This is a genomic window from Pseudomonas sp. E315 (assembly GCF_055406205.1).
This window is the reverse complement of the sequence record NZ_JBUZPJ010000001.1, coordinates 1-112,915: the sequence shown is the minus strand read 5'-3', so window position 1 is coordinate 112,915 and position 112,915 is coordinate 1. Positions and strand designations below refer to the sequence as shown.

Below are 112,915 nucleotides of genomic sequence, written 5' to 3'. Positions count from 1 at the left end.
TGGCCGGAATTTGCGGCAACAGGCGCGCGAAAGGGTTGGACGTCAAAATCAAAAACAACAGGAAGCCGACGCTGATGATGCCCATGATTGACAGCACGCGGGCGAGCATCACTTGCGGTAACTGTCGGGAGAAAATCGACACGGCGAATGTCCAGCCCCCCAGAATCATTGCCCACAACAGCAATGAACCTTCGTGAGCCCCCCAGACGGCGCTGAACTTGTAATACCAAGGCAGCGCGCTGTTGGAGTTGCTGGCCACATAGGCCACCGAAAAATCATCGGTCATAAAGGCGTAGGTCAAGCAACCAAACGCAAACAACAAAAAGGCAAACTGGCCCCAGGCCGCTGGCTGGGCCAGGCTCATCCATAACTTGTCACCGCGCCATGCACCCAGCAGCGGCACGATGGCCTGCACGATGGCAATGCACAGCGCCAGAATCATGGCCAATTGGCCCAATTCGGGAATAAACAGTCCAGACGTCATCACTTAACCCTCTTTGGCCGGTGCAGGCGCCGATTGGCCACTCTCTTTAAGTGCCTTGGTTACTTCGGGCGGCATGTATTTTTCATCGTGCTTGGCCAGCACTTCATCTGCCACCACCACGCCTTGGGCATTGAGTTTGCCCAGCGCCACGATGCCCTGCCCTTCGCGGAACAGGTCTGGCAAGATTCCGCGGTATTGAATGGTCACGCCCTTGTTGAAGTCCGTGACCACGAACTCTACATCCAGCGAGTCACCGGAGCGTTTCAGTGAACCGGTTTCAACCATGCCACCTGCACGAATACGGGTATCCAACGGCGCTTCACCATTGGCGATCTGAGTCGGGGTGTAGAACAGATTGATGTTCTGCTGCAAGGCGCTCAAGGCGAGCGCCACAGCCGCGCCGACGCCCACCAGAATCGCCAGAATGATGATCAAACGTTTTTTACGCAGCGGATTCACTTCGAATTCTCCCGGCGCAAACGACGCGCCTCTTGTTGCAAATAACGCCGACGCGCCGCAATCGGCAACGCCACGTTCAACGCCAGCACCGCCAGGCAAATGCCATAGGATGACCAGACATACACACCGTGATGACCCATCGCGATAAAGTCGCTTAACGATGCAAAACTCATCGTGCCCCCTCCAGCGCCTTCAACACCTCAGCCTTGACCCAACTGCTGCGAGCCTCACGCTTGAGCACCTCCAAACGCATGCGCAGCAACAGTACCGCGCCAAAGAAGCAGTAAAAGCCCACTACCGTGAGCAACAACGGCAGCCACATTTCGACCGGCATGGCTGGCTTTTCGGTGAGGGTGAACGTTGCGCCCTGATGCAGGGTGTTCCACCACTCCACCGAGTATTTAATGATCGGGATGTTAATAACGCCCACAATCGCCAGCACCGCACAGGCTTTGGCTGCGCTGTCACGATTGGTGATGGCATTGCCCAGTGCAATCAGACCGAAGTACAAAAACAACAGAATCAGCATTGAAGTCAGACGTGCATCCCACACCCACCAGGAGCCCCAGGTCGGCTTGCCCCAAATGGCGCCGGTGACCAGCGCCACAGCGGTCATCCAGGCACCAATGGGCGCCGCACATTGCAGCGCAACGTCGGCGATTTTCATCTTCCAGACCAGCCCCACTACACCGCACACCGCCAGCATCACGTAGCACGACTGCGCCAGCATGGCAGCAGGAACATGGATGTAGATGATGCGAAAGCTGTTGCCTTGCTGATAGTCCGGCGGCGCAAAGGCCAGGCCCCACACCACACCGCTCACAATTAACAATACGGCGGCAACGCTCAGCCAAGGCAACAGGCGCCCACTGATGGCATAGAACCATTTGGGCGAGCCGAGTTTGTGAAACCAAGTCCAGTTCATCACGCTGTTTCCATCACGGTGCTTTGGCACGGCCTGTCTGGGTCGTGCCAAAGCCAGGGTCTTTACTGGCCCTCTTGGGCCAGACCTCATTATTCGCCGACGCTGATTTTCAGCCCGGCAGCAATTGCAAAAGGTGTCAGGGTTATTGCCAAGGCTGTCAGGCTTGCAAGCCACAGCAAATAACCGGTTACGGGCATGCCTTGCAGTGCCGCTTGTAGCGCGCCACTCCCCAGAATCAGCACCGGGATGTAGAGGGGCAAAATCAGCAGCGCCAACAACAGACCGCCACGCTTAAGCCCCACTGTCAGCGCGGCACCCACCGCACCGAGCAAGCTCAGCACGGGCGTGCCAAGCAGTAACGACATCAGCAATACCGGCAGGCAGGCCACCGGCAACCCCAGCATTAAAGCCAGCAGCGGCGACAGAATCACCAATGCCAGCCCGGAAAACGCCCAGTGTGCCAGCACCTTGGCCAAAACCAACAGAGCCAGAGGGTGCGACGAAAGGACCCACTGTTCAAGTGATCCATCTTCGAAATCACTGCGGAAAAGCCCGTCCAGTGAGAGCAGAACCGATAAAAGAGCCGCTACCCACAGCAGTCCCGGCGACAAGGTTTGCAACAATTGAGTCTCAGGGCCGACAGCCAGCGGAAACATCGCGATAACAATTGCAAAGAATACCAACGGGTTTGCCAGCTCAGCCGGGCGACGGAACAACAATCGCGCTTCACGCGCCACCAACACAGCAAACACACTCATACAGCCCAGCGCCCCAAATCGATATCGCGATAACCGGCTGGCAGGCGGGTCAACGTATGGTGAGTGGTCAACACCACCATGCCGCCGCGCTCGCAGTGGTTGGCCAGATGCTCTTCAAGTTGTGCCACACCTTGTTTGTCGAGCGCGGTAAACGGCTCGTCAAGAATCCACAGCGGTGGCGGGTTTTCCAGATGCAAGCGGGCCAAGGCGACGCGTCGCTGCTGACCCGCCGACAAGGTATGGCAGGGCACGTCTTCAAAACCGCTCAGCCCTATCGCCTTAAGTGCAGCCCAAATAGCCTCGCGCTTGGCCGGGCGATGCAGGGCACACAGCCAGCTGAGATTCTCTTCGGCGGTGAGCAAGTCCTTGATCCCCGCTGCATGGCCGATCCATAACAGATTGCTTGCCAGTTCAGTGCGCTGGCTATTCAACGCCTGGCCATTGAGCAGCACCTCCCCCGCCGTCGGCTGCATCAGCCCTGCCAACAAACGCAGCAGGCTGGTTTTGCCACTGCCGTTGGGGCCACTGATTTGCAGCATGTCACCGCGACACAGGCGTAATTCGAGGTTTTCGAACAACATGCGCCAGTCACGCTCACAGGCGAGCGCTACGGTTTCTAGAAGAGGGCTGATCACGTAATTGAGGCCTTCACAGTTCAAGTCGGCTCGGGCTCGGCCGTTAAAGTGATGCAGGATAAATGCATTTACGGCCTATTCCAGAGAGCTGGGTCAAACAATTGCACTGTTTTTATACCCCCTGAACGACGGGGCGGCATTATACATGCGATGTCCTACTCTAAAGAGGGCAATTTCGACAGGTTGTAACGATGAAAGGCGACATGATTATTCCCCCCACTCAGCCGACCGTCACAAACAGCGCCCGAGCAGGTGTTGTGGGTGGCGAAGTGCTGAAGTTGCTGCAACCTTTTGAAGGCCTGATCAGCCCCGGCCAAACAGCCAAAGCTGAGGTGCTCTCGCTCAAGCAAGGCGACCTGACATTTCAGTTGCTGCTCAAGCTGACCTTGGCCAGTGGTCGTCAAACCAACGTGCAAGCCAGCAGTAATTTCCCGCTGCCCTTGGGCACCCAATTGGCCGTTACCCAACCCGCAGCCGGTCGCTTGGCAATCAGCGTGCAACAGGCGTTGAGCAGCAGCGTCGCAGTCTTGACCCGCCTGGACACCCAACAGCTACCGGTCGGCACACTGCTGCAAGGCAAAGTCCTCACCACTCAATTAGTACCGCAACCCGCCGGTCAGCCAGCGGTGTATCGCTCGCTGGTAACGCTGCTCAATACCGCGCTCAGTGGCAGCACCTTGACCTTGGACAGCCCCCAGCCTTTACGCATAGCCAGTTTGTTGAGTGCCCAGGTGCAAGGCGCGCAAACCCTCAACTTCGTACCCCTCAGTGGTCGTCAGGATCAACTGGCCATTGCGCAACAATTAGTCACACAACAGAGCCGCCAAGGCTCGCTGGAAGGCCTGTTAAACGCCCTCCAAAAACTACCGCCCTCCGACAGCATGCCTACTGAGCTGCGCGCATCCATCGACAAATTATTGGCGGGTTTACCTACACCCTCACAACTGAGCAACCCCAAAGTTCTAAGTGAGGCGTTACTCAACAGCGGTGCATTTCTGGAAGCCAAACTGCTCAGTGGCCAACCGCACGCATTAGCCCCGGACATGAAAGCCACCTTGCTGCGCTTGATCGCACAAGTGCTGCCTGGCCTTCCCACCAGCACCAGCTTCAACCCTGGGTTGGCCGCTAGCACCCAAGCCCAGGCCATGCCCACATTTGTCCGTAACGCACTGGGCATGCTTGGGCAAGTCAGCGCCAAACCACTGCCCGGCGGGTTTCCGCTGCCCACACGCACCCTGAAAAACGCAGAGGGCGAAGACAGCCTTGAAGGCCTGCTAAAGCTGGCCGCCGCCGCCATTTCACGCCTGCAGAGCCATCAACTGTCCAGCCTTGAGCAAAGCGGTCGCACCGCCGACGGCGGCCTGCTGACCACTTGGCAGTTAGAAATCCCCATGCGCAACGCCCACGACATCGTGCCACTGCAAGTCAAATTCCAGCGCGAAGACCCGCCCGAGAAAGAAGCCGAAGAAAAGCGCGAAAATCCGGAAGTCAAAGACCAACTGTGGCGCGTCGAACTGGCTTTCGACCTCTCTCCTCTCGGCCCGCTGCATGTACAAGCCCAACTGCTGCGAGGCAACCTCTGCGGCCAGCTGTGGGCTGAGCAGGCGTACACCGCCAACCTGATCGAAAGCCAACTGGGCAACTTGCGCCAACGCCTGAAAGACGCAGGCCTTAGCGTGACTGATCTCGATTGCCACCAAGGCACGCCGCCCCAAGGTGGCCACACCCCACTTGAACAACGCTGGGTCGACGAAACCGCATGAACACAACACCTGCACCCCGCCAAGCCATCGCCCTTAAATACGACGGCAAACAAGCCCCTACCCTCACCGCCAAAGGCGACGACGAGTTGGCCGAAGCCATCCTCAAACTCGCCCGCGAGTACGAAGTGCCAATTTATGAAAATGCCGAATTGGTAAAACTACTGGCACGCATGGAACTGGGCGACAGCATCCCGCAGGAGTTGTACCGCACACTGGCTGAGATCATCGCCTTTGCCTGGCAACTTAAAGGCAAGTACCCGGTAGGATTTGACCCCGAGGCAGGGCCAGAAGAGCGGGATGTGACGCCACGATAGCGCCCAGAAAGTCTTGATGATGGCAGTAGCTGACACTCCGGCCGTATCACCTAACAGGCACCTAGAAAAATTGAAACCGGCACGCCAGCGTAGATTAAATAGCGCTGTGCGGCAGTGCTGTTCATTAGTGTGGCGTTTCACAAGTAGAGCAAAAAATCGGACTCCGCTTATTCTGAGAAGCATCTCAAGAGCTACCACCGATGAAAACGGGTCGACCTGCAACTCCCATTGCTCTATCCGAAGCTGACAAAGCCGAACTACTGCGCCGAGTTAACCTACGCAAGGGCCTGCAGGACGCCTGTACCCGGGCAAGAATCATCCTCGCCTGTTCAGAGGGGGAGTCTGGGAACGCCATTGCTCTGCGCCTTGGTGTCAGCAAAGACGTGGTATCTCGCTGGCGGTTGCGTTTCTCAAAATGGGGATTACCTGGCTTAAACGATGAACAGCGTTCCGGCCGCCCTCGCACCATAACCGACGAGCAAGTTCAGCACGTCGTTGAACAAGTGCTGCAAAGCAAACCCGAAGACGCCAGCCATTGGAGCACGCGTCGAATGAGCCGGGAAACAGGGTTGCCCCCAGCCAGCGTGATGCGTATTTGGCACGCTTTTGGGATCAAGCCTCACTTGGAAAAAACCTTCAAACTTTCTACCGATCCACTGTTTGTCGATAAGGTTCACGATATTGTAGGCCTATACCTGAACCCGCCTGATCGAGCGTTGGTGCTCTGTATTGATGAAAAAAGCCAAATCCAAGCTCTAAACCGAACCCAACCCGGATTACCTTTGGCGCCTGGAAATCCTGCGACTCGCACGCATGATTACAAGCGGCACGGGACAACCTCGCTGCTCGCTGCGCTGGATGTCGCCACTGGGGAAGTCATTGAGCGGCTGAGACGCCAGCACCGCAGTATCGAGTTTCTGTCCTTCCTCAAGGAAGTCGACGCATCAGTGCCGGCCGACGTGCCGATCCACCTGATTATGGACAACTACGCGACTCACAAGACCGACAAGGTAAAAGCGTGGCTGGCTGCCCGTCCGCGTTACAGCATCCATTTCACCCCCCACCTCTGCCTCATGGCTGAATCTGGTCGAGCGGTTTTTCTCAACGCTGAGCGAGAAATGGATCAAGCGTCAGGCGCATGTCAACGTGAAAGACTTGGAGTCCTCGATCGAGTATTACCTTGAAACCTACAACCAGAATCTGAAGCCGTTTCGGTGGCATAAGAAGGCCGAGGGCATCCTTGGCTCCGTTGCTCGTGCAGCAAAAGCGTTGGGCAAGTAGTTTTCAGCCTTACTTGTGAAACGCCACACTAGCAGTTCTGCTAGTGGGTAATCCTGGACAATTGCGCTACAGTTAACCCTGAACCGATGGCTCATTCAGGGGACTCAGCCCATGCAGCCCAACCGCGAAACCCTGCTCTGCCGCTATCGATACGACCCACTTGATCGCTTGGTTGATTGCACGCCAGCGGCACAGGCAAACACCCAACGTTTCTACCTCAAAGACCGCCTCGCCACCGAGGTCCAAGGGACGGTGCAGCGCTCAATCATGCAACATGGAAACCAACTGCTGGCCCAGCAACAACGCCAGAGCGGCTCCATGGAAACCCGTCTGCTTGCCACTGATCAACAGCGTTCGGTGTTGAACGTGCTCGTCGCAACTCAATCTCATTCTCTCGCCTACACCTCTTATGGTTATGGTCCACCGGAAAACGGCTTACTCAGTTTGCTTGGTTTCAATGGCGAACGGCCTGATCCAGTGACGGGGAGCTATTTGTTGGGGAATGGCTACCGGGCGTTTACTCCGGTGCTGATGCGATTTAATAGCCCGGATCAGCAGAGTCCATTCGCAAAAGGGGGCTTGAATACTTATGTTTACTGCCTAGGCGATCCAATTAATCTCATGGACCCTACCGGGCAATTCGGTATTGCATTCACTCGGCTTTTCGGACTCGTTGAAACCGTAGCGAATTATACAAATAATATCGTCGGGACTCTTCTTCGGGCACGCCCAGTGGGATTCTTAAGGTATGCTGAACTGGCCACTCATGCGGGAAATACCAGCATAACGGCAGGTACGATACTGCAAGCGGCAGGCTACTCAGCAGGAGTTACCTTACAGAATACCGGTGGCGCACTGCTAAGTGTAGGGGGCGGCATGAGGGCTGCACACAAAGTAATCACCGGATTAATAAAGAGTCGTCCTGTTAAAATTTTGGTAGACCAGGTAATAGATAAAAACCCAACCTTAGAACTTATCAGCGTGATAGTTGAACCCGCCAAAAAAAATGAGCATCCCAATAACCCGATAAGCAAACCTACTCCTGCCCCTTCCCTCGCCGTCGGTGCCCAAAGAAATGAAAAAGGAAACTATATAAGGAAAGTCTGAAAAAGATTTCCAGATTTTGTAAAAACACTCACCTCACACGAACCGAACGGTTGAGCCTCGATGAAACAGATGTCCTTCGCCGATGCCGAGCATGCTGGCAAACGTAAGCAGACCCGTCGCGAGCGCTTCCTGATCGAGATGGCGGAAGGGTTTAATTGCCTTGATCGAGATTTAATTGCAATCAGTATTCATTAGCGCCCGCCGATTTCACAAATCTATCGACTAGACTAAATTTGGCGCCCCCAAGAAAGGGTAATTTCATCAAAAAAAGATCGGCAGAGGGAAGAGCTCTTAGTTGCGGCAGTGAAGATACCATCCATTTTATTTGTTGATGACTTCCCTGACTTTGAACTGAGGCAATGTTGAATCGGCTGTCTTGGCGGATGTGCCATCAAGCTTGATTGGTCAGCATATGTATAGTCCAAGCCCGTTGATCAGCAGCAACCAAAACCTACCATATGACAAACGGGCTTATTTTTTAGCGCGCTCTTATTGAGTTGGAGTGATAACTCCCAATACAGATGCTTTGAGCAATGCAGTTGTGCGTGTGTGCACATCGAACTTTCGGCGTATATTACCAAAATAAAAGTTAACCGCAGCCTCTGTACAGTCAAGAATCATCGATATTTCATAAGAGGTTTTACCGCACCCGGCGTTTTTCAAGACCATCGCCGCATAACTTCTCGCAAGCTTTTCGGTGCGCGTAACGATGCGGCGATATTCTTTTAACCAGCCAAACATACGTTCGATGATGTTGCATTCTCATTACCTAAAACTATCAAACAGCCTCGGCACCCCGGCTTTGGTTTTGCTTAATGCTGCGCAGAGGAATCACCGGCTGCATTCGATAACGGTCGCAATAGCGGCGTAACGCTTCAGCGTCATAGCCTTTATCCGCCAGCAACCATCAGCACCATTTACGTGGGCGACCGCGCAAGCTGGGTATATGGACTTCATCGAGCAACGCTGGCCGTAAGCGATGTCGCTGGCTTGTCCACCCGATAATAGAAACTTAAGTGGCGCACCATTGGAATCCTGGTGATCAGGCCGCCCCGACTGCGTCCGAGCGCATGATCTTCTGGTTCTTTAGACCCCCTTTTTCCCGGCACCAGAAGAGGCTCGGGTTGCTCGTACTGCTGTGGAGTCAATCATTCAGGTCTCCAGATCAATTAACCCATGCTCGTTGAGTTTGATGTGGAGTCGTTTGAGTATCTGATTAAACGCTCCTCGATTACGCCAGTCACAGAAACGCTGATAAACCGTCGACTACGGGCTGCGATTTTTTTAAAACGATGAAAAATCGCAGCCTGCGCATATTATTGCGCTAGCCCTTGTGCATTTTGCTCATCAGTTCTGCCTCGGCCTGGGTCAGGCCGCAGGATTGAGTCAGTTCGTCGATGCTGGCGCCCATGCCAACCAAGCGCGCAGCCTGCGAGAAAGACAAGCTGGTTGGGTCGCGCTGTTCAAGCTGGGTCAGTTTTTCAGGCAGCGGTGCCACCACGGCACGAAGTTCGTGCAGCTCTTCACCCATTTGCACACTGCCGTTCTGGTAGGTGTCCAGACGCCGACCCAGCTCTTTGATGCGCTGATCGCGCAGCGCATCGCCTGCGGCCTGCTGAGCGGCGATCAGGCGCTGGCTGCGCACGTAGGAGACGAACATCCACACGCTCAATACCCAGAGCAGGCCCAGGACGATTACCGCTACCTCAAGCATCAATCAGATGTTCTCCAGATCCGACCATTCTTCTTCGGTCATCATTTTGTCCAGCTCAACCAGAATCAACAATTCGTTGTTCTTGTTGCACACGCCCTGAATAAATTTGGCCGATTCTTCGTTGCCCACGTTAGGCGCTGTTTCGATCTCGGACTGGCGCAGGTAAACCACTTCGGCCACGCTGTCGACCAGAATACCGACCACTTGCTTGTCAGCTTCGATGATCACGATACGTGAGTTGTCGGTGATATCAGCGCTCATCAGACCAAAACGCTGACGGGTATCTATGACGGTTACTACGTTACCGCGCAGGTTGATGATGCCCAGCACGTAAGACGGGGCACCCGGTACTGGAGCAATTTCGGTGTAACGCAGCACTTCCTGTACTTGCATCACGTTGATGCCATAGGACTCGTTGTCCAGCTTGAACGTGACCCATTGCAGGATCGGATCTTCGCTACTCTGTTGTGCGGCTGACTTGTTCATTCCCCAAACCCCTGACTAAAACCGCTAAAACGGCATGTGTGCTGTGTGACCGCGCTAAGGGCGCCGTCATTTTTGTGTTTGATCTACGGCTTCGGTGCTGCTGTGTGGCCATCGTGGTTGGCCATGTGCTTAACCGCGCCACTGGCAATCAACTCTGCCAGCTCTGACACATCCAGTAGCGCGCACATGTGCTCAATGACTGTACCCGCCAACCACGGCCGCTGCCCACGATGGGTGCGCCATTTGATTTCGTTCGGGTCCAGACGCAATGAACGACTGACCTGATGCACCGCCAGCCCCCATTCGTAACCCTGAACGGAAATAACGTATTGCAGGCCATCACGAAAATCATCGCGATAGCGATCCGGCATCACCCAGCGTGCGGTATCCAGCACTTTGAGGTTGCCACTCTGACTGGGCAAGATCCCAAGAAACCAATCTGGCTGGCCAAACAATGGCGTTAGCTCACGCCCGGCCAACGAGTAAATAGAGCCCAAGCAGACCAACGGCACGGCCAAGGTTAACCCCGCCACATCGAACAACAAGCATTCAAAGGGCTCAGCCGCCCATGCAGGACGACCGTCATCCAGTGCAGGCAAACGCCCGCCCGGTGCGGTAGGCAAATGCACCTCAACCAAAGGCTGCGCTAGAGCTTCTTCAACCGGACTCGCCACAGGCAAAACAGGAGGCAGCAACACGGGCGCTTGCAGCGGCATCAGCGCGGTCGGCAGCGCAGTCCCCGCGACAGGCAAGACCTGCGCATCGCGGATCTGCTCTTCGAGCACTGCGGCAGCAAAATCGTCCAGTGGTACCGCCAGTGGCTCAGGTGCAGGCAATACGGGCTCGACTTGCTCGGGCATAAGCTCGGCAGCCAGTACCTCTTCGGTGGCTTCTTGCAGCAAACCGTCGAGATAAGACTGCAACGCCAGTTGCGGGCGGGTGGGAATCGCTACCGTGTGCTTCATAAAGTGGCCCATCCACCTGCCTCGCTACAGTGACCTGTAGAGGTTATCGGCAGCACGACTTTGATACTTGAATGCACACCCACCTCAAACCACCTGCGGCGAAAGTTGGCGCGTCAGCAAATGCTTGAGCAACGCACGATACGCCATGACGCCTCGGCTTTTGGCGTCGAACTGTGAAGGTGTCAGCCCTGCGCGGCTGGCATCACGCAAGCGGGTATCGACCGGGATATAGCCCTGCCAAATGGTCTCGGGGTACATATCGCGTAACACGCGCAAGGTGCTCATTGACGCTTGGGTGCGACGGTCGAACAAGGTCGGCACGATGCTGAACGGCAGTTCTTGTTTGCGTGAGCGATTGATCATCGCCAAGGTATTGACCATGCGCTCCAAACCTTTAACGGCCAAATGCTCGGTTTGCACCGGAATCACCAACTGTTGACTGGCTGCCAATGCGTTGACCATCAGCACGCCGAGCAGCGGCGGGCTGTCGATAATGGCGTAATCGTAGTCTTGCCACAGTTGCGCCAAGCTGCGTGCAATCACCAGCCCCAGGCCGCTTTGGCCCGGCGACTGACGCTCTAACGTGGCCAACGCGGTGCTGGAGGGCAGCAGCGAAATATGTTCGTTACTGGTGGGCAATAACAGCTGACCCGGCAAACCTTCAGGCACTTGGCCTTTGTGCAGAAACAAGTCGTAGTTGCTGTGCTCAAGAGCATCGGGGTCGTAACCGAAGTAGCTGGTCATCGAACCATGCGGATCGAGGTCGACCACCACCACACGCTTGCCCGCCTCAGCCAGCAAGCCGGCTAGAGCGATGGAGGTGGTGGTTTTGCCTACGCCACCTTTTTGATTGGCTACTGCCCAAACTCTCATTCAGTTGTTCCTCCCGGCAGCGCACTGGCCTGCCGAGAATTGACGTTCACTTATAGGGCCGGCGACGGGGAATTGACGCTACTTCCGCGTACCAGTGGCTTTGTCACAGGCGGTGCAGTTTGTGTGCCAGCACGTTTCATGGCGGCGTCCGGGGTGGCATGGGCTGTGCCCGTGCCCGTTAAGCTGCGACGCACATCCAGATTGCGCGACACCACCAGCACCACGCGCCGATTGAGCGCTCGACCCTCTGGAGTCGCGTTATTGGCCACGGGCTGAAACTCACCGTAACCCACGGACGCCATACGCCCAGGACTCACGCCCTGCATGGCGAGCATTCGCACAATGCTGGCCGAACGTGCCGAGGACAACTCCCAGTTGGTGGGGTACTGCGCTGTGCGAATCGGTAAGTCATCGGTGAAGCCTTCGACGTGAATCGGGTTGTCGAAGGGTTTTAAAATCGCCGCTACTTTGTCGATGATGTTGAACGCCACATCGCTGGGCATGGCATCGCCACTGCCAAACAGCAAGCTGGAATTCAGTTCGATCTCGACCCACAACTCATTGCCGCGCACGGTGAGTTGATTGGAGGCGATCAAGTCACCAAACGCATTGGTGATGTCATCGGCGATGGTTTTAAGCGGGTCGTTGTTGATTTGCCCAATGCCAGCGTCAGTTTGATCGCTGTCCTTGACCAACGGTTCGGCGGGTTTGGTGGTCAAGGGGCGCTCATCACCAATCGGAATTGGCTTGAGGCTGCGATCGGCATCATTGAACACACCCACCAAGGCTTGGGAAATGACTTTGTACTTGCCTTCGTTAATCGACGAAATTGAGTACATCACCACGAAAAACGCGAACAACAGGGTGATGAAGTCCGCGTAGGACACCAACCAGCGTTCATGATTGACGTGCTCTTCAGCTTGGCGACGACGGCGACTCATAGCGAGAGTTCTCCATTAATCCATGAAGCCCTGAAGCTTGAGCTCAATGGAGCGCGGGTTCTCACCTTCGGCGATCGACAAAATGCCTTCGAGCAACATTTCGCGATAGCGTGACTGGCGCATGGCAATTGCTTTGAGCTTGCTGGCAATGGGCAACAGCACCAGGTTGGCACTGGCCACACCATAAATGGTCGCTACAAACGCCACGGCAATACCACTGCCCAACTGGCTTGGATCAGCCAGATTGCCCATCACATGGATCAAGCCCATCACCGCGCCAATGATGCCGATGGTCGGCGCGTAGCCGCCCATGCTTTCAAATACTTTGGCGGCGTCTATGTCGCGGCTTTCCTGGGTCATGAAATCAACCTCAAGAATGCTGCGAATGGCCTCAGGCTCGGCGCCATCGACTAGCAATTGCAAACCTTTGCGCGAATAGCTGTCCGGCTCTGCGTCCGCCACACCTTCGAGGCCGAGCAAGCCTTCCTTGCGTGCCGTCAGGCTCCAGTTGACGACACGATCAACGCCGCCCGCCAGATCAATACGCGGAGGGAAAAAGATCCAGCTGAGAATTTGCATTGCACGCTTGAACGCGCTCAGCGGTGACTGCAACAGCGCAGCCCCGACGGTGCCGCCAATCACGATCAATGCCGCAGGGCCATTGGCCAAAGCGCCCAAATGGCCGCCTTCTAAGTAGTTGCCACCAATAATGGCGACAAAGGCCATGATGATCCCGATAAGGCTGAGTACATCCATCAGTGACAGGCCTCGACCAAGTGCTTGCCAATTTCATCAAGGCTGTACACCGCATCCGCCAGATTGGCTTTAACGATTGCCATCGGCATGCCGTAGATGACGCAGCTGGCTTCGTCCTGCGCCCAGACGTTACTGCCGCCCTGCTTGAGCAGACGCGCACCTTCACGGCCATCCGCGCCCATGCCGGTTAACACCACCGCCAGAACTTTGTCGCCGTAGGATTTAGCTGCCGAACCAAAAGTGATGTCCACGCAGGGCTTGTAGTTCAGACGCTCGTCGCCCGGCAGGATGCGTACCGCGCCGCGACCATCGATCATCATCTGCTTGCCACCCGGCGCCAGCAGCGCCAGCCCCGGACGCAGAATGTCGCCGTCTTCAGCTTCTTTGACGCTGATGCGGCACAACTTGTCCAAGCGCTCGGCAAAGGCTTTGGTGAAGGCAGCCGGCATGTGTTGCACCAACACAATCGGCGCAGGGAAGTTGCCCGGCAATTGAGTCAGCACACGTTGCAGGGCCACAGGCCCGCCGGTTGAAGTACCAATGGCCACCAACTTGTAGGCCTTGCGCTTTGGCGCAGGCGACGTGGCTGCAGCAACGGGTGCGCTACGGCTGGCAATTGGCGTGGTGCGAGGAGCAGGCGGCGTTGGCGTGGCAAAACTGTTCGTAACAGGCGCTGCCACAGGCTGCGGCGCTGCTGGCGGCTGTGGCGCGCTGTAGCTGGAAACACGCCGATTGCTGCGCGAAATGCTGTGTACTTTTTCGCACAGTAATTGCTTGACCTTCTCGGGGTTACGCGAGATGTCTTCGAAGTTTTTCGGCAGAAAATCCACAGCCCCAGCGTCCAGTGCATCCAGCGTAACGCGAGCACCTTCGTGTGTGAGCGAGGAGAACATCAGCACGGGGGTCGGGCTGCGCTGCATGATGTGCCGCACTGCCGTGATGCCATCCATCATTGGCATCTCGTAGTCCATAGTGATCACGTCTGGCTTGAGCGCCAGCGCCTGATCAATGGCCTCCTTGCCGTTGGTAGCGGTGCCGATCACTTGAATCGTCGGATCAGACGATAGAATTTCCGTGAGACGGCGGCGGAAAAAGCCCGAATCGTCCACCACCAAAACCTTGACTACCATAAACACTCCGTTAGGCAGCGCGAGGCGCAACCGCCCCGCTCCACCAGAATCAAATACGCCGTGCGGCGTAGCGCTTGAGCATGCTCGGAACATCCAAAATCAAGGCAATACGGCCATCACCTGTAATGGTGGCTCCCGACATGCCCGGCGTGCCCTGAAGCATTTTGCCCAACGGTTTGATGACCACTTCTTCTTGACCAACCAACTGATCGACCACAAAGCCGATGCGCTGAGTGCCCACCGAAAGAATCACCACATGCCCTTCACGCTGTTCTTCATGGGCGGCAGACGCCACCAACCAGCGCTTGAGGTAGAACAAAGGCAGCGCTTTATCGCGCACGATCACCACTTCCTGACCGTCCACCACGTTGGTGCGCGACAGGTCGAGGTGGAAGATTTCGTTTACGTTGACCAGTGGGAACGCAAACGCCTGATTGCCCAGCATCACCATCAGCGTCGGCATGATCGCCAGTGTCAGCGGCACCTTGATCACGATCTTCGAGCCTTGGCCCAAGGTCGAGTAAATATTGAGCGAGCCATTGAGCTGGGCGATTTTGGTTTTCACCACGTCCATGCCCACACCACGACCCGACACGTCAGAAATCTCGGTTTTAGTCGAGAAGCCCGGCGCAAAAATCAGGTTGTAGCAGTCGGACTCGCTCAAGCGGTCAGCAGCGTCCTTGTCCATCAAGCCTTTTTTGACCGCGATGCCACGCAGCACATTCGCATCCATGCCCTTGCCGTCGTCAGAGATCGACAGCAGGATATGGTCGCCTTCTTGCTCAGCGGACAGAATGACGCGGCCGCAACGGGACTTACCGGCGGCTTCACGCTCTTCCGGGGTTTCGCACCCGTGGTCGACCGCGTTACGCACCAAGTGGACCAGCGGATCGGCCAAAGCCTCGACCAGGTTTTTGTCCAGGTCTGTTTCTTCGCCTACCAGTTCCAGGTTGATTTCTTTTTTCAGTTGACGCGCCAAGTCGCGAACCAAACGCGGGAAGCGACCAAAGACTTTCTTGATCGGCTGCATGCGGGTTTTCATCACCGCGGTTTGCAGATCTGCGGTCACCACGTCAAGGTTGGACACCGCCTTGGACATGGCCTCGTCGCTGCTGTTAAGCCCCAGACGCACCAAACGGTTACGCACCAACACCAACTCGCCCACCATGTTCATGATTTCGTCGAGGCGCGCAGTGTCAACCCGCACAGTGGTTTCGGCTTCGGAGGCGACCGGTTTGTCAGGGTGTGCAGCCGGTGCGCGGGCCGGGGCCGGACGCGGGGCTGCAGCTTCAGCCTTTTTCGCTACCGGAGTTGCTACAGCTGCCGGGGCTGCAGCGGCAGTTGCCGCAACCACCGGGCTTTCGGCAGAAAACTTGCCTTTGCCATGCAGCTCATCAAGCAGCGATTCGAATTCATGGTCGCTGATCAGCTCGCCCTTGCCAGCTGCGGGTGGGGTCGAAGCTTCTGGCGCAGAGGTGTCCAGCGCATCAGCGCTGAACGAGCCCTTGCCGTGCAACTGATCAAGCAAGGCTTCGAATTCGTCGTCTGTAATGTCATTGCTGGCCGCAGCGGCCGGGGCAGCTTCACTGACGGGGGCCGCTGAAGCCACAGCATCAGGTGCAAACTGGCCTTTGCCGTGCAATTGGTCGAGCAACGACTCAAACTCGGCATCGGTTATTTCGTCGCTACCCGTCGCCGCGACGGCTGCGGGCTGAACAGGTGCGGCCGCGGCTGCTTTGACCGCATTGAGCGAGTCCAGCAGCAGTTCAAATTCGTTATCGGTGATATCACCGCCTTCACTGGCAACAGGCGCCTGAGCAACTGGTTCAGGCGTTGGTTGTGCCACTTCAACCGGCTGAGCAGACGCAGGCTCGGCCAAGCGTGCCAGCGCTGCCAACAATTCAGGCGTCGCGGCCGTGATTGGGCTGCGCTCACGCACTTCGCTGAACATACCGTTTACAGCGTCCAGGGCTTCAAGGACCACGTCCATCAGCTCGGAGTCGACCCGTCGTTCACCCTTGCGCAGGATGTCGAACACGTTCTCGGCGATGTGACAGCACTCCACCAACTCATTGAGCTGGAGGAAGCCGGCGCCCCCTTTTACAGTGTGAAAACCGCGAAAAATTGCATTGAGCAAGTCAGCGTCATCTGGGCGGCTTTCAAGCTCGACCAGTTGTTCGGACAGTTGCTCTAGAATCTCGCCGGCTTCAACCAGGAAATCCTGAAGGATTTCTTCATCGGCGCCGAAGCTCATGTAGGTGCTCCTTGAAATAAGGTCTTTGAGCGTCGGGCAACACTGCCCGCACGCCTACTCGAAACCTAGAAACCTAAACTGGATAGCAAATCGTCTACATCGTCCTGACCGGACACGACGTCATCACGCTTATCGGCATGAATCTGCGGACCTTCACCCTGAGTCAGGTTTTTTTGCGGATTATTTTCAGCGAGCAGTGCATCACGGTCATGTTCGATCCCCGCAAAGCGGTCGACCTGGCTGGCCATGAGCACGAGTTTAAGCAAGTTACCTTCGACTTCGGTCACCAACTGCGTCACGCGTTTGATGACTTGGCCGGTAAGGTCCTGGTAATCCTGAGCCAACAGGATGTCGTTCAGATTACTGGCCACAATGTGGCTTTCTTCTTCGCTACGTGTCAGAAAACCGTCAACACGCCTCGCTAACTCGCGAAACTCTTCAGCACTGATTTCGCGGCGCATAAAACGCCCCCAATCAGCACTCAATGCTTTAGCCTCGGCCCCCAAACTGTTGACGATGGGCGTGCTGCTTTCCACCAAATCCATCGTCCTGTTAGCGGCCGCTTCCGTAAGGCGCACAACATAAGACAAACGTTCGGTCGCATCCGTGATCTGGGACACTTCTTCGGCTTGCGGCGTGCTCGGATCGATATGGAAATTGACGATTGCGCTGTGCAACTCACGCGTCAATTTGCCCACTTCCCGATACAAACCGCGATCGCGGGTTTGGTTCAGTTCGTGAATCAGTTGCACTGCATCGCCGAACTGGCCTTTTTCAAGGCTTTCGACCAATTCGTGAGCATGTTTCTTCAGGGTCGACTCAAAGTCTCCCTGGTTTGATTCTTTATGCTCCATAGCACCCCCGTGACGAATCGATCAGCCGATGCGCTCAAAGATCTTTTCGATCTTTTCTTTGAGTGCCAAGGCAGTAAACGGTTTGACGACATAACCGTTAACCCCGGCTTGAGCCGCTTCGATGATCTGCTCGCGCTTGGCTTCAGCCGTCACCATCAGCACGGGCAAGTGCTTGAGTTTTTCGTCGGCACGCACGTGGCGCAGCAGGTCAATACCGGTCATGCCCGGCATGTTCCAGTCAGTCACCAGAAAGTCGATATGCCCCTGATTGAGGATCGGCAACGCTGTTGTGCCGTCATCTGCTTCCACCGTGTTGGTGAACCCAAGGTCACGCAGCAGGTTTTTAATGATCCGCCGCATCGTTGAGAAATCATCAACGATGAGGATTTTCATGTTCTTGTCCAATTCGACCTCCAAGCAGTCTTAAACGCGCTCAGCACCTGGGCGCGCCATTCAATCAATTCGGTATACATGCCACGTTAAAACCCGTAGGAGCGAGCGTGCTCGCGATGCAGGCGACACGGCGTATCAATCAACACGCATCGACTTTCATCGCGAGCACGCTCGCTCCTACATAAATTCAAAACCTACCGGTATCAGCGTGCTCGCCATTCCGCCAAACGCCCGCGCAAACGCGCCGCACATTGGCTATGCAACTGGCTGACTCGCGATTCGCTGACACCCAGAACCTCACCGATTTCTTTGAGGTTCAGCTCTTCGTCGTAGTACAGCGCCAATACCAGTCGCTCACGCTCCGGCAAATTGGCGATCGCCTCAGCCAATGCGGCCTGAAAGCGCTCGTCTTCCAGGTCTCGCGAAGGCTCAAGGTGAGCGCTGGCGCCGTCCTCGTGCAGCCCTTCATGCTCGCCGTCCTGTAACAGGTCGTCGAAACTGAACAGGCGGCTGCCCAGGGTGTCATTCAAAATCGCGTAATAATCATCAAGGCTTAACTGGAGTTCGGCCGCAACCTCGTGATCTTTAGCGTCACAACCGGTTTTTGCTTCAATTGCCCTGATTGCATCACTGACCATGCGGGTATTGCGGTGTACCGAGCGTGGGGCCCAGTCGCCCTTTCGCACTTCATCAAGCATCGCGCCACGGATACGAATACCCGCGTACGTCTCGAAACTCGCGCCTTTGGTTGCGTCGTACTTGGTGGACACTTCAAGCAGGCCGATCATGCCCGCCTGGATCAAGTCTTCGACTTGCACGCTGGCTGGCAAACGCGCCAACAAGTGGTAGGCAATACGCTTGACCAAAGGGGCGTAACGTTCGATCAGCTCATATTGGCTGTCACGCGACGACTTGCTGTACATGCGATAGCCACTGGCTGTCATAAGACCGGTCCCGCACTCGTTTGCTGCACCAGTCGCTCAACAAAGAACTCCAAGTGCCCGCGTGGGTTGGCAGGCAAAGGCCAAGTGTCAACTTTTTGGGCAATTGCCTTGAAGGCCAGCGCGCATTTGGAGCGAGGGAAGGCTTCGTAAACAGCGCGCTGTTTTTGAACGGCTTTGCGTACACATTCGTCGTAAGGCACTGCACCGACATATTGCAGGGCCACATCCAAAAAGCGGTCCGTCACCTTGGTCAGCTTGGCAAACAGGTTGCGGCCTTCCTGCGGGCTTTGCGCCATGTTTGCCAACACACGGAAGCGGTTCATGCCGTAGTCACGGTTGAGCAGTTTGATCAGCGCATAAGCATCGGTAATGGAGGTCGGTTCGTCACACACCACCAGCAACACTTCTTGGGCGGCGCGCACAAAACTCACCACTGAATCACCAATCCCGGCAGCGGTGTCAATCACCAGCACGTCCAGGTTGTCGCCGATGTCACTAAAGGCCTGAACCAGACCGGCGTGCTGCGCCGAACTCAGGTGCACCATGCTCTGAGTGCCCGAAGCCGCCGGCACGATACGAATACCGCCGGGGCCTTGCAGCAACACATCGCGCAGCTCGCAACGGCCCTCAACCACGTCGGCCAGGGTAAATTTTGGGGTCAGTCCCAGCAAGACGTCGACGTTAGCCAACCCAAGGTCAGCGTCCAGCAACATGACTCGTCTGCCCAGCTCGGCAAGAGCCAGCGACAAGTTGACTGAAACGTTAGTTTTACCGACGCCACCCTTGCCGCCGGTCACTGCGATCACCTGTACGGGATGCATGCTGCCCATGATCTTTCTTTACCTTGTCTTACTTAGACGCGGCTACAGAGGTTGGCTGCGCGTTCCGCACTGGAACAAAACCTTGCAGGCCATCAATGTAGGTACATTGCAACGTAATCATTACTCGCTCAGCCGACTCGTTTGGAGGGGCTGTGATAAATATCAGCAAACATATCGGCCATAGCTTCTTCGCTTGGCTCTTCCTGCATTTGCACACTGACCGCACGGCTCACCAATTGGTGACGACGCGGCAAGTGAAGATCATCCGGGATACGCGGGCCGTCGGTCAGGTAGGCCACCGGCAGCTCATGACTGATCGCCAAACTCAGCACTTCACCCAGGCTGGCGGTTTCATCCAGTTTTGTCAGAATGCAACCGGCCAACCCACACCGTTTGTAGCTGTGATATGCAGCCGTTAACACCTGCTTTTGGCTGGTGGTGGCCAATACCAAATAGTTCTTGGCTTTAATACCGCGCCCGGCAAGGCTTTCGAGTTGCAGACGCAACGCCGGGTCGCTGGCTTGCAAGCCCGCCGTGTCAACCAGCACCACACGCTTGCGCACCAACGGCTCAAGGGTTTGGCCCAAAGACTGACCCGGCGCGACGTGAGTCACCGGCACATTCAAGATGCGGCCCAACGTTTTGAGCTGCTCCTGCGCGCCAATCCGATAGCTGTCCATGCTCACCAAGGCGATATTCTGCGCGCCGTATTTGAGCACGTAACGCGCGGCCAGCTTGGCCAGCGTGGTGGTCTTGCCCATACCCGCCGGGCCGACCATCGCAATGACGCCGCCCTCTTCCAGCGGTTCAAGTTCCGGGGTGGCAATCATTCGCGCCAAATGCGCCAACAACATGCGCCAGGCTTGACGCGGCTCTTCAATTTCGGCGACTTGCTCAAGCAAGTCACGAGACAGCGGCCCCGACAACCCAATGCGCTGCAAGCGGCGCCACAAGTTAGCTTGTGCAGGCTTGCTGCCTTGTAGCTGATTCCAGGCCAGCGACCCCAACTGAACCTCTAGCAACTCACGCAAGCCATTGAGCTCAAAGCGCATGGTGTCAAAAGCGCGCTGATCCATCGACGGTGCAACGCTGGGCGCTGGGCGCGGCGGTTCTTCAAAGGTTGGCTCAATCAACGGCTCGGCGGCGGTCAGCGGCAAGCCGGCAAACAGCTGGCGACTGACTTCAGCATCGCCTTCACCGCGCAGGCTCAGCTCGGCCTGAGCCGAAACAATGCGCGATTGGGTCTTGCGCAGCTCTTCTTCAAGTTCAATGTTTGGCACACGCGGGGCCAGCGCGGACAGTTTGTAGTCCAGCGCAGCCGTCAATTCAACACCGCCTGCAATGCGGCGGTTACCAATAATGGCGGCATCAGCCCCCAGCTCATCACGAACCAGTTTCATGGCCTGACGCATATCGGCGGCAAAAAAACGCTTCACTTGCATAAACCAAACCTCAGCCGTTAGGGCCTACTGTCGCAACGATGGTGACTTGTTTGTTATCAGGTATTTCCTGGTACGCCAGCACATGCAGGTTTGGCACCGCCAAGCGTCCAAACCGCGAAAGCATCGCGCGTACCGGGCCGGCTACCAACAAGATCACCGGATTGCCTTGCATTTCTTGACGTTGGGCCGCGTCGATCAGCGAACGTTGTAGCTTTTCAGCCATGCTCGGCTCCAGCAGAACGCCCTCTTCCTGACCTTGTCCTGCCTTCTGCAGACTATTGAGCAAAATCTGTTCCAACCTTGGCTCCAGCGTGATAACTGGCAGCTCAGACTCAACGCCTACAATGCTTTGCACGATTGCACGCGAGAGCCCGACCCGCACCGCGGCAACCAAAGCGGCAGTATCTTGACTCTTGTGAGCATTGTTGGCGACGGCTTCGGCAATACTACGAATGTCGCGTACTGGCACCTGCTCGGCCAACAACGCTTGCAACACTTTCAGCAGTTGCGACAACGTCAACACACCCGGCACCAACTCTTCAGCCAACTTGGGCGAAGCCTTGGCCAGCAATTGCATCAATTGCTGCACTTCTTCATGACCAATCAGCTCATGGGAGTGTTTGTACAAAATCTGGTTCAAGTGAGTGGCTACCACAGTGCTGGCATCCACCACGGTATAGCCCAAGGATTGCGCCTGACTGCGCTGACTGACTTCAATCCACACTGCTTCCAGACCAAAGGCCGGGTCTTTGGCCGTAATTCCGTTCAACGTGCCGAATACCTGACCGGGGTTAATCGCCAGCTCGCGGTCGGGGTAAATCTCTGCTTCAGCCAAAATCACCCCCATCAGGGTCAGGCGATAAGCGCTAGGGGCCAAATCGAGGTTGTCGCGAATGTGAACCGTCGGCATCAAAAAGCCCAAGTCCTGGGACAGCTTTTTGCGTACGCCCTTGATCCGCGCCAATAGCTGACCGCCTTGATTACGATCCACCAGCGGGATCAAGCGATAACCCACTTCCAGACCGATCATGTCGATAGGCGTGACGTCATCCCAACCCAGCTCTTTGGTTTCTTGAGCACGAGCGGGCGAAGGCAGCATTTCTTGCTGGCGTTGCACCTCTTGCAGCGCCTGCACCTTGACCACGCTTTGCTTTTTCCACATCAGGTACGCGATGCCACCTGCAACTGCGGCCAAACTGAGGAAAGAAAAGTGCGGCATGCCGGGCACAATCCCCATCACCGCCATGATGGCAGCCGACACTGCCAAGGCTTTAGGCGATGCGAACATCTGGCGATTGATCTGCTTGCCCATGTCTTCGGAGCCCGAAGCACGGGTCACCATGATCGCCGCCGCAGTGGACAGCAACAGAGAAGGCAATTGCGCCACCAAACCGTCACCAATCGTCAGCAGCGCGTAAACCTTACCCGCCTCACTGAACGTCATCCCATGCTGGAAAATACCGACCGCCATGCCGCCAATCAGGTTGATAAACAGAATCAACAGACCAGCAATGGCGTCACCGCGCACAAACTTGCTGGCACCGTCCATCGACCCGTAAAACTCAGCCTCTTGGGCGACGTCCTGACGACGGGCCTTGGCTTGGTTCTGATCGATCAAACCGGCGTTCAAATCGGCGTCGATTGCCATTTGCTTACCTGGCATGGCATCGAGGGTGAAACGCGCGCTCACCTCAGAAATACGCCCCGCGCCCTTGGTGACCACCACGAAGTTGATGATCATCAAAATCGCGAACACAACGATACCGACCACGTAGTTGCCGCCGATCACGACCTCACCGAAGGCCTGAATCACCTTACCGGCGGCGGCGTGCCCTTCTTGCCCGTGAAGCATCACCACCCGGGTCGAAGCCACGTTTAGCGCCAGACGCATCAAGGTTGCGACCAGCAAAATGGTCGGGAATACCGCGAAATCCAGTGGGCGCAGGGCATAGACGCACACCAGCAACACCACAATCGACAGCGCAATGTTAAACGTGAAAAACACGTCTAACAAAAACGCCGGGATTGGCAACATCATCATGGCCAGCATGACCAGCAGCAACAGCGGCACGCCCAACTGCCCCTGACCCAAACCGGCCAGACCGTTGCGTGCACCGTTGATTAACTGAGAGCGATCCAATGACATTGCACAAACCTTTAGCAAACTTTTGACGCCATATGCGCCGTGGAGCCTGCCATTGCAAGAAACCTTCCAACTTTGGCAAATGGCCATATTTCTGTGTGGGCAGAGCCTTTGTCACAGGCTGGGGATGCCGGGGCGGCGCTCTGAAGGCTCATTGAAATATAAAGACCATGTTCTGATCGGCCTGCGCAAAAGCGCCGCACTATGATTTGCAGCGTCTAGCCAATAGCAGGTAATGGAATGCCAATCAGTGCGAGCAGCTGCCGATTACGCAAGGGACGCTCATCAGAGCCCAATCAGATTTACCTGCTGACATCAGTGGTCGATCAGCGAACCCCTCTTTTTGTCGACTGGCCTACTGGCCGCTTAGTGGCCGAACAATTTCGGCAAGCACATGACGCAGGGCTGGTCACCTCACTAGCATGGGTCGTCATGCCTGATCATTTCCACTGGTTGATTCAACTGAACAAAGGCACGCTGGCCGAACTGATGTGCCGCGTCAAATCGCGCAGCAGCAAAGCCTTGAACATGCGATCAGGCCTGAGTACGCGCATTTGGCAGCGGGGCTATCACGACAGAGGCTTGCGCCGCGAAGACGATTTGAAAGCGCTCGCCCGGTATATCGTCATGAACCCAATCCGCGCCGGGCTCGTGAGCAAAATTGGTGACTACCCCTTGTGGGATGCCGTGTGGCTGTGATCGCGGGTAGGAGCTGCCGAAGGCTGCGATCTATTGATTGTTAAAGATCGCAGCCTGCGGCAGCTCCAACTTAGGTGATTTTCAAACGGGTATACCCCCCCCCGCCACTCAAAACACCAAAACTAATTCCAGCGCCACTCCCCTAAATCAATCACCAAACACGCATTACTACTGGACTCAAACGCCACATCAATCCTGCGATTAGGCTCATAACGAGGCGACCCGCGCCCACCAATCAAAATCTGCCCACACCGCCCATCCCCTGCCCGCACACGGTCTTCCCACACCGGTATGCTGGCCAACTGCAACTGGCGCACCAACTTGTACAAAATAAAACTGCGCACACAACGCCCATTAATCCCCTCAAAACTCAAGGATTTGCGCATAAAAGACAAAATCGAATCACGCTCTTTATGGCAGCGCTCCATGATTGCGTCGTAATACTGCGCATGCCCACTGCCCTCAGGCACGGTGGGCAGCGCAATCAACGCCAACAAGTTAGAACCCTGATTACCAAAACCAATCACCTGCTGACCTTGCAACTGATCCAGCCAAAAGATTGCAAAGGTGCCATCCAGCACTGGAAAGGTCGTAAATGGGCTCTCCAGATCAACACACGCAATAGACCGCGAGTCACTCAATGCGTAAGTGCTGGCCGAGCCTTGGGGGATAAGGGTTAACTCGATCGACATCGCGAATCTCCATTGCCTGGCCGCGAGCCAAAATGACAGCCGCTACCCAAGTTAAGCAGATTTACGCGAAGCCTCTACTGGCAACAGTGACAGTACGCCAGCCCAAGCCTCACTCATCACGCCTTAAATCCGGCGGGATCGGCAGGTCTTTGAGCGGATCTGGCCGCTTGCCTTTGCCCGCCTGATGTTGGCGAATCTGGTACACGTAGGCCAATACCTGCGCCACAGCCAGATACAAGCCGGCAGGAATTTCCTGCTCCAGCTCAGTGGAGTAGTAGATCGAACGCGCCAACGCAGGGGACTCAAGCAGTAGGATGTCGTGCTTGGCGCCAATTTCTCGAATTTTTAACGCCAAAAAGTCGCTGCCCTTGGCCAGCAACATGGGGGCGGCACCTTTCTCAGGGTCGTACTTGAGGGCCACGGCGTAGTGGGTCGGGTTGGTGATGATCACATCGGCGTCGGGAATGGCGCTCATCATGCGACGTTGTGACATGTCGCGCTGCAATTGACGAATGCGCTGCTTGACCTCGGGCCGCCCCTCTTGATCCTTGTGTTCGTCGCGCACTTCCTGCTTGGTCATCAGCAGCTTTTTGTGGCTTTCCCACAACTGCACCGGCACGTCCACCGCCGCGATCAAAATCAACCCGCAGGCCATCCACAACGCGCTCCAGGCCACCACTTGCAAGCTATGAATAACCGCCAGCTCCAGCGGCTCGTGGGCGATACGCTGCAAGTCGTCGATGTCAGACTTGAGCACCAACAACGCCACAATCAGGATGATGAAAAACTTGGCCAAGGCCTTGAGCAGTTCGACCAACGCCTTGGCCGAGAACATACGTTTGATGCCCGCGGCCGGGTTCATGCGGCTGAATTTAGGGGCCAAACTGCCTGCCGCAAACAGCCAGCCGCCGAGGGCGATCGGCCCCACCAACGCTGCAATGAGCAAGGTGATGAGTACAGGTTGCAGAGCAATAAGCGCGATCTTGCCTGAGTGCAGCAAGAATGCGCCCATCGAGTCAGTGTTGAGTAAGGTTTCGCGGTTGATGCTGAAGTTGTAGCGCATGATTTCCATCATGTCTTGCGCCAGCGCGCCACCAAAAATCAGCAAACCGATAGAGCCCGCGAGCATGATCGCCAGCGTATTAAGTTCTTTAGAGCGTGCGATCTCGCCCTTTTCTCTGGAGTCTTTTTTTCGTTTTTCCGTGGGGTCTTCTGTTTTGTCCGCGCCACTCTCGCTCTCGGCCATAGCTAACGCGCCTGTGCCAAGTCACGTAAGAACTGCAAGGCCTCAGTGGCCAGCGGTTGATACTGATTGAGAATGTCCGCCAGGCTGATCCACAGGATCACCATGCCCAGCACCAGAGTCAGCGGAAAACCAATAGCGAAGATGTTCAACTGCGGCGCGGCGCGGGTCATGACGCCAAAAGCGATGTTGACCACCAGCAACGCAGTGATGGCTGGCAACACCAGCATCAAGGCCGCGCCCAACACCCAACCGAGCTTACCCACCACCTCCCAGAAGTGATTGGTCAGCAACCCTCCTCCCACTGGCAAGGTGGTGAAGCTTTCAGTCAGCACCTCAAACACCACCAGATGCCCGTTCATGGACAAAAACAGTAGCGTTACCAACATGGTGAAAAACTGCCCGATCACGGCGACGTTAACCCCGTTGGCGGGGTCGACCATTGACGCAAAGCCCATACCCATCTGGATCGCCACAATCTGCCCGGCAATCACGAACGCCTGAAAGAACAACTGCAACGAGAACCCGAGCAAGGCACCAATGATGATCTGCTCACCAATCAACAGCAGGCCACTGAGATCCAGCGGATTGACGACGGGTAACGGCGGCAAGCTGGGCATGATCGCCAGCGTAATCGCCAAAGACAAAAACAACTTGATGCGCTTGGGCACCAGCGTCGTACCAATGACTGGCATTGTGGTCAACACCGCGCCCACCCGGAACAGCGGCAGCATGAAGCTGGCGACCCAGGTACTGATCTGCGCGTCCGTCAGGGCCAGCAGCGACATTTAGCCGATCAACTGCGGAATGCTGCCGTACAACGACAGGATGTATTCCATAAAGGTTTGCACCAGCCACGGCCCAGCCACGATCAGAGTGATGAGCATCACCAGCAATCGCGGCAGAAAGCTCAAAGTTTGCTCGTTGATCTGGGTGGCGGCCTGAAACATTGCCACCATCAAACCCACCAACAGACTGGGCACCACCAACACGGCGACCATCATGGTGGTCAGCCACAACGCACTGCGAAACAGGTCAACCGCGACTTCCGGGGTCATTGCGCGTTACTCCCGCTCATGGTGTCAAACTCCGCCAAAACTGCTGGCCAAGGTACCAATAATCAGCGCCCAGCCATCCACCAGCACGAACAACATGATTTTGAACGGCAGCGAGATGATTAACGGCGAGAGCATCATCATACCCATTGCCATCAGCACACTGGCCACGACCAGGTCGATGATCAAAAACGGGATGAAAATCATGAAGCCGATCTGGAACGCTGTTTTCAACTCAGACGTCACGAACGCCGGAACCAGAATGGTCAAGGGCGCGGCGTCAGGCGTGGCGATGTCTGTGCGCTTGGACAAACGCATAAACAGTTCAAGGTCGCTGGTGCGGGTTTGCGCCAGCATGAAGTCCTTGATCGGGCCCTCCGCCTTAAGAATCGCATCCTGTGCCGAGAGCTTTTCCGCAAGGTAGGGCTGCAAGGCATTTTCGTTAATCTTGTCGAACACCGGCGCCATGATGAACAGGGTCAAAAACAGCGCCATGCCGGTAAGAATCTGGTTGGACGGCGTTTGTTGCAAACCCAGCGCCTGCCGCAAAATCGAGAACACGATGATGATGCGCGTGAAGCTGGTCATCAGCATGACGAACGCCGGGATAAAACTCAGCGCCGTCATGATCAGCAGAATTTGCAGGCTGACCGAATACTCTTGCTGGCCGTCGGCCCCAGTGCCCAGCGTGATGGCCGGGATCGACAGCGGATCGGCGCCGAACGCCAAAGGCGCGGCCAACGCCAACAACAGTGCGACGACTAAACGCATTACTGCTTGTCCTTTTGATTACCTAACAGCTCCATCAGGCGCTTGGCGAACTCTGGCGTGGCTTGCTCAGTGGGGCCCGGCACGGTTACGGGCTCTTTAAGCACATGCAACGGGGTGATACGCCCCGGCGTAAGCCCCAGCAGAATTTGCTCGTTACCCACCTGCACCAGCACCAGCCGATCACGCGCACCCAAGGCACGCGTACTGATCAACTCGATCATTTGGCCTTGGCGCGGCCCAGCGTGTTGCACTCGGCGCAGCAACCAGGCCAACGCAAAAATAAGGCCCAGCACCAGCAGCAAACCCAGCACCAATTGCGTCAATTGCCCGCCAATGCCGCCACCTGCCACGGGGGCAGCCGCAGCCGCTGCGGTGGCAACCGGCTCGGCCGCCAGCACACTGAAAGGTAACGCCAATAAACCGCCGAGAGCCCGTTTCACTTAGCGCAGCTTCTTAATGCGTTCGCTTGGGCTGATCACGTCAGTCAGGCGAATACCAAACTTTTCGTTCACCACCACCACTTCGCCATGCGCAATCAACGTGCCGTTAACCAACACATCCAACGGCTCACCCGCCAGACGATCAAGCTCAATGACCGAGCCCTGGTTAAGTTGCAGCAGGTTACGAATGTTGATGTCGGTGCTGCCCACTTCCATCGAGATGGAGACCGGGATATCCAGAATCACGTCCAGATTCGGGCCATCCAGCGTGACCGGATCATTGTTGCGCGGCACGCTGCCAAACTCTTCCATCGGCAAGCGATTAGAGGCTGGCTTGCTGACATCAGCCGCGAGCAACGCATCGATATCGTGCTGGCCTGCATCCCCTGTTTCTTCCAGTGCCGCAGCCCATTCATCGGCCAAAGCCTGATCTTCCGCGGAAGTTATTTCGTGTTCGTCAGCCATTAGTTGTCCTCGGCGGGCAGTCAATCAGTTACACAGCGAATTCTTCAAAACCGGCGCTTAACGCCGATCGATAGGCTCGACCACTTGCAGAGCGAGATTGCCCTTGTGCGAGCCCAATTTGACTTTGAACGACGGCACGCCATTGGCACGCATGACCAGTTCGTCTTGCAGCTCGATAGGGATAACGTCGCCGGGCTGCATGTGCAAAATGTCACGCAGACGCAATTGACGGCGAGCCACCGTGGCACTGAGCGGCACACTCACATCGAGCACGTCTTCGCGCAGGGCTTTGCTCCAGCGCTCGTCCTGATCGTCGAGGTCTGACTGGAAGCCCGCATCGAGCATTTCGCGTACCGGCTCAATCATCGAGTACGGCATGGTGACGTGCAGATCACCGCCACCGCCATCCAGCTCGATGTGGAAGGTCGAAACCACAATGGCCTCGCTCGGCCCCACAATGTTGGCCATCGCCGGGTTCACTTCCGAGTTGATGTACTCGAAATTGACTTCCATGATCGCCTGCCAGGCTTCTTTCAGATCAATGAAAGCCTGCTCCAGCACCATACGCACCACCCGCAACTCAGTCGGGGTGAACTCACGGCCTTCGATCTTGGCGTGACGCCCATCGCCACCGAAAAAGTTGTCCACCAACTTGAACACCAGCTTGGCGTCGAGGATGAACAACGCCGTACCGCGCAGGGGTTTGATCTTGACCAGATTGAGGCTGGTAGGCACGTACAGCGAGTGCACGTATTCACCGAACTTCATCACCTGAACACCGCCAACCGCCACATCTGCCGAGCGGCGCAACATGTTGAACATGCTGATGCGGGTGTAACGGGCAAAGCGCTCGTTGATCATTTCCAGGGTCGGCATGCGGCCCCGGACAATTCGATCCTGACTGGTCAGGTCGTAACTTTTGACACTGCCCGGTTCGGCAGCCATTTCGGTCTGTACCAGACCGTCATCAACGCCATGCAACAGCGCGTCGATCTCATCCTGGGACAGCAGGTCTTGCACGGCCATGTCGTGATCCTACTGCAATACGAAGTTAGTAAAGAGCACCTGATCGACAACTACTTTGCCGAGCTCTTTTTGCGCCACTTCCTGCACGCTGGCAGTGGCTTTTTGGCGCAGCATTTCTTGACCTACTGGCGTCGCCAGGGTCTCAAACGTTTGCCCGGAGAACAGCATCACCAAGTTATTGCGGATGACGGGCATATGAACTTTGAGCGCATCGAGATCAGCTTGATTGCGGGCTTGCAACGTCATGCTGACCTGCATATAGCGCTGGCGGCCATTGGCGTTGTAATTGACCACAAACGCAGGGGCCATCGGCTCATAAATCGCCGCCACCTTAACGTTGGGATCAATCACGGCATCGGGCTTGCTCTGCGCGCTGTGCATGAAATACCAGGTAGCACCCACTGACACACCAATCGCCAGCAGCAGGGCCACTACGATCAGGATAATCAGCTTGAGTTTGCCTTTCTGGGCGGGGTCTTTCACTGCGTCGCTCTTCGCCATGCCAATAATCCGTCACTATTCGGTTTTCACAGGTGCATGGCTAGGCAAGAGCAAGTGTTATGCCAGAAGTGAGAGTGAGTGGGGAATCGGTTTTTTGCTGACGTGTAGGAGCTGCCGAAGGTTGCGATCTGTTGATGTTTTAAAAGATCGCAGCCTTCGGCAGCTCCTACAGGAAGTGTGCTTATCTCTTGGATGTGTCGAGGCCACCCAGTACCTCAGACACCTCAAAAGCCCCTTGCCAGCCTGCCGAATGGAATCGTTGCGCAGTGGCGATGGAATGAGGGAACCCGCAGCGCAGTAAGGGCCAATGGAGGGGCAAGACTTTTGGTTACTTTTGAGTAACGCCTCGACACATCCAAGAGCAAGAGATAAGCACACCTAGGCCAGCGCCAACACCTAAACCGCTCTCAGCACCCAATGCTTAAACACTTAAGCGTAGTAATCCACCGCACTAGACCCCAACACCACACTGGGGGTCGCTGCCTCTGCTGCGGCAACCGAAAGCTCATCCTCAGTCCCGCCATCAAGACGACCACCACCATTGCTGGTGCGGCCGGCATTCTGTCCCTGCTGCTCCTGACCTTGCCCCTGCCAATTGCGCGACTGATCCGACACGTTAACGTCAACCTGCCCCATCCCCTGCTGGGCGAACATCTCACGCAAACGGTGCATCTGGCCTTCCAGCGCTTCACGCACTCCCGCATGGCCACTGACAAAATTCACCTGCGCAGGCTGATCAACGGTCATGTTGACCCGAATATCCAAACGCCCCAGCTCCGCAGGCTCAAGCTGAATATCCGCCGATTTAAGGTTGGCACTGGACAAGTACATCACACGGTTGACGACTTCTTCCGACCAGCCACTTTGGTGCATGGCCAACGGCTGGTTGACGGGCAGCGCGTTCGCTGTTTTCGGCACAGCCGCTTGGGTCAACGCCGCCAAGCGATTGGCGAAATCGTCCACACGGGTATCGCTAGAGGCACTTTTCAAGTCTTTGAGGCCATCATCGACCAGCCCCTTGAAGGACTTTTCGCCACCTTCGCCCGAGGTTTCGGTATCGGCTTTTTGATCCAACAGCATAGCGATGCCGTTGGCCTGCCCTTGCACGGCAGCAGGTTGGGCTTCAGTCGGTGCGCTCTTGACCTGCGCCTGGCTGCTGGCTGAAACATGGCCGCCCTGCTCCATCGCCAAGCGCACTGCTGGCATGTCGTCTAAAGGGTCAGCTTGAGGGTCAAAGTTTTCATCGACCACTGGCTGCGCCTGAGCGGCCACAACGCTAGCTTGTACGGCCAAAGGCGGGAGTTGATCGCCAGGCGGCGGTGCAACAACTTCAGGTTGTGTTTCGGCAACCGGCGGCGCAGTCACGACAGGGGCAACTGGAACAAGCGGAGCTGGGTCGACCGATGCAGCCGCGTCATCGACAGGTTTGTCTGCGCTGTCATCCTGATCGGCGCTGACCTTGTCCTTCTCCTTGCCGCCAGGCAAGGGCTTGCCGCTATCGGCAACCTTGGCGCTGCCCACTTCACGCTTGGCCACAGGCTCCGGGGCTTTGTCGCGAACAGACTTTGAGGCTTTATCCGCCGCGCTTGCCACGCTGTTGTCGGACGCTTTGGCATACACCTTCGAAAAGTCCTGAGCCTTTGATTTAGAAGGCTCGACGGCAGGCTGGGCCATAGTGGCCGCCGTTTTTTTAGGCGTAACTGTGGCTGGGGTCTGAAGCAACGAATTGGGGGCAAGAGGCATAAAAAGGTCTCCACTGTACGGCTGGCGTAGGTACAGGTCAGAGAATCAGAGCAAGGTTCGGGCCAGTTCGGCCCGAATCAATTGTTTAGGGGGCTGTGCAACGGAAAACGCTGGCGCTCTGCCCAATACAGTTGTCGCACCATTTGGTACTCATGATCGATTTTGATCACCAGTTCCTTGATGTCAGACAGCTGCTTTTTAAGGGCACGCTCTTCAAGCTGGCCGCACAAGTGCGCCAAACGAATGGCACCCATGTTACTGCTGCTGCCCTTGAAGCTGTGAGCGACCACGGTCACGTCACGCGGGTCGGTTGCTTGATGCAGTTGATCGAGCCGCTGATCAGAGTCAGAGAGGAAGATATCCAGCAGCACTGGAAATTCACCCTCCATCACCTCTTGCAGCTCATTCAGGACCTTGTGATCCATATGTACGTTGGACACTTGTTCACTCCTTGACCAAGAATGGGGCGGATTATGCCAGAGCCTCCCATGAAAACTCTACGTATGCGCTTCGACCATCGTCTGACCAGCGGGCAGACGGGCACAGTTGGCGTATCAAACTGACCCCACGCCCTGACAAACGATCCATGTCCAGAGGCCGGGCCAGTACCCGTGACACATCAAACCCGTCACCACTGTCTTGCACCTGTATTTCAAGGCGACCACCGCCACGCATCGGCTCTATCTGCAAGAACACCCGCACATAACCTGTTTGCAGTGTAGCCAAGCGCTCTTCGCGGCACCGGTAATAACGCGCAAAACCTTCGGCGTCGCGCTTGAGGCGCGAGTCCAGCCCCAAAACGCCGTGCTCCAGAGCATTGCCGTACAGCTCCGCCAAGACGGTATGGATGACCGAGCCTTGTGTGCGCAGGCCGTGAACTTCCATCAATAGCTGCAATAAATATGGCAACGGGTTGAACCGTTGCAGGGTCGGGGCTCGAAATTCAAAGCTGGCCGACCAGTCCAGAGGGCAGCATTGCCCACTGTCGGAATACAACATGGCAGGCAAACCCAAGTGCTGCGCAAGCTGTGCGGTGATCTGCACCATGCTGATGTCATCCCGTGCGCGCCCCTGAAAATCGCGTAACGCCTGCTCAACGTCGTCAATCAAGTGTTCAGGCGCACGATTGGCCGCTATCACCCGCTGCAAACGCTCCACGCCAAATAGCTGTTCATCAGGGCCACAGGTATCAATCACTCCGTCCGAGAGTAAAAACAGGTGATCGCCGGGCGCCATCGGCAACACGTCTGTGGCATCGTCGAACGCCTCGGCCCGCAGCACGCCCAGCGGCAGGTGCCGCGATGGCAACGCAATAATGCCCCCTGTCGCCATTGATTGCAGGTAGCCATCAGGCATGCCGCCATTCCAGACTTCGACAATCCTTCGTTGCGCACTGACACACAGCAGCGTGGCGCAGCAAAACATATCAACTGGCAAGATGCGTTTGAGTTTGGCGTTCATTTCGCGCAACAGTTGCGCCAGCCCGTAGCCTTTGGCAGTCATGCTGTAAAACACTTCTGCCAAGGGCATGGCACCAATGGCGGCGGGCAAGCCATGCCCCGTGAAGTCAGCCAGCAACAGATGGGTGTCGCCAGTCGGGGTGTACGCAGCCAGCAACAAGTCGCCATTAAACAAAGCATAAGGCGATTGCAGGTAGCGGATGTTCGACGCACTCAAGCAACCGGAGTGCGCCACTTTGTCGAATACCGCCCGAGCCACCCGCTGCTCGTTGAGCAAGTACTCGTTGTGACTGGCAATCAAATCGCGCTGCTGCAAGACGGTTTGGTGCAGGCGTCGTAAACGATCCATAACCGTGATTTTGGCCGCCAACACCACTGAGTTATAGGGTTTGCTCAAGACGTCATCGCCACCCGCCTCCAGACTGCGGGCGAGCGCATCGGCCTGATTAAGAGCCGTCAGAAAAATGACTGGCACCAACTCATCGCCGGACAACGCCTTGATCTGGCGCGTGGCTTCAAAGCCGTCCATGACCGGCATGATCGCGTCCATGAGCACCAACTGCGGGCGCTGAGTCAAAAATAGCGCCACCGCTTCGGCGCCATTACTGGCCAGCAATACCTCGTGTCCTTGGCGCCGAACAATGGTCGACAGTAACAAGCGGTCAGCGGCGCTGTCTTCGGCAATAAGCACCGTCAAGCCCTGAACCAGCGGCATGTGAGTACTCAACTGATATCAAACAGCTTATCGAAGTTGGAAATGGCGAGAATCTTGCGCACATCCGCATTGGTGTTGACCACTCTAATATCAGCGTCATCACCCCCCTCGTGATCGCGCAGCAACAGCAACATGCCCAAGGCCGAACTGTCGACGTAGGTGGTGCGTTTGAGGTCGATCACCACAGAGGACGGCTTATGGTTAACGCCCTCGTAAGCCTTTCGAAAATCCTGATGCTTGGCAAAATCGAACCGGCCGTCGATCGCAATTGTCAGCTTGGTTCCATCTGTCGAGACGTGAGAAGTCACTGCCATGTGGGTACTCCCTTGCCAGAGTTCAGGTTGTGCCGAGAACTATAGACGCTGCTGCCAACTCTGCGCTTGGGGTTAACGGCCAGATCGAGTCATCTGATTTTGCAAAGGCACTGCCGCCGGATGTCGACTGCAACAACGGCTACCAAGGTATGCAAGGCGAGGTCAGTAAGCGTCTTTGCGGGGCAGGCGCTGGGAGAGCTCATCCATCAATTTTTGCTCGCGTTTGTCTTCGAGCTGACGCGCTTCATCGGCATAGCGCTGCACCAGCTTGCGCAACCCTTCGACTCGCGCGTACGTCTGCTGCCAAGTCTCACGGGCTTTGTTGAGGTTATTCTCATGCCAAACCAGACTTTGGCGCTGTTGCGACACCGCTGTTTCAAGCTGATTGAGAAAGTATTGGTAGCTGCGCAACCATTGCCCGGAAACCCCCTGACTGCCGCGATCAACCCATTGCGACTGGTATTCGGCCCGAAAGCTTTCAAGGTCGCCCAACTTGCTGTTGGCCAGGTTGACCTGACCCTGAAAGTGCCCCAAGCGCTGGGCGGCGGCTTTCTCGGCTTTTTCGGCCATGTCCACCACGGGCGCAAGGCGCGCCGCTCTTCCACCGCTGGCCATTGGAGGTTAGCCGCCCGCTGCTGGGGCGAAGATAGTGCCCAGATGCCCGCCACTTTCGGCCAGGCTGATCTTGTCGTTCAAGCCTTGGCGCAAGTAACCCACCATCGCGGGTTGCAAGGCAATGGCGGTGTCGGTTTCACGATCACCACCGGGCACATAGGCGCCGACGCTGATCAAGTCTCGCGCCTGCTGGTAGCGCGACCACAGTTGTTTGAACTGTTGCGCCCGACGCATGTGTTCTTCGCTAACCACCGAGGGCATGACTCGACTGATGGAGGCTTCGATGTCGATAGCTGGGTAGTGGCCCTCTTCGGCCAAACGCCGCGACAGCACAATGTGCCCGTCGAGCACGCCCCGCGCGGAGTCAGCAATCGGGTCTTGCTGATCATCGCCCTCAGACAGCACGGTATAGAACGCCGTGATTGAGCCCCCGCCCGCTTCGGCATTACCCGCCCGCTCCACCAGCTTTGGCAATTTGGCGAATACCGAAGGTGGATAGCCTTTGGTGGCAGGTGGCTCACCGATGGCCAAGGCAATTTCTCGCTGGGCCTGAGCGAAACGGGTCAGGGAGTCCATCAGCAACAGGACATTTTTGCCTTTGTCGCGAAAGTATTCGGCAATACGGGTGCAGTACATGGCGGCGCGCAAGCGCATCAGGGGCGCGTCATCGGCAGGCGACGCCACCACCACTGAACGCTTGAGGCCTTCCTCACCCAAAATGTGCTCAATGAATTCCTTCACCTCACGACCCCGCTCACCGATCAACCCGACCACAACGATGTCGGCCTCAGTAAAACGGGTCATCATGCCCAGCAGCACACTCTTACCCACACCCGTACCGGCAAATAGCCCCAAACGCTGACCGCGCCCTACCGTCAATAAACCGTTGATGCTACGAATGCCCACGTCCAGCGGCTCGCTGATTGGGTTGCGCTTAAGCGGGTTGATGGTCGGGCCGTCCATAGGCACCCAATCTTCGGCTTTCATCCCGCCTTTGCCGTCCAACGCCCGGCCCGCACCATCCAGTACTCGCCCCAGCATGCTCATGCCCATCGGCAAGCGACCCGTATCGGCCAACGGCACCACGCGGGCCCCCGGCGCGATCCCGGCGACGCTGCCCACAGGCATCAAGAAAATCTTGTTACCCGAAAAGCCCATAACCTCGGCTTCGACTTCTACCGGGTGAAAACTATCATCGTTGATCACCAAGCAGCGGCTGCCCATAGCCGCGCGCAAGCCCTCAGCCTCAAGGGTCAGGCCCACCATGCGCAACAAGCGGCCTTCAACAATCGGCTGAGCGGGCAATGACACCGACGGCGCATAGCTACTCAGGCGTTTGGCAAAGCTGGTGCGCTTAAGGCGCATCGGGCTTGTCCAAGTCGATGTCGATATCCGGCGCAGCCGGGTGCAGCGCCTGCTCGTGGAGCTGGTCAAACAGTTGACTCATGGCCTGTTTGATCCGCGTTTCGATGCTGGCGTCGATACGACTGTGTTCGGTTTCAACACGGCAACCACCCGGTTGCAACGTGTCATCTTCGAGAATGCGCCACGTTTCATCGTGACGCTCGCGCAGCGCCTTGATCTGGTCGAAGTCTTGCGGGTTGACGAACAAACGAATGTTCTCAGCCCCCATCGGCAGCAACTTCAAGCTCTCGCGCAGCACCTGCTCGATGTGCGTGGAGTCGGTTTTGAGTTCGCGCTGAATCACCAATCGAGTCATGTGTTCAACCAAGCCCACCATAGCTTTTTCAAGCTGCACGTCCTGCTCGGCAAGCGGCGCTAACAGGCTGCTCATTAGGCGTTCAAGGCTGCTGACTTTGGCGTTCAAGGCCACTTCGGCCTCTTGGCGCACCTTGAGTTGCGTGCTGTGAAAACCTTCTTTTTCGCCGATGGCAAAGCCTTCGTTGTAGGCCTCCTGACGGATGCCCTCAACTTCTTCAAGGGTCAGTGGCTGGACTTCTTCCAGCGGCACTTCTTCGCTTTCGGCCGGTAACTCTTCGACCGGCTCAGGCTCGGGTTCGGGCTCTTCGCGGTAGGGGTCGAAGCTTGGTAGCGACCACACGTCAAAACCGCCCACATCCCGGGCGCGGATCACATCACTGGGCGACTCACCGTTGCTCACTTAGATCATCTCTTCGCCGCCCTTCCCGCCGAGAACGATTTCTCCGGCTTCGGCCATACGGCGGGCAATGGTGAGGATTTCTTTCTGCGCTGTTTCAACATCGCTGACGCGTACCGGGCCTTTGGCCTCAAGGTCGTCACGCAGCAATTCGGAAGCACGCTTGGACATGTTCTTGAAGATTTTTTCCTGGACGCCGTCGTCCGAGCCCTTGAGCGCCAACACCAATACGTCCGAAGACACCTCGCGCAACAGCGCTTGAATGCCACGGTCGTCCACGTCTGCCAAATTGTTGAAGACGAACATAAGGTCTTCGATCTGGCCCGACAGGTCTTCGTCGACTTCGCGAATCGAGTCCATCAACTGGCCTTCGATTGAGCTGTCGAGGAAGTTCATGATGTCGGCCGCACGCTTGATACCACCCAAGGTGGTGCGCGCTGCGTTGGAGTTGCCCGAGAACTGCTTCTCAAGAATTTGGTTCAGCTCTTTGAGCGCCGCGGGCTGCACGGTATTGAGCGAGGAGACACGCAGAATGATGTCCAACCGCGCCTTGTGGTCAAAGTGCCCCAACACTTCGCCCGCCTGATCGGGGTCAAGGTAAGCCACCACGATGGCTTGAATTTGCGGGTGCTCAAAGCGAATGACGTCAGCCACAGCCCGTGGTTCCATCCACTTCAGGCTGTCGAGGCCGCTGGTGTTGCCACCCAACAGAATGCGGTCAATCAGGCCGTTGGCTTTGTCTTCGCCCAGGGCTTGAGTCAGCATCTTGCGGATATAGCCATCAGAGCCAACGCCCAGACTGGTTTGATCGCCGACAATTTCGACGAACTCGCTCATCACCTGCTCAACCTGCTCGCGATGGACGTTGCGCATTTGCGCCATTGCCACACCCACGCGCTGTACTTCTTTAGGCCCCATGTGCCGCAGAACCTGGGCCGCATCGGTTTCACCGAGGGACAGCAGCAAGATCGCCGCTTTGTCGACTCGGGTCAGCTTGGCATTAATGGCAGCTCGGTTGTCACTCATCGGTGTTGATCCACTCTTTCACGACCTGAGCCACTCGGCCCGGGTCTTCTGCTACCAGACTCTTGATTGCGTTCAACTGAGCGTCATAGCCTTCGCTTGGGCTCGGCAACAGAATGCTTTGCGGGCCGCCCAGGCTGACACGGTCGTTGGACAGCTCGCCATCCAGACCAATACCACCCAGCTCAGCATCGCTACCCAAACCTGCGAGCTCTTTGCTGCGACCATTACCAGTGATGTTGTTGAGCACAGGGCGCAACACGCCAAACACCAGCACAAGGATGAACAACACGCCCATTACTTGCTTGACCACATCCCAGAACCAAGGCTGCGAATAGAACGGAATTTCAGTGATGACTTCGCCGCGCTCGGCCGAGAACGGCACGTTAATGACGCTGACGCTGTCACCACGGCTGGCATCAAAGCCCACGGCGTCTTGCACCAGGCGTGTAAAGCGCGCCAATTGATCGGTGCTCCACGGCTCGCGAGTGACCTCACCATTGGCCGGGTCGATCTTGACCTGATCGTCTACTACCACCGCAACCGACAAGCGATTGACTTTACCCTGCTGCTGCTTGGTGTGGCTGATGGAGCGGTCCAGCTCAAAGTTTTTGGTCGATTGCGAACGCTTGTCCGCCGGATACGGTGCCAGCATTGGCTGGCCAGTGGCCGGATCCATGATTTGCTGACCGTTGGCATCCAACAGCGGCTGGCCCGGTTGAACCATGCCAGCAGAGGCGGTGGCTTGACCGGTTTGCTGAGGGGCCGACGCAGGGCTTGGCGGCTGATTGCTCAACGCACCCGGTACACCTTGCGGGCCATTGCTGGCCGTGCGTTGTTCGTTGGTGGACTGTTCACTGCGCAGTGCTGGCTGATCCGGGTTGAACTGTTCAGACGTTGACTCAACTGCGCTGAAATCCACGTCAGCCGACACTTCAGCCTTGTAGCGGTCATTGCCCAGCACCGGCTGCAAAATATTATGGACGCGCTGGGTCAGCATGCTTTCCATGCGACGGCTGTAATCAAACTGCTTGCCTGCCATAGTCAGTTCGGAGTTTTCGGCCTGATCTGACAGCAAGTTGCCTTTTTGGTCGACAACGGTGATCTGCGATTTGCTCAGCTCAGGAACACTGGTGGCCACCAAATTGACAATGGCCAGCACCTGCCCCGGCTCCAGCGAACGACCTGAGTACAGCTCAACCAACACCGATGCACTCGGCTTGCGCTCATCACGCACAAACACCGAGCTTTTTGGAATGGCCAGATGAACGCGAGCGCCCTTGACGTTGTTGAGGCTGGAAATGGTGCGGGCCAGCTCGCCTTCTAGGCCACGGCGATAGCGCGTGGCTTCCATGAACTGGCTAGTGCCCAGCCCTTGGTCTTTATCGAGGATTTCAAAACCGATATTGCCGTCCGTGGGGGTGACGCCAGCAGCGGCCAGTTTAAGGCGTGCACGTGCGACATCATCGGCCTTGACCAGCAAAGCGCCTGAGTTCGGCTCAACGGTGTAGGGGATGTCTGCGGTGGCCAGGGTTTCCATGACCTGTTTGGCGTCCATGCCGGCCAGGCTGCCATAGAGCGGCCGGTAATCGGGTTGCTGCGACCACAGGACCACGGCAAAACCAATCGCCACGCTGGCTGCCAGACCGACCATCAGGCCGACCTGACGCAGCATGGTCATCTCGGAAAGGTTTTCCAGAAAGGACAAACCGAACAGTGGCGGCTTGCCCTCTGCCGTGCCTGCCTTAGCCGGGACGTTATCTGCGACTGCTTCTGCCATGACCTAATACGTCCTTAAACCGGCATCTGCATGATGTCTTGGTACGCCTGAACCAACTTGTTGCGCACTTGGGTCAACGCTTGAAAAGAAACACTGGCTTTCTGCGATGCAACCATCACGTCAGTCAGATCAACACCGCTTTTGCCGATTTCAAACGCATTCGACAACTGGGTCGAAGCTTGCTGGGTATCGCTGACCTTATTGATCGCGTTGCCGAGCATATCGGAAAAGCTTGGAGCGCCTGCCTGTGGCTCTTGCACCGCCAACTTCGGCTGAGCCATAGCGTCCATTTGCATGGCCCGCATGTCCAACATCAGTCGATTAAATTCAATACCTTGGCTCATGGACTATGGTCTCCGACGGCCCGCAATTTTTTGACGCTAACTCAACGTCTACAGTGGTGTTAGCAACAACGGTGCCAGCTATTTGTTGATCTGGAACAAAAAACGTTTCAAAGGGTCGTCGACGGACGAATTTCAGGTCTCGGCTGAAAAACACCGTCGTAGCGTGCAGCCTTTAATGGTCAACAGCTCGCAGCCTTGGGCAGCTCCCACAGACCGCTAAAGCATCAAGTGGCGGCAAACAGGTAGGCTTCGACGTCCATTCCGGCATCGCGCATTTGCGCCAACTTGTAACGCAAGGTGCGCGGGCTGATGCCAAGCCGCTCGGCAGCTTCTTTGCGCCGGCCTCGTTCGGCACGCAAGGTGTCGATGATCATCTGGAATTCACGCCGACGCAGGTCATCGCCCAGTCCGCCCGCCGACTCTGGCACCTCGACCGTCAAAGACTCGGCGGCCACCAACGCCGGTAACGGCGCACAGGCCACAGGCCCCGCCAGACAAAAATCTGCCGCTTCGATCAAGCCGCCTTGTTGCAGGATCAACGCACGCTGAACCGCATTGTCCAGCTCACGCACGTTGCCAGGCCACGCATAGCCAACCAGACAGGCCTTGGCATCCGTCGAGAAGCGCACGGCCGTGTGCTTCATCTTGCTGATGTGCTTGGCCAGCAGGCGCTCAGCCAAGGGCAGAATGTCCGCAGTACGCTCACGCAATGGGCTCCAGGCCAACGGGAACACAGAAAGCCGGTAGTACAAATCCTCACGAAAGCGCCCCGCCGCCACTTCCCCCGCCAAATCTCGGTTAGTGGTGGCCACCACGCGAATATCCAGCTCAATTGGCTTGCGCCCGCCCACGCGCTCAACTTCACGCTCTTGCAGCACCCGCAGCAATTTGGCCTGCAAGCCCAACGGCATTTCTGAGATTTCATCCAGCAGAATCGTCCCGCCATCGGCCTGCTCAAACTTGCCTGCTTGCGCTGCAATCGCACCGGTAAACGAGCCTTTTTCGTGACCAAATAGCGTGGCTTCGAGCATGTTGTCCGGGATCGCGGCACAGTTAATCGCCACAAATGGCTGATCCACTCGATTGGAGTGCTGGTGAATGTAACGCGCCAACACCTCTTTACCCGTGCCCGACTCGCCAGAGATCAATACAGTGGAGTCACTGCGTGCGACCCGTGCTGCCAATTCCAGCAACTGAGTGCTGGCAGGCTCTAGCGCCACCGGGCCTTCGGCCTCTGCCACACCCAGACAACCCAACGCATGACGCTTCACCAAATCAAGCAACGCTTGAGGCTCAAACGGCTTGACCAGATAATCTGCCGCACCTTGGCGCATGGCATCAACTGCGCGCTCCACCGCCCCGTGGGCAGTCATCAGCAATACAGGCAACTGCGGCTGACGAGCGCGCAACAGTGCCAACAGTTGATGGCCATCCATGCCTGGCATATTCACATCGCTGATGACCAGACTGAACGGCTCGGCCGCCACGGCCTCCAGTGCTTCTTCGGCACACGACACCGCACGAAAACCATGCCCCGCCAGTAGCAGCGTGTCCGCCAAGGCTTCACGCAGAGCGCGATCATCCTCGACCAACAGCACTTTAATTCGCATCACCATCAGTTGACCTCCGCCGCGCCCGGAATCAGCGGCAAGCTGAGCAAGGCGCAGGTACCACGCCCCAGTCGCGAATGTAATTGCAGCTCGCCTTGATGCGCCCGCACCACGGCCTTGACCACAGCCAGCCCGAGCCCGGTGCCCGTCGCCTTGGTGGTAAAAAAGGGCTCACCCAAACGCCTAAGCACGTGCGGCTCGATGCCACTGCCGTTGTCACTCACCGCCAGACGCAAGGTGTTATCACGCGCATACACATGCACTTTTAACCGTACCTGCGGCGTGCTCGCTTGCAGTGCATTTTCGATCAAGTTGAGCAGCGCTCCGACCAATGTGTCGCGATTGCACAACACCTCCCCCTCGTGAATGTCGCACTGCCAGCGCATTGCCACCCCTTCAACGTGGGGCTGGGCCGCCGCTTGCAGCGCCTGCATCAGTTGCTTGGGCGAGATGCGATCGGTCAAGGGCAGTTCGCCTCGTGCGAACACCAGCATGTCGCGAACTTGATGCTCAAGCTCATGCAGCCGCTCTTTCAAGCGCCCGGCAAAACGCTGCTGGGTTTCGACGGGCAGCACCTGATCGGTAAGGTGGCTGGCGTAAATCAGCGCCGCTGACAACGGCGTGCGAATTTGATGCGCCAACGAGGCGACCATCCGCCCTAGAGACGACAAGCGCTCATGGCGGGCCAACTGATCTTGCAGGCGACGGGTTTCTGTCAGGTCATTAAGCAGCACCAATTGCCCCGGCTCAGCGTCCAGCGAACGCGTGGCAATGGACAAGCGGCGACCGTCTTTGAGGGAGACTTCGTGACCATCGTCTTCGCGTGGGGCAAAACAACGAGCGATCACCTGCCGCCACAGCTCACCCACCAACGGCAGGCCCAGCAACTCAATGGCCGCTGGATTGGCCTCATGAACACGCCCGCGATCATCAATCACGATGACCCCGCCAGGCAGCAAGTCGAGCAGGTTTTGCAAGCGATTGGCCAACCGTTCTTTTTCTGCCAGCTCAGCCATGCGCTGCGCGCTGACCACAGCCAACTCACCCTTAAGCTCAGTAACACGAGCTTCAAGCAGGCTGTAAGAATCGGTTAGTTGGGTCGACATTTGATTGAACAGCGAGAACGCCTGCTCAAGCCCTTCACGGCTGGCCTGCTCTACCGGGTTGGCAGGCTGCGCAGCCAAAGACATGGCATTCCCTGCGAGATCAGGGACGACTGAAGGTTGGGCGGCTTGGGGCATGGTGCTCTCTCGCTTGGCTGACCGTCATTAAACGGTTCGTTAGCAGAGACTTAGCAATACCCGTGCCTAAAAAAAATAGCTTAAAAATCAACGCATTAAAAAACAGGCGTCAATCATCCGCCTGTTCTTCACCTTCGCGACGGCTCATGCCGTACTTGCGCATCTTTTCAACCAAGGTGGTGCGACGAATTCGCAGGCGCTCTGCGGCGCGCGCAACGATGCCATTGGCGTCGTCCAGGGCTTGTTGAATCAGCCCTTGCTCCAGCCCACCGAGGTAGTCTTTGAGGTCTAGCCCTTCGGGCGGCAGCATCGCTGTGTTAGTGAAGTCCGGCACGCTGTTATTGATGGCCACGCGCTCTTCCATGTCGCTGCGCAGGCTATCGACCATCTGCTCGTCTTCGTCATCGACATAGCGGAATTTTTTCGGCAGCTCCGCCACACCGATCACCCCATACGGGTGCATGATCGCCATGCGCTCCACCAAGTTGGCCAGCTCACGCACGTTACCCGGCCAGCCATGACGGCACAGCGACATGATGGCCGCAGAGTTGAAACGAATGGAGCCGCGTTTTTCGTGCTCCATGCGCGAAATCAGCTCGTTCATCAGCAGCGGAATGTCTTCCACTCGCTCACGCAAAGGGGCCATTTCAATGGGGAACACGTTGAGGCGGTAGTACAAGTCTTCGCGGAAAGCGCCGACTTCAATCATGCTTTCGAGGTTTTTGTGGGTGGCGGCAATGATGCGCACGTCAGCGCATTGGGTCTTGTTACTGCCCACGCGCTCGAAGGTGCGCTCCTGCAACACACGCAGCAACTTGACTTGCATCGGCAGCGGCATGTCACCGATTTCGTCGAGGAACAACGTGCCGCCATTGGCCAACTCAAAGCGCCCGGCCCGGCTGGTAATTGCGCCAGTGAAGGCGCCCTTCTCATGACCGAACAACTCGCTTTCGAGCAGCTCTGCCGGTATAGCCCCACAGTTCACGGGCACAAACGGTGCATCGCGGCGCTTGGAATGGTAATGCAGGTTACGTGCGACCACTTCCTTGCCGGTGCCCGACTCACCCAAGATCAACACACTGGCGTCGGTGTCGGCCACTTGCTGCATCATCTGACGAACGTGTTGAATCGCGCGGCTGGTGCCGACCAAACTGCGGAACAGGTTGGGCTCACGATGACGGCCGCGCTCACGGGCCTGATCGTACATCTCGCGATAGACCTGAGCACGGTGCAAGGAATCAAGCAGTTTGCTGTAGCTGGGGGGCATTTCAAGGCTGGACAACACGCGGCGACGCAAGTCGTCAGGCAGTTCGACCGAAGAAATATCGCCTAAGTGCAATACGGGAAGGAACTCATCCCAAGCAGCCAGTGTCTTAAGCAAGCTCGCAAGACCGCCAGTGATGCTGACAGCCCCGATCAGCACGCAGAGCACTTCGCGACTGGAGGACAATGTGTCGACAGCCTGCTGCCAATCGTGGCTAGCGCTGGTTAAATTTTCTTCACCGAGAAAATTTAAAATCACCGCTAAATCGCGGCGGCGGACGCTATCGTCATCGATCAGCAGAATTTTGGTTTCACGCCACATGCAATAGCAACTTCCCTAGTCAACTCAATGCCCTGGATGGAGAGGCAAGCTAGACGCCCTGACCCCGTTTGGATATCTAAGACGACTGAAATCAGAAAACAGCACTAGTTAAGTCAAAAAAACATACACAGTCAAATTTATGGCGCTTAAAACTGCTTATCCACATGTTTTTTACGTCTTAGCCGAACAGATGGTAAACCTTTGAAGCATTTTTTGCTTGGTTGATCTGCGCCATCTGATCCACAACTGACTGTCGCTCTATCATCGCGGCATCCAACAGCATGCGATAGACCACCAGCAACCCCTCAAGATTTTCGCGCAGCACACCCTCGTCCACCGGCGTCTCAGACAGCACATTTTCAACGCAGTGGCGGCACGCAGTGTCCAGCTCGCCAATAGCGTCCCAATTGCGCGCAGCCAAGGCGTCAATCAGCGCATCGCGGGTTTCTTGAATTCGTTGCAGTTGGCTCATGACGCACTCCTCAGACCTTCAGCATTATTCTGGCGCGATAGCGTCCCAGCCACTTTTGACGGTGATCATCAGGCGGGCAACTTCGTCGATGAGCTCGGGGTCGTTTTTGACGTTGGCCAAGGTCAATTGCTTGGTCATGTATTCGTAGAGGCTGTCCAACTGACGCAGCGCCTCTTTGTCATCGGTGTTTTCTTCACGCAGCCCGGCACGCAGGCCTGTGATGATGTCGATGGTCTTGGTGATCAGCAGCGCTTTTTGCGCAATATCGCCACGGGCCATTGCACCTTTGGCTTGAGCCATGCGCTCCAGGCCACCTTCCATCAACATCTGAATCAAGCGATGCGGGCTGGCTTCGGAGATTTGAGCGTGGGAATTGACCTTCTGGTACTGACGAAGGGCGCGCATCGGGTTCATGTTTCTACCTCGTAACGGGTGGCAGTCGAAAGTAAATGCACCTGGCTGTTATGTCGACTGTGTCGCAAAAAACTTTAACGCTCCCCGGCTTCACATTGACGCGTGAGAAGCCGGAATTTCATCGGGCGTTAGTCTGACTTAGGATTGTTCAGCGAGTTCAGAGTCGTCAAAACGCTTGAGCTGGTGGCGTTCAGTTGAGCCACTAGCGTATCCATTGCGTTGTACTTGGCTGACAGCGATGCCTGCAAACTCTCGATACGACGATCCAACTCGGCTTGCTGAGTAGTCAGATCGGTCAACTTGGTATTGAGATCAGTGGTGCGCTGGGCCAATGTGCCGGTGGTGCCGACATAAGGCTCGGTGGTTTTGGTCATCCGCGCGATCAAACCCGTATCACCCGTGAACACCTTGGCAATATTGGATGCACCGTTTGGCAAAGCCACGGCCTTGGTCCAGGCCTTATCATCAAGGCTCAACAGACCGGTTTTGGAGTCAGTGCTGACCCCCATCTGCGCCAAGCCAATGGCTGCATTCGAGCCACTGCTGTTGAGCAGTTCGTTACGCAAGCTCGACACCAACTGACGCATGGACGCATCGCCAGTCAACGCGCCAGCCGTAGTGGTCGCCGTATCGCCGGTGGCCGTCACTTTGGTCTGCGTGTTAATTGAGGTCATCAGGGCGTTATACGCCGTGACAAAGGCCTGTACCGAGGTTTTCAGCGTGTCGGTGTTGGCGCCCACAGTAATGGTGGAAGCAGCCTTATCACCCACTAAAAGCTCAATCGTCACGCCACTGATGGCAGAGTCAACCTTATTGCTCTTTGACTCCATCTCTAGGCCGTCGATGGTGAACTTCGCATTTTGCGGCGGCACCAACGTGGTGACCCCTTTGGCCAGCTCAGAATCACCCGTCATGGTGATCTCAGTCCCCTCGCCCATCACCGACGAGGTCAGTACCAGTCGCGAACCCGAAGCATCCGTCAGCACGTTGGCACTGATGCCTTTGCCTTGCAGTTGCGTGTTGATCGCTTCGCGCATTTCCTTCATGGTTGCGCCGGCGGGTACATTCACATCGTAATCAACACCCGACTGAGAGATGGTGAGCGTGGTAGCGTCATCCGTCGGGTTGACCACAGACTTGGCGCCATCGGCAAACACCGGGCTGCTGATCTTTGAAGCGGTGGCCAACTGCTCTACGACCAAATCGTATTTGCCCGTGGAGGCAGTCGCGTCAATGGTGACCTTGGACTTTTTGTCATCCGAGGTCGACCCTGCCATCCCACTAAAGCTCGACGCATCTTTTAGCTTGGCGATGGCCGTGCGATAAGCGTCCAGCGAGCTTTTCACCGTACCCAAAGCAGACAACTGAATGGTGGTGGTGGTTTGCTGCTTGGTGATCTGAGCCTGTTTGGGAGCTTTTTCAGCTTCAACCAACGCTTTAACGATGGACTGGGTATCAATACCCGAGCCGACGCCGCTTATCGTAGAACTGGCCATCTTTTATCTCCTTTTCGTTGGCTGCCGTTTTATTGGCTAACTGCGCCGTATCGACAAACAACAACAAAATTCATGCCACCTCAGGCATTGGTATGAAACAACAAGCTACCGGCATCGCTCAGGCTTTGCGCCAGCTTCAATGCAGCTTCTGAGGGGAGTTGACGTATGACTTCGCCACTTTGAGTGGCAATGACCTTGACCACAACCACGCCCGTGGAGTCATCAATGGAAAAGTCCAGCTGACGCTGGGTAGACTGCACAAATTCACGGATATCACTGACCGCCTTTTCCAGATCCTCGCGTTTGGGCTCTGTGACGGGCGCTACCGTGTTTTCGATTGTTGGCTGAATGGCCGGTGCAGCAGGCGCATTCACAGCAGGAGAAACACTTGCGGGGTAAGCCGCGCTCAGCTTGACGCTCATGTCCATGTCATCACCTCAACACTGAAAAACGAAAGGGCACGTAAACGCGCCCTTCCGTTATTGACCAAGCGCCGTGATTACTGAAGCAGCTTCAGTACGGAGGATGGCAATTGGTTAGCCTGAGACAGGATCGCAGTGGAAGCCTGTTGCAGGGTTTGTTGCTTGGTCAGCTCAGCTGTTTCAGCAGCGAAGTCGGCGTCTTCTACGCGGCCTTTAGCAGCAGCGGAGTTCTGCGCGATGCTTTGCAGGTTAGACACGGTGCTGGAGAAACGGTTTTGAACAGCACCCAGCTGCGAACGCTGGCTGTCGATCTGCTGCATTGCGCCGTCCAGAGCCTGGATAGCTTGCTGAGCCGAAGCTGCAGACAGAACGCTCAGGTCGGAAACAGTGGTTTCCAGCGTTACGGCTGCAGTTTTACCAGCAGACAGACCCAGTGCAGTCAAGCCACCGCCTGCGCTGCCGTCAGCAATAACGATGTCTTTGTCTGCGAACAGAGCCAGAGTACCGTCGGAGTTCTTGCTTGCAGTCACGCCGGTGCTTGCGCTGTTGATCGACGAAACGATTGCGTCAGCGGTGTCACCTTTTTTGAACTTCACTTCAACGCCATTCAGGCTGATCGAAGTGTCAGCTTGCAGCTTGGCTTGCGAAGTGCCAGGAGCAAGGCCCAGAGCCGACAGAGCGCCGCTGGTTTTGTTGCTCAGCGCGACATCAGAACCATCTTTAGAGGTGATTTCGATACGACCGTTGTTCAGCTTGGCCGACGCGATACCTTCCATGCCGGCGATGCTGGTAACTACTTGGCTGACTTTCTCAGTACCCGCGATGACCAGGTCTTCACCGTTAACGGTGATGGTGCCTGCCGGTACCAGCGAATCTTCAGCCTTGGTAGTGGCTTCTGCAACACCCAGCGCAGCAGCGCCAGCAGTACCTTCAACAACCAACTCAGCGTTAGCCGACTTCAGGGTGATTTTGCCAGCGGTGTCTGCCGAAGCCGAAACACCAGAGATGCCAGCATCGTTGATAGCCTTGGCCATCTCAGCGGCTGTGGCGTCTTTTGCCAGAGCAACGTCTGTACCGTTGATTTTTACGGAGGTAGCAGCAGCTGGAGGTACGGCTGCTGCAGCACCTGTCACAGAAGCACTGACAGCAGAACCGATCGAGGTCGCAGCCATGCCAGCCATGGCCTTACCGTTAGTGGTTGCTTCGCTGTAAGAGCCTTTCAGGCCAGTGGCGCTGATGTCGCTCATGCCGAACGAGATGGTCTGGTTAGCGTCAGCACCGATTTGGAAGGCTACGTTGTTGAACGAACCGTCCAGCAGGTTACGACCACCGAAAGTAGTGGTGTTGGCGGTACGCGTCAGCTCGCCCACTTTAGCGGTGAATTCTTGCTGCAGGGATACACGGTCAGCGTCGCTTTTATCACCGTTGGCCGCTTGCAGAGCCAGCTCACGCAGACGTTGCAGGGTGTTGGTGGACTCTTGCATCGCGCCTTCAGCAGTCTGAGCAATCGATACGCCGTTGTTGGCGTTAGCGATGGCTACGTTCAGACCTTTAACCTGATTGCCCAGACGGTTGGCGATTTGCATGCCAGCCGCGTCGTCTTTGGCGCTGTTGATTTTCAGGCCAGAAGACAGACGGTTCATCGAGGTGCTCAGAGCATCGGCAGCCTTGTTGAGGTTCTTCTGAACACCCAGCGACGTGATGTTGGTATTTACGGATAAAGCCATGACGAATTCCTCGTGGGTTGAATACTGCGGCTTCCGGCCCTGGCAACCGCCGGGTGTGGCCTAGAGAACCTTCGTAATAGTTATCGTCGTGAAAGCAAGTTGCTTGAGGGCTTTTTTGAAATTTTTTACTGGCCGCAGGCCATCCCCAATGTTTATGGGGCTTAGCGGCCTGTTCCGACACAAAACCACATCCCGTGGGAGCTGCCGAAGGCTGCGATCTTTTGATCTTGAGCAGGCAAATTTAAAGCTCGCAGCCTTCGGCAGCTCCTACGAATACGGCCAGACGCAAAACGCCCGTGGCTTTTTGGGCCACGGGCGTTTGGGAGTTGCTTGATGCCGGTTACGGACGATAGATAATCGCAGAACCCCACGACAGGCCCACACCAAAACCGCTCAGCGCCACGCGCTTCCAGGTCGTGGTGTCCATAGCGTGCTTTTCCAGCAGCAATGGAATGCTCGACGACACGGTGTTACCCGTCTCAACCATGTCCTTGATGAACTTCTCTGGCTCGCCTTCAAAACGACGTGCCACGGCATCAACAATGGCCGCACTGCCTTGGTGAATGCAGAACGCGTCAATGTCTTCGGCTTTTAGGTCCGACTCATCGATCAACTCGTGCAAATGCGCCGGCACTTTGAGCAGTGCAAAGTTGAACACTTGGCGGCCATTCATGAAAAATACGCCGTCACTGACTTTCAAATGCGGGGCGCCGGAACCGTCGGTGCCAAATTTGGCCTTGCCCAACTGCCAGACAGCGTCTTCGCCCATCCAGGTGGCGGTGGCGGCATCACCGAACAACATGGTGGTGTTGCGGTCTTCGGGGTCGACGATTTTCGAATATGGGTCAGCGGTGATTAACAGGCCGTTTTTCAGGCCCGTGGCTTCCATGAAGCCTTTCATCGCGTAGATGCCGTAAACGTAACCCGAGCAGCCCAGCGAAATATCAAACGCAGCCACATGCGTCGGCAAACCGAGCTTGTCCTGAACGATGGCAGCGGTGTGCGGCAAGCCTTCGGCATCGCCGTTTTGGGTAATCACGATCAGCGCGTCAATAGATTCACGCTTAAGCTGCGGATTGTTGGCGAACAGCGCATTGACAGCTTCGACACACAGATCCGAGGTTTCCTGGTCAGCATCTTTGCGCGGCAGGAATGCCGAGCCAATCTTGCCCAGAATGAATTCTTCGTCCTTGGAGAATTTCGCGCCTTGGGCGTAGTTGTCTACACCACTTGCTGGCACGTAACTGGCGATGCTTTTAATGCCAATCATTGTGGCTTCCCAATACTAAATAGCTGGAGATCACCCGCTCACACAGTCGAGGGGCGTTGACAATAAAAGGGCTTCGTCGCGCAAAAATGCGGCGAAAGTGGATGCCTGAAAATACACAAAACCGGCCCGATAAAAGCCCGGCATCCGCCCGTACGTTTCACACGATACAGTGAAGATGCGCGTTATGACTCATAGGTCACGCTAATTTGTGTGGTTTTATACAAAAGGTTTCAGGTCACAGCACAACAAACAGGCGCAAGACCAAGCGACCGTGCAAGGCGCAGCCAAACAAAAAGAGGATTTTTGAAGAGGCAGCCCCCGCGGCTGTACCCCAGACAGAGGCCAGCCGCAGAGTACTAGGCGGGATCAGATTTTGTTGAACAGGCTCAACTGGGAGATTTTCACGAACGCCAGCTGCGAAGCCTCAAGCATGGCCTTCTGGAAAGCCAGGTCGATGGAGGCGCCCGCCATGTCGGTATTGCCGATGGCAGCCGTTGTGGAGTCGTTGGCCAAGCGCATGCTTTCGTTTTCGTTGGTCTGTACGTCAACCGACTTTAATCGCGCACCAATAGAACCGCGGGCGGTATCAATACCGGCCATAGCGTTTTTGATGTTACCCACCGAAGCGTTGATCGCGTCTTTCTGCTTTTGCTGAGCCGCCGGATCACCGTCAGTCGGTGTAGCCAGGGCCTGACGCAGCTGACTGAGGGTGTCCAGCGCACTTTGGCTCTGGTGGTTATTACCCTTGATCACGAACTGATCGCCTGCATCACGCGGGCCGGTGAAGTCAAATGTGACACCCAGCTCGGTGATCGAATCACCGACCATAGTGCCGCTGGCAATCGACTTGCTGTTGGCCGTTACCGGCTGCGCGTAAATCTCGTATTCCGTGTCGCTGGTGAACTTGATCACTGCACCATTGGATGGGAATTTGTCGCCATAGGCATCGGCATCAGTCACTGCGCTGCTAGTGATTTGCGAGGTCGAGATATTGCCTGGGCTGCGCGAAGCATTGAACGAGTCGGGCTTGGCTTCAAGCGTGAAGACATGCCCCATGACCGCGTCATCCTGATCTGCGGCCGCAATGTCCTTGAGGTTCAGGTTAATGTCGAACTGCACGCCGCGCAGGTTGATGCTATGAGCACCCTCCTTCGTCGCGTCAAAGGTGCCTGTGCCCGGCAGGTCAGCCGTTATATCTTTGCCCGTCTTGTCCCGCACGATGTACTGCGTGCTGCTGGTGAACTCAAGCTCATAGGGCTGGCCGTCTTCAAAGCTCTTGTTGAACACAGGGCTTGAAGTAATCAAACCTGCAGAGACCGAGACCGTGCCGTCAGGGCTTAAAGGCGGCTTGGTCGTCAGCGTGGCATCGGTACGCCCCGTATTGGTCACACCCTCAAAAATGCTTTTGGCCGTGTCACTGCCAGCAATGGTCAAGGTGTCGGACACCTTAAGGTTCAGCTGCGTGTCATCGCCCTGATAGGTGTAGGTGCCGTCATTGTTGCGGGCATACGGCGGCGTGTCGGTTTTGGAGCCCGAGAAGATGTAGTTCCCCGAGGCGTCCTTGCTGTTGAGCAGGCTGAACACCTGCTCTTCGATGTTGCCCAGCTCGTTGGCAATCGAGAGGCGGTCGGCATCACTCACCACACCGCCACCGGCCTGCAACGCCAGCTCGTAAGCCTTTTGCATAGCGGTATCAATGCTGGTCAGCACCGACTCCTGGTTGGCCAACGATGATTTGATGCCGTTCATGTTGGTGGTGTATTGCGCCAACATGTCTTGCTGCTGCTGCAGTTGCAGCAAGCGGGCCGCGCCAACCGGATCATCGGCAGCCGTTTGAATACGCACGCCCGAGTCGATCTGGGTTTGGGTCTTGATCACCGAAGCGAAGTTGTTCTGGTACTTGGACGAACTGGACTCAAAAAACTGGGCAGTAGAAATACGCATCGTCGGTGACTCCCTTAAATACTGTTAATCAGCGTCGTGAAGGTATCTTGCGCAACCTTGATGATTTGCGACGATGCCGTGTAGTACTGCTGAAACTTGACCAGGTTCGACGCTTCTTCGTCCAAGTTAACCTGTGACACCGAGCTGCGGCTTTCTTTGGCGTAGGCCAGCGCTGCGTTAGTGGCCGTGCCGTCAACGGCCGCCTGACTGGCTTTGCCGCCGACCTTGGACACCAACTGACTGTAAGACGTGGCCATACTTACGCCACCGCCGCCAGTGTTAACACCTACGGTTTGCTTGGTCTGCAATTCGACCAGTTTGTTGGCGTTGGTGTTGTCGGACTTGCCGTCCTTATTGAAATTGATGTCGAAGCTGTCGCCCTTGCCCGGCGTGCCACTGATGGTGGTATCAAAATCAATGGTTTTGTCGGTGCCATCTGGGTTCTTGACCGGCTGACCGGCGGCGTCCAGCACAGGCACCTTGATGGTGACTGCGTTGTCCTGGCCCTGCACGATCGTGCTCTTGCCGATTTCATTGCCTTTTTCATCCAGCACGCGGTAGCTCTGAACGCCATCCACAGCCTCACCAAAGACGATGCGCACTGGCATCGAGCCTTCAATCTGCGACTGCAATTCGCCCAGAGCCGCGCCACCATAAATATTCAGCGCATCCGTCAAGCTGGGTGTAGTCAAAGCTCCCGTGCCCGAGTTGGAACCTCCCGCGCCAGCCACCAGAGGCCCGGCAAATGCCAACTTGGTGGAGTCGGTCATTTGCACGCCAATATTGGTCGCGCCGCTGCGGGTCGGGCTGACTTTAAAGCTGTCGCCTTCTTTCAGGGCCGCTCCATTGAGGTTCAGGGTAAAACCGTCGATATCAGCAGCCGGGGTCTGGCCCAACTTGAACGAGCCCATGTCAGTGCCGTCAGAGCGCTTGACCGTGTACTCGTCAGCGCTGGTGAACTTCACCTGATAGTCGTAGGTGGTCAAGTTGCCACTGTTGGTGATGACCACGTCCAAGTTGCCCGAGCCCTTGCTGTTGCCCGTCGAGGCAAGGCTGCGCTCAGAGATGGCTTTGGCACTGTTGATGCTGTTGAACAAGGCCGAACCAAACTCGCCGTTGGCATCCAAACCCTGCCCCAACTGCTGGTTAATGGCATCGGCTACCACAATGGCAGTGCGCCCCAACTCATTGATGGCAGGCGCCAGCACTTCATCGCGATAACGAATCAAGCCACCAATCTTGCCGCCACTGACCACCGATGTGATGTCCGAGGTGGACGACTGATAGTTGATCTGAATGCTGAACTGGCTTTTGTCCGTTTTACCCGGAACGGCCGAAATCGTATTCGAAGTATTGCCCAACACCAGCGACTGGCCTGTACCCAGCGAAATGTCGTAAACGTTGTCGTGTTCTTGAACCGTCACCCCAACCAGCTCATTCAAGGAGCGAACCGCTTCGTTACGCGCATCCAACAAATCATTGGGCGTATTGCCAGCAGTGGTGGCCTGAGCAATCTGTTTGTTGAGTGAAGCAATGGTGGCGGTGTGCTGGTTGACCATCGAGGTCAGGGTTTCTAGCTGGCTGTTAACGCCTTCGTTTTGCTGATTGAGCTGGGCCGCGATCGAGTTAAAGCGATTGCTCAAGGTCTGCGCATTGGTCAGCAGCAAATCGCGGGACGAGGCGTCACCGGGCGCCGCTGCGGCTGTTTGCAGCGAGGCAAAAAAACTGCTGAGCGCAGCCGAAACACCTGTGCTTTTGTCTGACAGCAATTTATCAATCGGGCCGATCTGATCCAGATAAGCCTGAGCATCGCCGTTCAACGAAGTGGTGGTCTGCAACTGGGCGTCGAGGTAGGCGTTATACACACGGCGCACGTCAGCCAATGTGGTGCCCGTGCCGATGAACACGCCGCCCACTTGTTGCGAGGCAGCAGTGCCCTGCACGATTTGCTGACGCGAATAGCCCGCTGCGTTGGCGTTGGCAATGTTATTGCCGACCGTGGCCAATGCCCCTTGGCTGGCGTTCAGCCCCGACATCCCGATGTTGATCAAACTCGCCATGGTTCTAACCTTATAAATTCGTGAAAGAGCCTGTCGAGGCGTAGCTCTGGTAGGTCTTCATTTGTTTGGCTATCTGCGAAATCTTGCTGGCGTACTCTGGGTCGGTTGCGTAACCGGCCTTCTGCAGCTCGCGTACAAATTGTTCTGGTTTATCGGCAGCGTTGAGCACTTCTTTATAACGATTGTTGCTCTGCAACAGCGTGACCAAGTCATGGAAGCTGTCTTGATACGAATCGTAGGAACGGAAGTCAGCTGTTTCCTTGACCATCTGCCCGCCCTTGAACTCACTGGTGATGGCTCGAGCTTGCGCACCCTGCCAACTGCCAGTGGCTTTAATGCCGAACAAGTTGTGACTGCTGCTGCCATCTTGCTGGCGCATGACCGACTTGCCCCAGCCTGTTTCCAGTGCCGCTTGCGCCACCAAATACAGCGGGTCGACGCCGATTCGGTCAGCAGCCTGCTGCGCCATCGGCAGCATGGTTGCCACAAAGGCGTCTGGTGACTCGAACGCTTTTTTGGCCGGAGCCAATGGCGGCTGCGCCACTGCACGGCCATACACCTGCATCCGCCCCTGAGCACCCGACGCACTGACCATCGGCTGGCGGCTGCCTTTAAGCACTGCGTCCATCGAAGCGCTGGTGCGCTCTGGCACCGTGCTGGTGTTAAGGGTTGCACGCGCCGGGTCAGCCGAAGGCACAATCCCGGCCAACAGCCGATCAGTCAGCTTGGTGGGCAGCGCCAAGCGCCGCTGATTAAGCAGCGCCATGTCATTTTGATGCGCACCCTGTCCCGTCGTTGGTGCGACCGCAACGCGCGAAGCCCACAGTGGGCGCTGACCATTGGAACGCACAAACGGGCTGTCTGGCGCGGTAACTGCTGGCGTCGGCGTCGCGGCTTTGGCCTCAGTTGTCAGCGCTGTGCTGGCGGGTGTTTCGCCCGGCTCTGCCGATTTGTTTTTGGACATCTGACGCATCAACACGTCAGCCAAACCAATGCCGCCGCCCTGTCGTGACAATGTCACCGACAGTTGCTGATCGTACATTTCCTGATACTGCTTGGCCGCTGGCGTGTTGAGCGGGTTGTCCTTGCCCAGCACTTCGTTCGCCGAACGCATGGACTTGAGCATTTCGTTAAGAAACAACGACTCGAATTCCTGCGCGACCTTACGCATGTTGCTGTCGCTCTCGCGGTCGCCGACCTTCAAATTGTTCAGACGATTAAGGTCAGTAAAGGCACCTGAATCGCTGCCACTGACCACACCGCTCTTACGCATATCCATGACGTCGGCCTCAGATCACGATCAAGTCGGCTTGCAAGGCGCCGGCTTGTTTCAAGGCTTCAAGGATTGCCATCAAGTCGCCTGGCGCCGCCCCCACCTGATTCACCGCACGCACGATTTCATCCAGCGTGGTGCCGGGGCCGAACTTGAACATGGGCTTGGCTTCTTGCTGAGCGTTAACCCGCGAACGCGGCACCACGGCCGTCTCGCCATTGGACAGCGGGCCGGGCTGACTCACGATTGGGTCTTCGGTGATGGTTACCGTCAAACTGCCGTGGGTCACTGCCGCTGGCGAAACTTTGACGTTTTGACCAATCACGATGGTGCCAGTACGCGAGTTGATGATGACTTTGGCCACGGCCTGACCCGGATCAACCTCAAGGTTTTCCAGAATCGACAGGTAATCAACACGCTGGCTTGGGTCCAACGGCGCGGTGACGCGGATCGAGCCGCCATCAATGGCTTGCGCCACGCCGGGGCCGAGCAAATCGTTGATCTTGTCGACCACGCGCTTGGCGGTGGTGAAGTCCGAACGATTGAGGTTCAGGGTCAGGCTGTTGCCCTGATTGAAGCCGCTCGGCACCGCACGCTCTACCGACGCACCGCCCGGAATTCGCCCAGCTGACGGAACGTTGACGGTAATTTTTGAGCCATCACGGCCTTCAGCATCAAAACCACCCACGACCAGATTGCCCTGAGCCACGGCATACACGTTGCCGTCGATGCCTTTAAGCGGCGTCAGCAACAAGGTGCCGCCGCGCAAGCTTTTAGAGTTACCGATGGAAGACACGGTGATATCCACCACCTGGCCCGGCTTGGCGAAGGCTGGCAAATCAGCGCTGATGGACACCGCCGCCACGTTTTTCAACTGCACGTTGCCCGAGCCCGGCGGCACTTTGATACCGAACTGCGACAGCATGTTGTTAAACGTTTGCAGGGTGAACGGGGTTTGCGTGGTCTGGTCGCCCGTACCGTTAAGCCCGACCACCAAGCCGTAACCAATCAATTGGTTAGACCGTACGCCGGAAATGCTGGCGATATCCTTCAACCGCTCGGCGTGTACGCCCAGGGTTGTTGACATCAGCACGACGGCTGCCAGCAAATGCTTGAGGTTGAACATGGTTGGGGCCATCACTTAGAAAGGGAACAGAGGGCTAAGGAAGAAGCGGTCAAACCAGCCTGGCTGACTCGCATCGGCAAACGAGCCGGTCCCCGAATAGGTAATCCGTGCATCGGCCACGCGCGTTGAAGACACCGTGTTATCGGTGGCGATGTCATCAGCACGAACCAGACCGGCAATGCGCACCAACTCGTCACCGGTGTTCAAAGTCATCCACTTTTCACCGCGCACCGCGATGATGCCGTTGGGTAACACATCAGCAACGGTCACGGTGATCGAGCCGGTCAAGCTGTTGCCCTGCCCGGCCTTGCTGTCGCCCTTGCTTGCCCGGCTGCCGCTGTAACCGGCATCGAGGCTCAAATCGCCACCGCCCACCGGGTTGTTGGTGCTCAAACCGGCACCAAACAACGAGGTCAGACCAATGCTGGTGTTACTGTTTTTACCGATTTGCGAGTTGGCGTTTTTGCTGGCCTGAGTTTTTTCGTTCAGGGTGATGGTGATGATGTCACCAATGCGAAACGCCTTACGGTCGCTGTACAGGTTCTGCTCAAAGCCTGCCTGGTAAATCGAGCCGTTGTTCGCCGCTGCTGGCAGCGGCGTGCGCGGCAAAACAGGGGCGTAATACGGATCGTTTGGCCGTGGTGGCGGGCTGACACACCCCGCCACGAACGTAATGGCGCCCAGTGCTAGAACCGATAACAAGCGTTTCATGACCTCTCCCGCTATTGCTGGCGCCGCAATGGCCGCCCTATCTACGTGATTACAGATTTTGCGTAACAAACGACAACATTTGGTCAGCGGTGGAGATCACTTTGGAGTTCATCTCGTAAGCACGCTGGGTGGTGATCATGTTGACCATCTCTTCCACGGTGCTGACGTTGGAGGTTTCCAGCATGCTCTGCATAGTCAGACCGAAGCCATTGAGGCCCGGCGTACCCACTTGCGGCGCGCCACTTGAAGCGGTTTCAAGGAACAGGTTACCGCCCTGAGCCTGCAGGCCAGCCGGGTTGATGAAGTCGGCGGTTTGCAAGTTACCGATCACCTGCGCAGCCGGGTTGCCCGCGATGGTCACCGACACGGTGCCGTCTTGCCCCACGGTGAAGGTCTGAGCATCAGCAGGCACGACAATCGCCGGCTCCAGCGCAAAACCATTGGCCGTTACGATCTGGCCGTTGGAGTCCAGGTGGAAAGTACCGTCACGGGTGTAAGACGTGGTGCCGTCCGGCTGCATGATCTGGAAGAAACCACGGCCATTGATGGCCAAGTCCAACGGCTGCTCGGTGGTTTGCAGGCTACCGGCCTGAAAGTTCTTTTGCGTGCCGACAATGCGCACACCCGTACCGACTTGCAGGCCCGATGGCAGCTCGCTGTCTTGGGTCGATTGCGCGCCGGGCTGGCGTTTGATCTGGTACAGCAAGTCTTGGAACTCAGCGCGATCACGTTTAAAACCCGTGGTCGAGACGTTGGCCAAGTTGTTGGAAATAGTGGTCAGGTTGGTGTCTTGTGCGGCCAAACCTGTTTTTGCAACCCATAGTGCCGGAAGCATGGTCTTCTCCTCGCGCGCCGGTTTTTCGACGCTGCGTTTAAGTAATTAGCTGATCGACAAGACCCGAGTCATGGCTTGGTCGTCTTCTTTGGCGGTGTTCATCATTTTGATGTGCAGCTCAAATTGCTTGGCCAGCGCCAGCACCGACGTCATCTCGTCGACGGCATTCACGTTGCTCGCCTCCAGAAAACCCGACACCACGCGCACGTTGGCGTCAGCCACCGCAGGCTGGCCGTCTTTGGTGTGGATCATGCCGTCCAGACCTTTGGTCATGTTTTTGAGGTCGGGCTGAACCATCTTGATGCGATCCACTTCAGCCATCACCCGCGGGCCTTCGCCCATCGCACGAATGCTGATGGTGCCGTCTTCGCCCACTTCGATTTGCTGCTGAGGCGGTACGGCAATCGGCCCGCCATTGCCCATGATGGGCATGCCATTGCCAGCACGCAGAATGCCCAAGGCATCCACATTCATGCTCGCAGTGCGCACATAGGCTTCGCTGCCATCCGGCGACTGCACGGCCATCCAACCATCGCCTGCCACGGCCACATCCAGATCGCGCCCGGTTTCAACCAACGCGCCGGGGGTGAAATCGGTCGCAGGGCGTTCGCTCAAGGCAAAGGCCCGCGCCGGAAAGCTGTCACCGAACACCGGCATCGAACGCGCCTGCTCCAGGTCACGCTGAAAACCGTTGGTTGAGATGTTCGCCAGATTGTTGGCATGCGCCTTCTGCGCCAGTGCATTCTGGCTGGCGCCGGTCATTGCCACATAAAGGTACTTGTCCACAGTCTTTCCTCTGTCTGACGGACGCTTGCCGCCCACCGCTGTACTGCTGAGCTACTAGCAATTTACGCACCAACTTTTTTTTGACGGCACAAACGACGGCACTGCGGGGCTAACACAGGCCTCAGTCGAAAAGGGGAGAAAACGAGAAAGACGTAAATACGGCGGCTTTGTGCCGATTGCGGCAAGGCATGACCTCCATGAAACCAAAGGCTTTGCGTGGGAGCTGCCGCAGGCTGCGATCTTTAAGCCCGTAAAAGATCGCAGCCTGCGGCAGCTCCCACGCAGGTCAACGTTTTAGGATTCTTTACCCGGCTTAATGATGTCGTGCTCACGCAGTTTGTTGGCGATGGTGGTGTGGGAAACCCCCAAACGCTTACCCAGCAATCGGCTGCTGGGGTGCTCGGAATAAAGACGCTCAAGCACGGCCTTCTCGAAACGCCCGACAATCTGATCCAGACCGCCCTCCATCGAGAAATCCCCCAGCGGTTGGCGCACGCCATAGTCAGGCAGGCGAATATGCTCCGCCTTGACCACTCCGCCATCACACAGCGAAACCGCCTGAAACAGCACGTTTTCAAGCTGTCGCACATTGCCGGGCCAGTGGTAATGACTGAGCCGATCCATAGCCGCAGGCGCCAAACGTGGCAGCGCGCAGCCAATTTGGCGACTGGCCTGATCAAGAAAGTGCTCAACCAAAGGCTCCAGACCATCCAGACATTCGCGCAGCGGCGGGATGTGCAGCGATAGCACATTGAGCCGATGGTAAAGGTCCTGACGGAACTCGCCTTTGGCGCACAACTCGGACAAATCAACCTGCGTGGCACACATCACCCGCACATCGAGGTAAACCTCTTCATCGCTGCCCACACGCCGAAAGCATCCATCTTGCAAAAAGCGCAGTAACTTGACCTGCAAGCGAGGGCTCATTTCACCCACACCATCAAGAAACAACGTACCGCCCGCTGTCAGTTCAAGCAGTCCCAGCTTGCCCTCGGCCCGAGCCCCTTCAAAGGCGCCCGGCCCGTAACCAAACAGCTCGGTCTCCGCCATCGACTCCGGCAAGCCTGCGCAGTTGAGCGCCATTAAGGGTGATTGCCCACGGGGGCTGGCCAAGTGGCAGGCGCGTGCCAGCAATTCTTTACCGGTGCCGGTTTCGCCTTCTATTAATAGAGGTGCATCCAGCGGTGCCATGCGGCGCGCTTCACGCACCACCGCTGCCATGACTTTTGAGCTTTGAAAAATACTGTCGAAGCCGCGCAGCTCTTGCTTGCGCACGTTGTAGATCTGCTCACCCAAGCGGTCTGCGCGATGCAAGGTCAAGACGGCGCCCGCCATCGCCTCGCTTTCATCGTGCTCCAATTGCAAAGGCGCAATATCGGCCAGGAACACATGCCCTTTGATCTTGACCCGCAAACCGTTGATTCGTGATTTATTGGCTCGCACCAGCTCTGGCAAATCGAAGTCTTCGGCGTAGCGTGACAGAGCAATACCTGGCACTTCATCCACGCGAACGCCCAGCAACTGGGCGGCAGCGCGGTTGGCAGCCACAATCGAGCCGCCCATGTCGATAGACAACACCGGAAACTCCAGCGCTCCGAGCAGCGCATTGAGTTCCATGTGCCGGCGCTCGCTAGGCATCAACCCCACACGTTTGACCCCAAACACCCCGGCAATGGTTTCAAACTTGGGCCGTAACGCCTGAAATTGCAGGTTGATCAAGTTAGGGCAGTACAGATAGATCGCATTACCCTGATCGCCGCCCACCTCACCGCGCTTCACGTTGATGCCATACGCAACCAGCAGATTAAGAATGTCGCGAAGAATGCCAATACGGTTTTGGCAATGCACTTTGATACGCATGGGTAAGGCTCAGGCATGAATGGAAATTGAACATGGCCGTAGGTGCTGCCGCAGGCTGCGATCATTTTCTGATGTAAAGATCGCGGCCTTCGGCAGCGCCTACGCCGGTGTTTTTTGCAGGGTCAATCATTTCAACGTCACGATTTTGTGACAGTTTGGCTGTCGCTTCCTACAAGAGTCTCAGCGCAAACCATAAATCGTAACGAATAGTTTACGAATAAGCCGCATCATCCCAGCATTACGGCCGTTGCACCAGATGCACGCGGCAAACACTTGGGGTATCACTAGGTCATCGCCACATTCGAACAATAAGAACGATTGCCTTGCGGAGAGCCCCATGAAGCAAACGAAATACGTCGCTCGCGAGCCAGATGCCAATGGCTTTATCGACTACACACCTGCCGAACACGCGGTGTGGAATACGCTGATCACCCGACAGCTGAAGCTGCTCGAAGGCCGCGCCTGCCCTGAATACATGGAAGGGATCGAAAAACTGGGCCTGCCCCATGACCGCATTCCACAACTGGACGAAATCAACAAGGTGCTGGGGCAAACCACCGGCTGGCAAGTTGCCCGCGTCCCGGCGCTTATCCCCTTCCAAACCTTCTTTGAATTGCTGGCCAATAAGCAATTCCCGGTAGCGACCTTTATTCGCACCCCAGAAGAACTGGATTACCTGCAAGAGCCCGATATTTTCCACGAGATTTTCGGCCATTGCCCACTGCTGACCAACCCCTGGTTTGCAGAGTTCACCCACACCTACGGCAAACTCGGCTTGCAAGCGAGCAAAGAACAGCGCGTGTATTTGGCTCGCCTGTACTGGATGACCATTGAGTTTGGGCTGGTGAACACCCCCGAAGGCCAGCGCATCTATGGCGGGGGCATTCTGTCTTCGCCCAAAGAAACGGTTTACAGCTTGTCATCAGAACCGGAACATCAGGCCTTCGACCCGCTTGAAGCGATGCGCACGCCTTACCGCATTGATATTTTGCAGCCGCTGTATTTTGTCCTTCCGGACTTGAAGCGACTGTTCGACCTGGCCCATGAAGACATCATGGGCATGGTCGAAAAAGGCATGACACTGGGCCTGCACGCGCCAAAGTTTGCGCCAAAGCCAAAAGCGGCTTAACACGTCTTTTGAACAAATAAGAAAACTGACTTCAGGAACACACCATGAACACACTGAACCAAGCCCATTGCGAAGCCTGCCGCGCCGACGCCCCACAGGTTAGCGACGAAGAACTGCCGGTTTTGATCAAGCAGATCCCGGACTGGAACATCGAAGTTCGCGACGGCGTGATGCAGCTAGAAAAGGTCTTTGCGTTCAAAAACTTTAAATTCGCCTTGGCATTCACCAATGCCGTGGGTGAAATCTCGGAAGCAGAAGGCCATCACCCTGGCCTGCTCACCGAGTGGGGCAAAGTGACCGTGACTTGGTGGAGCCACTCGATCAAAGGCCTGCACCGCAATGACTTCATCATGGCTGCACGCACTGATGAAGTGGCCAAAACTGCAGAAGGTCGCAAGTGATGCACTTCTCGGCCATTGGCCGGGTGCCGGGCGACCCGATTCTGGGGCTGATGGACGCTTACAACCAAGACAGCAACCCGAACAAGTTCGATCTGGGGGTTGGGGTTTATAAAGACGCCAATGGCCTGACGCCGATTTTGCAGTCGGTCAAACAGGCCGAACAACGCCTGGTTGAGCAACAGCAGACTAAAACCTATATCGGCGGTCATGGTGACAGCCGCTTTGGTCAATTGATCAGCGAGTTGGTGCTTGGCACTGACTCAGCGCTGCTGGCCGACCAGCGCGCAGGTGCCACCCAAACCCCGGGCGGCACCGGCGCACTGCGCCTGAGCGCGGACTTCATTGCCCAATGCCTGCCGGGCCGCGGGATCTGGCTGAGCGACCCCACGTGGCCTATCCATGAAACCATCTTCGCGGCAGCAGGCTTGAAGATCAGCCACTACCCGTACGTGGGCAGCGATAACAAGCTCAACGTGCCGGCAATGCTCGCCGCACTTGAACAAGCGCCCAAAGGCGACGTGGTATTGCTGCACGCCTGCTGCCACAACCCGACCGGGTTCGACCTGTCGCAAGACGACTGGCAACACGTGCTGGAGGTGGTGCGCCGCCGCGAACTGCTGCCGCTTATCGACTTTGCTTATCAGGGTTTCGGGGACGGCCTGGAGCAAGACGCATGGTCGGCTCGCCTGTTTGCCCGCGAACTGCCGGAAGTGCTGATTACCAGCTCGTGCTCGAAGAACTTCGGCCTGTACCGCGAGCGCGTTGGCGCACTGATTGTGTGTGCCAACAACAGCGAAAAACTGACCGACATTCGCAGCCAGTTGGCCTTTTTGGCACGCAACCTGTGGTCCAACCCACCCGATCATGGTGCTGCGGTAGTGGCAACCATCCTCGGTGATACGCAGCTCAAAGCTCAGTGGGCCGAAGAAGTTGAAGCTATGCGCAGCCGCATCGCGCAACTGCGCAGCGGTCTGGTTGAAGCCTTGACCCCGTTCGGGTTGGCGGAGCACTTTGCACACATCAACCAACAGCGCGGTATGTTTTCTTATACCGGTTTGACTGCTGAACAAGTGCAACTGCTGCGCGCAAAACACAGCGTGTACATGGTCGGCTCAGGGCGCGCCAATATGGCCGGGGTTGATGGCACTCGCTTACACCTGCTGGCCAAAGCCATTGCGCAGGTGTGTACCCGCTAAAGGCACCGCCCTTGTGTAGGCGTGAACTTGCTCGCGATTAGGTTTGTTTGATGGGCCGCATCAAGGCCATTGCGAGCAAGTCCACACCTGCACACAACCCGCCAGACGCAAGAAAAAGACAAATTGTCACACTCACTCATGTATCCTGCCCAAGCTTTTTAAAAGCGCAGACTTTCCCAGCGATTTAAAAACACACCTTGCGAGGAGCGCGACGATGCACGAAATCCCAAACCTCCCCTTCCCAAGCCTGCAAGAAACTCAGCAGCCTGCCCCGCAACACACCAGCGGCGAAAACGCCGCACTGGATGAGGCCTCGGAAAGCCTCAAGGCCGACAGCGAAGACTGACGGCACCCCATCAGGCGGTGCGAAAAGCCTTTGGTTTTTCATACCGCCTGACACAATCGCTCCACAGCCTGCCCCCGGATTCCAGCGTGACTGACACCTTCAGCGACACCCAAGCCAGCGTTATCATCGGCACCGCCGAAAAAATGATCGACCTCTGGGAACGTCTCAGCCCAGAAAAACAAGCCACACTGCTCAACCGTTTTGGCACGCCAGAAAACGCCCTGGCCGCCCTGATTGCAACCCAACTGGTTGCGCCGCAGCAATAAACTGCCCGATTTTCAAACCGCACCCCCGCAGGCCCCACCCATGCCCGAAGCACAACGCCCTTTGGCGATCACGCTCCAAGTGATTTCCATCGTTATGTTTACCTTTATCGGCTACCTGAGCATCGGCATCCCGCTGGCCGTACTGCCCGGCTATGTTCACAACAACCTGGGTTACGGCACCGTTATCGCAGGGTTGGTGATCAGCGTGCAGTATTTGGCCACGCTGCTCAGTCGACCTTACGCCAGCCGGATCATCGACAATCAGGGCAGCAAGCGCGCCATCCTCTACGGTTTGTCGGGTTGCGGCTTAAGTGGCGTGTTGATGTTGGTGTCCAGCTGGCTCTCGGCCACCCCCGCCTTAAGCCTTGCCAGTTTGCTGCTCGGTCGACTGGTCTTGGGCAGCGCTGAAAGCCTGGTGGGCTCAGCGTCAATCGGCTGGGGCATTGGCCGGGTCGGTGCAGCGAACACAGCCAAAGTTATCTCCTGGAATGGCATCGCCAGTTACGGCGCAATCGCCATCGGTGCCCCTTTGGGCGTGGTCATGGTCAACCACTGGGGCTTGTGGACCATGGGCGCGAGCATCATTGCGCTGTCAGTCGTGGGCCTACTGCTGGCATGGCCCAAACAGGCCGCGCCCATTGTCAGCGGCGTACGCTTGCCGTTTTTGCATGTACTGGGCCGCGTGCTGCCACACGGCACGGGCTTGGCATTGGGTTCGATTGGTTTTGGCACCATCGCCACTTTTATCACCCTGTACTACGCGACCAACCACTGGGAAAACGCCGCGCTATGCCTGAGCCTATTTGGTGCCAGTTTTATCGGCGCACGGCTGTTGTTCGGCAACCTCATCAACCGCATCGGCGGTTTTCGAGTCGCCATAGGCTGCCTCAGTGTTGAAACTTTAGGCTTGTTGTTGCTATGGCTGGCACCCAACCCGCAACTGGCACTGGCAGGCGCCGCGTTGAGCGGTTTTGGCTTTTCGCTGGTGTTTCCGGCCCTTGGGGTCGAGGCTGTCAATTTAGTACCGGCCTCCAGCCGAGGTGCCGCGGTAGGCGCCTACTCGCTGTTTATCGACCTGTCACTGGGCATCACCGGCCCGTTGGTAGGCGCCGTTGCAGCAGGCTTTGGCTTTGCGTCTATCTTCTTGTTTGCAGCACTGGCGGCGTTTAGCGGGCTGATGCTCAGCCTTTACCTGTATCGCCAGAGCAAACGCAGCCTCGCCCCGTAAAGAGAGTCTTAAGCCTGCGCTGCTGGCCGCAGACTCACGCGCCCCATCAACGGCAACGCAGGCAGTGCTTTTCCTGGGAGCTGGCGACGCCTGTGACCTTGTTTTGCAGATTAAAAATCCACTTTGCCTCGCCCGGCCTTGATACTGCCGCGCTTAGTCTTGGACTCTAACCGACGTTTTTTGGAGCCCAGCGTCGGCTTGGTCGGGCGACGCTTCTTCTCGACCTTGGTCGCACTCACAATCAACTCAAGCAAACGCTCAAGCGCATCTGCCCGGTTCTGCTCCTGGGTTCGGTATTGCTGGGCCTTGATAATCAGCACGCCATCACTGGTAATCCGACTGTCACGCAGCGCCAGCAACCGCTCTTTATAGAACGGCGGCAACGACGAGTTGGGAATATCAAAGCGCAGGTGCATAGCGCTTGAGACTTTATTGACGTTCTGCCCGCCCGCACCCTGAGCACGAATGGCCGTGAGTTCGATTTCGGCATCGGGGATATGAACGTTGTTGGAAATCACCAGCATGAAAAGGGTCCGTCATCAGGGCGTGCAGGATACCCCACAAACAACAAACCCGGCGCAGTGGCCGGGTTTGTTGTTGAGCGGGTCAGCTTATTTGGCAGCTGAACTGTAAGCCGTGGCCGATGCCTGCACCGCGCGCTTGTTTTTCACCAAGTAGCAGATCCACATAAACGCCACCCACACTGGAATGGCGTACACCGACACGCGAATGCCGGGGATCAGCAACATGATCACCAAAATGAACGCCACAAATGCCAGGCAGATGTAGTTGCCATACGGATACCACAAGGCCTTGAACAGCGGCGTTTGGGCCGTTTTATTCATGTGCTGGCGGAACTTGACGTGGGAGAAGCTGATCATCGCCCAGTTGATCACCAAGGTGGCCACTACCAGCGACATCAGCAGTTCCAGTGCATCGTGTGGCATCAGGTAATTGAGCAGTACAGCAATCACTGTGACCGCTGCCGAAGCCAAAATCGAATTAACCGGTACGCCACGCTTGTCAATTTTGGCCAACACTTTCGGGGCATCGCCCTGTTGCGCCATACCTAACAACATGCGGCTGTTGCAGTAAGTGCCGCTGTTGTATACCGACAAGGCGGCAGTCAAGACCACAAAGTTGAGGATGTGCGCAGCCGTGTTACTGCCCAACATCGAGAACACCTGCACAAACGGGCTGCTGCTGTAGCTGTCGCCACCGGCATTCAAGGTTTCGAGCAGTGAGTCCCACGGGGTCAGCGACAGCAGCACCACCAGAGCACCGATGTAGAAAATCAGGATGCGGTAGATCACCTGATTGATCGCTTTAGGGATCACGGTGCGTGGCTTGTCAGCCTCTGCGGCGGTGAAACCGAGCATTTCCAGACCGCCAAACGAGAACATGATAAAGGCCATTGCCATTACCAGCCCGGTGGTTCCGTTAGGGAAGAAACCGCCGTGCTCCCACAGGTTAGTTACGGACGCCTGAGGGCCGCCACTGCCACTGACCAGCAAGTAGCTGCCCAGCGCGATCATGCCGACAATCGCTACCACTTTGATGATTGCGAACCAGAATTCGGCTTCACCAAAGACTTTGACGTTGGTCAGGTTGATCAGGTTGATCAACACAAAGAACGCGGCGGCCGAGGCCCAGGTCGGGATCTCAGGCCACCAGTAGTGCACGTATTTACCAACGGCAGTCAGCTCAGACATACCCACCAGGATGTACAGCACCCAGCAGTTCCAGCCCGACATGAAACCCGCAAAACCGCCCCAATACTTATGGGCAAAATGGCTGAAAGAGCCGGCGACGGGTTCTTCGACGATCATTTCGCCGAGCTGGCGCATGATCATAAAGGCAATAAAGCCGCAAATCGCGTAGCCCAGAATCATCGATGGGCCAGCCGATTTCAGTACCCCGGCTGAGCCGAGAAACAGGCCAGTACCAATCGCGCCGCCAAGGGCAATCAACTGGATATGACGATTTTTCAGGCCGCGTTTAAGCTCGCCTGAATGCGAGGTTTGTCCACTCATTAAAAGGGTCCCACACAAGGTTTGATGTCGTTCAGTGCGTTTTCGCTTGAGCACCGGCAGTGATCGAAGGGTCTACAACACAAATCAAACCCCAGCGCAGGCGCCAGGAATCCAAGGTTGTTTCACGAGTCATGCGTCACCTGTTTGTTTTTATCTGTGACGGAATCGAACCCGCGATGCTTGTGGCACCGCGGAGTTAACAAGGCGGGTTAGCCTTGAGGTTTTGGCCAATCAGCACATCACCGAGCGGCGCAAAATGCGCGGGTACGCAATTGAGTCACAGTTAAAACGACGCGCATTGTACACCCGCTCGGAGGCAAGATCCCATCACACCGCCGCTGGCAACTCGAAACAAGCCGTTAAATCAGCAGGAAATGTCTGATGTCAGCAAATAACGGAAAAAATTCATTACACGCCTGCCATTTTTGGGTTTTATGACCGATAAATTGCGGATTTCGTATTGATTTGTTGACGATGCGTAAAGAAAAACTTCCACATTAAAACAAGAACAAGCTTCGCGACTGATTGTCGCAGCGCTTAAACCGTTGATTCTCAACGCAATAGCCCGTAGTCGCTGCCGAGGCACGAACACAACGATGGGCTTTGTTTCGCAGGCATAAAAAAACGCCAACCCGAGGGTTGGCGTTTTTTTATAGCGCTAAACGCTTACTGCGGCTTGCGACGACCGAAGCCTGGGCGCTGGCCGGAACCGGCCGGGGCGCCGCGACGCTTGCCAGACGGCGCATCATCAACCAGTTTGGGGCCTTGACGCGTCGGTTTAGTCGGGCGCTTGTTCATCTCGCTCGGACGCTCGGCAACTGGAGCACCACGGCCCGCAGGCACACGGTCAGTACGGCCCGATGGCTTGCGTGCTGGACGAGCCGTTTCATCGCGAGCCGGGCGCGCCGGGCGCTCGCCTTCGATGTGCGGCTGACGCGCTGGACGCGGAGCCAATGGCGCACCTTCGGCCGGGCGCACAGTGCGTGCAACACGATCGACACGCGCAACAGGGCGCGAAGATTTACGCTGCATACGCTCAAGTTTGTCTTTGCTCTTGGCGTTCATTTGCGGCATGGCAACCGGCGTCAAGCCGACTTCAGAACTGAGGATATCCACCTCGTACTGACCCATTTCGCGCCAGCGGCCCATCGGCAGGTCGGAATTGAGGAACACCGGGCCGAAACGTACACGCTTGAGGCGGCTAACGACCAGGCCTTGGGATTCCCACAAGCGACGTACTTCACGGTTACGGCCTTCCATCACTACGCAGTGGTACCAATGGTTGAAACCTTCACCACCCGGCGCTTGCTTGATGTCGGTGAAACGCGCCGGGCCATCTTCCAGCACAACGCCAGCCTTGAGGCGCTCGATCATTTCGTCATCCACTTCGCCACGTACACGTACCGCGTATTCACGGTCCATTTCGTAGGAAGGGTGCATCAAACGGTTAGCCAGCTCACCGTCAGTGGTGAACATCAGCAAGCCGGTGGTGTTGATGTCCAGACGGCCAATGTTGATCCAACGGCCTTCTTTAGGACGCGGCAGTTTGTCGAACACCGTTGGACGGCCTTCCGGGTCGTCACGGGTGCAGATTTCGCCGTCGGGCTTGTTGTACATGATCACGCGGCGAACCGATTCGGCTGCCTCTTCACGCTTGATCACCTTGCCATCAATGGAGATGGCGTCATGCAGATCAACGCGCAGACCCAGGGTTGCATCCTTGCCATTGACCTTGATTCGGCCCTGGCTGATCCAACTCTCTACGTCGCGACGCGAGCCTACGCCAATACGGGCGAGGACTTTTTGCAGTTTTTCGCCTGCTGGGCCAATTTCCTGGCTGTCTTTAGGGTCTAGATCACTCATCTGGGCACCTCCCGGTGTGTCAATTCAGGCGCAAGCCTGAGGTATTAAAAAGAGTCTTGGGGCTCAATCGAGCGCCGAAGGGTCGCGAATCATACGCTGATGTTGGCCGTTACGCATCAAAGGCTAGCCGTGAAGTGGTCGACTCACTTCTTTTTCCGCCGACCGGTGGCACCCAGGGCCAGCAAACGCAGGGCGGCTTCAGCCAGCACCGTGCGCTTGTCTTCTTTGTCGAGCTTCTTCCAGGCCTTGATCTCGCGCTTGCTGCGCCCGCACCCCACACAAATGTCATCGCTGAATTTACAGACGCTGATACAGGGATCTTTGGTTGAACTCATGTCCGGGCCTCCTGCAGTGATGTACCTGTGAACTATGCGTCCACCTGAGCCCACTGCTTGCTCAGGCGCTTGTCCGAAATGGGCACTTTCGTGCCCAACTGCTGGCCAAACAACGACACGCGGTATTCCTCCAGCCACCAACGGTAAAGCTCCAGTTGCGGGTCACGCTTGCCTTCTTGGGCGTGCTTGGTCGCACGGGCTTGATACTGAGCCCACAATCCGCTTAGCTCCCCGCTCCATACGCGGTCTTTTTGCACCTGACTGGGCAGCTTTTCAAGACGCAGCTCAATGGCTTTCAAGTAACGCGGCAGCTCTTTAAGCCACATCGCCGGGGTTTCACGCACAAAACCGGGGTACACCAAATGGCTCAGCTGCTGTTTGATGTCATTCAATGCCACCGCCTGGGCCAGATCAATCTTGCCCTTGAAGCGCTTTTGCAACCCGTGCCACAGCTTGAGAATGTCCAGCGTCAACTTGGCCAGCCGCTCGGCGTGTTCAGTCCAGGCGCCGCGTTTGCGCTCAGCCAACGAGGCCAATCCAGCGCCATCACGCGGCAACACGGCCTCACCCTCAAGGATGCAACTGTCCAGACTCGCCAACAGAATGTCTTCGACCAAACTGTCGACCCGGCCCAGTTCACGGTAAAGCAACCCCAACTCGGTCAGCCCCGGCAGCTTACCTCGCAAGAACTTCGCAGGCTCGGCCAATTGCTGCATCAACAAACGCTGCAAGGCGCGTCGATGCTGGTACTCAGCCTCAGCAGGCGTGGAGAAGCGCCCTTCTTTGACCGCACCGCCCTCTTCTACCAAGGCCGGATACACCGTCATCGACAGCCCGGCGATTTTTTGCTGAGTTTTTTCCGCCACCGGGGCAAACACCTTGGCCTCTACCGGCTGTTGGCTTTTTGCTGTTTGCGGCACGGCCAGCGCAGCTTGGCTGGCCTCAGCAAAACGCGCCGTCAACTCAGCCAAGTCCCGGCCTTCGCCGAGGAACTTGCCATCGGCATCGACGATTTCAAGGTTCATTTTTAGATGATTTTCGACCTGTTGCGCCGCTTCAGCCCACGCCTCTTCACTCACCCGTGCCCCGGTCATGCGCAACAACTCGCGCCCTAACGCCTGCGGCAGCGAGCCTTGGGCAAATTCCATGCGCTGCAACGCAGCCTTAACGAAATCAGGGACGGGCACAAAATTTTTGCGCAACGCCTTCGGCAAGCTGCGTACCAGTGCGATGCACTTGGCTTCGATCATGCCGGGCACCAACCACTCTAGACGCTCAGGCGGCAATACCGAAAGCAGCGGTGCAGGCACTTTGACGGTCACCCCATCACGCGGGTGATTGGGTTCAAAGTGATAGCTCAGCTCAAGGGTCAAATCGCCAAGGTGCAAGGTGTCCGGGTAATGCTTGGCCGTGATTTCAGTCGCCTCACGCGCCAGCACGTCCTCTTCGCGCATGATCAACAGCTGCGGGTCTTTCTGGCTGTTCACCCGATACCAGCTATCGAAAGTCGCCGTTTGATGGATCTCAGCAGGCAAGCGCGCATCGTAAAACGCAAACAGGGTTTCTTCGTCCGCCAAAATATCCCGACGCCGCGCCTTGGCTTCCAGTTCGTCGAGCTGCTCCAGCAACTGGGCGTTGGCAGCCAAACACTTGGCCCGCGATTGAATCTCGCCGCGCACCAGCCCTTCTCGGATAAACAGCTCACGGGACAGCACCGGGTCAATCGGCCCGTAATGCACCGCACGACGACCAACCACGATCAGGCCGAACAAGGTGATCTGCTCATAAGCCACCACTTGCCCGCGCTTCTTCTCCCAGTGCGGCTCGAAGTAATTCTTTTTGATCAAGTGCCCCGCCAGCGGCTCGATCCAGTCGGGTTCGATTTTGGCCACCATGCGTGCGTACAGCTTGGTGGTCTCGACCAGCTCAGCTGTCATCAGCCATTGCGGGCGTTTTTTGCCCAGACCTGATGAAGGGTGGATCCAGAATCGGCGCTGACGCGCGCCCATGTAATCGCCGTCTTCGGTTTTTTGTCCAATTTGGCTGAGCAACCCCGACAGCACTGCTTTGTGCAGTTTTGGATAGTCGGCGGGGTCTTTATTGACCGTCAGCTGCATGTCACGGCAGATCAGGCTCAATTGGCGATGGGAGTCGCGCCACTCGCGCAAGCGCAAATAGTTGAGGAAGTTTTTACGGCACCAGTTGCGCAGCGGGCTGGCCGTCAACGCTTGGCGCTGCTCTTCAAAACCACGCCACACATTGATCAAGCCGGCGAAGTCCGAGTCCACGTCTTTCCATTGCGCGTGGGCCTGATCGGCCGCTTGCTGACGCTCGGGCGGCCGCTCGCGGGGGTCTTGCACCGACATCGCACTGGCAACAATCAAGACTTCCTGCAAGCTGCCGAGTTTGGCGGCTTCAAGCAACATGCGGCCCATGCGCGGGTCGACTGGCAAGCGCGCCAACTGGCGGCCCAACGGGGTCAGTTGGTTCTCGCGGTTAACCGCCGACAGCTCTTGCAGCAGGTTGAAACCGTCAGTAATGGCTTTGCCGTCTGGCGGCTCAATAAACGGAAACGCCGTAATTTCGCCCAGCCGCAGGTGCAGCATCTGCAAAATAACGGCCGCAAGGTTGGTACGCAGAATCTCGGGATCGGTAAATTCCGGGCGGCCGTTGAAGTCTTCTTCGCTGTACAAGCGCACGCAAATACCCGGCTCTACCCGCCCGCAGCGGCCTTTACGCTGGTTGGCGCTGGCCTGAGAAATAGCCTCAATCGGCAGGCGCTGAACCTTGGCCCGATAACTGTAACGACTGATGCGTGCGGTGCCGCTGTCGATCACATAACGAATGCCAGGCACGGTGAGCGAAGTTTCAGCCACGTTGGTCGCCAGCACCACGCGCCGCCCTGGGTGCGACTGGAAAATGCGCTGTTGTTCAGCCGGTGACAAGCGCGCATACAACGGCAGAATTTCGGTGTGTTTGAGCTGGGCCTTGCGCAACATGTCGGCGGCATCGCGAATTTCGCGCTCGCCGGGCAAAAACACCAACACGTCGCCGGGGCTTCTGCGTTCATGGCGCTCATAAGCGGCAATTTCGTCGAGGGTGGCGATGATCGCTTGATCGACGCTCAAGTCTTCCTCGACGCTGTTGCCCTCTTCATCCTGCTCGCTGGTGAGCGGGCGATACCAGGTCTCGACCGGGAAGGTGCGACCCGACACTTCAACAATCGGCGCATCGTTGAAGTGCTTGGAAAAGCGCTCAAGGTCAATGGTGGCCGAGGTGATGATGACTTTCAGGTCGGGACGACGCGGCAGCAGGATTTTGAGGTAACCCAGCAGGAAGTCGATGTTCAGGCTGCGTTCGTGAGCCTCGTCGACGATGATCGTGTCATAACGTTCGAGGTAGCGGTCGTGCTGGGTTTCGGCCAGCAAAATACCGTCAGTCATCAGCTTGACCAAGGTATTGGAGTCGCTTTGATCCTCGAACCGAACCTGATAACCCACCAGCGCGCCCAATGGCGTGCCCAACTCTTCGGCAACCCGGCTGGCGACGCTGCGTGCAGCGATTCGCCGAGGCTGGGTATGACCGATTAAACCGTGTTGCCCACGGCCAATTTCCAGACAGATTTTCGGCAGCTGCGTGGTTTTACCCGACCCCGTTTCACCCGCCAGAATCAACACCTGATGCTTGAGCAGCGCGGCCTTGATCTCATCGCGTTTGGCGGCAATGGGCAAGTTTTCGTCATAACGAATCAGCGGCACGCTGGCCGCCCGCGCTGTCACCTGCGCGCACGACGCCTGCACGCGCTCAGCCCATGCTGCCAACTTGGTTTCATCTGGCTTTTTGCGCAGTTCATGCAATTGCCGACGCAACTTGTGGCGGTCAGCAATCATGGCTTGATCAAGGTTTTTCAACAGTTGGTCGATAGCAGGCGATTCGTCAGTCATCAGGCGCGCAAAATTCTTCGTAAATGCAGGGGGCGGATTGTCGCAGATTTAGACGCTGATGCACGAATCTGCGCGCACACGTACTTTTGTGAGCGCTGCGACTTAGCCCCGGCGCCGGTAGGGGAACACATCAATGACCTTGCCTTCACGGATCGCCGCTTGCAGGCTTTTCCAATAGTCGGCGTCGTAGATCTCGCCGTGCAGTTCGTTGAACAAGCGGCGCTGACCGGCATCGGCAAACAGAAACGGCGGGAACTCCTCAGGAAACACGTCCAGCGGGCCAATTGAATACCAGGGCTCGCTGGCCATTTCATCTTCAGGGGTGCGCGGCTGCGGGATGTGACGAAAGTTTGCCTCGGTCAGGTAGCAGATTTCGTCGTAGTCATAGAACACCACGCGGCCGTGGCGAGTGACGCCAAAGTTTTTCAGCAGCATGTCGCCGGGGAAGATGTTGGCCGCTGCCAGTTGCTTGATCGCCAACCCGTAATCGTCCAGTGCTTCGCGGATTTGCGCGGGGTTGGCGTTTTCCAGATACAGGTTTAGCGGGGTCATGCGCCGCTCGGTCCAGCAGTGGCGAATCAACACGGTGTCGCCTTCGACGTCTACCGTGGAAGGCGCTACGTCCAGCAGCTCAGCCAGACACTCAGGCTCGAACTTGCTGAGCGGGAAGCGAAAGTCAGCAAATTCTTGGGTGTCGGCCATGCGCCCTACGCGATCAACGCTTTTAACCAAACGGTATTTTTCAATCACGGTGGCGCGGTTGACGTTTTTCGACGGCGAAAAACGATCCTTAATCAGTTTGAAAACCGTGCTGAACCCCGGCAGGGTGAATACCGTCATTACCATGCCGCGCACGCCGGGGGCCATGACGAAGCGGTCATCCGTGGTCGCCAAATGGTTAATCAAGGCTCGGTAAAATTCGGACTTGCCGTGTTTGTAGAAGCCAATCGAGGTGTACAGCTCGGCGATGTGCTTACCAGGCAAGATGCGCTTGAGAAACCCGACAAACTCAGCGGGCACCGGAACATCGACCATGAAGTAGGAGCGCGTAAACGAGAAAATAATCGACACCTGCGCTTCGTCTGTAATCAGCGCGTCGATCTGTATCCCGCGCTCTTCGCGGTGCAGCAGCGGGATCACCAGCGGCCATTGCTCGTCGTGGGTATAAAGACGCCCCACCAGATATGCGCCCTTGTTGCGATACAGCACCGATGAAAACAGCTCAATGCTCAACTGCGGGTCTTTGCACACCCAATCGGGCAAGCTTTCACGCAACTGCCCTTCTAGCCGACGCAGGTCGCCGGGCAAGTCGGCGTAGGGGGCATCGAAGGCAAAGTCAGTGAAGATTTGCGCCAAGGTGTGATGCAGCTGTCCGGCCGGACGATACGTTCGAGTTTGCGCAGCGCGTGCCTGACGCAACACAGGCCGCGTGGTGTGAATAAACATGCAGCCATCACTGATCAGGTCATGACTGAACAGGCTACAAAAGGTCGAGTTGTACCAAGTTTCGGCCAGTTCATCGTCAAGGCGTGGGTCAATCAAGTCGATGTAAGCGCTTTTGACCAGCGGCCACTGCGCGGCATCCAACAACGACTGTTTAGCAACGTTTGCCTGTAAATGCCGGCTGACTTCGCTGACTTTTTGTTCGTACAGGTTGATCCGCGCTGCCGACGCCACTTGAGCTTGCTGCCAGTGCGCCCCTTCAAAACGTGCTCGGGCGCCATCGGTGATCTCACGAAAATGCTCACGATAATCATCAAAGCCATCGAGGATCATCTGGGCAATAGCGGCGGCCGGCCAGGGCTGGGGCATGGTGGAACCTCTGCGCGAACGTCGTTGATTGTGTTGTTATGCGGCTGAGCTTAGTGGCCATTTGTTAGCTAACGCAACCATTGCCTTGCGCGCTGCATCCCCTACACTGCTGCGTTCAAACCTTGTAAGGAAGCATCCGTGAGACTTGTCGATATCGTGCGCATGCTGTCGCTGGCAGGCATTTGGGGCGCCAGTTTTTTGTTTATGCGGATTATCGCGCCAGTGCTCGGGTCGATTCCTACTGCATTTTTTCGTGTGTCCATCGCGGCCACCGGCCTGTTGGTCATCCTCGCGCTGATGCGGGTGAGCTGGAATTTCGGTGGCAAGTTCAAAGTGGTGCTGGTGCTTGGGGTCATCAACTCTGGGATACCTGCCACGCTTTACTCGGTGGCGGCGCTAGTGTTGCCCGCCGGCTACTCAGCGATTTTTAACGCGACCACGCCGTTGATGGGTGTATTGATTGGCGGGCTGTTTTTCAGCGAAAAACTCACCCCCACTAAAATGGCCGGGGTGTTTCTCGGACTGTTTGGCGTTGGCATCTTGACCCGCGCTGGCCCCGTCGCCTTTGACATGGATTTGCTAATGGGTGCCCTCGCCTGTTTGCTGGCCACCACGTGCTATGGCTTCGCAGGCTTTTTGGCCCGCCGCTGGCTGGATCAGCAAGGCGGCCTGGACCCACGCTTGTCCGCGCTGGGCAGCATGCTGGGGGCCACGTTGTTTTTGTTGCCGTTGTTCGGGATCAGCCTGATCAACCAGCCGCCAGCCAGTTGGGGCGGCATAAGCGTGTGGTTGTCATTACTGGGGCTGGGATTGCTCTGCACTGCGTTCGCGTACATTTTGTACTTCCGCTTGCTGACCAGCATTGGCCCGGTCAAATCCATGACCGTGACCTTTATGATTCCGCCATTTGGCGTGTTGTGGGGCGCACTGTTTTTGGATGAGCCACTGTCGATGGCGCATATTTATGGCGGGGTGTTGATCGCAATGGCGCTGTGGCTGGTGTTGAAACCGGTTGCGCAAGGTAAGCCGGTTCTTTAAATCCCGCAGGCTTTTGTAGCAGCTGCCGAAGGCTGCGATCTTTTGATCTTTTGGTTGGTTTGGGTGCATATCCATTGGATGCGCCACGGCGCTCTACGGGTTCCGCCCTTACGGCGGCTCACTTTTGACAAGCGCCTCAAAAGTAAGCAAAAAGTCTTGCCCCTCCATTGGCCCTCGCTACGCTCAGGTTCCCTCATTCCATCGCCGCTCCGTGGGCCGCGCCGTACGGGCATCCATGCCCTACAGCGCTAACCCGTCTTCCTGCCGGGTTTCCCTCTACGCAACGATTCCATTCGGCCGGCTGGCATGGGGCTTTTGAGTCGTCTGGTCTATTTAGGTGGCAGCAGTTGATTTTTTTAGAGCCAAAACGCACAGCGTTTTTGCTTTGCTTTTGATCTATGGGCCCCTTCGGAAGGCCGAGCGTAGGTTTTGCGTAGTGGGCCTCCCGGCAGGAAGCCGGGAGAGCCGTGTAGGGCCAAGGATGGCCCGTCACGGCGTGCCCACGGAGCGGAACCGTAACGAGGGAACCTGAGCGCAGCGAAGGCCGCACGCTGGGCAAGGCCTTTTTGGTTCCTTTTGGGGCTGTTTGCCAAAAGGGACCCGCCGTAAGGGCGGAACCCGTAGAGAGTCGTAAAACATCAAACGGATATACACACCGACCGAGACGATCAAAAGATCAAAAGATCAAAAGATCAAAAGATCAAAAGATCAAAAGATCAAAAGATCGCAGCCTGCGGCAGCTGCTACGGGTTAGTGGGTTTTTCGGAACACGAACATCAAACCGATGATGATCATGACCATGCCCAGCAGGCTTAACGCCGCCAGTGTGTTGCCGAAAATCAGGTAGTCCATGATCGCGGTCACCGCTGGCACCAGATAGAACAAGCTGGTGACGTTAACCAAATTGCCTTTGGCGATCATCCGATACAGCAACAAGGTTGCCAGCACCGACACCACCAGCCCCATCCACAACACCGGCACCCAAAAGCCTGCGTTGTGCTCAACGTAAAAAGGCTGAAACGGCACAAATACCCCGCACACCAACAAGCCCACAAGGTATTGCAGCGGCAACGTGCCCAATGGGTTTTGGGTGATGCGTTTCTGCATCAAGGTGCCGGCAGTCATGCTGGCCAATGCCAACAACGCAAACAGCATTCCGGCCCATGACAACCCCGCCAGTCCGATGCCTTGGTACACCACCAAAATCAACCCGACCAAACCCAACAGCAACCCCAGTGAGCGACTGAACGAATGCCGCCGCTCCATGATCACCGCCGTCAAAATCGGCTGTACGCCCATCACAGTGGCCATGATGCCGGGCGTCACTTTCAGGTTCAGCGCCAGCAGGTAAAAAATCTGATAGGCACCCAACAGCACCACGCCCGTCGCCAACGTATAGCTGATGGCTTTAGCGCCGCGGGGCATTTGCAACTTCATTAACGGGATCAACAACACCAACGCAAACAAGGCGATTGCGAAGCGAACCAACAAAAAAGCAAAGGGTGACGCGTGGGCAAGGCCCCACTTGGAGAAGATCGCGCCACTGCTCCATAGCAGCACAAACAGGCCCGTGGAAGCAGCCGCCAATACAGACTCTTTAGAAATCGAAAACATACAGAACACCTGTCATCAGGCAAAAAAATCCAACTCAGCCGAGGCTGAAGTTCAGTGTTTTTTTAGACGGGAACGACCAACGAGCGATCAGCTCAGGCCGTTACAACACCCGGTGGCGATACGACGACGTACACCACAGTGCTGACAGGAGGGGGATAGTGACTGATCTGCACAGGTTGCTGTTTTCCGCAGGGCACAACGCCAGCAGTGACTGCTGAATCGACAACGCTGTGGGTCGGGAAAACCGGCATGGGCTGATCTTTTTAGAAGATGAGGAACTGAGCGCATTGGCTCATCGAGCGCTGACTATAACCAGCGCCCGATACAAATTGCAACGACTTAGCCGAACAACCAGCGCCACAACAACAGCAGCACAATGACTGCCAATACAGGGCGCAGGATGCGATACAACTTTGGATTACGGCGCTTCCACTGTTTGACCACACCACTGAAGCGGTCGCTGAAGGTTTTGCTCCAGGCGTAAGCCTTGTTGATGCCGCCTACGCGTTCGTCGTCCAGGTTTTGCGGCGCAGTGGCTTTACCCAACTGTGCGCTGACCCAACGGTTGATGCGCGTCATCAGGCGGCTGGTCAATGGCCGCTCGACATCACAAAACAGGATAACGCGGGTGATGTCAGTTTCGTTTTTGACCCAGTGCACGTAGGTCTCGTCGAACATCACGTCTTCGCCATCGCGCCACGCGTATTCTTCGCCATCGACGAAAATGCGGCACGCGTCGGAGTTGGGAGTTGACAGGCCCAAGTGATAACGCAGTGAACCGGCAAACGGGTCGCGGTGCGGGTTGAGGTGACTGCCTCCAGGCAACAGGGCAAACATCGCCCCCTTGACGTTAGGGATGCTGTTCACCAGTTCGACCGTTTTAGGGCACAGCAGCTCAGCCGACGGCAACGGTTTGTCGTACCACTTGAGGTAAAAACGCTTCCAGCCTTTTTTGAAGAACGAGCCAAAACCAGCATCGTTGTTCTTCTCGGCGGCACGAATGTAGCCCTCGTCGAACAAGTGCATGGCTTCTTCGCGAATGGCTTGCCAGTTGTCTTTTAGCACGTCTAGTTCGGGGAACTTGCTGCGGTCTAGGTACGGCTTGGACGGCACCCCGGAAAACAGGTACATCAAGGCGTTGTACGGCGCAAAAAATGCGGAGTGGTTGACGAACTGACGCAGCACCGGCAAGCGCGCCTTGCCACGCAAGTGCACGTAAAGGATGCTGCCGACAAACAGCAGTATCAGCCCTGCCTTGATGGCGAAGGATAAGGTCATGCAACAACTCCTCGAAAATACCGTGCGGCACCAATAGCCCGACGTGGCAGCCGGGCATGATAAACACTCCAGACGCAGGACAAAACCCGCGTGATCCAACATTCAGCGTTAAGCACTGCGTAACAATGGGCTAATTAAGCATAAAGCGGACATAAACCCTTTGATGTGCGTCAGACACATCGCTGCGCAGGCTACGGCCTTTTAAACAAGCGCAGCCTGCGGCAGCGCCTACGATTACTGTTGTAACTCTTGCTCGCTGAACATGTCGCTGAACAGAAAGCTCGACAGGTAGCGTTCGCCCGAGTCCGGCAGGATGACCACGATGATCTTGCCCTGCATTTCTGGGGTTTCGGCCATGCGCGCCGCCACGGCCATAGCGGCACCGCTGGAGATGCCGCACAAAATGCCTTCTTCCTGCATCAAGCGCAGGGCCATAGCCTTGGACTCATCATCGCTGACCAACTCGACCTTATCGACAATCGACAAATCGAGGTTTTTGGGCACAAAGCCTGCGCCAATCCCCTGAATTTTGTGCGGCGACGGCTTGATGTCTTCGCCAGCCAACGCTTGGGTAATGACCGGCGAGGTGATGGGCTCCACCGCGACCGACACAATGGGTTTGCCTTGAGTGTGTTTGATGTAGCGCGAAATACCGGTAATGGTGCCGCCGGTGCCAACACCCGAAACCAGCACATCAATGCCGCCCTCGGTGTCGTTCCAGATTTCCGGCCCGGTGGTTTTTTCGTGAATTTCGGGGTTGGCCGGGTTTTCAAACTGTTGTGGCATGAAGTACAGCGCCGGATCGCTGGCCGCTAACTCGGTCGCCTTGTCGATTGCCCCCTTCATGCCCTTGGCGGGCTCTGTCAGCACCAATTCAGCGCCAAGCGCCTTGAGCACCTTGCGTCGCTCAATGCTCATGGAGGACGGCATGGTCAACACCAATTTGTAGCCCCGCGCGGCCGCGACAAACGCCAGACCGATGCCGGTATTGCCCGATGTTGGCTCAATGATGGTCATGCCCGGCTTGAGTACACCGCGGCTTTCAGCGTCCCAGATCATGTTGGCGCCAATGCGGCACTTCACCGAGTACCCAGGGTTACGCCCTTCGATCTTGGCCAAAATAGTCACGCCACGCGGCGCGATGCGGTTGATCTGTACCAAGGGCGTGTTACCGATGGAGTGCGCGTTATCTGCAAAGATGCGGCTCATGGCGGGGGTCCTTAATGCAATGTCTGGGAAGGCCACAAGGGTAGGCTTCACGGTTCAAGGCGTCTAGTCATGGTGTGACGCGCCATTCAGGTATTGAATGCAGCGTCCGCGTTCACCAAAAGCGAGCGCCGCGTTATAGTCAGCCCCTACTTTTTAGTTCACTCGCCCTACTTTTGCAGGGCCTGGGTCATGGTTTGAGGAATTGCAGATGAAGTTTGAAGGCACCCGCGCCTATGTGGCCACCGATGACCTGAAACTGGCGGTCAATGCGGCCATCACCCTGGAGCGCCCTCTTCTGGTCAAAGGTGAGCCTGGCACCGGCAAAACCATGCTCGCCGAGCAACTGGCCGAATCCTTTGGCTGCAAATTGATTACGTGGCACATCAAGTCCACCACCAAAGCCCATCAAGGTCTGTACGAGTACGACGCCGTGAGCCGCCTGCGCGACTCGCAACTGGGTGTCGATAAAGTTCACGATGTGCGCAATTACCTGAAAAAAGGCAAGTTGTGGGAAGCCTTCGAAGCCGAAGAACGCGTCATTTTGCTGATCGACGAAATCGACAAGGCCGACATCGAGTTCCCCAACGACCTGTTGCAAGAACTCGACAAGATGGAGTTCTACGTTTACGAGACCGACGAGACGATCAAAGCCAAGGTTCGTCCGATCATCATCATTACCTCCAACAACGAGAAAGAGTTGCCGGACGCTTTCTTGCGCCGCTGCTTCTTCCACTACATCAGCTTCCCGGATCGCACCACGCTGCAAAAAATTGTGGACGTGCACTTCCCGGACATTAAAAAAGACTTGGTGAGTGAAGCGCTGGACGTCTTTTTTGACGTGCGCAAAGTGCCAGGCCTGAAGAAAAAGCCTTCGACGTCCGAGCTGGTGGATTGGCTCAAGCTGCTGATGGCCGACAACATTGGCGAAGCAGTTCTGCGTGAGCGCGACCCCACCAAAGCGATCCCACCCTTGGCAGGTGCGTTGGTGAAAAACGAGCAGGACGTTCAGTTACTGGAGCGTCTGGCGTTTATGAGCCGTCGCGGTAATCGCTGATTCTCTAGAAGGCGATAAACATGCTGCTCAATCTGTTCAATGAAATGCGGTCGGCCAAGGTACCGGTCTCAGTGCGCGAGCTGCTGGACCTGATCAATGCGTTGAAACAACGCGTGACCTTCGCCGACATGGACGAGTTTTATTACTTGGCGCGCACCATTTTGGTGAAAGACGAGCGCCATTTCGACAAGTTCGACCGAGCGTTTGGCGCCTATTTCAATGGTTTGCAGAACCTCAATGAGCACCTTGAGGCGCTGATTCCAGACGAGTGGCTGCGCAAGGAGTTCGAGCGTTCGCTAAGCGCTGAAGAGCGCGAGCAAATCAAGTCGCTGGGCGGCCTGGACAAGCTGATCGAGGCCTTTAAACAGCGCCTTGAAGAACAAAAGGAACGCCATGCCGGTGGCAATAAATGGATCGGCACCGGCGGCACCAGCCCGTTTGGCTCAGGCGGTTATCACCCCGAAGGGATTCGCGTGGGCGATGCCGGAGCGCGTCAGGGCAAAGCAGCCAAGGTGTGGGAGCAACGTGAATACAAAAACCTCGACGATCAGGTCGAGCTAGGCACGCGCAATATCAAGGTAGCACTGCGCCGCTTGCGTAAATTCGCCCGCCAAGGCGCGGCGGACGAGCTGGACATTGACGGCACCATCGACCACACCGCCCGCGACGCAGGCTTGCTCAATATCCAGATGCGCCCTGAGCGGCGTAACAACATCAAACTGCTGTTGCTGTTTGATATTGGCGGCTCAATGGACTCCCACGTGAAGATCTGTGAGGAGCTGTTCTCGGCCTGCAAAACCGAGTTCAAACACCTGGAGTATTACTACTTCCATAACTTCATTTATGAATCGGTGTGGAAGAACAACCAGCGTCGGCAGGTTGAGCGTATTTCGACCCAGGATGTGCTGCACACATACGGCGCCGACTACAAAGTGATCTTCATCGGTGACGCCGCAATGGGCCCGTATGAAATCACCCACGCTGGCGGCAGCGTTGAACACTGGAACGAAGAGCCGGGTTACAAGTGGATGCAACGCTTTATGGAGAAATACAAAAAGCTCATCTGGATAAACCCGTATCCAAAGGACACCTGGCACTACACCGCCTCGACCGGCATCGTGCGGGACTTGATCGAAGATCGCATGTACCCGCTGACCCTTGATGGGCTTGAAGAAGGTATGCGGTTTTTATCCAAATAACCCCTCGTTAGGGCTGCTGCAGGCTGCGATACGTTAAAAAATCGAAGCCTGCGCCAGCTCAATCAGGGTTTAAAACGCTGCATAAAACCTGCGTGCTGACGCTGAGCCGCCTCTTGCGTCGCGGGTCGCAGTTGCAGGCTCTCCCCCGGCAAACACTGCGCCAATCGCGCCAGCGCCAACGGCGTCAAGGCGCCCAGTCGCGGGTAGCCGCCAATGGTTTGACGATCATTGAGCAGCACAATCGGCTGACCATCGGGCGGAACCTGGATAGCGCCCAACGGGATGCCTTCGGAAATCATCGGCGGCCCTTGGTAATGCAACGCAGGCCCAAGCAAGCGAATGCCCATGCGATCGGCACGGCTGTCCAGCGTCCACGGGCAATTAAACGCGTCGAATGTGCTTTGCCCGCTGAATGCTCCCATTTGCGCGCCCATCACCACCTCTAGCAACGGGTCAGGCGTGAAATCAGGTATGTGCTCGGGAACCATCCCTCGTAACACGTGGGCTGGCGCGCCAGTGGTCAACTCGTCCCCCACCGCCAAAGCACGCCCAAAACCGTCTGGCCCACCGAGCTGCTCACGCACAACCGTCGCGCAACTGCCCAGCACCTGAGGCGCGACAAAACCACCCGGCGCTGCCAAGTAAGCACGCGCGCCTGAAAGGGGTTGGGTAAACGTCAGACACTGACCTTTTTTAAGCGAGAAATGCCGCCAAGGTTTGAGCGCCTGCCCGTCCACCGTAGCGGCCAGATCGGCACCTGCCAGCGCCAACGTGCAATCGCCTTGAGCGATCAGGGTTAAGCCGCCAAGGGTCACCTCGATAACTGCCGCGTGTGGCGCGTTACCCAGCAACCAATTGGCCCACGTCATGGACAGCCAATCCGCCGCCCCGCCCTGGGTCACGCCCAAATGCCGCACGCCAAAGCGCCCGGCGTCCTGAAGCAAGCACAGGGGCGTGCTGGCCTGAATCAATAAACGGCTCATGCCAAGGCCTCCTGAGGGGTGTCGTCGCCACCCAAACGAACGAACTCGGCATGGGTGATGGGCGCAAACTGCACGCGGTCGCCGGGCTGCATCAGGCTGTAGCCATCGCGCTCACGATCAAACAATGCGCTTGGGGTGCGGCCGATCAGGTTCCAGCCACCGGGGGATTGCGCCGGGTAAGCAGCTGTTTGCCGCTCAGCAATACCGACGCTACCCGCTGCCACCCGCTTGCGCGGGGTGTTGAGACGCGGCGCAGCCAGCGCTTCTTCAACCAGCCCCATAAAGGCAAAACCCGGAGCAAAGCCTAAAGCGAACACTTGGTATTGATGCTCACTGTGACGGCGAATCACATCACTCACCGAACCGCCTAAACGCTGAGCCAGCAAGGCCAGCTCAGGGCCCACGCTTTCGTCATACCACACGGGCAACACGTGACATTGACCAAGGTTGCGGGTTTGCGGGCGCAGGTCCGTCATTGCCTGCGCTATTAACTCTCGGGCCTGACTCGGGCTGAGAGCCAGCCCGTCGTAATGCACCATCAACGTGGTGTAGGACGGCACCAAGTCAATCAAACACTCAGCAAACCCCGCACGCAGTCGCTCGCTGGCAGCGAGCATCCACGGCATGTTGGTTTCTGCAATGTCATCGAATAAACGCAACATCAGGCAATCGATGGCAACCACTTCAATACGCGGCTTCATGCGGGCGACTGCGAGTTCAGGGCCTCACGAATGCGTTGCACAGCCGCGACCGAGCTGGCGTTGTCGCCATGTACGCACAAGGTGTTGGCGTGCAAATACAACTCGCTACCATCAATCGCAATCAACGGGCGGCCTGCGGCAATGTTGAGCGCCTGTTGCACGATCACATCAACGTCGTGATGCACTGCGCCCGGCAATTGGCGCGAGAGCAAATGCCCTGCCTGATCGTAAGCACGGTCGGCAAAGGCTTCAAACCACAGGGTGACGCCGAACTCATCGCCAATGGCCTGTGCGGCGCTATTGTCGCGAGTGGCCATGAGCATCAGTGGCAGACGAGCATCGTACGCGGCCACGGCCTGAACCACTGCACGCAATTGCGAAGGGCTGGCCATCATGTCGTTGTACATCGCGCCGTGAGGTTTGACGTAACTGATGCGCGTGCCCTGTGCCCGGCAAATGCCATCCAGCGCGCCCAATTGGTAGTGCAGCAAGTCTTGCAGCGCCTGCGCCGAATAAGCCATCGAACGCCGACCAAAACCGGCCAGATCCTGATAGGCCGGATGGGCACCAATTTGCACGTTGTGCGTCAGCGCCAGGCCAACCGTTTTGCGCATGATGCTTGGGTCGCCAGCATGAAAGCCGCAAGCAATGTTGGCGCAATCAATAAACGGCATAACCTCGGCATCCAGGCCCATGGTCCAGCTGCCGAAACTCTCACCCATGTCGCAATTCAATAACAGGCTGCTCACGGTGATGCTCCTGTGGTCTTTTTATAGTTTAGAGATGGGGCATTTTTCGACACGCACGCGCCGCTCGTCCAACTAATAAAAGCCGGACTCACGCATAAGAAAAAGTTGATTGCTTAAAGTGACAGGACTTTTTAGGCGCTGCGCGAGCACGCTGGCGCCTAAGTGATGGGTGCCCGCGATTACCAGCTGCGTTCGCGGCGAGCGATGCGTTCGCGCTGACGCTTGCCGCCGAGCACGACCCAGTCCACCAGTCGCAAAAAGCCTTCGATGACGAACGAAAACAGCAAAGCCCCGGCCATTGCCCAACCGATGGCCGATGGCGACAGCAACACCTGATAGGTGTAAGCGGTGAAGGTTTCTTCGCGTATGGCCGGGTCGGCGGCGTAGGCCACTTGCAGGGCGCGCATGTACCAAGGGCCTTGCATGGCCTGGAATTGATCGTCGAGCAGGCGTTGACGATTGAGCAACGTGCTCAAGCTGCTGGCATCGCTGCGAAACACAGGGTCATCGCTACTTTGGTAATGCGCCACCAACGCTTGCAGATCGCCCTTGAAAAACTGGTTGGCCGTGTTCTGAAAGCCCGCCAATCCGGTTTGCGCTTCAATCAAATGAGCTTCGACACGGTTGGCATAGTCATTGATAAACCCCGGCACTTGTACGCCGATCAACAAGCCCAACGTAAACAACACCAACCGCAGGTAGCTCAAGAACATACACGCCCATCCTTATTCGGTTGTGCCTTGACGCACGCATTCGCCGCGCCGCCACAAGCTCCATTGACCCGGTTCGTAACGCGTCCAGGCTTCGTTCTCGGTCAACGGCTCGGTGGCAATGACTGTCACCACGTCGTTGGGTGTGGTTTCGGCCTGAAAGTCCACGATCATGTCGACGTCTTTCAAGCGGGCCGGGCCAAACGGTGCGCGTCGCGTGATGTGCGCCAATTTGGTCGAGCAGTAGCAAAACAACCAATCGCCATCACTGAGCAAACAGTTGAAGACACCTTTACTGCGAAACTCAGCGCACGCGGCCACCAGCACCGGGAGGATGTGCTCAACCTCCACCGGATCAGGAAAAGCCTCACGCACCCGGTTAAGCACATCGCAAAACGCGGCTTCGCTGTCGGTATCCCCGATGGGCCGATAAAAACGTGTGCTCGGTGTGAAGTCAGCCAGTTGGCCATTGTGGGCAAAACACCAGTTTCGGCCCCATAACTCGCGCACAAACGGGTGAGTGTTGGACAAGCACACTTTGCCCACGTTGGCCTGGCGAATGTGGCCAATCACCACTTCACTTTTGATCGGGTAACGCTGCACCAGCAACGCAACTTCAGAGTCGCAACTGGCGGCAGGGTCCTGAAACAGGCGCAGACCACGCCCTTCATAAAAGGCAATGCCCCAGCCATCGCGATGCGGCCCCGTACGCCCGCCGCGCTGCATCAGCCCGGTAAAGCTAAACACTATGTCGGTCGGGACGTTAGCGCTCATGCCCAATAATTCACACACGCTCGCACTCTCGCATTCAGGCTCAACGAAAAAGGATTACAGCCGCGGTTCGACCCGCGTCGAACTCGTTGCACGCGGCGCTGTTGGGCGACCGTAGCGGTCATCTGGGGCAGCACCAAAGGGCTGATCGTCTTCAGGCTCGCTGCTGCGCGCTTGTTCAGCCGCCGCAGCGTGCGCAAGCCGAGCATTGCGGGCGCGCAAAAAGGGCCAGCGAACCAGCACAAATACCCCATACACGCACAACGCGATGATGGTGTACATCAACAGATCTGAGACAGCACGCCACGCGTTGTTGCCCACTTTGAACGCAAGGTCCAGAGCGGTGATTGCAATGGCGGGGGCGAATTTTTCTTTGACCGGGTCAATGATGGTGGGGCTGAACAGCAACACCGCCATCAACAAACGTAATGGTTCACGCAGCCAGCGCCACATAAAGCGGGTCATGCGGCACCATACGAGCAGGCAGCCTACAGCAGCAAAGGCGTAAAGGCCCCAGGCGGTCAGATAGTCGTTCTCGGTCATGGTATCCATGGTCGGCAGGCAATGAGGCGCTATGATAACGGCTTTTAGCCAGTGCGGCTGCACCGCCGTGCGCGCCACTTCATTTCATGCAGCTCTCAGAGAACACTCAATGTCCGAATCAGCCTACGCAAATAGCGCCCCTGTCGCACACAAGATCGAGGGTTCAGATCCCTATGCGTGGTTACAGAACCGCGACAGCAAAGAGGTTTTGGATTACCTGAAAGCCGAGAACCATTATCAGGAATCACAATTGGCCGACCAGGCCCAATTGCGCGAAACGCTGTTTCAAGAGATCAAGGGCCGTATTCGCGAGACTGACTTGTCCCTGCCCTCGCCGTGGGGGCCGTTTGTGTATTACACGCGCACCAACGCCGGTGACGAGTACGCCCGTCACTATCGTTGCCCGCGCCCGGCAGATGACAGCTTGCTGGTCGACGAAAGCCTGGAGCAATTGCTGCTAGACCCCAATGCTTTGGCGCAGGGTGGTTTTATTTCGCTGGGGGCATTCAGCATCAGCCCCGATCACCAGCGCCTGGCCTATAGCCTGGACACCAGCGGCGAAGAAACCTTTGGCCTATTTGTCAAAGAGCTGAGCAGCGGCGCCGTCACTGAACTGGCGTTTGAAGGCTGTGATGGCAGCATGACGTGGGCCAATGACAGTCAAACGCTGTTTTTCGCTGAACTGGACGACACGCATCGGCCGCACAAGCTGTTGCGTCACACCTTGGGCGAAGCCGGCGCCCATGAAGTGTTTCATGAGCCGGACGGGCGTTTTTTTCTGCATTGCTACCGTTCAAGCTCCGAGTGCCAACTGATTTTGTCGCTCAGCAGTAAAACCACCAGCGAAAGCTGGGTGCTGGATGCCGAACAGCCACAACAGGCTTTTAGCTGCCTGGCGCCGCGGGTTGAAGGTCATGATTACTCGGTGGATCACGGGGTATTCGAAGGGCAAGAGGCTTGGTTTATTCGCACAAACCAAGACGGCATCAACTTTGCGCTGTATCAAGCCACAGGGAGCAGCGTGCCGACGCGCAACGACTGGCAGCGGCTGATCGCACATCGCGATGAGGTGATGCTTGAAGGGTTGAGCCTTAATGCCAATGCGCTGTGCCTGAGCTTGCGTGAAGGCGGCCTGCCGATTATTGAAATCCGCCCCAACGGTTTGGCGCCCTATCGCGTGCAACTGCCGGACGCGGCCTACAGTTTGTATGTGCAAGACAGCCTAGAATTCGACAGCCCGTGCATTCGTCTGCGTTATGAAGCGTTGAATCGCCCTGCACAGGTTCGACAATTAACGCTGGCAACAGGCGAACAAAAGGTACTCAAAGAAACGCCCGTTCTGGGGGTATTTAACGCCGATGACTACGTTAGCCAGCGTTTGTGGGCTACAGCACCTGATGGCACCCAAGTGCCAATCAGCCTTGTCGTTAAACGCGAGGCTCTGGGCCAGCCGACGCCGCTGTACCTATATGGGTACGGCGCGTATGGCGAGAGCCTCGACCCGTGGTTTTCCCACGCCCGGTTAAGCTTGCTTGATCGCGGGGTCGCTTTTGCCATCGCCCATGTGCGTGGCGGCGGTGAACTGGGCGAGGCTTGGTATCGCGCAGGCAAGCAGGAACATAAGCACAACACCTTCAGCGACTTTATTGCCTGCGCTGAGCACTTGATCGACAAGGGCCTGACCCGAACCGAACAACTGGTCATCAGTGGTGGCAGTGCGGGCGGCTTGTTGATCGGTGCCGTGCTCAATGAACGCCCGGAGCTGTTTAAAGCTGCGATTGCTGAAGTGCCATTTGTCGACGTGCTGAACACCATGCTCGACCCCGAGCTGCCACTGACCGTGACCGAGTACGACGAATGGGGCAACCCGCAAGAGCCTGAGGTGTATGCGCGTATCAAGGCGTACGCGCCCTATGAAAATGTGAAGGCACAGGCGTACCCGGCGTTGTTGGTGATTGCAGGCTACAACGACAGCCGCGTGCAATATTGGGAGGCCGCCAAATGGGTCGCCAAACTGCGGGCGACCAAAACTGACGATCATCTTTTGTTGCTCAAAACCGAGCTGGACGCAGGGCATGGCGGCATGAGCGGACGCTATCAAGGCTTGCGCGACGTCGCGCTGGAATATGCGTTTGTGTTCAAGGTGCTGGGGATGTAATCAACACCTTTAGCGGGCGCAGCGAACACTAGCTGCGCCAAATTAATCCGCCGCAGGTTTAGCTTTCGGGTCTTTGGGTTCAAGCCCTGGCAACGGTTGATCTTTGGGTGGCTGTGGCAGCGCAATGGGTGGCAGCGGTATCAAGCTGCCACTACCGGCAACAGGTTTGGGCACCGCAGGCGGGGTGATTTGTGGGTATGGCGTTGGCGTTGCAATCCCCGGTGAACCCGGTGCTGGTACGTCAGGGGTTAGCGGAATAGAGGTCAGTTCTGCCGCCTGAGCTGCACTTATCGAGAGCGCAGCCCACACAATGGCCGTTAGAATAGTGCGTTTCATCAATCACTCCGTTGCCAGACCGGCTTGTCTGCCCTCAGGCTACTCGTAACCTGCGGTTTTTGTCCCCTTCTATGAGACTTCCATGAAACGTTTTGTTTTGCTCGACACCACTCCGATCCCCGAAAACGGCGGCGCCTTGTGCCTGTTCGAGTATGGCGAAGACTTCGTGATCAAAATTCAGGGCGGCGATGGTGGCCAACTGATGAACACGCGCATGCACGGCTCTGAAGACGCGCTGGCTGAAATCCCATGCCGCAAGGTGGCAGGTCGCCCGCAATCACGGGTTCTGATTGGCGGTCTGGGCATGGGTTTCACCCTCGCTTCGGCACTTAAGCATTTGGGCAAAACCGCCGAGGTGGTCGTGGCCGAATTGGTGCCGGGGGTGGTTGAATGGAATCGCGGCCCGCTGGGTGAGAAGTCTGGCAACCCGTTGCAAGACCCGCGCACCGTGATCCGCATGGAAGACGTGGCCAAGGTGTTACAGGCCGAACCCAATGGCTTTGACGCCATCATGCTCGACGTCGATAACGGCCCCGAAGGCCTGACTCAAAAAGCCAACAGCTGGTTGTATTCAGCCGGCGGTTTGAGCGCCTGCGCCAAAGCCTTGCGCCCAAAAGGTGTGTTGGCCGTCTGGTCTGCCAGCGCTGACAAACAGTTTTCGGACAAGCTGCGCAAAGCCGGCTTCAAGGCCGAAGAAGTGCAAGTCTTCGCCCACGGCAACAAGGGCACGCGCCACACCATCTGGATTGCTGAAAAAATCAAAGGCTGATCAACAGCTAAACTTCACGACATAACCGTCATTAGTCTTAATAAGGTGAACCCATGAGTTCAGCGAACCCACCCTCCCACACTGCCAAGCTGGACCGCATCCTGGCCGATGCCCAACGCGACCGTGAAATGGGCTACCGCGACAAAGCCCTGAAAATGTACCCCCACGTATGTGGCCGCTGCGCCCGTGAGTTTGCGGGTAAGCGTCTGAGCGAACTGACCGTTCACCATCGCGACCACAACCATGACAACAACCCGCAGGACGGCTCCAACTGGGAACTGCTGTGCTTGTACTGCCACGATAACGAACACTCGCGCTACACCGACCAACAGTACTTTTCGGACAGCTCCACCAGCAGCCCAAAAGTGGCCAAGGCAACCCATAACCCGTTCGCAGCACTGGCCGGGCTGATGAAAAAAGACGAGTAAGCCTTGTGCGTGGTCGCTGTCTGGCGCTGTGAGCCGGGCTTTGAAGCTTGCAGCCTTCGGCAGCGACTACGGGATACGAGGTAACAGCAGGTATACTCGCGTCTTTTTTCTGAAGGGCTCCGGCACGTGGCAAACAAACGGTACAGCTGCATTGGTTTGCATAACCCCAAATCACCGGAAAACGTCGGCTCGGTGATGCGTGCGGCTGGTTGCTACAACGTGGCTTCGGTGTTTTACACCGGCAAGCGTTACGAGCGCGCCCGCGACTTCGTGACAGACACCAAAAAAGTCCATCAGGACATTCCGCTGATCGGTATTGATGACCTGAAAAAGATCATCCCGCTGGGCTGCATCCCGGTGGCTGTGGAACTGGTAGAAGGCGCCCGCGCATTACCTGAGTACACCCACCCCGATCGCGCGATCTATATTTTTGGCCCTGAAGACGGTTCGCTGGATAAAAGCGTGCTCGACTGGTGCGAGGACGTGATTTATATCCCGACCAACGGCTGCATGAACCTCGCAGCCACGGTCAATGTTGTACTTTATGACCGTTTGGCCAAAGGCAATAACACCCGCTCCGGCCCCAAGTTTTAAACTCAGGCCTTGTCCTTGTTCTGCTGACCCGCACTCCAGTCCACCAACAGGCTGTAAGCGATGGCGAGCAAGGTAGGGCCGATAAACAAGCCAATAAAGCCAAAGGCTATCAAGCCGCCAAACACGCCGAGCAAGACAATCACCAGTGGCAGGTTGCCGCCTCGGCTGATCAGGTAAGGCTTAAGCACGTTATCGACGCCACTGATGACCAACGTGCCCCAAATCCCCAGGAAGATCGCCATCCCGTAGTCGCCCTTCCACGCCAGCCAAGCCGTGGCTGGTATCCACACCAGCGGTGGGCCCATCGGGATCAGACTGAGCAAGAAGGTCGCTAACCCCAGCACCAATGCGCCCGGCACACCCGCGATTATAAAGCCGACCAGTGCCAATATGGCCTGAGCCGCTGCGGTGCCGATCACACCGTTTACAACCCGTTGCACGGTGCCCGCCACTAACCCCTGATAGTAAGCGGCGCGCTCGCCAATCAGCCGCTCAAGCAGACCAAGCACGAACGCTGCCAGACGTGGGCCATCACGGTAGAAAAAGAACACGAAAACAATACTCAGCGTCAGCTCTAGAATGCCGCCACCGATTTGGGCACTGCGGGCCAGCAGCCAGTTACCCACCTGCCCCAGATAAGGCTTAACCGCCAAAATCAAGGCCGCGCCTTGCTCGTCGATGGTGTTCCAGATCCCCACTGCACGCTCGCCAACCAAAGGAATGCCCGCCAACCACGTTGGTGCTTCTGGCAAACCTTCCAGCTGTACATCTTTGATAAACGTGGTGGCATCGCGCACATGGTCCGCCAGGTTAAAACCCAGCCAGACCAGCGGCCCGGCCACCAGCAGCATCCAACCCAAGGTCAAAATGCCTGCCGCCAACGACTCTCGGCCATTGAGCCAACGGGTGAGCAAGCGCATCAGTGGCCAACTGGCAAACGCCAGTACCGCACCCCAAAACAAGGCCGACCAAAAGGGTGCCATCACCCACAGGCTGGCACCGAACAACACCAGGAGCAGGATCTGCACCAGCAGGCGATCGTTATTGAGCATGTGTGTCCCACAGAAAATTCAGACATCAGAAAAGTACAACGGCTACATCGAGTGTAGCCGTTGCAGACAATCGGTTAGCGCAACAACTCGATCGACAGACCAGGAGCTTGACTGTCGCCAACCTCCATTCGAGCTGCACGTACACCGTTGTTGATCAACGCATCACGCCAGGCGGATGCTTGAGCACCGTTTAAACTGACTCTCGACGTAGCGTCGAGGTTCAATCCACGGGAAATCAACGTGAGCCACTGAGCATTTGGCGCGCCCGTCAATTTAGGGAAATCGAGCTTGCCGGTGCTTTTCAACTGGCGCAGCAGCGTGGCCGATGTGGGCAACAGTTCACCCAGTTCAGCACTGGCTTGTAACTGCTCCACATGCAGGTAGGCCTTACGGTTACCGCGCGTGATGCCGTAAAGCGCTACTAACTGGTTGTGCTCTGGCGCCGCCAAACGCAGCAGCAAGTAGGACTGTTGGTCATCAGCGCCGACCAGCTTGGAGTTGCCAAACACCTCATTGGCCCACAGGCTGCTTTCGCCACAATCGCGGGCTTGGCACCAGAACAGTAACTCAGCACCTTTGGCCTGCAAGGCTTCGCGGGCCGCAGTGAAGGCTTCGGTGGCGGCGTGTTCGGCGGGTAATTCATACGTGATGGCCGTGACTTGCCCACGTGTATTGACCTGCGCCTCAAAGCGCAAGCGACCGCTGATTTTGCGGATCGAACCCATTGGGTAGATGCGCTCAACGTCTGGTTTGACGCTGTAGTCAACGATTTGTGCATCGGCCAGGCGTGGCACGCCTTGTAAGTCTTGACTGCCAGGGACATCAGCCGCCCAAACCAACGGGCTCAGGCAACTTAAACCCAGCCCACAGATAAAACTTTTGGTGAGTGTCATCGGCGTGGCTCACCCGCAGGTGATGTATGGCGGTGCATGCTCACGATAGAGACCGGGTGGCCTTTCAGGGTCGCTGCGGTGTAGAGATCTATCATGGTTGTCTCCCATTTCAACCCGCCAAGCCTCGGCAGTTGGCCGCCGCAAGTCAAGGAACAGCGAAGAACCGATTGAAACAGTCTGCAACAAGGACTGCCCCCGCCTCGTCATTCAGGTGCAAATGATGGCCGCCGGGTAACCGCTCCAAAATGAAGGGTAGCCCATCCAGCCGCTCGGGGTGGGCGGCCAGCATGCCCTGCTCTGCCACGACTAGCGTGGTGGGGCAAGTAACCCGTTGAACAAAGGACAGGCCCTGTTCGTCGGTCAGGCGTAAAGGCGACGGCAAGGTCAGGCGACTATCACTGCGCCAGCTATAACCACCGGGCACAGGCATTAAACCGCGCTGAGCCAGCAACTCTGCCGCTTCTCGGCTGACGGCGACCAGACCTTTCATGCGGGCCTCAACCCCTCGCTCAAGGGTCGGATGCACAGACTTGCGTTTGTGGCGCAGCTCTAATTGAGCCTGCAGGGCTTGGCCCATGCGCTCGGCCGTGCTCTGTTGCGTGCCGGTGTGAGGCATCACGCCATCAATCAGCGCCATGCGTGTCACCCGCTCAGGGAAAGCACCAGCGATGACGACTGAAATAATCGCACCCAAGGAGTGCCCAAGCAGTGCAAAACGCTGCCAGCCCAATTGCTCAGCCACGCACAGCACGTCAAAGGCGTAGTCCCACAATGAGTAACCTGCGCCGGGCGGGCGATGAGCCGAGTGCCCGTGACCGGCCAAGTCCAGCGCTACAATGCGCAAGCCCGTCAGTTTGGGCGCCAACCGCGCAAAGCTGTTGGCGTTGTCCAGCCAGCCATGCAAGGCAATCACGGGCAAACCGTCTTCTGGGCCAAACAGGTGCGCTGCCAGCTCGATATGCGGCAAGCTCAGGCGGATCTCTTCAACCACAGGGCTCATACGAAGCACTCTTTGTTATTGGCCACTGTGACGAAGCTCCCAACGGGCAAAAATCTCTTTGAGCAGGCTGGCGGTATCTTGCGGCTGTTCCAGCGGGAACATGTGGCCGCCGGGCACGCTCAGCGCTTCGCCCTTGGGCATGCGCGCGACCGCATTGGCGTGATGGCGCATGACCACACGACTGTCGTGCCCCCGCACCACGGTAAGCGGCACTTGTAGTTGTCGGGCGTGGCCGGGGCTAATGTGGGGCACGCCGCGGTAAATATTGATTTCAGTTGCTGGGTCGAACTTAAGGCGCAAGCGGTCATCGATCGGCTGCAAGCCATGCTCCAGATAGGCTTCAAAGCAATCTGGGTCGAAGCGTTGGAACAGCGACTTACCCGCAAAGTAGGCGCGGGCGGACTCAAGATCGGCAAATTCTTCTCGCCGCCCCAAGGTGCGACCTGCCGGGGTCAGACGGTCAATAAAGCCAAATCGCTTGGCCGCTCGAATGACCCACTGATCGGTCAGCGTCAACACAGGTGAGTCGAGCATCACTACGCCTTTGTACAGATGCGGGCAGCGCAGCGCGGCATGCAGGTGCAACATCCCACCCAACGAATGCCCCACCCCCAATACCGGCTCAGTTTGTTGTTGCAGGTGATAGATCAGCTCATCGACCAGATTGCGCCAGTTGTTGTCCACCGGAAAGCGCGGGTCATGGCCGTGTTGGGGCAGATGAACCACGCTGAAGTCCGGCGCGAGGGCGTCAAACAATTTGCCGTAGGTGGCCGAAGGGAAGCCATTGGCATGGGCGAAAAAAATCTGCCGGGACATACAAGGCGTCCATAAGAAAAAACACGGCTTATTGTCTGTAGGAAACCCTTTGGCAGCAATGACCGTATGCGCCATGAATGACGCCACTACGGCCATCAGCCGTCTTAATCAGCGTGCCGGCGGCGTTTGTCCCAGCGGCACGACAGCGATGGTCAAACGCGAGATGCAGCTCAGCTTGCCGCTATCGTCGGTGAGCCGAATGTCCCACACATGAGTGGTGCGCCCCATGTGTACAGGCCGCGCCACTGCCGTGACCCGACCACTGCGCACGGCGCGCAAATGGTTGGCGTTGACCTCCAACCCCACGCAATAGAACTTTTTAGTGTCAACGCACAGGTAACTGGCCATCGAACCCAATGATTCGGCCAAGACCACTGAAGCACCGCCGTGCAGCAAACCAAACGGCTGGTGAGTCCGATGATCGACCACCATGCTGGCGGTCATTGAGTCGTCATCAAACGCATCGAAGGTGATGTCGAGCAATTCAACAATGGTGTTTTTGCTCGACGCGTTGAGTCGTTCCAGATCCGGGGTGGTAAGCCACAAGCCCATGTGCGAGTTCCTTGTTTTGTCATTATTAGTGCAGAGAACTGTTGGTGCGCAGCCTAATACGGGTGCCGCACGCTTTGCAGCGTCATGGCACCGGCCAAGGGCCATTCGCCTTGTAGCTGCGCCAAACTGGCGGTGCTCATCGGTTGGGGCTGACGAATGTTGCCATGCTGCAACACACTGATGAATTCACCCACAAAAGGTTGGTGGCTAACCAGCAGCACATTGCCGTTGTCCGGCAATTGGCGCACTGCGTGCAGTGGGTCGCTTTCGGGCGTCAGCCACGGCACGGTGATGATCTGCGGGGCGAAACCCAGTGCTTCACGCACCAGCTCGGCCGTTTGCTGGGCTCGAATGTAGGGGCTGGCAAAAATAGCCTCCAGCGGCTGGCCGATTAGATACTCGGCGCTGCGTAATACCTGCGCACGCCCGTGGGCCGTGAGCTCACGCTCGGCGTCACTGCGTGCGCGGTCTTGTGCTTGGCCATGACGTAACACCCAGAGGTTCATGGACGCGGCTCTTGGCCATCAACCGGCGCGACGTAAGGGGCTTCACCTTCCGGGGCTCGGGCAACAGGCCAATCAGCAAACGGCCAAGGTTTTTGCTCCGTATGAAAGCTGCCAAAACGCCCGATTTGCGCCAGATACTGGCTCAGGCTGTCGCCGAAATTCATCAGCCCACCATTGGGTGCGCCATAGGCCAAACGGTAGATCAATTGCACCAGCACCACGCCGCCCAGCACTAACTGTGCGACCTGCCACACCAGTAGAAAAACCAACATCCACAGCACACGCAGCACAATGGATTCGTACTGGGGTGCATTTTTAGAATCGTTCATGTGCTGCTCCTGTCGTACTCAGTTAAAACCGCTGGTGGAGATGAAGTCGACGTCTGTTTTGGGCTCGCCGCGCATCAGTAACTCAATCACCTGATTCAAGGTGCGCCCTTCGAACAAGATCGCATGCAAACCTGCCACCAATGGCATGTACACATTCAGCTCTTGAGCTTTGGCCTTGAGCACCTTAAGGGTGTTAACACCTTCAGCGACTTCGCCGAGTCGGGTCACGGCGTCTTCCAGGCTCAAGCCCTGCCCCAGCGCAAAACCAACTTGGTAGTTGCGGCTCTTGGGGGATGAGCAGGTCACGATCAAGTCGCCTACGCCAGCCAAGCCCAGAAAGGTCATGGGGTTAGCGCCTTGGCTGACGGCAAAACGAGTCATTTCTGCCAAAGCACGGGTTATCAGCATACTTTTGGTGTTTTCACCCATGCCCAGTGCAACCGCCATGCCCGCAATAATCGCGTAGACGTTTTTCAGCGCCCCGCCCAATTCGACACCAAAGCGATCCGAGCTGGCATACACACGAAAAGTGCGGCCATGCAGCGCGGCTTGCACACTGGCACAAAGCGCTTCATCAGCACTGGCAACGACGGTGGCAGTCAGCGCATGCTCAGCCACTTCGCGCGCCAGATTTGGCCCGGACAACACGCCGATTCTGGCTTGCGGAGCAATTTCTTCGAGGATTTCGCTCATCAGCTTAAAGCTGTGCGCCTCAATGCCTTTGGTCAGGCTAACAAGCATTTTGCCGCTCAAGCGCTGGGCATGTTCAGCCAACACACTGCGCAGAGCACTTGAAGGCAGCGCCACGAAGCACAGGTCACAGCCATCAAGGGTGGCTTGCAGGTCAGTGACCGGCTCCACGCCCATGTGGATTTTGATGCCTTTGAGGTAACGGGGGTTTTCGCGATTGAGGCGAATAGCCGCAGCTTGCTCGGGATCACGCATCCACTGATGCACGCGATGACCGTTTTCTGCCAGCAAGTTAGCCACGGCAGTGCCAAAGCTTCCGCCTCCCAAGACCGCAATAGCGCGCTGTTCAGTCATATGCAATCCAGTCATCCATCTAGCAGTGGCAATCGGCGCATTATACGGAGCACATCACCCGCTACCAGCCCTAAGGGAGGGCCTTGAACGATTGATCGAACAGAAAGTGTATGGCCTTAGCTGGCAAAGTGAAGACGCTCAGTTAACATGCCGCCCCACGTATTCATACACGAGGGCAGCTGCGCTGCATTTTTAAAATGACTGACCTCAAGTCAAGGATGACAAACCCTATGGTCGATGTACCCGCTGCCCTGGCGCTGGCTCCAGAAGGTTCGCGCCCATGACCTCACGTCGTCGCTGGGATATTCACACCCGAACTCAGATGATGAGCCTGGGGCCTGCGCTGTTGTTGACCTTGTTGCTCATCAGCTTCTTTACCTTTGTACGGCTTCAGGACTTGCGTCAGGAGCTCAATCACACTGGCCAATTGATAGCCAACCAATTAGCGCCAGCCACAGAGTATGGGGTTATTTCTGGTAACACGCAGGTGCTGGAATCACTGGTACAGGCATCGTTAAACACGCCTCACGTGCAGTTCGTACAAGTTCAGGATCGCGCCCACCATGTGCTGGTACGCGTAGAACAGCCATTGTCAGAGACTGAACGCGCCACCCACGTGGAGGTTTTTCAGGCACCGGTACGCTTGCAGAACATCGCGTTGGATCAATCATTTTCGCCAAACAAACTGAATAATCCTGCCCCTACAGAAGACTATCTGGGCCGGGTGATGGTCGGAATGTCCAGTGATGCCCTGAGCAATCGTCAGCAGGACATCTTGCTCAAGGCAATGATCCTGGCGCTGTTTGCATTAGTCTTCACCTACTTGCTGGCCCGTCGTCTGGCGTCAAATCTGTCAAAGCCCATCAGCGACATGAGCAATGCCGTTAAAGCCCTTCAGCAGGGTGATTACAAAACGCCTTTACCGGTGGTGGATGATGGCGAGTTGGGCAGCTTGGCCCTGCACATCAATAACCTCGCACAAGGCCTTGAGCAGGCGAGCCGTGAGCAGCAAGCCGCCATTGCTCAGTTGATTCAAACGCGCGAGGAGGCCGAGCGCGCCAACAGTGCAAAGTCTGACTTTTTGGCGATGATGAGCCACGAGCTACGCACACCCATGAATGGCGTTTTGGGCATGCTGCAACTCTTGGAAACCACAGAAATGACCGAAGAGCAGGCCGAATATGCTGCGCTCGCGTCAGAGTCCACTGAACACTTGCTCAAGGTCATCAACGATATTCTGGATTTTTCCAGAATCGAGCGTTCGACCCTGGAGCTGGAGCATATTGCGTTCAACCTGCCCGAGCTGGTCAGCAATTGCGCTCAGGCCTTTCAGCACAGCGCTGACCAACGCGGGCTACATTTGCAGTTGGTTATTCCTGATGACATGCAGGACTTGCATGTCTTGGGCGACCCCACCCGGATTCGACAGATTCTGGTCAATCTGGTTGGCAACGCGCTGAAGTTCACCGAGCACGGGAGCATCCTGATCGAACCCCGGTGGCAGTCGCTCGATCATGATCTGATCTGGTTCACCTGCACCGTTCGCGACAGTGGCATCGGTATTAGCGCTGAAAAACTGGAATCGATGTTTATTGCTTTCAAACAAGCCGACAGCTCAATTTCACGACGCTACGGTGGCACCGGACTTGGTTTGCCGATCGCCCGCACGCTGGCCGAACGCATGGGCGGCACCCTGTATGCCAAGAGTGAAGAGGCGCAGGGCTCGGTGTTTACGCTGGAGATCCCGCTGGAGCTGCATCACCCCAGCCAGCACATCAACAGGCAAGCGTTGACGACAGAGTTGCCTTTTAAAGGGGAGCGTAAAGTGCTGCTGGTGGAAGACAACAAGGTCAATCAAACAGTGATTGAAGCCATGTTAGGCAGCCTTGGGTTCGACGTGGTTGTAGTCAGCGACGGCGCACAAGCCATTCATCAAGCCAATACCGAACATTTCGCAGCCATCTTGATGGACTGCCGACTGCCTATCATTGATGGCTACGAGGCAACCCGACAAATTCGTCAGCTCCCCGGCTGCGTTGACCTGCCCATCATTGCGCTGACCGCCAACGCGCTACAAGGCGACCGGGAGGCGTGCTTGCAAGCAGGAATGAACGATTACCTCGCCAAGCCGTTCAAACGTAATGATCTGGAGCAAATAATTCAGCGCTGGGTGCAGTAGCTTGTACTCGATCACCCACCTGCGACTGGCGTTAAATGCAAAAGTGCGGCAGTCTTAGGCACCCGATTAGGCCAATGAACCGGCCTGAATTAAAATTTCAGTGCACAAGTGTACATTCTTGCCCTTTGCGCTGTGACTTTCACTACAACGCAATAGTCTATGTGTAGGCTGGCGAACTGAAGCGCTTACGTTTTCGGTTAGTCGGGAAGATTCGCCCCACCCCGCCGCATGGGATTATTGAGGAGCTCGCATGACCAAACAAAACGCCTTTACTCGGGAAGATTTGCTGCGCTGTAGCCGCGGCGAGCTATTCGGCCCAGGTAACGCGCAACTGCCCGCCCCTAACATGCTGATGGTGGATCGAATCACCCATATCAGTGAAGAAGGCGGCAAGTACGGCAAAGGTGAATTGGTCGCCGAGCTGGATATCAATCCAGACCTGTGGTTTTTTGCCTGTCACTTTGAAGGTGATCCGGTGATGCCGGGCTGCCTGGGCCTTGACGCCATGTGGCAGCTGGTTGGCTTTTATCTCGGCTGGCAAGGCCTGCCGGGCCGAGGCCGCGCCTTGGGTTCGGGCGAGGTGAAATTCTTTGGCCAGGTTCTGCCGACCGCCAAAAAAGTCACTTACAACATTCATATCAAGCGCGTCCTCAAGGGCAAGCTGAACCTGGCCATTGCCGATGGTTCGGTGACCGTTGACGGTCGCGAAATCTACACCGCCGAAGGCCTTCGGGTCGGCGTTTTTACCTCAACTGACAACTTCTAAGGGTTATCCGCATGCGCCGCGTCGTTATCACTGGTCTGGGCATCGTTTCGTGCTTGGGCAATGACAAAGAGACCGTCTCCGCTAACCTGCGTGCAAGTCGCCCTGGCATCCGATTCAACCCGGAATATGCCGAAATGGGTCTGCGTAGCCAGGTTTCCGGCTCCATTGACCTGAACCTCGAAGAGCTGATTGATCGCAAGATCTATCGTTTCGTTGGCCACGCAGCTGCTTACGCTTACTTGGCCATGAAAGACGCCATCACTGACTCCGGTCTGACCGAGGAGCAAGTCTCCAATCCGCGTACCGGCCTTATCGCTGGCTCAGGCGGCGCGTCGACCTTGAACCAGATGGAAGCACTGGACATCCTGCGTGAAAAAGGCGTTAAACGCGTCGGCCCATACCGTGTAACGCGGACCATGAGCAGCACTGTTTCGGCTTGTCTGGCCACGCCTTTCAAAATCAAAGGCCTGAACTACTCCATCGCTTCTGCCTGCGCCACCAGTGCTCACTGCATCGGTAACGCCATGGAACAGATCCAGATGGGCAAGCAGGACATCGTGTTTGCCGGTGGCGGTGAAGAAGAGCACTGGAGCCAATCGTTCCTGTTCGACGCGATGGGCGCTCTGTCCAGCCAATACAACGACACGCCTGAAAAAGCGTCCCGTGCCTATGACGCCAAGCGTGACGGTTTCGTCATTGCAGGCGGTGGCGGCATGGTTGTAGTTGAAGAGCTAGAACACGCGCTGGCCCGTGGCGCCAAGATCTACGCTGAAATCGTCGGCTACGGCGCGACGTCTGACGGCTACGACATGGTTGCCCCAAGCGGTGAAGGTGCGATCCGCTGCATGCAGATGGCCATGTCCACGGTTGATGCCCCAATCGACTACATCAACACCCACGGTACTTCGACTCCGGTCGGTGACGTGGCAGAGATGAAAGGCATTCGTGAAGTCTTCGCAGACAAAGCGCCGCCTATCAGCTCGACCAAAAGCTTGTCGGGTCACTCTCTGGGCGCCGCAGGCGTTCATGAAGCGATTTACTGCATGCTGATGATGGAAGGCAACTTCATTGCAGGTTCGGCCAACATTGACGAGCTGGACCCAGCTGTTGCTGACATGCCAATCCTGACCAAGACTCGTGAAGACGCAACCATCAATACCGTTATGAGCAACAGCTTCGGCTTCGGTGGCACTAACGCCACTCTGGTCCTCAAGCGCTGGGAAGGCAAATAAGCCCTCTGTTCACTGCGTAAAAATGCCCCGACTGGTTCGGGGCATTTTTTTGTCTGATGGAACGTACGCGCCACAGAATGCTCTATAAAGATCATGACCTTTATCACTGCCACTCTGAGGTTTGCCATGACTGTTACCGTTAATACCGAGTCCCACGAGGGTTTTCGTCACAGCATTAAAATCGACGACCACGAAGTGTTCACTGACTTACCCAAGTCATTGGGGGGCGAAAGCTCTGCACCCTCCCCCCACGATTATTTTGATGCGGCGCTGGGTGCCTGCAAGGCGCTAACGCTAAAACTCTATGCGCAAAAGAAAGACATTCCGCTCACGGGCGTGAACGTCGAGGTCAAGCACGACGCCAGTGAAGAGCAGCAAGGCAAATATGCCCTACACGTCAAACTGACGCTCAAGGGTGTATTGACAGATGCTCAGCGCAAAGAGCTGCATAACGTGGCCGATAAGTGTCCGGTTCATAAACTGATGACCACGGCAGAGGTCACCATCGAAACACACTTGTCTGAAGGCGCTTTCAGCCAGTAAAACGCTGGCCAAGCCGTGCCGATAGTGGGAGCGTTGGGTTATGCTCAGCGCTCCTTCATTGCTGGAACAGGCCCATGCCCACTGTGACCGTAATCAAGCCTCGCGCCGAGGATGTTGAAGGCCAGCCCATCTTGCGCCCTTTGCCTTCAGCTAAGTGCCGCAGCGTCGGGCCCTTTGTTTTTTTCGATCACATGTTGCCCACGCATTACCCGCCGGGTCACGGGATGAATATCCGACAACACCCGCACATTGGTCTGTCGACACTGACCTATCTGTTTGAAGGTCAATTGCAGCACAAGGACAGTCTGGGTTCTGATCAACACGTAAGCCCCGGTGAAGTCAGCTGGATGACGGCCGGCAGCGCGATTGCCCACATTGAGCGCACACCCGCCGCAGCGCTGAAGCAAGGCTCGACCTTGCACGGATTACAAGTGTGGCTTGCCTCCCCAAAAAACAAAGAGCAAGGCGCTGGTCATTACAGCCACCACACGGCTGGCAGCCTGCCCGTCAGCGATAACCTCGGCGTAAAGATAAGGCTGATCGCCGGCTCAGGCTTTTGTCTGAGATCACCCGTGCCAGTACTCTCGCCCACGCTGTACGCTGAAATTCAGATGCAAACTGCCACGACCCTGATGATCCCGACCGAGCATCAGGAGCGTGCGCTGTATGTGCTGGAAGGTGACGCTCAGTTAGATGGGCAAAGGCTTGAACCTCGCACCTTGGTGGTGCTGCCTGCGGGCCAAGAGGCAACGCTGTTTGCCGAGGGTGATTGCCACGCGGTATTGATCGGCGGCGCACCTCTGGACGGGCCACGGCGCATCAACTGGAACTTTGTTGCCAGCGACCCCGCACTGATCGAACAAGCGAGAACACGCTGGGCTGCGGGCGATTGGCCGATCGTTGCAGGAGAGATCGGCCGTATCGAGTTGCCTTAACGCTTAAATACGGAACTGGCCAACCAGATCACCCAAACGCTGACCAAGTTGCGCAAGGCTGCGGGTGGTCTGGGCGCCCAACTGGGTTTCGTCTGCCACGTTATCTACCGCGACCGCAATTTGATGCACGCTGCGGTTGATCTCTTCGGCGACCGCTGTTTGTTCTTCGGCTGCGCTGGCGATTTGAGCGTTCATTGAGTTGATAGTGCCAATCAACTGCGCCATCGCATCCAAGGACTCTCCGGCCTGATTGGCCTGCGCAGAGGTGTCATCACCTGCATCGCTAGAGCGGCGCATCGCCTGTACCGCCTCTTCAGTCCCCTGTTGCAGTCGATCAATCATGCCCTGAATTTCCTGGGTGCTCTGCTGAGTACGACTGGCCAGCGCTCGCACCTCATCGGCCACCACGGCAAAACCACGACCCGCCTCGCCCGCCCGCGCCGCCTCGATGGCTGCGTTCAACGCCAACAAGTTGGTTTGGTCAGCTATTGAGCGAATTACCCCAAGCACGCTGACAATCGATGCCACGTCTTGTTGCAGGCTGTCCAAGGACGTACCACTGCTGCGAATATCACCAACCAACGCGTGGATTTGCTTGATGCTGCCGTCCACCACGCGTTTAGCCACCTGACCTTCTTCATCGGTTTTTTGCGCCGCAACCGAAGCGCCCTGAGCGCTGCGTGCCACTTCTTGAGCTGCCGAAGACATTTCATTGATGGCGGTTGCCACTTGATCCGTTTCATGGCGCTGACGCTCCATCGCCTGCTCGGAGCGATGGGCTTGCTCAGAGACCTGAGCCACCAAACCTGTGAGCTGGGACGTCATCTCAGTGACCTGACGCACCATTGCATGAATCTTGTCGACAAATCGGTTGAATGAACCTGCCAAGTCGCCCAGCTCATCTTGACTGGTAATGGCCAAGCGATGAGTCAAATCACCTTCGCCGGCTGCAATGTCGTCCAAATTGGCTTTCATCAAATGCAAGGGACGCAAAATAGTGTTCGCGACCAGCATCCCGATCACAGCGATCACTAAAAGCACCAAAACGGCGATAGCAACAATGCTCATTACCATGCCTTGCATGCGCTCTTTGACGTTGGCCTCAACTTCAGCAACCTGTGCCTCAATGCCGTCGAGGTTGACCACGGTGCCGATGACCATGTCCCACTTGGGCAGGTATTCGGTATAACCCAGCTTGGGCACCAATACCTTCTCATTGCCTGGCAACGAAGAACTGTATTGAGCGTAATGGGAGCCGTCCTTGCCCACCCTCACCAACTCACGGTTGGTGTAAACGCCATTAGGGTCACGGCTGTCCTGAAAGCTCTTGCCTACGCCTTCGCTGCTGCTGCCTTTAAACAGGCGAACCGCTTGCGAGTCGTAACCGAAGAAATAGCCATCCTTGCCGTAGGTGATGTTCGATAACAACTTGATCACATGGGCACGAGCAGCGTCATCGTTCGGCGCAGCGGCGTCGTACAGCGGCTTGATGCCGCTCATGGCGACTTCAACGTAGCTCTGCAACGTTGTCTTGGCATCGTTGAGCAGGCGCTGGCGAGTTTCCTCAACCTCCTTATTCGCCTGATCCTGCAAAATCCAGACCGTGGCCAAGCTGATCACCAAGGCAAACAACAAGACCGGCAAAACCGCGAGGGACAATACTTTTGCCTTCAGGCTCAGGCGCATATCTTTCACTCTTTAAAGAGACTTCGTACTGCGTTAACGGCCTGAAACTCTGAAAGTTAAGACCCGTCCACAGTGTTATTGGCAATAAATACCTTTCGAAATTTTACAAAACCATTGCCGCCACCCAGCCAAAGACCAGCAATGGCAAGTTGTAATGAAGAAAGGTAGGTACGACTGTGTCCCAAATATGGTGATGCTGGCCATCGATGTTCAGGCCGGAGGTCGGCCCCAAGGTAGAGTCAGACGCTGGAGAACCGGCATCTCCCAAAGCCCCGGCCGTACCCACAATGCACACAATGGCCATTGGGCTAAAGCCTAGCTGCACACAGAGCGGGACAAAAATAGCCGCCAAAATGGGCACGGTTGAAAAGGACGAACCAATCCCCATCGTCACCAGCAGCCCAACCAACAGCATCAGCAACGCCCCAATGCCTCGGTTGTGGTTAATCAAACCCGCAGAAGACTCAACCAGAGATTTCACTTCGCCCGTGGCTTTCATCACTTCGGCAAAACCAGAGGCCGCAATCATGATGAAGCCGATCATGGCCATCATCTTCATGCCTTCTGTGAACAGGTCATCCGTTTCACGCCAACGTACGATGCCTGACGCCGAGAAAATCAAAAAACCGGCCAACGCACCAATAATCATTGAGCCCAGCCACAGCTGGATAATAAACGCAGCCGCAATAGCGCCACCTGCCACCAGCAGTGTTCGTGGGTTATAGGTCACAGCCACTTGCTCGACCTGTTCAATTTTGCTCAGGTCGTACTCACGTTTTTTGCGATAACTGATAAAAACCGCCACCACCAAGCCAAACAACATCCCCAGCGCGGGGATTGCCATGGCATGGGTGACATTGACCTGGCTGATATCAACGCCACTTTTGCTGACGTTGGCCAACAAAATTTGATTCAGGAAAATGTTGCCAAAACCCACGGGCAAAAACATGTAGGGCGTGATCAAACCAAATGTCATGACACACGCGATCAAACGACGGTCAATTTTTAGCTTGGTCAGCACATACAGTAGCGGCGGGACCAACAACGGAATAAACGCAATATGAATGGGCAGGATGTTTTGCGACGAAATCGCAACCACCAGCAGCAACCCAATGAGCAACCATTTAACGCGATTGCCCCCCGCAGCCTGCTGCTTGTTCACCAGGGTCAGGGCTTTGTCGGCCAACGCGTGGGCCAGGCCTGACTTGGCAATCGCGACGGCAAAGGCGCCCAACATCGCGTAGGACAACGCAACCTGCGCCCCACCACCCAAACCGCTGTTAAAGGCATTAAGCGTGGCTTCAATACCTAGCCCGCCCACGAGGCCGCCCACGACAGCACCGACAATCAGTGCGATGACCACATGCACACGGGACAAACTGAGCACCAACATGATGCCGACCGCGGCAACTACTGCATTTATCATTACAACCTCATAGCTCGTCTCACGATAAAAACACCGCAATACGCATGATTTCGGGCAAAAGACTGCTGTTCCAGTCGCCGAATTAGGAAGGGAGTACTTATTTGAGGGCGCACACTTTGCAACAGCATAGCGGCCTTGTCAAAGCGCGCCCGAAGGCATGTTGCCAAAGTACGCAAAAAAGGCTTTAACCCTAGTATTTACAGGGTCTAAACGATATTTAAAGTTTTAAAAATACATATTTAGTCATAAAGAAAAGCACCGTACGGCCGCTAACAGACAAAGCCTCTTTTTAGGATGTCTCCATGTCTGCTAGACAGCTTTCAATTCAGTGGAAAATCACCCTCCTGTGCGGACTTTGCCTATTGGCTATTGTGACGTTGCTGGTGGGCCTTTCTCTTTATCGCATGGAGCACAACTCCGAGCTGGTGAAGGCATCAAGTACCCAGATGCTTAATGAGGCCGCGCAAGCTCGCATCGAAGCTCAAGGTGAAGCTCAGTCTTTGGCGATCAGTCGTCAGTTCATGGACGCCTACCAATACGGTAACGGCTTTGCACGACAAGTCTTGTTTTTGCGTGAGCAATCAGAAAAACGCTTTTTGGATGCGTTTGATCTGCGCGAGGATCTGACCCGCCAAGTGAAGGCGGCTTTGTTGGCCAACCCGGACTTGCTCGGTTTTTCGCTGGTGTTTGAAGCCAACGCGCTGGATGGCAAAGATCAGCTATTCGACAACCAAAAAAAGTTAGGCAGTAACGACACTGGCCGCTTTTCGCTTTACTGGTCACAGCCGACACCCGGCAAGCTGACCTCAATGACGCTGCCGGAAAGCGACTTGGCTGACACCAGCATCGGCCCCAGCGGCCAAGCCAATAACATGTGGTTCACCTGCCCACGTACAACGCTTAAGCCTTGCATCGTCGAACCTTACTTTTATGAAATTGACGGGCAAAAGGTGCTGATGACTAGCATCGTTTTCCCCCTCATCGTCAACGGCAAACTTATCGCGTCGCTGTCGACTGATATCAACCTCAATAGTCTTCAGGCCATCAGTCAGCAAGCCAGCCAAAAGCTCTATGACGGTTCAACCGATGTCAGCATTATCAGCTCACTCGGTTTGTTGGCTGGGCACAGTGCGGATGCCAGTAAGCTCAGCCAACGCCTGGATCACATCGATGCTAATGACGGCACTCAGCTGATTCAGTCGCTGGGGCGCAATAGCCATTCGCAAAGCTTTCGCGGACATGAACGCTTAAAAATTCTGACACCATTTTTACCTATTCCAGGCAGCCAGCCTTGGGGGGTATTACTCGATGTGCCAGAAAAGATTTTGGTGGGCCCAGCGCAGGCGCTGCAAGCAGAGCTAGATGAACGCAATAACGCAGGGGCATTGATTGAGTTAGGCTTGGGCTTGCTCGCCGCTGTCGTAGGGTTGCTACTGATATGGCTTATGGCCCGGAGTGTGACCCGACCAATCCTCGACGTCGCTCATATGCTGGAAGACATTGCCAGTGGCGAGGGTGATCTAACGCGTCGTCTGGCCTACGACAAAAAAGACGAACTCGGCCAATTGGCTGGCTGGTTCAACCGCTTTCTGGACAAGCTGCAACCGATCATTGCCGACGTTAAACGCTCAGTGCAGGACGCTCGTGGCACCGCTGACCAGTCAGCGGCCATCGCCACACAAACCAGTGCCGGCATGGAGCAGCAATACCGGCAGGTGGATCAAGCGGCAACCGCATCCCATGAGATGAGCGCAACAGCACAGGATGTGGCCCGCAGCGCTGCACAAGCCGCGCAAGCTGCTCGTGACGCCGACCAAGCAACACGCCAGGGCCTGAGCATCATTGACCACACCACCACGAGCATCGACCAATTGGCCGCCGACATGGGCGTAGCCATGACCCAAGTCGAGGGTTTAGCTGCCAATAGTGAAAAAATTGGCTCTGTGCTTGAAGTCATCCGAGCCATTGCAGAGCAAACCAATTTACTGGCCTTGAACGCAGCCATTGAAGCTGCGAGGGCTGGCGAAGCTGGGCGCGGCTTTGCTGTGGTGGCCGATGAAGTTCGTAATCTGGCGCGACGGACTCAAGAGTCCGTAGAAGAGACCCGTCAAGTGATCGAACAATTGCAAGTGGGTACGCAGGACGTGGTTAGCTCTATGGGCAATAGCCATCGACAAGCTCAAGGCAGCGTCGAGCAGGTCGGCCAAGCGGTGACGGCATTGCAGCAAATTGGTAACGCAGTGACTGTGATTACGGACATGAACTTGCAAATTGCCAGCGCCGCTGAGGAGCAGAGTGCTGTTGCAGAGGAAATCAACAACAACGTAGCCACTATTCGGGATGTGACCGAGTCGCTGTCCGAGCAGGCTAATGAGTCTGCACGGGTTAGCCAGTCATTGAATACGCTGGCCAACCAACAGCAACAATTGATGGACCAGTTCCGGGTTTAACGCTCCGTGCACAGGGCGGCGACAGGGCTTCAAGCCTTCGCCGCCCTCATGGCACCTGATGGCAGTTTGATCGTCACTAAAAGCCCTCCTGATTCACCTGCGCCAAGTTGCATTTCCCCATCCCAAGCATCAACGATATCCCTGACTATTCCCAACCCCAGACCGTGACCACTGGTTTGCTCATCCAGGCGTGTACCACGACTTAACACCAGCTCGCGCTCTGCTTGCGGTATGCCCGGGCCGTCGTCTTGAACCTCAATGATAAACCCCCATTGGTTTTGCTCAATCTTCAGCTCAACCCAGGCATCTGCCCACTTACAGGCGTTGTCCAATAAGTTGCCGAGTAGCTCGAGCATGTCTTCGCGATCCCAAGGCATGTGCAACCCCGGCGATACCTTGAATGACAGTGCAAGATGCTCGCCGTGAATCATACGAAGTGTCGCCATTAAACTTGGGAGTTCGGCGCCGGGGTTAAATTGCGCACCTGGGAGTGCATCCCCCGCTAACCGCGCTCGATTGAGCTCTTTGCTCATGCGCTGTTGAATGTGCTCAAGTTGCTCAAGCAGTGTTTTTTGAATCTCAGGGTAACCTGCAAGTTGAACGCTGTTAGCCAAGCTGATCAAAACCGAGAGCGGGGTTTTAAGCGCATGCCCCAGATTGCCCAAAGCGTTGCGTGAGCGCTTGAGGTTGTCTTCGGTATGAGCCAGCAAGTGGTTAATTTGCAAAACCAACGGTTCAAGCTCGACAGGAACCTGCGCATCAAGCTGCGAGCGTTGCCCGCGTTGTAACTGAGCTATTTGCTGACGAGCCATTTCAAGTGGTCGTAATGCTCGGCGAACTGTTAGCCGCTGTAGCAATAAAATCACCAGCAGGGCGAACACCCCCATAGCCAACCCAATCTTTTGAACTTTATTGAAGCTTTCCCGTATGGGCGTGTAGTCCTGAGCCACGCTGATGGAAACATTTTGGCCAAAACGTTGGTAGTCACTGCGCAGTACCAACAACATTTGATCCTCTGGCCCCGGCTGCAATGTGCTGTCCAGCCCCGGCTCGCTGGGCCGCGATAACTGAGCATCCCACAATGAACGTGAGCGCCAATGTTGATCGGCAAACACAATACTGAAGTAGTGCCCTGAAAACGGTCGCTGATAAGCGGGAGATAGCAAACGTTCATCCAGTTGTAACCCTTGTGGCCCTCGACGCAAAGCAACTAGCAAGTTTTCACTCTCGTTTCTAAGCCCCGACTCCAAATAGCGCTGAAGACCGGTTTCAAACAACCAAAGGCTTACTTGCCCAACAATGAGGCCTGCTACCAACAAGACGCTGATTAAGCCAAGACTCAAACGCCTTTGAATGGACCTCACCGACCTGCCGTCCCGAAGATATAGCCTTGGCCGCGACGTGTTTCGATCACTTGGCGCCCAAGTTTGCGACGCAGATGATTGACATGCACCTCCAGCACGTTGGAGTCTCGCTCGGTTTCGCCGTCGTAGAGGTGCTCAGCCAAATGGCTTTTAGACAGGATTTGTTGTGGGTGCAGCATGAAATAACGAAGAAGGCGGAACTCGGCAGCGGTCAACTGGATATCGTCTCCATCGCTCGTTACGCACTGGCGCGCTTCATCCAATTGCAGCCCGGCTGACTCTAACAATGGTTGATTTGGCTGCCCATGAGAGCGGCGCAATAGCGCCTGAATGCGCAGCTGCAGTTCTTCGGGATGAAAAGGCTTGGGCAGATAGTCATCCGCCCCTGCCTTAAGCCCCTCTATGCGCTCAGCCCACGAGCTGCGCGCAGTCAAAATCAGTACGGGGGCTGCCAGTCCGTTAGCACGCCATTGTTTGAGGACATCAATGCCAGGAATCCCCGGTAAACCGAGGTCAAGAATGATCAGATCATAGGGTTCACTCTGCCCTTGATAGAGCGCATCACGACCATCTGCTAGCCAGTCCACGGCGTAACCCTGACGAGATAATCCTGCAATCAGCTCATCGGCTAATGGCACATGGTCCTCAACCAACAGCAAGCGCACTAATCATCTTCCTTATCTTCAAGCAATTGGCCATTACCGGCATCCAGTTTGAGCTCTCTAACAACGCCCATTGTGGTCAGCAATTCAACTTCATAGACATATATATCGTCATCCTCCTCCAACTCGGCCTCTAGCAGCCTTGAGCCCGGATAACGTTGCTGCGCCATTTGAAGAAGCTTCTCCAAAGGCAAAATTTCTCCTTGCTCACGCAGTCGCAGTGCTTCGTCTTGGCCTAGATCACGTGCCAAGGCCAACGAGCAGAATGCAAAAAGCACTATTGAAATTAGCTGCCCAGCTCGTACATTCACGCTTATCTCCTGATCGAATACTCATTGCAGCGCGTCATTTTTTCAATCCCATCAAATGCCTGAACCATAACGATAGTGGCTTAATTGAAACTGAATAAGCCGCATAGGCGTGGTCTCCGATAGCACCATGACCCTGCGCGCTACACTCGCTCCAAGAGCGTTAGCTGTTAAACTGCATGCCTGCACTCATCGCCCAAGCGATAGCCACCTATTCAAGAGCTATAGACACCGTGGAAATTTTCAAAGAGTTTACCTTCGAATCAGCACATAGACTGCCTTACGTTCCGCAAGGTCATAAATGCGGCCGTTTACATGGCCACTCCTTCAAGGTGGCTATTCATTTAAGCGGTGATATTGATCCTAATACAGGATGGATTCGTGATTTTTCGGAAATAAAAACGATTTTCAAACCGCTGTATGAGCAGTTAGATCATAACTATTTGAATGACATTCCTGGTTTGGAAAACCCAACCAGTGAAGTGTTAGCTAAATGGATCTGGCAGCAGTTGAAGCCTTTACTACCAGAGCTGTCCGCAATACGAATTCATGAGACCTGTACCAGCGGCTGTATTTATTACGGCGACTAAGTGTCAGGCATAAAAAACCACCTTGCTAGGTGGTTAATGAGATGGTCACCCCACACCCTGCGAGGGCTACGCTTTCGCAGGGTGTTTTATTTTGTAGGCAATCGTCATGAGCGATTTAGCACTGGTCGGTATCGACCTCGGCAAACATACGTTCCACCTGCACGGCCAAGACCAGTCGGGCCGCGAGCTGTTTAGCAAGAAATGCTCACGCCAATAGATGATGCGCCTCTTTAGCAACTTGCCAGCATGCAGAGTGGACTATTTTTTCTTCGAAAAAAACAAACCCCCTGTCTGCGTGAGCAGACAGGGGGTTTGGAATTTAATCTTGACGATGACCTACTCTCACATGGGGAAACCCCACACTACCATCGGCGATGCATCGTTTCACTACTGAGTTCGGGATGGGATCAGGTGGTTCCAATGCTCTATGGTCGTCAAGAAATTCGGTAGCCAGCTCGTTTGCCTTTCGGCTCACGCTCCAGCGAATGGGTATGTAATAGAGTCGGTGTTTTGTGAGTTGCAAACTTTCGGTTTGTATCGTCTTCACACACCGCAATCTGGTCTATTCGACGCAAATTGCTTGGGTGTTATATGGTCAAGCCTCACGGGCAATTAG

The 112,915-nt window shown here is 56.4% G+C and carries 111 protein-coding genes, 1 rRNA gene and 4 pseudogenes (1 of these 116 cut by a window edge); 27 read left to right on the top strand and 89 right to left on the bottom strand.

All coding sequences use genetic code 11. From position 1 onward, the window contains the following. From ACZRJQ_RS00580 to ccmA, 6 genes are all read right to left on the bottom strand, one after another. A protein-coding gene (locus tag ACZRJQ_RS00580; protein WP_463976971.1) for a heme lyase CcmF/NrfE family subunit crosses the window boundary here: on the bottom strand, nucleotides 1-484 show its start. It extends 1,505 nt beyond the left edge of the window; the window shows 484 of its 1,989 coding nt (coding positions 1-484); it begins with the start codon at nucleotides 482-484; its stop codon lies beyond the left edge, outside the window. A 3-nt stretch (nucleotides 485-487) separates the two neighbouring features. Next, a complete protein-coding gene (gene ccmE / locus ACZRJQ_RS00575) occupies nucleotides 488-943 on the bottom strand; it encodes a cytochrome c maturation protein CcmE (RefSeq protein WP_463976480.1) in 456 nt (151 codons plus the stop codon). Beyond that, the gene (gene ccmD / locus ACZRJQ_RS00570; protein WP_463976479.1) at nucleotides 940-1,116 is read right to left on the bottom strand and encodes a heme exporter protein CcmD; all 177 of its coding nucleotides are present in this window, start codon (nucleotides 1,114-1,116) and stop codon (nucleotides 940-942) included. The genes ccmE and ccmD overlap by 4 nt, the downstream gene beginning before the upstream one ends. Beyond that, nucleotides 1,113-1,871 (bottom strand): heme ABC transporter permease, encoded by a 759-nt coding sequence (locus ACZRJQ_RS00565; protein WP_463976478.1) that lies wholly within the window; start codon nucleotides 1,869-1,871, stop codon nucleotides 1,113-1,115. The genes ccmD and ACZRJQ_RS00565 overlap by 4 nt, the downstream gene beginning before the upstream one ends. Nucleotides 1,872-1,957: 86 nt before the next feature. Then, complete coding sequence (ccmB, locus tag ACZRJQ_RS00560; RefSeq protein ID WP_463976477.1) at nucleotides 1,958-2,626, bottom strand: heme exporter protein CcmB; 669 nt, start codon at nucleotides 2,624-2,626, stop codon at nucleotides 1,958-1,960. Further along, nucleotides 2,623-3,207 (bottom strand): cytochrome c biogenesis heme-transporting ATPase CcmA, encoded by a 585-nt coding sequence (gene ccmA / locus ACZRJQ_RS00555; RefSeq protein WP_463976970.1) that lies wholly within the window; start codon nucleotides 3,205-3,207, stop codon nucleotides 2,623-2,625. Before ccmA ends, ccmB begins: the two co-directional genes overlap by 4 nt. 245 nt (nucleotides 3,208-3,452) lie before the next feature. On the opposite strand from ccmA, the gene fliK reads away from it, so the two are divergent. The 5 genes and pseudogenes from fliK to ACZRJQ_RS00530 all read left to right on the top strand — a co-directional run bounded on the left by fliK (nucleotide 3,453) and on the right by ACZRJQ_RS00530 (nucleotide 7,921). Continuing rightward, nucleotides 3,453-5,024 carry a flagellar hook-length control protein FliK gene (gene fliK, locus ACZRJQ_RS00550; RefSeq protein WP_463976476.1) on the top strand — a complete coding sequence of 524 codons (1,572 nt, stop codon included), beginning with the start codon at nucleotides 3,453-3,455 and terminating at the stop codon, nucleotides 5,022-5,024. Then, nucleotides 5,021-5,338 carry an EscU/YscU/HrcU family type III secretion system export apparatus switch protein gene (locus ACZRJQ_RS00545; RefSeq protein ID WP_463976475.1) on the top strand — a complete coding sequence of 106 codons (318 nt, stop codon included), beginning with the start codon at nucleotides 5,021-5,023 and terminating at the stop codon, nucleotides 5,336-5,338. The genes fliK and ACZRJQ_RS00545 overlap by 4 nt, the downstream gene beginning before the upstream one ends. Before the next feature lie 200 nt (nucleotides 5,339-5,538). Further along, nucleotides 5,539-6,619: pseudogene (locus ACZRJQ_RS00540) on the top strand (IS630 family transposase). Nucleotides 6,620-6,730: 111 nt separating this feature from the next. Continuing rightward, the gene (locus ACZRJQ_RS00535; protein WP_463976474.1) at nucleotides 6,731-7,726 is read left to right on the top strand and encodes an RHS repeat-associated core domain-containing protein; all 996 of its coding nucleotides are present in this window, start codon (nucleotides 6,731-6,733) and stop codon (nucleotides 7,724-7,726) included. Between the two features lie 60 nt (nucleotides 7,727-7,786). Beyond that, nucleotides 7,787-7,921: a hypothetical protein gene (locus ACZRJQ_RS00530; RefSeq protein ID WP_463976996.1), complete on the top strand. Its 135-nt coding sequence runs from the start codon at nucleotides 7,787-7,789 to the stop codon at nucleotides 7,919-7,921. A gap of 294 nt (nucleotides 7,922-8,215) precedes the next feature. On the opposite strand, the gene ACZRJQ_RS00525 is transcribed toward ACZRJQ_RS00530, so the two are convergent. The 16 genes and pseudogenes from ACZRJQ_RS00525 to flhA all read right to left on the bottom strand — a co-directional run bounded on the left by ACZRJQ_RS00525 (nucleotide 8,216) and on the right by flhA (nucleotide 23,439). Next, on the bottom strand, nucleotides 8,216-8,395 hold the full coding sequence (locus ACZRJQ_RS00525; RefSeq protein WP_463976969.1) for a helix-turn-helix domain-containing protein: 180 nt from the start codon (nucleotides 8,393-8,395) through the stop codon (nucleotides 8,216-8,218). Further along, a pseudogene (locus ACZRJQ_RS00520) lies at nucleotides 8,390-8,992 on the bottom strand (IS5 family transposase); the annotation flags it as partial. The pseudogene ACZRJQ_RS00520 and the gene ACZRJQ_RS00525, both read right to left, overlap by 6 nt. A 58-nt stretch (nucleotides 8,993-9,050) precedes the next feature. Further along, entirely contained in the window at nucleotides 9,051-9,443 is a 393-nt protein-coding gene (locus tag ACZRJQ_RS00515) for a DUF2802 domain-containing protein (protein ID WP_463976473.1), read from the bottom strand. After that, nucleotides 9,444-9,926 (bottom strand): chemotaxis protein CheW, encoded by a 483-nt coding sequence (locus ACZRJQ_RS00510; RefSeq protein ID WP_463976472.1) that lies wholly within the window; start codon nucleotides 9,924-9,926, stop codon nucleotides 9,444-9,446. It lies immediately after the preceding gene. Nucleotides 9,927-10,009: 83 nt separating this feature from the next. After that, entirely contained in the window at nucleotides 10,010-10,891 is an 882-nt protein-coding gene (locus ACZRJQ_RS00505; protein ID WP_463976471.1) for a CheW domain-containing protein, read from the bottom strand. An 84-nt stretch (nucleotides 10,892-10,975) separates the two neighbouring features. After that, complete coding sequence (locus ACZRJQ_RS00500) at nucleotides 10,976-11,764, bottom strand: ParA family protein (protein WP_463976470.1); 789 nt, start codon at nucleotides 11,762-11,764, stop codon at nucleotides 10,976-10,978. Between the two features lie 50 nt (nucleotides 11,765-11,814). Beyond that, nucleotides 11,815-12,705 (bottom strand): flagellar motor protein MotD, encoded by an 891-nt coding sequence (motD, locus tag ACZRJQ_RS00495; protein WP_463976469.1) that lies wholly within the window; start codon nucleotides 12,703-12,705, stop codon nucleotides 11,815-11,817. Between the two features lie 15 nt (nucleotides 12,706-12,720). Next, nucleotides 12,721-13,461, bottom strand: a complete 741-nt coding sequence (locus ACZRJQ_RS00490; protein ID WP_463976468.1) for a flagellar motor protein — start codon at nucleotides 13,459-13,461, stop codon at nucleotides 12,721-12,723. Continuing rightward, nucleotides 13,461-14,591: a protein-glutamate methylesterase/protein-glutamine glutaminase gene (locus ACZRJQ_RS00485; RefSeq protein WP_463976467.1), complete on the bottom strand. Its 1,131-nt coding sequence runs from the start codon at nucleotides 14,589-14,591 to the stop codon at nucleotides 13,461-13,463. The genes ACZRJQ_RS00490 and ACZRJQ_RS00485 overlap by 1 nt, the downstream gene beginning before the upstream one ends. 49 nt (nucleotides 14,592-14,640) lie before the next feature. Continuing rightward, nucleotides 14,641-16,845 (bottom strand): chemotaxis protein CheA, encoded by a 2,205-nt coding sequence (locus ACZRJQ_RS00480; RefSeq protein ID WP_463976466.1) that lies wholly within the window; start codon nucleotides 16,843-16,845, stop codon nucleotides 14,641-14,643. A 65-nt stretch (nucleotides 16,846-16,910) separates the two neighbouring features. Beyond that, complete coding sequence (locus ACZRJQ_RS00475; RefSeq protein ID WP_463976465.1) at nucleotides 16,911-17,699, bottom strand: protein phosphatase CheZ; 789 nt, start codon at nucleotides 17,697-17,699, stop codon at nucleotides 16,911-16,913. A gap of 21 nt (nucleotides 17,700-17,720) precedes the next feature. Next, on the bottom strand, nucleotides 17,721-18,092 hold the full coding sequence (locus ACZRJQ_RS00470; protein ID WP_463976464.1) for a chemotaxis response regulator CheY: 372 nt from the start codon (nucleotides 18,090-18,092) through the stop codon (nucleotides 17,721-17,723). A 203-nt stretch (nucleotides 18,093-18,295) separates the two neighbouring features. Continuing rightward, entirely contained in the window at nucleotides 18,296-19,036 is a 741-nt protein-coding gene (fliA, locus tag ACZRJQ_RS00465; RefSeq protein WP_463976463.1) for an RNA polymerase sigma factor FliA, read from the bottom strand. Next, nucleotides 19,033-19,866: a flagellar synthesis regulator FleN gene (fleN, locus tag ACZRJQ_RS00460; protein WP_463976462.1), complete on the bottom strand. Its 834-nt coding sequence runs from the start codon at nucleotides 19,864-19,866 to the stop codon at nucleotides 19,033-19,035. Before fleN ends, fliA begins: the two co-directional genes overlap by 4 nt. A 119-nt stretch (nucleotides 19,867-19,985) precedes the next feature. Beyond that, nucleotides 19,986-21,299, bottom strand: coding sequence for a flagellar biosynthesis protein FlhF (gene flhF / locus ACZRJQ_RS00455; protein WP_463976461.1), 1,314 nt, complete (start codon nucleotides 21,297-21,299; stop codon nucleotides 19,986-19,988). A gap of 10 nt (nucleotides 21,300-21,309) precedes the next feature. Next, nucleotides 21,310-23,439 (bottom strand): flagellar biosynthesis protein FlhA, encoded by a 2,130-nt coding sequence (gene flhA, locus ACZRJQ_RS00450; RefSeq protein ID WP_463976968.1) that lies wholly within the window; start codon nucleotides 23,437-23,439, stop codon nucleotides 21,310-21,312. A 243-nt stretch (nucleotides 23,440-23,682) separates the two neighbouring features. On the opposite strand from flhA, the gene ACZRJQ_RS00445 reads away from it, so the two are divergent. Further along, on the top strand, nucleotides 23,683-24,141 hold the full coding sequence (locus tag ACZRJQ_RS00445) for an REP-associated tyrosine transposase (protein WP_463976460.1): 459 nt from the start codon (nucleotides 23,683-23,685) through the stop codon (nucleotides 24,139-24,141). 122 nt (nucleotides 24,142-24,263) lie between these two features. Here the strand turns inward: ACZRJQ_RS00445 and ACZRJQ_RS00440 are convergent, their stop codons facing one another. The 36 genes from ACZRJQ_RS00440 to ACZRJQ_RS00265 all read right to left on the bottom strand — a co-directional run bounded on the left by ACZRJQ_RS00440 (nucleotide 24,264) and on the right by ACZRJQ_RS00265 (nucleotide 61,279). Next, a complete protein-coding gene (locus tag ACZRJQ_RS00440; RefSeq protein WP_463976459.1) occupies nucleotides 24,264-24,833 on the bottom strand; it encodes a hypothetical protein in 570 nt (189 codons plus the stop codon). A 109-nt stretch (nucleotides 24,834-24,942) separates the two neighbouring features. Next, nucleotides 24,943-26,079: a flagellar biosynthesis protein FlhB gene (gene flhB / locus ACZRJQ_RS00435; RefSeq protein ID WP_463976458.1), complete on the bottom strand. Its 1,137-nt coding sequence runs from the start codon at nucleotides 26,077-26,079 to the stop codon at nucleotides 24,943-24,945. A 2-nt stretch (nucleotides 26,080-26,081) separates the two neighbouring features. Beyond that, nucleotides 26,082-26,864 carry a flagellar biosynthetic protein FliR gene (gene fliR / locus ACZRJQ_RS00430; protein ID WP_463976457.1) on the bottom strand — a complete coding sequence of 261 codons (783 nt, stop codon included), beginning with the start codon at nucleotides 26,862-26,864 and terminating at the stop codon, nucleotides 26,082-26,084. Then, entirely contained in the window at nucleotides 26,865-27,134 is a 270-nt protein-coding gene (gene fliQ / locus ACZRJQ_RS00425; RefSeq protein WP_059763026.1) for a flagellar biosynthesis protein FliQ, read from the bottom strand. A gap of 24 nt (nucleotides 27,135-27,158) precedes the next feature. Further along, a complete protein-coding gene (fliP, locus tag ACZRJQ_RS00420) occupies nucleotides 27,159-27,902 on the bottom strand; it encodes a flagellar type III secretion system pore protein FliP (RefSeq protein WP_094992277.1) in 744 nt (247 codons plus the stop codon). Next, complete coding sequence (fliO, locus tag ACZRJQ_RS00415) at nucleotides 27,902-28,342, bottom strand: flagellar biosynthetic protein FliO (protein ID WP_463976456.1); 441 nt, start codon at nucleotides 28,340-28,342, stop codon at nucleotides 27,902-27,904. Before fliO ends, fliP begins: the two co-directional genes overlap by 1 nt. Beyond that, on the bottom strand, nucleotides 28,343-28,807 hold the full coding sequence (gene fliN / locus ACZRJQ_RS00410) for a flagellar motor switch protein FliN (RefSeq protein WP_463976455.1): 465 nt from the start codon (nucleotides 28,805-28,807) through the stop codon (nucleotides 28,343-28,345). 57 nt (nucleotides 28,808-28,864) lie between these two features. Further along, nucleotides 28,865-29,833, bottom strand: coding sequence for a flagellar motor switch protein FliM (gene fliM, locus ACZRJQ_RS00405; protein WP_047275940.1), 969 nt, complete (start codon nucleotides 29,831-29,833; stop codon nucleotides 28,865-28,867). 9 nt (nucleotides 29,834-29,842) lie between these two features. Beyond that, nucleotides 29,843-30,334: a flagellar basal body-associated protein FliL gene (gene fliL / locus ACZRJQ_RS00400; protein ID WP_463976454.1), complete on the bottom strand. Its 492-nt coding sequence runs from the start codon at nucleotides 30,332-30,334 to the stop codon at nucleotides 29,843-29,845. Between the two features lie 429 nt (nucleotides 30,335-30,763). After that, complete coding sequence (locus ACZRJQ_RS00395; protein WP_463976453.1) at nucleotides 30,764-32,077, bottom strand: flagellar hook-length control protein FliK; 1,314 nt, start codon at nucleotides 32,075-32,077, stop codon at nucleotides 30,764-30,766. A 77-nt stretch (nucleotides 32,078-32,154) separates the two neighbouring features. Continuing rightward, nucleotides 32,155-32,517 carry an Hpt domain-containing protein gene (locus tag ACZRJQ_RS00390; RefSeq protein WP_463976452.1) on the bottom strand — a complete coding sequence of 121 codons (363 nt, stop codon included), beginning with the start codon at nucleotides 32,515-32,517 and terminating at the stop codon, nucleotides 32,155-32,157. A gap of 31 nt (nucleotides 32,518-32,548) precedes the next feature. Then, nucleotides 32,549-34,252: an ATP-binding SpoIIE family protein phosphatase gene (locus ACZRJQ_RS00385; protein ID WP_463976451.1), complete on the bottom strand. Its 1,704-nt coding sequence runs from the start codon at nucleotides 34,250-34,252 to the stop codon at nucleotides 32,549-32,551. An 8-nt stretch (nucleotides 34,253-34,260) separates the two neighbouring features. Beyond that, entirely contained in the window at nucleotides 34,261-34,566 is a 306-nt protein-coding gene (locus ACZRJQ_RS00380; protein WP_463976450.1) for an STAS domain-containing protein, read from the bottom strand. A 162-nt stretch (nucleotides 34,567-34,728) separates the two neighbouring features. After that, a complete protein-coding gene (gene fliJ, locus ACZRJQ_RS00375) occupies nucleotides 34,729-35,181 on the bottom strand; it encodes a flagellar export protein FliJ (RefSeq protein WP_463976449.1) in 453 nt (150 codons plus the stop codon). A gap of 6 nt (nucleotides 35,182-35,187) precedes the next feature. Beyond that, nucleotides 35,188-36,546: a flagellar protein export ATPase FliI gene (fliI, locus tag ACZRJQ_RS00370; RefSeq protein WP_463976448.1), complete on the bottom strand. Its 1,359-nt coding sequence runs from the start codon at nucleotides 36,544-36,546 to the stop codon at nucleotides 35,188-35,190. Further along, complete coding sequence (gene fliH / locus ACZRJQ_RS00365) at nucleotides 36,536-37,303, bottom strand: flagellar assembly protein FliH (protein WP_463976447.1); 768 nt, start codon at nucleotides 37,301-37,303, stop codon at nucleotides 36,536-36,538. Before fliH ends, fliI begins: the two co-directional genes overlap by 11 nt. Next, a complete protein-coding gene (fliG, locus tag ACZRJQ_RS00360) occupies nucleotides 37,304-38,326 on the bottom strand; it encodes a flagellar motor switch protein FliG (RefSeq protein ID WP_463976446.1) in 1,023 nt (340 codons plus the stop codon). Continuing rightward, the gene (gene fliF, locus ACZRJQ_RS00355) at nucleotides 38,319-40,103 is read right to left on the bottom strand and encodes a flagellar basal-body MS-ring/collar protein FliF (protein WP_463976445.1); all 1,785 of its coding nucleotides are present in this window, start codon (nucleotides 40,101-40,103) and stop codon (nucleotides 38,319-38,321) included. The genes fliG and fliF overlap by 8 nt, the downstream gene beginning before the upstream one ends. A gap of 14 nt (nucleotides 40,104-40,117) precedes the next feature. Then, nucleotides 40,118-40,447, bottom strand: a complete 330-nt coding sequence (fliE, locus tag ACZRJQ_RS00350; RefSeq protein ID WP_463976444.1) for a flagellar hook-basal body complex protein FliE — start codon at nucleotides 40,445-40,447, stop codon at nucleotides 40,118-40,120. Nucleotides 40,448-40,671: 224 nt separating this feature from the next. Next, on the bottom strand, nucleotides 40,672-42,057 hold the full coding sequence (locus ACZRJQ_RS00345) for a sigma-54-dependent transcriptional regulator (protein ID WP_463976967.1): 1,386 nt from the start codon (nucleotides 42,055-42,057) through the stop codon (nucleotides 40,672-40,674). Between the two features lie 5 nt (nucleotides 42,058-42,062). Next, the gene (locus ACZRJQ_RS00340; protein ID WP_463976966.1) at nucleotides 42,063-43,247 is read right to left on the bottom strand and encodes a sensor histidine kinase; all 1,185 of its coding nucleotides are present in this window, start codon (nucleotides 43,245-43,247) and stop codon (nucleotides 42,063-42,065) included. Nucleotides 43,248-43,407: 160 nt separating this feature from the next. Then, nucleotides 43,408-44,883: a sigma-54 dependent transcriptional regulator gene (locus tag ACZRJQ_RS00335; protein WP_463976443.1), complete on the bottom strand. Its 1,476-nt coding sequence runs from the start codon at nucleotides 44,881-44,883 to the stop codon at nucleotides 43,408-43,410. A gap of 178 nt (nucleotides 44,884-45,061) precedes the next feature. Then, nucleotides 45,062-45,355: a flagellar protein FliT gene (gene fliT / locus ACZRJQ_RS00330; RefSeq protein ID WP_463976442.1), complete on the bottom strand. Its 294-nt coding sequence runs from the start codon at nucleotides 45,353-45,355 to the stop codon at nucleotides 45,062-45,064. A 24-nt stretch (nucleotides 45,356-45,379) separates the two neighbouring features. Beyond that, the gene (gene fliS / locus ACZRJQ_RS00325) at nucleotides 45,380-45,769 is read right to left on the bottom strand and encodes a flagellar export chaperone FliS (RefSeq protein WP_463976441.1); all 390 of its coding nucleotides are present in this window, start codon (nucleotides 45,767-45,769) and stop codon (nucleotides 45,380-45,382) included. A gap of 128 nt (nucleotides 45,770-45,897) precedes the next feature. Next, entirely contained in the window at nucleotides 45,898-47,265 is a 1,368-nt protein-coding gene (gene fliD / locus ACZRJQ_RS00320) for a flagellar filament capping protein FliD (protein WP_463976440.1), read from the bottom strand. 80 nt (nucleotides 47,266-47,345) lie between these two features. After that, on the bottom strand, nucleotides 47,346-47,693 hold the full coding sequence (locus ACZRJQ_RS00315; RefSeq protein ID WP_463976439.1) for a flagellar protein FlaG: 348 nt from the start codon (nucleotides 47,691-47,693) through the stop codon (nucleotides 47,346-47,348). 71 nt (nucleotides 47,694-47,764) lie between these two features. After that, the gene (locus tag ACZRJQ_RS00310) at nucleotides 47,765-49,414 is read right to left on the bottom strand and encodes a flagellin N-terminal helical domain-containing protein (RefSeq protein WP_463976438.1); all 1,650 of its coding nucleotides are present in this window, start codon (nucleotides 49,412-49,414) and stop codon (nucleotides 47,765-47,767) included. A 340-nt stretch (nucleotides 49,415-49,754) separates the two neighbouring features. Continuing rightward, complete coding sequence (locus ACZRJQ_RS00305; RefSeq protein ID WP_463976437.1) at nucleotides 49,755-50,684, bottom strand: ketoacyl-ACP synthase III; 930 nt, start codon at nucleotides 50,682-50,684, stop codon at nucleotides 49,755-49,757. 366 nt (nucleotides 50,685-51,050) lie between these two features. Beyond that, nucleotides 51,051-52,628 carry a flagellar hook-associated protein 3 gene (locus ACZRJQ_RS00300; protein ID WP_463976436.1) on the bottom strand — a complete coding sequence of 526 codons (1,578 nt, stop codon included), beginning with the start codon at nucleotides 52,626-52,628 and terminating at the stop codon, nucleotides 51,051-51,053. Between the two features lie 14 nt (nucleotides 52,629-52,642). Beyond that, nucleotides 52,643-54,688, bottom strand: coding sequence for a flagellar hook-associated protein FlgK (flgK, locus tag ACZRJQ_RS00295; protein WP_463976435.1), 2,046 nt, complete (start codon nucleotides 54,686-54,688; stop codon nucleotides 52,643-52,645). Between the two features lie 10 nt (nucleotides 54,689-54,698). After that, the gene (flgJ, locus tag ACZRJQ_RS00290; RefSeq protein WP_463976434.1) at nucleotides 54,699-55,967 is read right to left on the bottom strand and encodes a flagellar assembly peptidoglycan hydrolase FlgJ; all 1,269 of its coding nucleotides are present in this window, start codon (nucleotides 55,965-55,967) and stop codon (nucleotides 54,699-54,701) included. 10 nt (nucleotides 55,968-55,977) lie between these two features. Then, on the bottom strand, nucleotides 55,978-57,087 hold the full coding sequence (locus tag ACZRJQ_RS00285) for a flagellar basal body P-ring protein FlgI (RefSeq protein WP_463976433.1): 1,110 nt from the start codon (nucleotides 57,085-57,087) through the stop codon (nucleotides 55,978-55,980). Between the two features lie 15 nt (nucleotides 57,088-57,102). Further along, nucleotides 57,103-57,798: a flagellar basal body L-ring protein FlgH gene (gene flgH / locus ACZRJQ_RS00280; RefSeq protein WP_463976432.1), complete on the bottom strand. Its 696-nt coding sequence runs from the start codon at nucleotides 57,796-57,798 to the stop codon at nucleotides 57,103-57,105. A gap of 49 nt (nucleotides 57,799-57,847) precedes the next feature. After that, entirely contained in the window at nucleotides 57,848-58,633 is a 786-nt protein-coding gene (gene flgG, locus ACZRJQ_RS00275; RefSeq protein WP_463976431.1) for a flagellar basal-body rod protein FlgG, read from the bottom strand. A 45-nt stretch (nucleotides 58,634-58,678) separates the two neighbouring features. Further along, nucleotides 58,679-59,419: a flagellar basal body rod protein FlgF gene (locus ACZRJQ_RS00270; protein ID WP_463976430.1), complete on the bottom strand. Its 741-nt coding sequence runs from the start codon at nucleotides 59,417-59,419 to the stop codon at nucleotides 58,679-58,681. Nucleotides 59,420-59,713: 294 nt separating this feature from the next. Further along, entirely contained in the window at nucleotides 59,714-61,279 is a 1,566-nt protein-coding gene (locus tag ACZRJQ_RS00265; protein WP_463976429.1) for a sigma-54-dependent transcriptional regulator, read from the bottom strand. A gap of 337 nt (nucleotides 61,280-61,616) precedes the next feature. Between ACZRJQ_RS00265 and phhA the strand changes: the two genes are divergently transcribed. The 6 genes from phhA (at nucleotide 61,617) to ACZRJQ_RS00235 (ending at nucleotide 65,845) form a co-directional block, all read left to right on the top strand. Continuing rightward, nucleotides 61,617-62,408 carry a phenylalanine 4-monooxygenase gene (gene phhA, locus ACZRJQ_RS00260; protein ID WP_463976428.1) on the top strand — a complete coding sequence of 264 codons (792 nt, stop codon included), beginning with the start codon at nucleotides 61,617-61,619 and terminating at the stop codon, nucleotides 62,406-62,408. A 44-nt stretch (nucleotides 62,409-62,452) separates the two neighbouring features. Then, nucleotides 62,453-62,809 (top strand): 4a-hydroxytetrahydrobiopterin dehydratase, encoded by a 357-nt coding sequence (locus ACZRJQ_RS00255; protein ID WP_463976427.1) that lies wholly within the window; start codon nucleotides 62,453-62,455, stop codon nucleotides 62,807-62,809. After that, nucleotides 62,809-64,005, top strand: coding sequence for an amino acid aminotransferase (locus ACZRJQ_RS00250; protein WP_463976965.1), 1,197 nt, complete (start codon nucleotides 62,809-62,811; stop codon nucleotides 64,003-64,005). The genes ACZRJQ_RS00255 and ACZRJQ_RS00250 overlap by 1 nt, the downstream gene beginning before the upstream one ends. 214 nt (nucleotides 64,006-64,219) lie before the next feature. Continuing rightward, a complete protein-coding gene (locus ACZRJQ_RS00245; protein WP_463976426.1) occupies nucleotides 64,220-64,351 on the top strand; it encodes a hypothetical protein in 132 nt (43 codons plus the stop codon). Nucleotides 64,352-64,437: 86 nt separating this feature from the next. Then, nucleotides 64,438-64,617, top strand: coding sequence for a hypothetical protein (locus tag ACZRJQ_RS00240; protein WP_463976425.1), 180 nt, complete (start codon nucleotides 64,438-64,440; stop codon nucleotides 64,615-64,617). 40 nt (nucleotides 64,618-64,657) lie between these two features. Further along, nucleotides 64,658-65,845 (top strand): MFS transporter, encoded by a 1,188-nt coding sequence (locus ACZRJQ_RS00235; RefSeq protein WP_463976424.1) that lies wholly within the window; start codon nucleotides 64,658-64,660, stop codon nucleotides 65,843-65,845. A gap of 110 nt (nucleotides 65,846-65,955) precedes the next feature. On the opposite strand, the gene arfB is transcribed toward ACZRJQ_RS00235, so the two are convergent. The 6 genes from arfB to aceK all read right to left on the bottom strand — a co-directional run bounded on the left by arfB (nucleotide 65,956) and on the right by aceK (nucleotide 75,832). Then, nucleotides 65,956-66,369, bottom strand: a complete 414-nt coding sequence (gene arfB / locus ACZRJQ_RS00230; RefSeq protein ID WP_048371466.1) for an alternative ribosome rescue aminoacyl-tRNA hydrolase ArfB — start codon at nucleotides 66,367-66,369, stop codon at nucleotides 65,956-65,958. Nucleotides 66,370-66,456: 87 nt separating this feature from the next. Then, the gene (locus tag ACZRJQ_RS00225) at nucleotides 66,457-67,878 is read right to left on the bottom strand and encodes an amino acid permease (RefSeq protein WP_463976423.1); all 1,422 of its coding nucleotides are present in this window, start codon (nucleotides 67,876-67,878) and stop codon (nucleotides 66,457-66,459) included. A 666-nt stretch (nucleotides 67,879-68,544) separates the two neighbouring features. After that, a complete protein-coding gene (rluB, locus tag ACZRJQ_RS00220; protein WP_463976422.1) occupies nucleotides 68,545-69,741 on the bottom strand; it encodes a 23S rRNA pseudouridine(2605) synthase RluB in 1,197 nt (398 codons plus the stop codon). A 143-nt stretch (nucleotides 69,742-69,884) separates the two neighbouring features. Then, nucleotides 69,885-70,076, bottom strand: a complete 192-nt coding sequence (locus ACZRJQ_RS00215) for a DUF1289 domain-containing protein (RefSeq protein ID WP_463976421.1) — start codon at nucleotides 70,074-70,076, stop codon at nucleotides 69,885-69,887. Between the two features lie 32 nt (nucleotides 70,077-70,108). Then, a complete protein-coding gene (gene hrpA, locus ACZRJQ_RS00210; RefSeq protein ID WP_463976420.1) occupies nucleotides 70,109-74,020 on the bottom strand; it encodes an ATP-dependent RNA helicase HrpA in 3,912 nt (1,303 codons plus the stop codon). Nucleotides 74,021-74,122: 102 nt separating this feature from the next. Next, nucleotides 74,123-75,832: a bifunctional isocitrate dehydrogenase kinase/phosphatase gene (aceK, locus tag ACZRJQ_RS00205; RefSeq protein WP_463976419.1), complete on the bottom strand. Its 1,710-nt coding sequence runs from the start codon at nucleotides 75,830-75,832 to the stop codon at nucleotides 74,123-74,125. 138 nt (nucleotides 75,833-75,970) lie between these two features. Between aceK and ACZRJQ_RS00200 the strand changes: the two genes are divergently transcribed. Further along, complete coding sequence (locus ACZRJQ_RS00200) at nucleotides 75,971-76,870, top strand: DMT family transporter (RefSeq protein ID WP_463976418.1); 900 nt, start codon at nucleotides 75,971-75,973, stop codon at nucleotides 76,868-76,870. Between the two features lie 750 nt (nucleotides 76,871-77,620). Here the strand turns inward: ACZRJQ_RS00200 and ACZRJQ_RS00195 are convergent. The 3 genes from ACZRJQ_RS00195 to cysK all read right to left on the bottom strand — a co-directional run bounded on the left by ACZRJQ_RS00195 (nucleotide 77,621) and on the right by cysK (nucleotide 80,971). Then, nucleotides 77,621-78,484 carry a DMT family transporter gene (locus ACZRJQ_RS00195; RefSeq protein WP_463976417.1) on the bottom strand — a complete coding sequence of 288 codons (864 nt, stop codon included), beginning with the start codon at nucleotides 78,482-78,484 and terminating at the stop codon, nucleotides 77,621-77,623. 339 nt (nucleotides 78,485-78,823) lie between these two features. After that, nucleotides 78,824-79,762: an aspartyl/asparaginyl beta-hydroxylase domain-containing protein gene (locus ACZRJQ_RS00190; RefSeq protein WP_463976416.1), complete on the bottom strand. Its 939-nt coding sequence runs from the start codon at nucleotides 79,760-79,762 to the stop codon at nucleotides 78,824-78,826. Between the two features lie 234 nt (nucleotides 79,763-79,996). After that, entirely contained in the window at nucleotides 79,997-80,971 is a 975-nt protein-coding gene (gene cysK / locus ACZRJQ_RS00185) for a cysteine synthase A (protein ID WP_463976415.1), read from the bottom strand. A gap of 208 nt (nucleotides 80,972-81,179) precedes the next feature. Here cysK and ACZRJQ_RS00180 point away from each other — a divergent pair, with 208 nt between their 5' ends. Both ACZRJQ_RS00180 and ACZRJQ_RS00175 read left to right on the top strand, forming a co-directional pair. Further along, nucleotides 81,180-82,025: an AAA family ATPase gene (locus tag ACZRJQ_RS00180; RefSeq protein ID WP_463976414.1), complete on the top strand. Its 846-nt coding sequence runs from the start codon at nucleotides 81,180-81,182 to the stop codon at nucleotides 82,023-82,025. Nucleotides 82,026-82,045: 20 nt separating this feature from the next. Next, entirely contained in the window at nucleotides 82,046-83,224 is a 1,179-nt protein-coding gene (locus tag ACZRJQ_RS00175; protein ID WP_463976413.1) for a vWA domain-containing protein, read from the top strand. Nucleotides 83,225-83,286: 62 nt separating this feature from the next. Here the strand turns inward: ACZRJQ_RS00175 and ACZRJQ_RS00170 are convergent, their stop codons facing one another. The 6 genes from ACZRJQ_RS00170 to ACZRJQ_RS00145 all read right to left on the bottom strand — a co-directional run bounded on the left by ACZRJQ_RS00170 (nucleotide 83,287) and on the right by ACZRJQ_RS00145 (nucleotide 87,690). After that, nucleotides 83,287-84,207: a 5-oxoprolinase subunit C family protein gene (locus ACZRJQ_RS00170; RefSeq protein WP_463976412.1), complete on the bottom strand. Its 921-nt coding sequence runs from the start codon at nucleotides 84,205-84,207 to the stop codon at nucleotides 83,287-83,289. Next, the gene (locus tag ACZRJQ_RS00165) at nucleotides 84,204-84,908 is read right to left on the bottom strand and encodes a 5-oxoprolinase subunit B family protein (RefSeq protein ID WP_463976411.1); all 705 of its coding nucleotides are present in this window, start codon (nucleotides 84,906-84,908) and stop codon (nucleotides 84,204-84,206) included. The genes ACZRJQ_RS00170 and ACZRJQ_RS00165 overlap by 4 nt, the downstream gene beginning before the upstream one ends. Then, nucleotides 84,905-85,657, bottom strand: a complete 753-nt coding sequence (locus ACZRJQ_RS00160) for a 5-oxoprolinase subunit PxpA (RefSeq protein WP_463976410.1) — start codon at nucleotides 85,655-85,657, stop codon at nucleotides 84,905-84,907. Before ACZRJQ_RS00160 ends, ACZRJQ_RS00165 begins: the two co-directional genes overlap by 4 nt. A gap of 179 nt (nucleotides 85,658-85,836) precedes the next feature. Further along, nucleotides 85,837-86,370 (bottom strand): DUF2937 family protein, encoded by a 534-nt coding sequence (locus tag ACZRJQ_RS00155; protein ID WP_463976409.1) that lies wholly within the window; start codon nucleotides 86,368-86,370, stop codon nucleotides 85,837-85,839. A gap of 12 nt (nucleotides 86,371-86,382) precedes the next feature. Beyond that, nucleotides 86,383-87,159 (bottom strand): class II glutamine amidotransferase, encoded by a 777-nt coding sequence (locus tag ACZRJQ_RS00150; RefSeq protein ID WP_463976408.1) that lies wholly within the window; start codon nucleotides 87,157-87,159, stop codon nucleotides 86,383-86,385. A 36-nt stretch (nucleotides 87,160-87,195) separates the two neighbouring features. Beyond that, on the bottom strand, nucleotides 87,196-87,690 hold the full coding sequence (locus ACZRJQ_RS00145; RefSeq protein WP_463976407.1) for an MFS transporter: 495 nt from the start codon (nucleotides 87,688-87,690) through the stop codon (nucleotides 87,196-87,198). 100 nt (nucleotides 87,691-87,790) lie between these two features. Here ACZRJQ_RS00145 and ACZRJQ_RS00140 point away from each other — a divergent pair, with 100 nt between their 5' ends. After that, nucleotides 87,791-89,839 (top strand): S9 family peptidase, encoded by a 2,049-nt coding sequence (locus ACZRJQ_RS00140; protein ID WP_463976406.1) that lies wholly within the window; start codon nucleotides 87,791-87,793, stop codon nucleotides 89,837-89,839. Between the two features lie 42 nt (nucleotides 89,840-89,881). On the opposite strand, the gene ACZRJQ_RS00135 is transcribed toward ACZRJQ_RS00140, so the two are convergent. Next, nucleotides 89,882-90,175: a hypothetical protein gene (locus ACZRJQ_RS00135; protein ID WP_463976405.1), complete on the bottom strand. Its 294-nt coding sequence runs from the start codon at nucleotides 90,173-90,175 to the stop codon at nucleotides 89,882-89,884. An 82-nt stretch (nucleotides 90,176-90,257) separates the two neighbouring features. On the opposite strand from ACZRJQ_RS00135, the gene ACZRJQ_RS00130 reads away from it, so the two are divergent. The 3 genes from ACZRJQ_RS00130 to ACZRJQ_RS00120 all read left to right on the top strand — a co-directional run bounded on the left by ACZRJQ_RS00130 (nucleotide 90,258) and on the right by ACZRJQ_RS00120 (nucleotide 91,966). Continuing rightward, entirely contained in the window at nucleotides 90,258-90,944 is a 687-nt protein-coding gene (locus tag ACZRJQ_RS00130; protein WP_010656469.1) for a spermidine synthase, read from the top strand. 53 nt (nucleotides 90,945-90,997) lie between these two features. Beyond that, nucleotides 90,998-91,372, top strand: a complete 375-nt coding sequence (locus ACZRJQ_RS00125; RefSeq protein WP_048366367.1) for a YajD family HNH nuclease — start codon at nucleotides 90,998-91,000, stop codon at nucleotides 91,370-91,372. 126 nt (nucleotides 91,373-91,498) lie between these two features. After that, nucleotides 91,499-91,966, top strand: coding sequence for an RNA methyltransferase (locus ACZRJQ_RS00120; RefSeq protein ID WP_463976404.1), 468 nt, complete (start codon nucleotides 91,499-91,501; stop codon nucleotides 91,964-91,966). 2 nt (nucleotides 91,967-91,968) lie between these two features. Here ACZRJQ_RS00120 and ACZRJQ_RS00115 read toward each other — a convergent pair whose 3' ends face one another. From ACZRJQ_RS00115 to ACZRJQ_RS00080, 8 genes are all read right to left on the bottom strand, one after another. Continuing rightward, entirely contained in the window at nucleotides 91,969-93,018 is a 1,050-nt protein-coding gene (locus ACZRJQ_RS00115) for an AI-2E family transporter (protein ID WP_463976403.1), read from the bottom strand. Between the two features lie 74 nt (nucleotides 93,019-93,092). Continuing rightward, a complete protein-coding gene (locus ACZRJQ_RS00110; RefSeq protein WP_463976402.1) occupies nucleotides 93,093-93,911 on the bottom strand; it encodes a DUF4892 domain-containing protein in 819 nt (272 codons plus the stop codon). Nucleotides 93,912-94,056: 145 nt separating this feature from the next. Beyond that, the gene (locus tag ACZRJQ_RS00105) at nucleotides 94,057-94,911 is read right to left on the bottom strand and encodes an alpha/beta fold hydrolase (RefSeq protein ID WP_463976401.1); all 855 of its coding nucleotides are present in this window, start codon (nucleotides 94,909-94,911) and stop codon (nucleotides 94,057-94,059) included. A gap of 15 nt (nucleotides 94,912-94,926) precedes the next feature. Next, nucleotides 94,927-95,727, bottom strand: coding sequence for an alpha/beta fold hydrolase (locus ACZRJQ_RS00100; RefSeq protein WP_463976400.1), 801 nt, complete (start codon nucleotides 95,725-95,727; stop codon nucleotides 94,927-94,929). Between the two features lie 108 nt (nucleotides 95,728-95,835). Then, on the bottom strand, nucleotides 95,836-96,279 hold the full coding sequence (locus ACZRJQ_RS00095; protein WP_463976399.1) for a hotdog fold thioesterase: 444 nt from the start codon (nucleotides 96,277-96,279) through the stop codon (nucleotides 95,836-95,838). Nucleotides 96,280-96,332: 53 nt separating this feature from the next. Then, nucleotides 96,333-96,785, bottom strand: coding sequence for a phosphohistidine phosphatase SixA (sixA, locus tag ACZRJQ_RS00090; RefSeq protein ID WP_463976398.1), 453 nt, complete (start codon nucleotides 96,783-96,785; stop codon nucleotides 96,333-96,335). Further along, a complete protein-coding gene (locus ACZRJQ_RS00085; protein ID WP_463976397.1) occupies nucleotides 96,782-97,114 on the bottom strand; it encodes a DUF4389 domain-containing protein in 333 nt (110 codons plus the stop codon). Before ACZRJQ_RS00085 ends, sixA begins: the two co-directional genes overlap by 4 nt. Before the next feature lie 18 nt (nucleotides 97,115-97,132). Continuing rightward, on the bottom strand, nucleotides 97,133-98,158 hold the full coding sequence (locus tag ACZRJQ_RS00080) for an NAD(P)H-dependent glycerol-3-phosphate dehydrogenase (protein ID WP_463976396.1): 1,026 nt from the start codon (nucleotides 98,156-98,158) through the stop codon (nucleotides 97,133-97,135). 280 nt (nucleotides 98,159-98,438) lie between these two features. Here ACZRJQ_RS00080 and ACZRJQ_RS00075 point away from each other — a divergent pair, with 280 nt between their 5' ends. The 5 genes from ACZRJQ_RS00075 to ACZRJQ_RS00055 all read left to right on the top strand — a co-directional run bounded on the left by ACZRJQ_RS00075 (nucleotide 98,439) and on the right by ACZRJQ_RS00055 (nucleotide 103,813). After that, a complete protein-coding gene (locus tag ACZRJQ_RS00075; RefSeq protein WP_463976395.1) occupies nucleotides 98,439-100,337 on the top strand; it encodes a response regulator in 1,899 nt (632 codons plus the stop codon). Between the two features lie 250 nt (nucleotides 100,338-100,587). Then, nucleotides 100,588-101,103 carry a 3-hydroxyacyl-[acyl-carrier-protein] dehydratase FabA gene (gene fabA, locus ACZRJQ_RS00070; protein ID WP_463976394.1) on the top strand — a complete coding sequence of 172 codons (516 nt, stop codon included), beginning with the start codon at nucleotides 100,588-100,590 and terminating at the stop codon, nucleotides 101,101-101,103. A gap of 11 nt (nucleotides 101,104-101,114) precedes the next feature. Beyond that, a complete protein-coding gene (gene fabB, locus ACZRJQ_RS00065; RefSeq protein ID WP_463976393.1) occupies nucleotides 101,115-102,335 on the top strand; it encodes a beta-ketoacyl-ACP synthase I in 1,221 nt (406 codons plus the stop codon). Between the two features lie 126 nt (nucleotides 102,336-102,461). Continuing rightward, complete coding sequence (locus tag ACZRJQ_RS00060) at nucleotides 102,462-102,878, top strand: OsmC family protein (protein ID WP_463976392.1); 417 nt, start codon at nucleotides 102,462-102,464, stop codon at nucleotides 102,876-102,878. Nucleotides 102,879-102,952: 74 nt separating this feature from the next. Next, complete coding sequence (locus ACZRJQ_RS00055) at nucleotides 102,953-103,813, top strand: pirin family protein (protein WP_463976391.1); 861 nt, start codon at nucleotides 102,953-102,955, stop codon at nucleotides 103,811-103,813. A gap of 3 nt (nucleotides 103,814-103,816) precedes the next feature. Here ACZRJQ_RS00055 and ACZRJQ_RS00050 read toward each other — a convergent pair whose 3' ends face one another. From ACZRJQ_RS00050 to ACZRJQ_RS00040, 3 genes and pseudogenes are all read right to left on the bottom strand, one after another. Further along, the gene (locus tag ACZRJQ_RS00050) at nucleotides 103,817-104,572 is read right to left on the bottom strand and encodes a methyl-accepting chemotaxis protein (RefSeq protein ID WP_463976964.1); all 756 of its coding nucleotides are present in this window, start codon (nucleotides 104,570-104,572) and stop codon (nucleotides 103,817-103,819) included. Between the two features lie 102 nt (nucleotides 104,573-104,674). Then, nucleotides 104,675-105,499 (bottom strand): annotated as a pseudogene (locus ACZRJQ_RS00045) (cache domain-containing protein); the annotation flags it as partial. A 103-nt stretch (nucleotides 105,500-105,602) separates the two neighbouring features. Beyond that, nucleotides 105,603-106,922 (bottom strand): Na+/H+ antiporter family protein, encoded by a 1,320-nt coding sequence (locus ACZRJQ_RS00040; RefSeq protein ID WP_463976963.1) that lies wholly within the window; start codon nucleotides 106,920-106,922, stop codon nucleotides 105,603-105,605. Nucleotides 106,923-107,227: 305 nt separating this feature from the next. Between ACZRJQ_RS00040 and ACZRJQ_RS00035 the strand changes: the two genes are divergently transcribed. Next, nucleotides 107,228-109,375 carry a methyl-accepting chemotaxis protein gene (locus tag ACZRJQ_RS00035; protein ID WP_463976390.1) on the top strand — a complete coding sequence of 716 codons (2,148 nt, stop codon included), beginning with the start codon at nucleotides 107,228-107,230 and terminating at the stop codon, nucleotides 109,373-109,375. A gap of 29 nt (nucleotides 109,376-109,404) precedes the next feature. Here ACZRJQ_RS00035 and ACZRJQ_RS00030 read toward each other — a convergent pair whose 3' ends face one another. Genes ACZRJQ_RS00030 through ACZRJQ_RS00020 form a run of 3 tightly spaced genes read right to left on the bottom strand, consistent with a single transcriptional unit; the run spans nucleotide 109,405 to nucleotide 111,718 of the window. Further along, the gene (locus tag ACZRJQ_RS00030; protein WP_463976389.1) at nucleotides 109,405-110,739 is read right to left on the bottom strand and encodes a sensor histidine kinase; all 1,335 of its coding nucleotides are present in this window, start codon (nucleotides 110,737-110,739) and stop codon (nucleotides 109,405-109,407) included. After that, entirely contained in the window at nucleotides 110,736-111,404 is a 669-nt protein-coding gene (locus ACZRJQ_RS00025; RefSeq protein ID WP_463976388.1) for a response regulator transcription factor, read from the bottom strand. Before ACZRJQ_RS00025 ends, ACZRJQ_RS00030 begins: the two co-directional genes overlap by 4 nt. Further along, the gene (locus tag ACZRJQ_RS00020) at nucleotides 111,404-111,718 is read right to left on the bottom strand and encodes a PepSY domain-containing protein (protein ID WP_463976962.1); all 315 of its coding nucleotides are present in this window, start codon (nucleotides 111,716-111,718) and stop codon (nucleotides 111,404-111,406) included. Before ACZRJQ_RS00020 ends, ACZRJQ_RS00025 begins: the two co-directional genes overlap by 1 nt. A gap of 224 nt (nucleotides 111,719-111,942) precedes the next feature. Here ACZRJQ_RS00020 and queD point away from each other — a divergent pair, with 224 nt between their 5' ends. Together queD and ACZRJQ_RS00010 are read left to right on the top strand one after the other, a co-directional pair. Then, a complete protein-coding gene (queD, locus tag ACZRJQ_RS00015) occupies nucleotides 111,943-112,299 on the top strand; it encodes a 6-carboxytetrahydropterin synthase QueD (RefSeq protein ID WP_463976961.1) in 357 nt (118 codons plus the stop codon). 106 nt (nucleotides 112,300-112,405) lie between these two features. Next, nucleotides 112,406-112,513: pseudogene (locus tag ACZRJQ_RS00010) on the top strand (IS110 family transposase); the annotation flags it as partial. A gap of 109 nt (nucleotides 112,514-112,622) precedes the next feature. Here ACZRJQ_RS00010 and rrf read toward each other — a convergent pair. Then, nucleotides 112,623-112,738 (bottom strand): 5S ribosomal RNA (gene rrf / locus ACZRJQ_RS00005). Between the last annotated feature and the right edge of the window lie 177 nt (nucleotides 112,739-112,915).

What these genes read in the sequence shown, in the direction of transcription:
- ACZRJQ_RS00075 (WP_463976395.1), top strand. Translation starts at nt 98,439, where the DNA reads ATGACCTCACGTCGTCGCTGGGATATTCACACCCGAACTCAGATGATG.
- ACZRJQ_RS00055 (WP_463976391.1), top strand. Translation starts at nt 102,953, where the DNA reads ATGCCCACTGTGACCGTAATCAAGCCTCGCGCCGAGGATGTTGAAGGC.
- ACZRJQ_RS00255 (WP_463976427.1), top strand. Translation starts at nt 62,453, where the DNA reads ATGAACACACTGAACCAAGCCCATTGCGAAGCCTGCCGCGCCGACGCC.
- fliP (WP_094992277.1), bottom strand. Translation starts at nt 27,902, where the DNA reads ATGCGTTTAGTCGTCGCACTGTTGTTGGCGTTGGCCGCGCCTTTGGCG.
- ACZRJQ_RS00105 (WP_463976401.1), bottom strand. Translation starts at nt 94,911, where the DNA reads ATGAGCCCTGTGGTTGAAGAGATCCGCCTGAGCTTGCCGCATATCGAG.
- ACZRJQ_RS00385 (WP_463976451.1), bottom strand. Translation starts at nt 34,252, where the DNA reads ATGCCGCTGGTTCAGGGCTTGACGGTGCTTATTGCCGAAGACAGCGCC.
- aceK (WP_463976419.1), bottom strand. Translation starts at nt 75,832, where the DNA reads ATGCCCCAGCCCTGGCCGGCCGCCGCTATTGCCCAGATGATCCTCGAT.
- ACZRJQ_RS00155 (WP_463976409.1), bottom strand. Translation starts at nt 86,370, where the DNA reads ATGTTCTTGAGCTACCTGCGGTTGGTGTTGTTTACGTTGGGCTTGTTG.
- fliS (WP_463976441.1), bottom strand. Translation starts at nt 45,769, where the DNA reads ATGAACCCGATGCGCGCCCTTCGTCAGTACCAGAAGGTCAATTCCCAC.
- ACZRJQ_RS00110 (WP_463976402.1), bottom strand. Translation starts at nt 93,911, where the DNA reads ATGACACTCACCAAAAGTTTTATCTGTGGGCTGGGTTTAAGTTGCCTG.
- sixA (WP_463976398.1), bottom strand. Translation starts at nt 96,785, where the DNA reads ATGAACCTCTGGGTGTTACGTCATGGCCAAGCACAAGACCGCGCACGC.
- fliM (WP_047275940.1), bottom strand. Translation starts at nt 29,833, where the DNA reads ATGGCCGTGCAAGACCTGCTGTCCCAGGATGAGATCGACGCGCTGTTG.
- ACZRJQ_RS00235 (WP_463976424.1), top strand. Translation starts at nt 64,658, where the DNA reads ATGCCCGAAGCACAACGCCCTTTGGCGATCACGCTCCAAGTGATTTCC.
- flgG (WP_463976431.1), bottom strand. Translation starts at nt 58,633, where the DNA reads ATGCTTCCGGCACTATGGGTTGCAAAAACAGGTTTGGCCGCACAAGAC.
- hrpA (WP_463976420.1), bottom strand. Translation starts at nt 74,020, where the DNA reads ATGACTGACGAATCGCCTGCTATCGACCAACTGTTGAAAAACCTTGAT.
- ACZRJQ_RS00525 (WP_463976969.1), bottom strand. Translation starts at nt 8,395, where the DNA reads ATGGTCTTGAAAAACGCCGGGTGCGGTAAAACCTCTTATGAAATATCG.
- ACZRJQ_RS00085 (WP_463976397.1), bottom strand. Translation starts at nt 97,114, where the DNA reads ATGAACGATTCTAAAAATGCACCCCAGTACGAATCCATTGTGCTGCGT.
- ACZRJQ_RS00505 (WP_463976471.1), bottom strand. Translation starts at nt 10,891, where the DNA reads ATGAAGCACACGGTAGCGATTCCCACCCGCCCGCAACTGGCGTTGCAG.
- fliR (WP_463976457.1), bottom strand. Translation starts at nt 26,864, where the DNA reads ATGTCGCTGCTGGCCCTGACGGACGCGCAGATCAGTACCTGGGTCGCC.
- fliE (WP_463976444.1), bottom strand. Translation starts at nt 40,447, where the DNA reads ATGAGCCAAGGTATTGAATTTAATCGACTGATGTTGGACATGCGGGCC.
- ACZRJQ_RS00485 (WP_463976467.1), bottom strand. Translation starts at nt 14,591, where the DNA reads ATGGTAGTCAAGGTTTTGGTGGTGGACGATTCGGGCTTTTTCCGCCGC.
- ACZRJQ_RS00215 (WP_463976421.1), bottom strand. Translation starts at nt 70,076, where the DNA reads ATGAGTTCAACCAAAGATCCCTGTATCAGCGTCTGTAAATTCAGCGAT.
- ACZRJQ_RS00145 (WP_463976407.1), bottom strand. Translation starts at nt 87,690, where the DNA reads ATGGATACCATGACCGAGAACGACTATCTGACCGCCTGGGGCCTTTAC.
- cysK (WP_463976415.1), bottom strand. Translation starts at nt 80,971, where the DNA reads ATGAGCCGCATCTTTGCAGATAACGCGCACTCCATCGGTAACACGCCC.
- ACZRJQ_RS00545 (WP_463976475.1), top strand. Translation starts at nt 5,021, where the DNA reads ATGAACACAACACCTGCACCCCGCCAAGCCATCGCCCTTAAATACGAC.
- phhA (WP_463976428.1), top strand. Translation starts at nt 61,617, where the DNA reads ATGAAGCAAACGAAATACGTCGCTCGCGAGCCAGATGCCAATGGCTTT.
- fliL (WP_463976454.1), bottom strand. Translation starts at nt 30,334, where the DNA reads ATGGCGAAGAGCGACGCAGTGAAAGACCCCGCCCAGAAAGGCAAACTC.
- ACZRJQ_RS00100 (WP_463976400.1), bottom strand. Translation starts at nt 95,727, where the DNA reads ATGTCCCGGCAGATTTTTTTCGCCCATGCCAATGGCTTCCCTTCGGCC.
- fliK (WP_463976476.1), top strand. Translation starts at nt 3,453, where the DNA reads ATGAAAGGCGACATGATTATTCCCCCCACTCAGCCGACCGTCACAAAC.
- ACZRJQ_RS00035 (WP_463976390.1), top strand. Translation starts at nt 107,228, where the DNA reads ATGTCTGCTAGACAGCTTTCAATTCAGTGGAAAATCACCCTCCTGTGC.
- ACZRJQ_RS00115 (WP_463976403.1), bottom strand. Translation starts at nt 93,018, where the DNA reads ATGCTCAATAACGATCGCCTGCTGGTGCAGATCCTGCTCCTGGTGTTG.
- ccmB (WP_463976477.1), bottom strand. Translation starts at nt 2,626, where the DNA reads ATGAGTGTGTTTGCTGTGTTGGTGGCGCGTGAAGCGCGATTGTTGTTC.
- fabA (WP_463976394.1), top strand. Translation starts at nt 100,588, where the DNA reads ATGACCAAACAAAACGCCTTTACTCGGGAAGATTTGCTGCGCTGTAGC.
- ACZRJQ_RS00130 (WP_010656469.1), top strand. Translation starts at nt 90,258, where the DNA reads ATGAAACGTTTTGTTTTGCTCGACACCACTCCGATCCCCGAAAACGGC.
- ACZRJQ_RS00245 (WP_463976426.1), top strand. Translation starts at nt 64,220, where the DNA reads ATGCACGAAATCCCAAACCTCCCCTTCCCAAGCCTGCAAGAAACTCAG.
- ACZRJQ_RS00310 (WP_463976438.1), bottom strand. Translation starts at nt 49,414, where the DNA reads ATGGCTTTATCCGTAAATACCAACATCACGTCGCTGGGTGTTCAGAAG.
- motD (WP_463976469.1), bottom strand. Translation starts at nt 12,705, where the DNA reads ATGAGTCGCCGTCGTCGCCAAGCTGAAGAGCACGTCAATCATGAACGC.
- ACZRJQ_RS00380 (WP_463976450.1), bottom strand. Translation starts at nt 34,566, where the DNA reads ATGGCAGTGACTTCTCACGTCTCGACAGATGGAACCAAGCTGACAATT.
- ACZRJQ_RS00050 (WP_463976964.1), bottom strand. Translation starts at nt 104,572, where the DNA reads ATGGAGCGTCAGCGCCATGAAACGGATCAAGTGGCAACCGCCATCAAT.
- ACZRJQ_RS00445 (WP_463976460.1), top strand. Translation starts at nt 23,683, where the DNA reads ATGCCAATCAGTGCGAGCAGCTGCCGATTACGCAAGGGACGCTCATCA.
- ACZRJQ_RS00175 (WP_463976413.1), top strand. Translation starts at nt 82,046, where the DNA reads ATGCTGCTCAATCTGTTCAATGAAATGCGGTCGGCCAAGGTACCGGTC.
- ACZRJQ_RS00165 (WP_463976411.1), bottom strand. Translation starts at nt 84,908, where the DNA reads ATGAAGCCGCGTATTGAAGTGGTTGCCATCGATTGCCTGATGTTGCGT.
- ACZRJQ_RS00265 (WP_463976429.1), bottom strand. Translation starts at nt 61,279, where the DNA reads ATGCGTATCAAAGTGCATTGCCAAAACCGTATTGGCATTCTTCGCGAC.
- ACZRJQ_RS00335 (WP_463976443.1), bottom strand. Translation starts at nt 44,883, where the DNA reads ATGTGGCGTGAAACCAAAATTCTGCTGATCGATGACGATAGCGTCCGC.
- fliT (WP_463976442.1), bottom strand. Translation starts at nt 45,355, where the DNA reads ATGAGCCAACTGCAACGAATTCAAGAAACCCGCGATGCGCTGATTGAC.
- ACZRJQ_RS00135 (WP_463976405.1), bottom strand. Translation starts at nt 90,175, where the DNA reads ATGAAACGCACTATTCTAACGGCCATTGTGTGGGCTGCGCTCTCGATA.
- rluB (WP_463976422.1), bottom strand. Translation starts at nt 69,741, where the DNA reads ATGAGTGATCTAGACCCTAAAGACAGCCAGGAAATTGGCCCAGCAGGC.
- flgH (WP_463976432.1), bottom strand. Translation starts at nt 57,798, where the DNA reads ATGAAACGCTTGTTATCGGTTCTAGCACTGGGCGCCATTACGTTCGTG.
- ACZRJQ_RS00490 (WP_463976468.1), bottom strand. Translation starts at nt 13,461, where the DNA reads ATGGATGTACTCAGCCTTATCGGGATCATCATGGCCTTTGTCGCCATT.
- ACZRJQ_RS00440 (WP_463976459.1), bottom strand. Translation starts at nt 24,833, where the DNA reads ATGTCGATCGAGTTAACCCTTATCCCCCAAGGCTCGGCCAGCACTTAC.
- ACZRJQ_RS00190 (WP_463976416.1), bottom strand. Translation starts at nt 79,762, where the DNA reads ATGACCTTATCCTTCGCCATCAAGGCAGGGCTGATACTGCTGTTTGTC.
- ACZRJQ_RS00080 (WP_463976396.1), bottom strand. Translation starts at nt 98,158, where the DNA reads ATGACTGAACAGCGCGCTATTGCGGTCTTGGGAGGCGGAAGCTTTGGC.
- fliQ (WP_059763026.1), bottom strand. Translation starts at nt 27,134, where the DNA reads ATGACCCCGGAAGTCGCGGTTGACCTGTTTCGCAGTGCGTTGTGGCTG.
- ACZRJQ_RS00125 (WP_048366367.1), top strand. Translation starts at nt 90,998, where the DNA reads ATGAGTTCAGCGAACCCACCCTCCCACACTGCCAAGCTGGACCGCATC.
- flgK (WP_463976435.1), bottom strand. Translation starts at nt 54,688, where the DNA reads ATGGCGAGTTTGATCAACATCGGGATGTCGGGGCTGAACGCCAGCCAA.
- ACZRJQ_RS00530 (WP_463976996.1), top strand. Translation starts at nt 7,787, where the DNA reads ATGAAACAGATGTCCTTCGCCGATGCCGAGCATGCTGGCAAACGTAAG.
- ccmA (WP_463976970.1), bottom strand. Translation starts at nt 3,207, where the DNA reads ATGTTGTTCGAAAACCTCGAATTACGCCTGTGTCGCGGTGACATGCTG.
- fliG (WP_463976446.1), bottom strand. Translation starts at nt 38,326, where the DNA reads ATGAGTGACAACCGAGCTGCCATTAATGCCAAGCTGACCCGAGTCGAC.
- ACZRJQ_RS00315 (WP_463976439.1), bottom strand. Translation starts at nt 47,693, where the DNA reads ATGGACATGAGCGTCAAGCTGAGCGCGGCTTACCCCGCAAGTGTTTCT.
- ACZRJQ_RS00180 (WP_463976414.1), top strand. Translation starts at nt 81,180, where the DNA reads ATGAAGTTTGAAGGCACCCGCGCCTATGTGGCCACCGATGACCTGAAA.
- ACZRJQ_RS00480 (WP_463976466.1), bottom strand. Translation starts at nt 16,845, where the DNA reads ATGAGCTTCGGCGCCGATGAAGAAATCCTTCAGGATTTCCTGGTTGAA.
- ACZRJQ_RS00500 (WP_463976470.1), bottom strand. Translation starts at nt 11,764, where the DNA reads ATGAGAGTTTGGGCAGTAGCCAATCAAAAAGGTGGCGTAGGCAAAACC.
- fliI (WP_463976448.1), bottom strand. Translation starts at nt 36,546, where the DNA reads ATGCGCCTTAAGCGCACCAGCTTTGCCAAACGCCTGAGTAGCTATGCG.
- ACZRJQ_RS00140 (WP_463976406.1), top strand. Translation starts at nt 87,791, where the DNA reads ATGTCCGAATCAGCCTACGCAAATAGCGCCCCTGTCGCACACAAGATC.
- ACZRJQ_RS00340 (WP_463976966.1), bottom strand. Translation starts at nt 43,247, where the DNA reads ATGTCTTTGGCTGCGCAGCCTGCCAACCCGGTAGAGCAGGCCAGCCGT.
- ACZRJQ_RS00250 (WP_463976965.1), top strand. Translation starts at nt 62,809, where the DNA reads ATGCACTTCTCGGCCATTGGCCGGGTGCCGGGCGACCCGATTCTGGGG.
- ACZRJQ_RS00170 (WP_463976412.1), bottom strand. Translation starts at nt 84,207, where the DNA reads ATGAGCCGTTTATTGATTCAGGCCAGCACGCCCCTGTGCTTGCTTCAG.
- ccmD (WP_463976479.1), bottom strand. Translation starts at nt 1,116, where the DNA reads ATGAGTTTTGCATCGTTAAGCGACTTTATCGCGATGGGTCATCACGGT.
- fliJ (WP_463976449.1), bottom strand. Translation starts at nt 35,181, where the DNA reads ATGGCCAGCGGTGGAAGAGCGGCGCGCCTTGCGCCCGTGGTGGACATG.
- fliA (WP_463976463.1), bottom strand. Translation starts at nt 19,036, where the DNA reads ATGACAGCCAGTGGCTATCGCATGTACAGCAAGTCGTCGCGTGACAGC.
- ACZRJQ_RS00535 (WP_463976474.1), top strand. Translation starts at nt 6,731, where the DNA reads ATGCAGCCCAACCGCGAAACCCTGCTCTGCCGCTATCGATACGACCCA.
- ACZRJQ_RS00475 (WP_463976465.1), bottom strand. Translation starts at nt 17,699, where the DNA reads ATGGAGCATAAAGAATCAAACCAGGGAGACTTTGAGTCGACCCTGAAG.
- ACZRJQ_RS00470 (WP_463976464.1), bottom strand. Translation starts at nt 18,092, where the DNA reads ATGAAAATCCTCATCGTTGATGATTTCTCAACGATGCGGCGGATCATT.
- arfB (WP_048371466.1), bottom strand. Translation starts at nt 66,369, where the DNA reads ATGCTGGTGATTTCCAACAACGTTCATATCCCCGATGCCGAAATCGAA.
- ACZRJQ_RS00300 (WP_463976436.1), bottom strand. Translation starts at nt 52,628, where the DNA reads ATGCGTATTTCTACTGCCCAGTTTTTTGAGTCCAGTTCGTCCAAGTAC.
- flhF (WP_463976461.1), bottom strand. Translation starts at nt 21,299, where the DNA reads ATGCAAGTGAAGCGTTTTTTTGCCGCCGATATGCGTCAGGCCATGAAA.
- ACZRJQ_RS00345 (WP_463976967.1), bottom strand. Translation starts at nt 42,057, where the DNA reads ATGCGAATTAAAGTGCTGTTGGTCGAGGATGATCGCGCTCTGCGTGAA.
- ACZRJQ_RS00510 (WP_463976472.1), bottom strand. Translation starts at nt 9,926, where the DNA reads ATGAACAAGTCAGCCGCACAACAGAGTAGCGAAGATCCGATCCTGCAA.
- flhB (WP_463976458.1), bottom strand. Translation starts at nt 26,079, where the DNA reads ATGGCCGAGAGCGAGAGTGGCGCGGACAAAACAGAAGACCCCACGGAA.
- fabB (WP_463976393.1), top strand. Translation starts at nt 101,115, where the DNA reads ATGCGCCGCGTCGTTATCACTGGTCTGGGCATCGTTTCGTGCTTGGGC.
- ACZRJQ_RS00305 (WP_463976437.1), bottom strand. Translation starts at nt 50,684, where the DNA reads ATGATTGGCATTAAAAGCATCGCCAGTTACGTGCCAGCAAGTGGTGTA.
- ACZRJQ_RS00395 (WP_463976453.1), bottom strand. Translation starts at nt 32,077, where the DNA reads ATGCCTCTTGCCCCCAATTCGTTGCTTCAGACCCCAGCCACAGTTACG.
- ACZRJQ_RS00225 (WP_463976423.1), bottom strand. Translation starts at nt 67,878, where the DNA reads ATGAGTGGACAAACCTCGCATTCAGGCGAGCTTAAACGCGGCCTGAAA.
- ACZRJQ_RS00195 (WP_463976417.1), bottom strand. Translation starts at nt 78,484, where the DNA reads ATGTTTTCGATTTCTAAAGAGTCTGTATTGGCGGCTGCTTCCACGGGC.
- fleN (WP_463976462.1), bottom strand. Translation starts at nt 19,866, where the DNA reads ATGGGCAGCATGCATCCCGTACAGGTGATCGCAGTGACCGGCGGCAAG.
- ACZRJQ_RS00060 (WP_463976392.1), top strand. Translation starts at nt 102,462, where the DNA reads ATGACTGTTACCGTTAATACCGAGTCCCACGAGGGTTTTCGTCACAGC.
- ACZRJQ_RS00095 (WP_463976399.1), bottom strand. Translation starts at nt 96,279, where the DNA reads ATGGGCTTGTGGCTTACCACCCCGGATCTGGAACGACTCAACGCGTCG.
- ACZRJQ_RS00285 (WP_463976433.1), bottom strand. Translation starts at nt 57,087, where the DNA reads ATGTTCAACCTCAAGCATTTGCTGGCAGCCGTCGTGCTGATGTCAACA.
- fliD (WP_463976440.1), bottom strand. Translation starts at nt 47,265, where the DNA reads ATGGCCAGTTCTACGATAAGCGGCGTCGGCTCGGGTATTGATACCCAG.
- fliF (WP_463976445.1), bottom strand. Translation starts at nt 40,103, where the DNA reads ATGGCAGAAGCAGTCGCAGATAACGTCCCGGCTAAGGCAGGCACGGCA.
- flgJ (WP_463976434.1), bottom strand. Translation starts at nt 55,967, where the DNA reads ATGGATATGCGTAAGAGCGGTGTGGTCAGTGGCAGCGATTCAGGTGCC.
- fliN (WP_463976455.1), bottom strand. Translation starts at nt 28,807, where the DNA reads ATGGCTGACGAACACGAAATAACTTCCGCGGAAGATCAGGCTTTGGCC.